92 protein-coding genes, 1 tRNA gene and 1 other RNA gene (2 of these 94 running past the window's edge) are annotated in these 115,343 nt (G+C 40.8%); 59 read left to right on the forward strand and 35 right to left on the reverse strand.

Annotated elements, in window-relative coordinates; all coding sequences use genetic code 11:
• Both PAUR_RS03135 and PAUR_RS03140 read left to right on the forward strand, forming a co-directional pair.
• Positions 1-1,195: the 3' portion of a flavin monoamine oxidase family protein gene (locus PAUR_RS03135; protein ID WP_192506363.1), read on the forward strand. Its footprint begins 713 nt before the window's first position; only the last 1,195 of its 1,908 coding nucleotides appear in the window; its start codon lies off the left edge, out of view; it ends in the stop codon at positions 1,193-1,195.
• 248 nt (positions 1,196-1,443) lie between these two features.
• Entirely contained in the window at positions 1,444-2,004 is a 561-nt protein-coding gene (locus PAUR_RS03140) for a phosphoribosyltransferase (protein WP_192506364.1), read from the forward strand.
• Positions 2,005-2,048: 44 nt separating this feature from the next.
• Here PAUR_RS03140 and PAUR_RS03145 read toward each other — a convergent pair whose 3' ends face one another.
• Positions 2,049-2,705 carry a Crp/Fnr family transcriptional regulator gene (locus PAUR_RS03145; RefSeq protein ID WP_192506365.1) on the reverse strand — a complete coding sequence of 219 codons (657 nt, stop codon included), beginning with the start codon at positions 2,703-2,705 and terminating at the stop codon, positions 2,049-2,051.
• A 247-nt stretch (positions 2,706-2,952) separates the two neighbouring features.
• Here PAUR_RS03145 and PAUR_RS03150 point away from each other — a divergent pair, with 247 nt between their 5' ends.
• A complete protein-coding gene (locus tag PAUR_RS03150; RefSeq protein WP_192506366.1) occupies positions 2,953-3,168 on the forward strand; it encodes a YgjV family protein in 216 nt (71 codons plus the stop codon).
• 290 nt (positions 3,169-3,458) lie between these two features.
• On the opposite strand, the gene PAUR_RS03155 is transcribed toward PAUR_RS03150, so the two are convergent.
• On the reverse strand, positions 3,459-5,105 hold the full coding sequence (locus tag PAUR_RS03155; RefSeq protein ID WP_192506367.1) for an amidohydrolase: 1,647 nt from the start codon (positions 5,103-5,105) through the stop codon (positions 3,459-3,461).
• A 206-nt stretch (positions 5,106-5,311) separates the two neighbouring features.
• Here PAUR_RS03155 and PAUR_RS03160 point away from each other — a divergent pair, with 206 nt between their 5' ends.
• Positions 5,312-5,812, forward strand: a complete 501-nt coding sequence (locus tag PAUR_RS03160; RefSeq protein ID WP_192506368.1) for a DUF1543 domain-containing protein — start codon at positions 5,312-5,314, stop codon at positions 5,810-5,812.
• Between the two features lies 1 nt (position 5,813).
• Here the strand turns inward: PAUR_RS03160 and PAUR_RS03165 are convergent, their stop codons facing one another.
• Positions 5,814-5,993 carry a hypothetical protein gene (locus PAUR_RS03165; protein ID WP_404821667.1) on the reverse strand — a complete coding sequence of 60 codons (180 nt, stop codon included), beginning with the start codon at positions 5,991-5,993 and terminating at the stop codon, positions 5,814-5,816.
• A gap of 367 nt (positions 5,994-6,360) precedes the next feature.
• Here PAUR_RS03165 and proB point away from each other — a divergent pair, with 367 nt between their 5' ends.
• The 7 genes from proB (at position 6,361) to PAUR_RS03200 (ending at position 13,721) form a co-directional block, all read left to right on the forward strand.
• Positions 6,361-7,470: a glutamate 5-kinase gene (gene proB / locus PAUR_RS03170; RefSeq protein ID WP_192506370.1), complete on the forward strand. Its 1,110-nt coding sequence runs from the start codon at positions 6,361-6,363 to the stop codon at positions 7,468-7,470.
• A 63-nt stretch (positions 7,471-7,533) separates the two neighbouring features.
• The gene (locus tag PAUR_RS03175; protein WP_192506371.1) at positions 7,534-8,511 is read left to right on the forward strand and encodes a GGDEF domain-containing protein; all 978 of its coding nucleotides are present in this window, start codon (positions 7,534-7,536) and stop codon (positions 8,509-8,511) included.
• Between the two features lie 42 nt (positions 8,512-8,553).
• A complete protein-coding gene (locus tag PAUR_RS03180) occupies positions 8,554-8,919 on the forward strand; it encodes a glutathione S-transferase N-terminal domain-containing protein (protein WP_192506372.1) in 366 nt (121 codons plus the stop codon).
• 97 nt (positions 8,920-9,016) lie between these two features.
• Positions 9,017-10,501, forward strand: coding sequence for a glutamate--tRNA ligase (gltX, locus tag PAUR_RS03185; RefSeq protein WP_192506373.1), 1,485 nt, complete (start codon positions 9,017-9,019; stop codon positions 10,499-10,501).
• 142 nt (positions 10,502-10,643) lie between these two features.
• Positions 10,644-11,336 (forward strand): DUF3581 family protein, encoded by a 693-nt coding sequence (locus tag PAUR_RS03190; RefSeq protein ID WP_192506374.1) that lies wholly within the window; start codon positions 10,644-10,646, stop codon positions 11,334-11,336.
• An 85-nt stretch (positions 11,337-11,421) separates the two neighbouring features.
• Positions 11,422-12,654, forward strand: a complete 1,233-nt coding sequence (locus PAUR_RS03195) for a DEAD/DEAH box helicase (RefSeq protein WP_192506375.1) — start codon at positions 11,422-11,424, stop codon at positions 12,652-12,654.
• Between the two features lie 101 nt (positions 12,655-12,755).
• Positions 12,756-13,721 carry a sensor domain-containing diguanylate cyclase gene (locus PAUR_RS03200; RefSeq protein ID WP_192506376.1) on the forward strand — a complete coding sequence of 322 codons (966 nt, stop codon included), beginning with the start codon at positions 12,756-12,758 and terminating at the stop codon, positions 13,719-13,721.
• 28 nt (positions 13,722-13,749) lie between these two features.
• Here PAUR_RS03200 and PAUR_RS03205 read toward each other — a convergent pair whose 3' ends face one another.
• Positions 13,750-14,706 (reverse strand): methylenetetrahydrofolate reductase, encoded by a 957-nt coding sequence (locus PAUR_RS03205; RefSeq protein ID WP_192506377.1) that lies wholly within the window; start codon positions 14,704-14,706, stop codon positions 13,750-13,752.
• A gap of 258 nt (positions 14,707-14,964) precedes the next feature.
• Here PAUR_RS03205 and PAUR_RS03210 point away from each other — a divergent pair, with 258 nt between their 5' ends.
• Positions 14,965-17,835: a M16 family metallopeptidase gene (locus tag PAUR_RS03210; RefSeq protein WP_192506378.1), complete on the forward strand. Its 2,871-nt coding sequence runs from the start codon at positions 14,965-14,967 to the stop codon at positions 17,833-17,835.
• A gap of 331 nt (positions 17,836-18,166) precedes the next feature.
• Here the strand turns inward: PAUR_RS03210 and PAUR_RS03215 are convergent, their stop codons facing one another.
• On the reverse strand, positions 18,167-18,547 hold the full coding sequence (locus tag PAUR_RS03215; RefSeq protein WP_192506379.1) for a diacylglycerol kinase: 381 nt from the start codon (positions 18,545-18,547) through the stop codon (positions 18,167-18,169).
• A gap of 229 nt (positions 18,548-18,776) precedes the next feature.
• Between PAUR_RS03215 and cysE the strand changes: the two genes are divergently transcribed.
• Positions 18,777-19,598 carry a serine O-acetyltransferase gene (cysE, locus tag PAUR_RS03220; RefSeq protein ID WP_192506380.1) on the forward strand — a complete coding sequence of 274 codons (822 nt, stop codon included), beginning with the start codon at positions 18,777-18,779 and terminating at the stop codon, positions 19,596-19,598.
• A 337-nt stretch (positions 19,599-19,935) separates the two neighbouring features.
• On the opposite strand, the gene xseA is transcribed toward cysE, so the two are convergent.
• Positions 19,936-21,318, reverse strand: coding sequence for an exodeoxyribonuclease VII large subunit (gene xseA, locus PAUR_RS03225; RefSeq protein ID WP_192506381.1), 1,383 nt, complete (start codon positions 21,316-21,318; stop codon positions 19,936-19,938).
• A gap of 113 nt (positions 21,319-21,431) precedes the next feature.
• On the opposite strand from xseA, the gene guaB reads away from it, so the two are divergent.
• The 5 genes from guaB to rimI all read left to right on the forward strand — a co-directional run bounded on the left by guaB (position 21,432) and on the right by rimI (position 25,920).
• The gene (guaB, locus tag PAUR_RS03230) at positions 21,432-22,901 is read left to right on the forward strand and encodes an IMP dehydrogenase (RefSeq protein WP_192506382.1); all 1,470 of its coding nucleotides are present in this window, start codon (positions 21,432-21,434) and stop codon (positions 22,899-22,901) included.
• Between the two features lie 166 nt (positions 22,902-23,067).
• Positions 23,068-24,642, forward strand: a complete 1,575-nt coding sequence (gene guaA, locus PAUR_RS03235; RefSeq protein ID WP_192506383.1) for a glutamine-hydrolyzing GMP synthase — start codon at positions 23,068-23,070, stop codon at positions 24,640-24,642.
• A gap of 411 nt (positions 24,643-25,053) precedes the next feature.
• Positions 25,054-25,130: transfer RNA gene (locus PAUR_RS03240), tRNA-Trp, on the forward strand.
• Between the two features lie 66 nt (positions 25,131-25,196).
• Positions 25,197-25,466 (forward strand): hypothetical protein, encoded by a 270-nt coding sequence (locus PAUR_RS03245; RefSeq protein WP_192506384.1) that lies wholly within the window; start codon positions 25,197-25,199, stop codon positions 25,464-25,466.
• Between the two features lie 13 nt (positions 25,467-25,479).
• Complete coding sequence (gene rimI, locus PAUR_RS03250) at positions 25,480-25,920, forward strand: ribosomal protein S18-alanine N-acetyltransferase (RefSeq protein ID WP_192506547.1); 441 nt, start codon at positions 25,480-25,482, stop codon at positions 25,918-25,920.
• 57 nt (positions 25,921-25,977) lie between these two features.
• Here rimI and PAUR_RS03255 read toward each other — a convergent pair whose 3' ends face one another.
• Both PAUR_RS03255 and ssrS read right to left on the reverse strand, forming a co-directional pair.
• Positions 25,978-28,653: an ATP-binding protein gene (locus PAUR_RS03255; RefSeq protein WP_192506548.1), complete on the reverse strand. Its 2,676-nt coding sequence runs from the start codon at positions 28,651-28,653 to the stop codon at positions 25,978-25,980.
• Positions 28,654-28,972: 319 nt separating this feature from the next.
• A non-coding RNA gene (gene ssrS, locus PAUR_RS03260) (6S RNA) lies at positions 28,973-29,155 on the reverse strand.
• 196 nt (positions 29,156-29,351) lie between these two features.
• Between ssrS and PAUR_RS03265 the strand changes: the two genes are divergently transcribed.
• The 4 genes from PAUR_RS03265 to PAUR_RS03280 are packed head-to-tail and all read left to right on the forward strand — an operon-like array spanning position 29,352 to position 33,582.
• The gene (locus PAUR_RS03265; protein WP_192506385.1) at positions 29,352-29,915 is read left to right on the forward strand and encodes a UPF0149 family protein; all 564 of its coding nucleotides are present in this window, start codon (positions 29,352-29,354) and stop codon (positions 29,913-29,915) included.
• Complete coding sequence (pepP, locus tag PAUR_RS03270) at positions 29,915-31,225, forward strand: Xaa-Pro aminopeptidase (protein ID WP_192506386.1); 1,311 nt, start codon at positions 29,915-29,917, stop codon at positions 31,223-31,225. The genes PAUR_RS03265 and pepP overlap by 1 nt, the downstream gene beginning before the upstream one ends.
• Positions 31,226-31,234: 9 nt before the next feature.
• Positions 31,235-32,419 (forward strand): 2-octaprenyl-6-methoxyphenyl hydroxylase, encoded by a 1,185-nt coding sequence (gene ubiH / locus PAUR_RS03275; protein ID WP_192506387.1) that lies wholly within the window; start codon positions 31,235-31,237, stop codon positions 32,417-32,419.
• Entirely contained in the window at positions 32,419-33,582 is a 1,164-nt protein-coding gene (locus tag PAUR_RS03280; protein ID WP_192506388.1) for an FAD-dependent monooxygenase, read from the forward strand. Before ubiH ends, PAUR_RS03280 begins: the two co-directional genes overlap by 1 nt.
• A 411-nt stretch (positions 33,583-33,993) precedes the next feature.
• Here the strand turns inward: PAUR_RS03280 and PAUR_RS03285 are convergent, their stop codons facing one another.
• The gene (locus PAUR_RS03285; protein WP_192506389.1) at positions 33,994-34,845 is read right to left on the reverse strand and encodes a LysR family transcriptional regulator; all 852 of its coding nucleotides are present in this window, start codon (positions 34,843-34,845) and stop codon (positions 33,994-33,996) included.
• A gap of 130 nt (positions 34,846-34,975) precedes the next feature.
• Between PAUR_RS03285 and PAUR_RS03290 the strand changes: the two genes are divergently transcribed.
• From PAUR_RS03290 to gcvP, 4 genes are all read left to right on the forward strand, one after another.
• Positions 34,976-35,548, forward strand: a complete 573-nt coding sequence (locus PAUR_RS03290; protein WP_192506390.1) for an aminomethyltransferase family protein — start codon at positions 34,976-34,978, stop codon at positions 35,546-35,548.
• A 128-nt stretch (positions 35,549-35,676) separates the two neighbouring features.
• The gene (gcvT, locus tag PAUR_RS03295) at positions 35,677-36,759 is read left to right on the forward strand and encodes a glycine cleavage system aminomethyltransferase GcvT (RefSeq protein WP_192506391.1); all 1,083 of its coding nucleotides are present in this window, start codon (positions 35,677-35,679) and stop codon (positions 36,757-36,759) included.
• A gap of 53 nt (positions 36,760-36,812) precedes the next feature.
• Positions 36,813-37,202, forward strand: a complete 390-nt coding sequence (gcvH, locus tag PAUR_RS03300; protein ID WP_192506392.1) for a glycine cleavage system protein GcvH — start codon at positions 36,813-36,815, stop codon at positions 37,200-37,202.
• Between the two features lie 184 nt (positions 37,203-37,386).
• Complete coding sequence (gene gcvP / locus PAUR_RS03305; protein ID WP_192506393.1) at positions 37,387-40,278, forward strand: aminomethyl-transferring glycine dehydrogenase; 2,892 nt, start codon at positions 37,387-37,389, stop codon at positions 40,276-40,278.
• 329 nt (positions 40,279-40,607) lie between these two features.
• Here gcvP and PAUR_RS03310 read toward each other — a convergent pair whose 3' ends face one another.
• Both PAUR_RS03310 and PAUR_RS03315 read right to left on the reverse strand, forming a co-directional pair.
• Entirely contained in the window at positions 40,608-42,311 is a 1,704-nt protein-coding gene (locus PAUR_RS03310) for a hypothetical protein (RefSeq protein WP_192506394.1), read from the reverse strand.
• Between the two features lie 54 nt (positions 42,312-42,365).
• Positions 42,366-43,448: a DUF4297 domain-containing protein gene (locus PAUR_RS03315; RefSeq protein WP_192506395.1), complete on the reverse strand. Its 1,083-nt coding sequence runs from the start codon at positions 43,446-43,448 to the stop codon at positions 42,366-42,368.
• 767 nt (positions 43,449-44,215) lie between these two features.
• On the opposite strand from PAUR_RS03315, the gene PAUR_RS03320 reads away from it, so the two are divergent.
• Together PAUR_RS03320 and PAUR_RS03325 are read left to right on the forward strand one after the other, a co-directional pair.
• Positions 44,216-44,656 (forward strand): acyl-CoA thioesterase, encoded by a 441-nt coding sequence (locus PAUR_RS03320; RefSeq protein ID WP_192506396.1) that lies wholly within the window; start codon positions 44,216-44,218, stop codon positions 44,654-44,656.
• A 264-nt stretch (positions 44,657-44,920) separates the two neighbouring features.
• On the forward strand, positions 44,921-46,231 hold the full coding sequence (locus PAUR_RS03325) for an isochorismatase family protein (RefSeq protein ID WP_192506397.1): 1,311 nt from the start codon (positions 44,921-44,923) through the stop codon (positions 46,229-46,231).
• Between the two features lie 302 nt (positions 46,232-46,533).
• On the opposite strand, the gene PAUR_RS03330 is transcribed toward PAUR_RS03325, so the two are convergent.
• From PAUR_RS03330 to PAUR_RS03340, 3 genes are all read right to left on the reverse strand, one after another.
• On the reverse strand, positions 46,534-46,848 hold the full coding sequence (locus PAUR_RS03330) for a hypothetical protein (protein WP_192506398.1): 315 nt from the start codon (positions 46,846-46,848) through the stop codon (positions 46,534-46,536).
• A 165-nt stretch (positions 46,849-47,013) separates the two neighbouring features.
• The gene (locus PAUR_RS03335) at positions 47,014-47,880 is read right to left on the reverse strand and encodes an alpha/beta fold hydrolase (protein ID WP_192506399.1); all 867 of its coding nucleotides are present in this window, start codon (positions 47,878-47,880) and stop codon (positions 47,014-47,016) included.
• Between the two features lie 76 nt (positions 47,881-47,956).
• Positions 47,957-49,126 carry a MerR family transcriptional regulator gene (locus tag PAUR_RS03340; protein WP_192506400.1) on the reverse strand — a complete coding sequence of 390 codons (1,170 nt, stop codon included), beginning with the start codon at positions 49,124-49,126 and terminating at the stop codon, positions 47,957-47,959.
• Positions 49,127-50,041: 915 nt separating this feature from the next.
• Between PAUR_RS03340 and PAUR_RS03345 the strand changes: the two genes are divergently transcribed.
• The 6 genes from PAUR_RS03345 (at position 50,042) to PAUR_RS23890 (ending at position 59,446) form a co-directional block, all read left to right on the forward strand.
• On the forward strand, positions 50,042-52,342 hold the full coding sequence (locus tag PAUR_RS03345; RefSeq protein WP_192506401.1) for a S9 family peptidase: 2,301 nt from the start codon (positions 50,042-50,044) through the stop codon (positions 52,340-52,342).
• A 705-nt stretch (positions 52,343-53,047) separates the two neighbouring features.
• Positions 53,048-54,760 (forward strand): vWA domain-containing protein, encoded by a 1,713-nt coding sequence (locus tag PAUR_RS03350; protein ID WP_192506402.1) that lies wholly within the window; start codon positions 53,048-53,050, stop codon positions 54,758-54,760.
• A 20-nt stretch (positions 54,761-54,780) separates the two neighbouring features.
• Positions 54,781-55,398, forward strand: coding sequence for a sigma-70 family RNA polymerase sigma factor (locus PAUR_RS03355; RefSeq protein WP_192506403.1), 618 nt, complete (start codon positions 54,781-54,783; stop codon positions 55,396-55,398).
• Positions 55,395-56,108, forward strand: coding sequence for a hypothetical protein (locus tag PAUR_RS03360; protein WP_192506404.1), 714 nt, complete (start codon positions 55,395-55,397; stop codon positions 56,106-56,108). Before PAUR_RS03355 ends, PAUR_RS03360 begins: the two co-directional genes overlap by 4 nt.
• Before the next feature lie 709 nt (positions 56,109-56,817).
• Positions 56,818-57,657 (forward strand): hypothetical protein, encoded by an 840-nt coding sequence (locus tag PAUR_RS03365; protein ID WP_192506405.1) that lies wholly within the window; start codon positions 56,818-56,820, stop codon positions 57,655-57,657.
• Between the two features lie 40 nt (positions 57,658-57,697).
• Positions 57,698-59,446, forward strand: coding sequence for a PKD domain-containing protein (locus PAUR_RS23890; protein WP_192506406.1), 1,749 nt, complete (start codon positions 57,698-57,700; stop codon positions 59,444-59,446).
• A 249-nt stretch (positions 59,447-59,695) separates the two neighbouring features.
• Here PAUR_RS23890 and PAUR_RS03375 read toward each other — a convergent pair whose 3' ends face one another.
• Both PAUR_RS03375 and PAUR_RS03380 read right to left on the reverse strand, forming a co-directional pair.
• Positions 59,696-60,766, reverse strand: a complete 1,071-nt coding sequence (locus PAUR_RS03375) for a serine hydrolase domain-containing protein (RefSeq protein WP_192506407.1) — start codon at positions 60,764-60,766, stop codon at positions 59,696-59,698.
• Between the two features lie 284 nt (positions 60,767-61,050).
• Positions 61,051-61,986 (reverse strand): fibrinogen-like YCDxxxxGGGW domain-containing protein, encoded by a 936-nt coding sequence (locus PAUR_RS03380; RefSeq protein WP_192506408.1) that lies wholly within the window; start codon positions 61,984-61,986, stop codon positions 61,051-61,053.
• Between the two features lie 724 nt (positions 61,987-62,710).
• On the opposite strand from PAUR_RS03380, the gene PAUR_RS03385 reads away from it, so the two are divergent.
• From PAUR_RS03385 to PAUR_RS03405, 5 genes are all read left to right on the forward strand, one after another.
• Positions 62,711-63,556 (forward strand): enoyl-CoA hydratase/isomerase family protein, encoded by an 846-nt coding sequence (locus tag PAUR_RS03385; protein WP_192506409.1) that lies wholly within the window; start codon positions 62,711-62,713, stop codon positions 63,554-63,556.
• Entirely contained in the window at positions 63,556-63,837 is a 282-nt protein-coding gene (locus tag PAUR_RS03390) for a nuclear transport factor 2 family protein (protein ID WP_192506410.1), read from the forward strand. The genes PAUR_RS03385 and PAUR_RS03390 overlap by 1 nt, the downstream gene beginning before the upstream one ends.
• Positions 63,838-64,045: 208 nt before the next feature.
• Positions 64,046-64,852, forward strand: a complete 807-nt coding sequence (locus PAUR_RS03395) for an SDR family NAD(P)-dependent oxidoreductase (RefSeq protein ID WP_192506411.1) — start codon at positions 64,046-64,048, stop codon at positions 64,850-64,852.
• A gap of 49 nt (positions 64,853-64,901) precedes the next feature.
• Positions 64,902-65,507, forward strand: coding sequence for an NAD(P)H-dependent oxidoreductase (locus PAUR_RS03400; protein ID WP_192506412.1), 606 nt, complete (start codon positions 64,902-64,904; stop codon positions 65,505-65,507).
• Position 65,508: 1 nt separating this feature from the next.
• A complete protein-coding gene (locus PAUR_RS03405) occupies positions 65,509-67,359 on the forward strand; it encodes a monovalent cation:proton antiporter-2 (CPA2) family protein (protein ID WP_192506413.1) in 1,851 nt (616 codons plus the stop codon).
• A gap of 338 nt (positions 67,360-67,697) precedes the next feature.
• On the opposite strand, the gene PAUR_RS03410 is transcribed toward PAUR_RS03405, so the two are convergent.
• On the reverse strand, positions 67,698-68,591 hold the full coding sequence (locus PAUR_RS03410; protein ID WP_192506414.1) for a LysR family transcriptional regulator: 894 nt from the start codon (positions 68,589-68,591) through the stop codon (positions 67,698-67,700).
• A gap of 112 nt (positions 68,592-68,703) precedes the next feature.
• Between PAUR_RS03410 and PAUR_RS03415 the strand changes: the two genes are divergently transcribed.
• Positions 68,704-69,693, forward strand: a complete 990-nt coding sequence (locus PAUR_RS03415) for a zinc-dependent alcohol dehydrogenase family protein (protein ID WP_192506415.1) — start codon at positions 68,704-68,706, stop codon at positions 69,691-69,693.
• A gap of 181 nt (positions 69,694-69,874) precedes the next feature.
• Here PAUR_RS03415 and PAUR_RS03420 read toward each other — a convergent pair whose 3' ends face one another.
• Both PAUR_RS03420 and PAUR_RS03425 read right to left on the reverse strand, forming a co-directional pair.
• Positions 69,875-71,626 (reverse strand): sensor histidine kinase, encoded by a 1,752-nt coding sequence (locus PAUR_RS03420; RefSeq protein ID WP_192506416.1) that lies wholly within the window; start codon positions 71,624-71,626, stop codon positions 69,875-69,877.
• A 1-nt stretch (position 71,627) separates the two neighbouring features.
• Entirely contained in the window at positions 71,628-72,329 is a 702-nt protein-coding gene (locus tag PAUR_RS03425; RefSeq protein ID WP_192506417.1) for a response regulator transcription factor, read from the reverse strand.
• A 167-nt stretch (positions 72,330-72,496) separates the two neighbouring features.
• On the opposite strand from PAUR_RS03425, the gene PAUR_RS03430 reads away from it, so the two are divergent.
• Together PAUR_RS03430 and PAUR_RS03435 are read left to right on the forward strand one after the other, a co-directional pair.
• The gene (locus tag PAUR_RS03430) at positions 72,497-74,641 is read left to right on the forward strand and encodes a TonB-dependent receptor plug domain-containing protein (protein ID WP_192506418.1); all 2,145 of its coding nucleotides are present in this window, start codon (positions 72,497-72,499) and stop codon (positions 74,639-74,641) included.
• 319 nt (positions 74,642-74,960) lie between these two features.
• The gene (locus PAUR_RS03435) at positions 74,961-76,310 is read left to right on the forward strand and encodes a serine hydrolase domain-containing protein (protein WP_192506419.1); all 1,350 of its coding nucleotides are present in this window, start codon (positions 74,961-74,963) and stop codon (positions 76,308-76,310) included.
• Positions 76,311-76,358: 48 nt separating this feature from the next.
• Here the strand turns inward: PAUR_RS03435 and PAUR_RS03440 are convergent, their stop codons facing one another.
• The 4 genes from PAUR_RS03440 to lodA all read right to left on the reverse strand — a co-directional run bounded on the left by PAUR_RS03440 (position 76,359) and on the right by lodA (position 80,920).
• The gene (locus tag PAUR_RS03440) at positions 76,359-77,156 is read right to left on the reverse strand and encodes a hypothetical protein (RefSeq protein WP_192506420.1); all 798 of its coding nucleotides are present in this window, start codon (positions 77,154-77,156) and stop codon (positions 76,359-76,361) included.
• Positions 77,146-77,373, reverse strand: a complete 228-nt coding sequence (locus PAUR_RS03445) for a hypothetical protein (protein ID WP_192506421.1) — start codon at positions 77,371-77,373, stop codon at positions 77,146-77,148. Before PAUR_RS03445 ends, PAUR_RS03440 begins: the two co-directional genes overlap by 11 nt.
• A gap of 325 nt (positions 77,374-77,698) precedes the next feature.
• Positions 77,699-78,829, reverse strand: a complete 1,131-nt coding sequence (gene lodB, locus PAUR_RS03450) for a lysine-epsilon-oxidase maturase LodB (RefSeq protein ID WP_192506422.1) — start codon at positions 78,827-78,829, stop codon at positions 77,699-77,701.
• A 6-nt stretch (positions 78,830-78,835) separates the two neighbouring features.
• Positions 78,836-80,920: a CTQ-dependent lysine 6-oxidase LodA gene (gene lodA, locus PAUR_RS03455; protein ID WP_192506423.1), complete on the reverse strand. Its 2,085-nt coding sequence runs from the start codon at positions 80,918-80,920 to the stop codon at positions 78,836-78,838.
• Between the two features lie 190 nt (positions 80,921-81,110).
• On the opposite strand from lodA, the gene PAUR_RS03460 reads away from it, so the two are divergent.
• Positions 81,111-81,569 carry a hypothetical protein gene (locus tag PAUR_RS03460; protein WP_192506424.1) on the forward strand — a complete coding sequence of 153 codons (459 nt, stop codon included), beginning with the start codon at positions 81,111-81,113 and terminating at the stop codon, positions 81,567-81,569.
• A gap of 529 nt (positions 81,570-82,098) precedes the next feature.
• A complete protein-coding gene (locus PAUR_RS03465; RefSeq protein ID WP_192506425.1) occupies positions 82,099-83,295 on the forward strand; it encodes a serine hydrolase domain-containing protein in 1,197 nt (398 codons plus the stop codon).
• 260 nt (positions 83,296-83,555) lie between these two features.
• Here the strand turns inward: PAUR_RS03465 and PAUR_RS03470 are convergent, their stop codons facing one another.
• Positions 83,556-84,062: a substrate-binding periplasmic protein gene (locus tag PAUR_RS03470; protein WP_192506426.1), complete on the reverse strand. Its 507-nt coding sequence runs from the start codon at positions 84,060-84,062 to the stop codon at positions 83,556-83,558.
• Between the two features lie 495 nt (positions 84,063-84,557).
• On the opposite strand from PAUR_RS03470, the gene PAUR_RS03475 reads away from it, so the two are divergent.
• From PAUR_RS03475 to PAUR_RS03490, 4 genes are all read left to right on the forward strand, one after another.
• Positions 84,558-86,081, forward strand: coding sequence for an EAL domain-containing protein (locus PAUR_RS03475; RefSeq protein ID WP_192506427.1), 1,524 nt, complete (start codon positions 84,558-84,560; stop codon positions 86,079-86,081).
• A 680-nt stretch (positions 86,082-86,761) separates the two neighbouring features.
• Positions 86,762-87,172 (forward strand): DUF6326 family protein, encoded by a 411-nt coding sequence (locus PAUR_RS03480; RefSeq protein ID WP_225738274.1) that lies wholly within the window; start codon positions 86,762-86,764, stop codon positions 87,170-87,172.
• A 31-nt stretch (positions 87,173-87,203) separates the two neighbouring features.
• The gene (locus PAUR_RS03485) at positions 87,204-87,938 is read left to right on the forward strand and encodes a DUF4386 domain-containing protein (RefSeq protein ID WP_192506428.1); all 735 of its coding nucleotides are present in this window, start codon (positions 87,204-87,206) and stop codon (positions 87,936-87,938) included.
• A gap of 277 nt (positions 87,939-88,215) precedes the next feature.
• A complete protein-coding gene (locus PAUR_RS03490) occupies positions 88,216-89,364 on the forward strand; it encodes a helix-turn-helix domain-containing protein (RefSeq protein WP_225738275.1) in 1,149 nt (382 codons plus the stop codon).
• Positions 89,365-89,445: 81 nt separating this feature from the next.
• Here PAUR_RS03490 and PAUR_RS03495 read toward each other — a convergent pair whose 3' ends face one another.
• The 3 genes from PAUR_RS03495 to PAUR_RS03505 form a co-directional block, all read right to left on the reverse strand.
• Positions 89,446-89,883, reverse strand: coding sequence for a hypothetical protein (locus tag PAUR_RS03495; protein WP_192506429.1), 438 nt, complete (start codon positions 89,881-89,883; stop codon positions 89,446-89,448).
• A gap of 467 nt (positions 89,884-90,350) precedes the next feature.
• Positions 90,351-91,379 carry a methionine synthase gene (locus PAUR_RS03500; protein WP_192506430.1) on the reverse strand — a complete coding sequence of 343 codons (1,029 nt, stop codon included), beginning with the start codon at positions 91,377-91,379 and terminating at the stop codon, positions 90,351-90,353.
• Between the two features lie 93 nt (positions 91,380-91,472).
• On the reverse strand, positions 91,473-92,450 hold the full coding sequence (locus tag PAUR_RS03505) for a DUF1852 domain-containing protein (RefSeq protein WP_192506431.1): 978 nt from the start codon (positions 92,448-92,450) through the stop codon (positions 91,473-91,475).
• Between the two features lie 676 nt (positions 92,451-93,126).
• Here PAUR_RS03505 and PAUR_RS03510 point away from each other — a divergent pair.
• Both PAUR_RS03510 and PAUR_RS03515 read left to right on the forward strand, forming a co-directional pair.
• Positions 93,127-93,939 (forward strand): sulfite exporter TauE/SafE family protein, encoded by an 813-nt coding sequence (locus tag PAUR_RS03510; protein ID WP_192506432.1) that lies wholly within the window; start codon positions 93,127-93,129, stop codon positions 93,937-93,939.
• A gap of 601 nt (positions 93,940-94,540) precedes the next feature.
• The gene (locus PAUR_RS03515; protein WP_225738276.1) at positions 94,541-95,284 is read left to right on the forward strand and encodes a vWA domain-containing protein; all 744 of its coding nucleotides are present in this window, start codon (positions 94,541-94,543) and stop codon (positions 95,282-95,284) included.
• Positions 95,285-95,499: 215 nt separating this feature from the next.
• Here PAUR_RS03515 and PAUR_RS03520 read toward each other — a convergent pair whose 3' ends face one another.
• Together PAUR_RS03520 and PAUR_RS03525 are read right to left on the reverse strand one after the other, a co-directional pair.
• Positions 95,500-97,191 (reverse strand): methyl-accepting chemotaxis protein, encoded by a 1,692-nt coding sequence (locus PAUR_RS03520; protein WP_192506433.1) that lies wholly within the window; start codon positions 97,189-97,191, stop codon positions 95,500-95,502.
• A gap of 12 nt (positions 97,192-97,203) precedes the next feature.
• Positions 97,204-97,626 carry a BLUF domain-containing protein gene (locus PAUR_RS03525; protein ID WP_192506434.1) on the reverse strand — a complete coding sequence of 141 codons (423 nt, stop codon included), beginning with the start codon at positions 97,624-97,626 and terminating at the stop codon, positions 97,204-97,206.
• A 726-nt stretch (positions 97,627-98,352) separates the two neighbouring features.
• Between PAUR_RS03525 and PAUR_RS03530 the strand changes: the two genes are divergently transcribed.
• The 5 genes from PAUR_RS03530 (at position 98,353) to PAUR_RS03550 (ending at position 104,840) form a co-directional block, all read left to right on the forward strand.
• Positions 98,353-100,926: a reprolysin-like metallopeptidase gene (locus PAUR_RS03530; protein WP_192506435.1), complete on the forward strand. Its 2,574-nt coding sequence runs from the start codon at positions 98,353-98,355 to the stop codon at positions 100,924-100,926.
• Positions 100,919-101,272 (forward strand): hypothetical protein, encoded by a 354-nt coding sequence (locus PAUR_RS03535; protein WP_192506436.1) that lies wholly within the window; start codon positions 100,919-100,921, stop codon positions 101,270-101,272. Before PAUR_RS03530 ends, PAUR_RS03535 begins: the two co-directional genes overlap by 8 nt.
• A gap of 98 nt (positions 101,273-101,370) precedes the next feature.
• On the forward strand, positions 101,371-102,057 hold the full coding sequence (locus PAUR_RS03540; RefSeq protein ID WP_318782593.1) for a response regulator: 687 nt from the start codon (positions 101,371-101,373) through the stop codon (positions 102,055-102,057).
• Between the two features lies 1 nt (position 102,058).
• Positions 102,059-103,342, forward strand: a complete 1,284-nt coding sequence (locus PAUR_RS03545; protein WP_192506438.1) for a sensor histidine kinase — start codon at positions 102,059-102,061, stop codon at positions 103,340-103,342.
• Between the two features lie 328 nt (positions 103,343-103,670).
• Complete coding sequence (locus tag PAUR_RS03550; RefSeq protein WP_192506439.1) at positions 103,671-104,840, forward strand: aspartyl protease family protein; 1,170 nt, start codon at positions 103,671-103,673, stop codon at positions 104,838-104,840.
• 84 nt (positions 104,841-104,924) lie between these two features.
• On the opposite strand, the gene PAUR_RS03555 is transcribed toward PAUR_RS03550, so the two are convergent.
• Entirely contained in the window at positions 104,925-105,455 is a 531-nt protein-coding gene (locus PAUR_RS03555; RefSeq protein WP_192506440.1) for a cytochrome b, read from the reverse strand.
• A gap of 99 nt (positions 105,456-105,554) precedes the next feature.
• Here PAUR_RS03555 and PAUR_RS03560 point away from each other — a divergent pair, with 99 nt between their 5' ends.
• A complete protein-coding gene (locus tag PAUR_RS03560) occupies positions 105,555-106,478 on the forward strand; it encodes a LysR family transcriptional regulator (RefSeq protein WP_192506441.1) in 924 nt (307 codons plus the stop codon).
• Positions 106,479-106,713: 235 nt separating this feature from the next.
• On the opposite strand, the gene PAUR_RS03565 is transcribed toward PAUR_RS03560, so the two are convergent.
• The 3 genes from PAUR_RS03565 to PAUR_RS03575 are packed head-to-tail and all read right to left on the reverse strand — an operon-like array spanning position 106,714 to position 108,903.
• A complete protein-coding gene (locus PAUR_RS03565; protein WP_192506442.1) occupies positions 106,714-107,685 on the reverse strand; it encodes a glutathione S-transferase family protein in 972 nt (323 codons plus the stop codon).
• A 41-nt stretch (positions 107,686-107,726) separates the two neighbouring features.
• Entirely contained in the window at positions 107,727-108,422 is a 696-nt protein-coding gene (locus tag PAUR_RS03570) for a pirin family protein (protein WP_192506443.1), read from the reverse strand.
• Positions 108,423-108,459: 37 nt separating this feature from the next.
• Positions 108,460-108,903 (reverse strand): DoxX family protein, encoded by a 444-nt coding sequence (locus PAUR_RS03575; protein ID WP_192506444.1) that lies wholly within the window; start codon positions 108,901-108,903, stop codon positions 108,460-108,462.
• Positions 108,904-109,061: 158 nt separating this feature from the next.
• Between PAUR_RS03575 and PAUR_RS03580 the strand changes: the two genes are divergently transcribed.
• The 3 genes from PAUR_RS03580 to PAUR_RS03590 all read left to right on the forward strand — a co-directional run bounded on the left by PAUR_RS03580 (position 109,062) and on the right by PAUR_RS03590 (position 113,124).
• Positions 109,062-109,955, forward strand: coding sequence for a LysR family transcriptional regulator (locus tag PAUR_RS03580; protein ID WP_192506445.1), 894 nt, complete (start codon positions 109,062-109,064; stop codon positions 109,953-109,955).
• 197 nt (positions 109,956-110,152) lie between these two features.
• On the forward strand, positions 110,153-111,445 hold the full coding sequence (locus PAUR_RS03585; protein ID WP_192506446.1) for a hypothetical protein: 1,293 nt from the start codon (positions 110,153-110,155) through the stop codon (positions 111,443-111,445).
• A 416-nt stretch (positions 111,446-111,861) separates the two neighbouring features.
• Positions 111,862-113,124 carry a peroxidase, FMP-type gene (locus PAUR_RS03590; RefSeq protein WP_192506447.1) on the forward strand — a complete coding sequence of 421 codons (1,263 nt, stop codon included), beginning with the start codon at positions 111,862-111,864 and terminating at the stop codon, positions 113,122-113,124.
• A gap of 162 nt (positions 113,125-113,286) precedes the next feature.
• On the opposite strand, the gene PAUR_RS03595 is transcribed toward PAUR_RS03590, so the two are convergent.
• Positions 113,287-114,828 (reverse strand): lipase family protein, encoded by a 1,542-nt coding sequence (locus PAUR_RS03595; RefSeq protein WP_192506448.1) that lies wholly within the window; start codon positions 114,826-114,828, stop codon positions 113,287-113,289.
• A 318-nt stretch (positions 114,829-115,146) separates the two neighbouring features.
• On the reverse strand, positions 115,147-115,343 hold the 3' portion of the coding sequence (locus PAUR_RS03600) for a hypothetical protein (RefSeq protein WP_192506449.1). The gene runs 1,747 nt beyond the window's last position; the window shows 197 of its 1,944 coding nt (coding positions 1,748-1,944); the start codon falls outside the window, past its right edge; its stop codon occupies positions 115,147-115,149.

A 115,343-nucleotide genomic window follows, 5' to 3' on the forward strand; every position in this document is an offset into this window, starting at 1 on the left:
AGGCAAGTATCAAGTAACGGCAGGAGAGAATGGCATGGAAAATGGGCGTTCTCGAGCCGGTTATACAGTATTGCCGGGCGTCGAGGCCGGTCGAACCGCAGAGCCGTTAAGTTTTGACTCGCTGCTTGAATCAAATTTTTGGGCAGAAACTAAATTTTATCAACCAGCTGACTTTTTATGGCAAAACACGCTATTTCAGCCTGTTGGAGGTATGGATCAAGTGCAACATGCTTTTGCACGAGAAGTGAGCCGTTTAGGGGGCAATATTCAGTTAAATAGTCCTGTAAAATGTATTCAATGGGATGAGAGCCGGCAACAGTTTGATATATCAGTAAGTAAAATGGGCACTGAAGCGGTTGAGCACATTTATGCTGATTATTGTTTTAGCAACATGGCCATGCCATTTTTGAGCAAGATATTGGATGACGACTTACAAAGTTTAGATACTGAGACTGGATTAGATAAAAGCTTCAAACAGGCATTGCATGCGGTTTATCAATCACAATTCAATGTGCCAACCCAAGGGTACGCCGCGAAGTTTTTGGCCTGCACAACCAAAGTAGGGTGGCAAGCTGATAGGTCGCTATGGCAAGGATCGAGTGTTGAAGTTCGTCACGATAATATCAGTAATGAAGATATATTGACGGTACCCGACTCTGAAGTCGGTGTAGTCCCTATTTTTGGCGGGATTTCATGGACAAACGATGAAATAACACAAATTTGGTATCCATCAACGGCCTATCATGATCAAAAAGGGGTATTGACTGGTGCCTACAACTTTTCAAAGGTGGCATTTGATTGGGGTTGTTTGTCGGTTCAAGAGCGCTTGGACAAAGCAAAGGCTGGTGCGACGCTATTCGGAGATGCCTTTGGGCATGGCTTGGAGCACGGTGTAGCCATTGCGTGGCAAAATATGCCATATATCAAAGGGGGCTGGGCACAATGGCATGTGGTGGGTGACCAGGCTGTTACGCATTTCAATGCATTGACGCAAGGGAGTGGAATTAATTCAGCTGCAGGTAAAAGTGCACCAAACTTCTTCGTTATTGGTGATCAGCTGTCATCACTGCCTGGTTGGCAAGAGGGGGCAATTGCGGCTGCATTGAATGCTGTGAGTCGTATGGAACGCCCCGATTTGGCTATTCCTCATCTATCATATTTGCCAGATACACGTTTAATGGTAGAAGGCATCTAACGAATACCTTTTGACTAATCAAGACTTCGGTGTTCAATGAAGTCTTGATATTTCCCCCATTATTTTTCTATATTCTTGATGTAGTTCAACCGATTATCAGAAGCTAAAGCATTTTTTATTTATCTGCGCTAAAATTACCGGTTATAACTTATGCCAGTTTTCTCAGCGAAGTGATCATTTAACTTCAATGTTGTAAAACTAGCTTATCTAAATTGGCGATTAATTCGCATAGTTCCACGGGGTTTGGTATGTCAGATAAGTGCTATATTACCGCACAACAATTGTTAGAAGATTCTTTTCGTGTTGCAGCACAAGTGTATGAAGATGGGTTTCGCCCAGATTTCATCATTGGTATTTGGCGTGGCGGCGCTCCAATTGGTATTGCTGTGCAAGAGTATTATGATTATAAAGGCATTGAAACAGATCATATCGCTGTGCGTACATCGTCATATTATGGAATAGGTAAGCAGTCAAAAGAAATCAAAGTGCACGGCTTACACTATATAATAGAAAATGCGGATGCCGGAGATTCATTGCTGATTGTTGACGATGTATTTGACTCAGGTCGCAGTATATTTGCGTTAAAAGAGAAACTCAGCGAGCTGATGCGCTTAAACTTACCAAGAGATATCCGAGTTGCGTGCCCGTACTATAAGCCGAAAAATACCAAAGTGCCCATGAAGCCAGACTATTACATTCATGAGTCAGATGAATGGCTGGTGTTCCCGCATGAATTATCTGGATTAACCCCAGATGAGATTATTGCGGGCAAATCTGATTTAGCTAAAATTCAGGACCTTTTTAAATAAAGTATGATAAAGGTGTACAAAACATACCGTTTTGTACACTGAGCTTAAATTTGGGAGAAGCTATCAACAAACTCTTCAAGTAAAGTGATATCCACAGGCTTTAAGCCATCACTGGTACGTACTATTAATCCTTTTTCAACCAGTTCAGACACCACGCGTCGATAAGCTCGCTCCGTTGTCGCAAAACGTTCGGCTTCAGCATTGACCGTTGGGTAAGCTCGCAGCATGGTTGGATGGTTGTTTTCGGCACGCAATAAACAATCATTAGCAATGTTATAGCTGAGTGGGAGCAGCAATTTATCTAGGTTGATTTTTTGGTTTTCGGTGAATTTTGCGGCAATAGACTGTGCTGTGTATAAGCTCAACTGGGGTTGATCTAACAATAGCTGGCGCCAATGCTTTAACTCAATCAGGTTGTACTTCACCTCGCTAAGGCAAGTGACTGTATAAATACAAGGGTGTTGATTGAGTGCTTCAATTTCACCAATGAGGGTGTTATTACAATCTAATTGTCCGAGTAGGAGACGACGACCGTTACCCACATCATAGCTGAATGATACAGTACCACTGCGTACTAAGATTAACTTGCTTAGTGGCTCATCTTGATGAATTAATACGTCTTTTTTACTATGTAAAAATCCGTTACCCGCGAACTTTAATAATTGTTCTACAAGATCGGTGGAAAAATGATATTGAAACATCTAGATGGCTCTTCGGACAATTGTCCTATTTATTGGTGATAAATAACGATAGCATGAAGTCCTTGATTTCTCGCTAACTCACACCAGCGGTTTGCTAAAATGCAAATGCCCCCGTTCCCGTGTTAGAGCTTACTTAGTCCTAATTCTATAAGGGGTTTGTGAGTTAGTTTTTTTATTCTAGGCTTAATCACACCAGCAATAATTTTGTACAGCTGACTATGCTAACTCAACTAATGGGAGAGAACAAATGACTTGGGAATATTTAGGCTATATTGCCTCAGTTTTTTTGGTAATTTCACTGATGATGAGCAATGTCGTTAAATTACGGTGGTTTAATTTAACAGGGTGTATATGTTTTGCTATCTATGGAGTCATGATAGAAGCTTGGCCTGTGGCGTTTACTAACGCACTATTAGCGCTTGTAAACAGTTACCATTTAATAAAACTGCACCGTACTGACTAGGGATTGTTGATCTTTGCTGTTCTATTTTTGTTCGCTTTGAGCGTGCTTTTATCGAGGCGCTTAATGTGTGGCTTAGTGATCTAAGCGAATATTAAGCAACAAAGAGAAAAGGGCGCTCAAAAGAACCAGTAGGCAGCGCTTGATTGACTTTTCTACTATGTTATCGGCTGACTCACATGGAGTAACCATGCTACGCAGCCTCTGCCTTATATAAAATCCAATCAAACTGCTGCAAAAATGAACCTGACAGATCAACAGCCCCTAGTACCGTGCAGTTAATAATATAACAATTAACCTTGGTATTTTAACTTTCCTGCGATCCAAGTTTGTTCAACTTGAATATCATCTATTTCATGCTGGTCAATATTCATAAAGTCTTTATCAATTAAAATGAAGTCTGCCCATTTTCCTTGTTCTAAACTCCCGGTTTTATATTCTCTAAATTCACTATAAGCCGCATCAAGTGTAAAAGCGCGCAAGGCCTGTGCTCTGGTTACTGCCTCATTGACTCGCCAGCCACCTTTAGGTTTTTGCGCCCGAGACATTCTTGTTATAGCCGCATATAAGCCATGGAAGGGGTTGGCTAACTCAACGGGGAAGTCTGATCCAAATGCTACTTTACTGCCCTGTTTGATAAATGTTTGCCACGCATAAGCCCCTTGCAGCTGTGCATCGCTTAAACGCAATTGCGCCATATTCATATCTGATGTGGCATGAACAGGTTGCATAGATGGAATAATGGCCAACGATTTAAAGCGTGGTATATCTTGCGGGTGAACAACTTGGGCGTGCTCAATGCGGTTTCTAAGCAGCTTTCCCCCAACTGATTTGAAGGTGTTTTCATACGCATCTAGTACAATACGGTTTGCTCTATCACCAATTGCATGGGTGTGAGCACTGAACCCATGTTTGAAGCTCTGTGTAAGTAAAGCTTCTAATTTTGGTTGAGTTTCGAGCATTAAACCTTGATAGTTTTTACGATCATGGTAATCCTTGATAAGTGCTGCACCTCGACTACCCAAAGCGCCATCCGCATATATTTTAACACTACGAATAGACAAAAAGTCTTGCGTGTCTTTTATAACGCCGTGTTTTAACATGTTTTCTAACTTGTCATCATTTGCGCCAAGCATTGCATAAATACGCAGAGGCAGTTTTTTTTGTTTCGCATAGTTTTGGTATAACAACCATGTATTGTAGTCGATACCGGCGTCATGAGTTGAAGTGATCCCTAAGCTGAGCAAATGTTTACCAGCCACTTCTAAGGCGCGTTTTCTTTGCGTAGGCAAAGTCGTGGGAATGTGCTGATTAACCAAGTTCTCTGCCTTATCGATAAATATCCCAGTTGGTAACCCGTCGGCACCTCTGATTATCTCGCCACCTTTTGGTGCTTGGGTATGAGCTTCTATTTTAGCCAGTTTCATCGCTTGTGAATTGGCCCAAATTGCATGCCCGTCAACTCGGGTTAACACCACAGGTCTGTTTGATATATATTTATCTAACTGCGCAGCGGTAGGAAACTTGCCACTAGGCCATAAAGTTTGATCCCAGCCGCGACCAATAAGCCAACCTTCTGGGTTTTTATTGGCATAGCTTACGAGCTTTTCTCCGACTTCTTTAATCGAGCGACTTCCCCTAATATCTAATCGAAGTAAGTTGTTACCAAGCCCTATAACATGACCATGGGCATCGATTAATCCAGGCAGGAGGGTTTTGCCTTGGCCATCAATTCGGGTCGCTTGAGGGAATTGTTTTAACGTAAGATCATTGCCTGTTTTAACGACTTTCCCATCTTTAAATACCAGTACGCTAAATTGTGCGAGGGCACCCGCATTGGTTGGCGTATAGCCTTGTATGTTGTGAATAAGGGTTGTTTGCGCAAATGCAAAGGATGAAGCGCCAAGTATGCTTATGCTGAGAAATAAACTTTTTATCATTCACTTGCCTATGAGTGATTTATTATTTTATCCACCTTAACGTAATTTTTCTTATGGCTCAATTGATTGCATAGTTATGTCGGTTAAGAAAAATAGGCGGTTTGGATAACTCGATCTAGGGGGAAATTAATATAGAATCGGTTATTCAGTTTATAAGATAGTTAAGAGTAAGGTTAAATGGCATCGCATTTGTTTGGAGAGGCAGTATGAAATTGTTTATGGTTTATTTAGGGGGGCGAGTTACCGGGTGCCATATTGAAATGCATGATGTACGGTTTGTTATCGGTGAAAACATTGAACAATGTTACCCGAAATTGAAAGCGCAATGGGTTGGGGATAAAAATGCGGTGCATATTGATAGCTATACTGAAATTACGCACATCAATGGCTATGAAGTGAATTTGGTAACCGAGCATATCTCGCAGTCTGAAAAGCTGTACTTTGTTAATATGGGTGGGTATCACCCCACGGATCTTGCTGAGCAGCATGATTTTGCTTTGTTTATTGCGAGGAGTGTTCAAGAGGCAAAAAATCAAGCTTATGCACAATTATTAGTGGGAGCAAGTCACCTCCATAAAGATAACTTACATGATGTGGACGATTGTTTTGCAATAGATTTATTAGATGAAAAATATTTCATTAAATTAACACCCAGTGGTAAAAGTAAGCCGCTGACACCAGATTGGTTTGGGTATCATATTTTGTAATTTACGGGTCTTTTTGCTCAGCTTTAATTGCCATTTTGATTGCAATAATAACAATAGCAAATAGGATGAAAGGGAGTGCAGCTAAGCTATATTCAGCGATAGAACTGTCCTGATAGCTTGGTTGCAGAATAAAATGACCGCCAATGCAAAGTAAAATAGCAACGAACAATAATGGGAGCATAATTAGCTCCTTACGTTTTGAGTGTTTCTTCATTAAAAAACCTCCGAGACTTGGGGCGTACTATGACGTACCTTTTTGTTACAAGGCTTGATATGGATCATTTGATAAATCATTTTCACCGACTCGCAAGCATAAAATATTTTAGTATAAAATATAACTAAATAAATCACTGTTCTAGAAACAAATATACCATTTTAGCGAGGTTAGCGCGACTATATTAGTGATTGTATACAATCAGCGTGTAATCGTGCGAAAAATGGTGGTTTTATGCAATTATTAACAACTGCTCAAAAGTAACATGAGCAAAATTTACTTGTACAGTTTTTCCTCTTTGTTATAAATGATGGCTTGTTGAGCAGGAGGAAGCATGAAAAGTGAGATAGTTGTAATTAAATTGGGCACAAGCGTACTGACGGCAGGTGAGAAAACCTTAAATAAGCCGCGTATGGTCGAACTTGTGCGGCAGTGTGTACAACTTAAACGCCAAGGCTATCAAGTGGTCCTTGTATCGAGCGGAGCGGTAGCGGCGGGTCGTGCTCAGTTACCAAAACCTTGTGGCAGCTCATTAAAAGAGAAACAAATGTTAGCTGCCATCGGGCAAGGCCAGCTCATTTACACTTGGCAAACGCTCTTTTCTTTATACAACATACCTGTTGCACAAATGTTACTTACTCGGGCGGACGTAGAGCATAGAGCGCGCTATTTAACGGCTCGAGATACCTTAAATGAATTATTACATCATAATGTCGTGCCAATCATTAATGAAAATGATGCGGTTTCTACGCGGGAAATAACGGTGGGAGATAACGACAATTTGTCGGCGATGGTAGCGATACTGGCCAATGCAAATAAATTAATGTTACTAACTGATCAAGTGGGGCTGTTTACTGCAGACCCGAGGAATGATCCAGATGCAAAGTTAATTGCAGAAGTGCGCAAAGTGGACGATAAGTTGCGCGCTTTGGCTGGAGGCGGGGGGAGCAATCAAGGCACTGGTGGTATGGCGACGAAACTTCAAGCTGCGGATATTGCACAAAGAGCTGGGATTGAAACGGTGATAGCGAAAGGTAGCGAAGTCGATATTATTACTAAAGTAATGAAGAATGATGCACCAAGCACGACTTTTGTGCGTTTCGATGCGCCGGTCGAAGGCAGAAAAAAATGGCTCTTATCTGCACCAAAGTCAAGCGGCGCATTGATTATTGACCTAGGTGCATGCGAGGCTTTAATTGACAGTGGAGCGAGTTTGTTAGCTAAAGGGATCATTTCGACACAAGGTGAGTTTAAGCGAGGTGATTTGGTGATGGTTAAGAATCAGCATGGTCACGTCATTGCAAAAGGACTGTGCAGTTTTTCAGACAGCGAATTGAGTATCATTAAGGGGTGTCACAGCTCAGAAATAGAGGATGAGCTGGGCTGTAAATCATCACATGTAGTGCTTCATAGGGACGATATGGTGCTACTTGAATGTATATAGTCACTGCATAAAATGTGTAGGGTAGACTAAGCTATAATCTCAAGGGTATTTGAGAGGCTTAAAATGACGATAGCGACTCAGTGTGGCCATGAGTTAACCGCTCGCTTATTGGATCAAAAAAGCGAATGTGCACTTGATGCGTGTTTTGACAAAATTCTTGAGCATCTTACTCAAGGTAATCACGCTTACGCATTGCTTTTTTGTAAGCAATTTACACCACAACAAATACCAAATACAGTTTTTACTTATTTAGAAGAAACGCTTACTGAGGCAGATATTGAATCTCAGGTAAAGCGGTTAGAGAAGCTAAAACCCAGTGTAGAAGTACATTATTACCATAGGAAAGGTATTTTTCCGGCTAAATTCGAAAATAATATACTGGGCTTTTTGGTTATTGAACTGATAGAAGATGAATTAATCTCTCCCCTCGAGTCTTTAATAGCGCACTTACTTAATGTATTTGTAAAACAATTGTCTACGCTGCATTATGCGTGTATTGACCCTCTATCTCAGTTATTGAATAGGCAGACTTTTGAAGAAAAGGTTTTAAGTGTTGTCGCTCGTGATAACCATGCTGCAATGCGTCAAGGTTATGCTGAACGTCGCTGGTACTTAGCGATGCTTGATATTGATAACTTTAAAGGCGTGAATGATACATTTGGTCATGTTATTGGCGATGAAGTTATTTTGCTGGTGGCGCAATTATTAAAAAGTAGTTTTAGAGCTGAAGATTATGTATTTCGTTATGGTGGGGAAGAATTCGCTGTCTTGTTTCCGAGCCAATGTCCTACCACTGCATTTAACGGACTAGAGCGGATTCGGATGTTGATTGAAGCAGCTCGTTTCCCACAAGTGGGTTCGATTACGGTCAGTGGCGGTTTTGTTGCTTTGGTTAATATTGGACAAACATCAGAGGCAGTCCACCAAGCTGATCAGGCGTTGTATTATTCTAAACAACATGGTCGTAATAAAATGACTTTTTTTGATGATTTAAACATAGCGCCCTTAGAACCAATCCATAGCGATATTGAATTGTTTTAGCTTGTGATATGATTGCCCTATAATTTAGACATGGGAATAAACATGAAATTTGTACGTTGGTTACTCGGGCGCATAATCTTACTACTTGATTTTATTTTTACACCTAGCAGTAAAAAGCGCCCATCAGAACAGCAATTGGCACTGGATACACAAACGGCACAGTTTAAACTGTATGAGTTTAAAGCGTGCCCGTTTTGCGTAAAAGTGCGTCGAGCGATTAAGCGAGAAGGGCTAAAAATAGAAACTCGTGATGCCAAAGGTAATGCACAATATCGCCAAGAACTAGCAGAGCAAGGCGGCAAAGTAAAAGTGCCTTGTCTACGTATTGAACAAGATAACAAAGTAACTTGGTTATATGAATCAAGTGATATTGTCAGCTATCTACAAAAGCTCGATAACGCTGCATAATTTGCCGTTCAATGAACAATGAGAAAATTTGAGAATATGGGTTGATATGCTAGCATATCAACCCATATTTTATCGTCTGATATTTAAGAGAATCCACATGACTATCCGTACTCGTGTAGCCCCGTCACCGACAGGTGATCCGCATTTAGGCACCGCTTATATTGCACTGTTTAATTACTGTTTTGCTAAACAGCAAGGTGGTGAGTTTGTATTACGTATTGAAGACACAGACCAGGTGCGAAGCACTTCAGAGTCAGAACTCGCAATTATGGATAGCTTACGTTGGTTGGGCCTTGAGTGGGATCATGGTCCTGATGTTGGTGGTGAGTTTGGCCCTTACCGCCAATCAGAACGTAGTGACATATATAAAAAATATGCACACCAGCTAGTTGAAGCGGGGAAAGCTTTCTATTGTTTTGCAACAGCTGAAGAGCTAGACCAAATGCGAGAAGAGCAAATGGCTGAGGGCTTACGTCCAAAATATGATGGACGTGGTTTACTCTTAAGCGAAGAGCAAATTAAAGCAAACCTAGAAGCCGGTATACCTTACGTTATTCGTATGAAGATCCCAACAGAAGGCACGTTTAAGTTTAATGACTACTTGCGCGATGAAATAGAGATCCCGTGGGAAAATGTCGACATGCAAGTGCTATTAAAAGCGGATGGTTTCCCAACTTATTTCTTGGCGAACGTGGTCGATGACCATCATATGCAGATCAGTCATATTTTCCGTGGTGAAGAATGGATTAACTCCGCTCCTAAATTGCTAAAGCTTTATGAAGACTTTGGTTGGGAAGCGCCGGTATTAGGCCACCTACCACTACTACGTAACCCAGATAAATCGAAGCTTTCCAAACGAAAGAACCCAACCTCTATCAATTATTATAAAGAGATGGGCTTTTTACCTGAGGCTGTACTGAACTATCTTGGTCGAATGGGGTGGTCTATGCCTGATGAGCGTGAAAAGTTCACGCTAGCAGAAATGATAGAGCACTTTGATATGAAGCGAGTCTCATTGGGCGGTCCAGTATTTGATGTCGATAAGCTAAGCTGGCTAAATGGTCTTTGGATCCGTGAAAATTTGACTGACGAACAACTTATCCAGCGCTTTGTTGATTGGAAGTTTAATAGTCAAACACTCGCGCGTATTTTGCCTGAAGCAAAAGCACGTATTAATACGCTATCAGACCTGGTTGATTTAGCGGGTCACTTTGTTGGCGGTATTCCTGAGTATGACCCTGCATTATTGACCGCAGGTAAAGCAGAGGAAGAGACTGTACGTCAAGCTCTACAATTTTTTATCTGGGAACTCGAAGGGCTACGTAACTGGGAAAAAAGTGAAATCTTTGCCATTGCTAAATCAGTATCAACTTTCCATGAACTCAAAATTAAAGAGTTTTTAGAACCAATTTTTGTTGCTGTGACGGGGAAAGCGTCGTCTACGTCGGTGTTAGATGCAATGGAAATCTTAGGTTCCGATCTATCCCGCGCACGTTTGCGTGTGGCGCTTGCACATATTGGTGTCTCGAAAAAGCAAGCTAAAAAGCTAGAAAAAGCTTATAGGGATTACCCAAACTCATAATCTAATTCTTTGAATTACATCTATAAAAAGCCACATTTACCGTTTGTGGCTTTTTTTATACTTAAATTTCAACAGATTCGACCTCTTTTTGTAAATATTCTGATAACATAGCGCGGTTTTATAGCTGATAAAGAAAGAATATATGTTAAGTCGTTTTTACCAAGAACAAGGCGAGCACGTGGTGATCACCCGTGAGCAAGGTAGTCAATTTGCAAAACAAATCGCAGATGATTTTAATCCACTTCATGATGTTGATGCTAAAAAGTTTTGCGTACCTGGTGATTTACTCTTTGCGTTAGTATTGCAGCGTTATGGTATCAGCGACAATATGCACTTTTCATTCTTAGGTATGGTTGATGAAACATCTCAATTGAATTTTCCGCAAGGAAATGAAGAATTTGATATCACCTCAAATGACAAAGTCATGATGTCAGTTAAACGTGATGGGGATGCTAATCTTTGTCCGAGTCTTATTGAGAGTTTAACGAAAAAGTATGTCGAGTTTTCTGGAACAGCCTTTCCGCATGTAATTATCCCGCTCATGGCACAGCAAAATGTCATGATCAATCCTGCTCGACCTATGGTGATTTACGAATCAATGGCGATTCATTTGGATGATACAAATTTAGAAGCTGTTGAACTGGAGTCTGATACGCCTGAGTTTAGCTATGAAGGCAAGCGCGGTAAGATTATTTTGCGCTTCAAGCTACTTAATGGTGGAAAGCTAGTAGGCCGAGGTGAAAAGCATATGTTGGTATCTGGGATTAGGCCATACTGTCAAGAGACTGTTGATGACTTAATTGCCTATTACAACAATAGAAAAGCAACATTGTAACTAAGCGAAAGCAATGTTAGATGCGCGCATCTATGGCGCGCATTTGTTATACTTCGGCCACTTTATTTGTCTGTGAGTAGCCTCCATGTCATTTCAATCTCTGCAATTAGCCCCTGAACTTAATCAGGCGTTAAACACGCTTAATTTTTCCACTCCGACGCCGATACAACAACAAAGTATTCCTGAGATTTTAGCTGGACGAGATCTTTTGGCGACGGCTCAGACAGGCACGGGGAAAACGGCCGCTTTTATATTGCCAATTTTACATCAGTTATTGCAAGTACCTGAGCATAGTGGACAAGTTCGTGCTTTGGTACTTGCACCTACCCGAGAGTTAGCACAGCAAGTTGCGAATAATACTCAAGCGTATGCCCAGCATACGGGCATAAAAGTTGCGTGTATTTATGGGGGAGCGAATATCAGCCCTCAAGAAAAAGCGCTAAGGGCAGGAGTTGATATTGTGGTGGCCACACCAGGGCGTCTTCTTGATCACTTATTAAAAGGGACATTGAAATTAGCATGTGTTTCTCACTTAGTATTTGATGAAGCTGATCGCATGCTCGATATGGGGTTTATTGGTGAAATAAAACGTATCATGCGTCATTTATCAGGAGATAGGCAAACTTTACTTTTCTCAGCGACGTTAGATGATCAAGTACAGAAGCTGGCGGCTCAATGGCTGACAAAGCCGCAACGAGTTGGAGTTGACCCTGATAATAGCGCAGCGGAAAAAGTAGAACAGCTGTTTTATGCTGTGGATGATGATCGCAAGCGAGAATTGATGTCGCATTTGATAGGGAAAAATAACTGGCAACAAGTGCTTATTTTTACCAGAACGAAAAATATGGCTGATGAATATGCGAAAGAACTCAATAAAGATGGGCTTGCAACATTGGCAATTCATGGTGATAAATCGCAAGGCGCGCGAGACAAAGCACTCGCGCAGTTTAAATCTGGAAAAACACGTGTGTTGGTTGCAACGGATGTTGCGGCTCGTGGTATTGATATCATTGATTTAAATTATGTTATTAATGCGCAATTACCATTTGTAGCCGAAGATTATATTCATCGTATAGGGCGCACGGGCCGTGCGGGGAAAGCAGGCACCGCTTTGTCTTTAGTGAGTATTGATGAACAATGGCTATTAGAAGAGTTGGAAGTACTGCTTGGTGAGCGTTTAACACCGCAATGGTTGCAAGGCTATGAACCTGATTTAACAAAAGAGCCTAAAGATAATCGAAAGAATTCAGCCAAATCACGAAAGCAAAGAGATAAAAAGCATATTTTAGGAAAGAGCGCGCACCGCCGTCGCCGATAATTATTGAGATAATGTTATTTTTGGTGCGACAGTATATGGGTTTTATTATTATACTTAATTGGTGCTAGAGTAAATCATATAGACAGTTAAGAGGTTGTCGAATGAGCACAGATCCTGAGCTATTACAGCAAACAAAATCTCAAGAAACATTGGCAAAGTGGCAAAAAACCATTGATTTAATGGCCAGAGTTTTTAATGTACCGGCTGGTTTTATTGTACAGGCACAGGAAGCGGGCTTTTCGGTGCTGGTTGCAAATAAAAACAGCGAAAACCCTTATTCTGTTGGTGGGTTAATCCCCCTTGAAACCAATATTTTTTGTAAAAAAGTGGTGGCGGAAAATGCGGCACTGTACGAGCGTAATGCGAGTATTAATCCAGAGTGGGACTCTAACCCTGAAGTGAGCGAGGATGGTTTTGAGTCATACTTAGGGGTTCCTATTCATTGGCCTGACGGTAGCGCCTTCGGTACGCTGTGTGTGATGGACTTTAAAATCACATCATATGATATCAGTATGGTTGAGTTAATTGAGCATCTGCGAGATATGCTCGAAGATGATCTTATATTGATGCACCGCTTTAGTAAAATGCGCACGATTGCGATGCTAGATCCACTGACCAATATTTATAATCGTCGTGCAGTTGTTACTTTGGCTGAACATAAACGTGATATTGCGCTAAAAATGGCGTTGTATTTTTATTGTATTTTCATTGACTTAGATGATTTTAAAGCGGTAAATGATCAATATGGACATATCATAGGCGATAAAGTACTGAGTAGTATTGCACAAGCGATAACAAGCGTCAGTCGAGATGATGATCTTGCTGGTAGGCTAGGTGGCGATGAGTTTTTGATGTTTGTGCAAGGACCAAATGGTGAATGGATTTCTGAATTAATGAAGCGGCTAGAAGAACAGTTTGAATTATTATTGACGCGTAATGCATTGCCCAAAGTAACGTTTAGTTATGGTAGTGCCGTAACCGATGAAAAGTTCATTGATTTAGAACAATTAATTGCCCAAGCTGACAAGTCGATGTATCAAGCAAAAACGGCACGGCGTAAGGTCTAATAACGACTCTATATTTAAATTTTTATGATTATGCAATTTGCTTTTCAGCTAAGTTTAATTCCATGGTCGCTTTGAGTAATCGGTATAAGTTTATAGATGCATCGATTTCTTCTTTACGGTTAGTTAAACTTTCAATATTTAACCCTAGCGGAATATCTAAGTGTGCACAGCTTTGCAAGATTAAATCTAGATTTTCTCGGCAAATACGTATGGATTCACTCAAAGGACTTGCTGAGTCTAACATGCGCCATTTTGTCGCCTCTGGCACAGAGATCCCTAACCACTCCATAAACTCTAGCGTTTTTTGTCCACCACAGGGAGTGAATGTTAAAATAATACGTTGTGGTGTGATCCCTTGCTGCTTGCATGTACGGACATAGCTGGTGATTAAGTCGATTGTGGCTTGAGCATTATATACGGCTTGAGATATGAAAAATTTACACCCTTGAGCCGTTTTCTCGATTAATCGCTGTTGCTCATTTTTTTTATTTGCATGGCGTTCAGCGATGGTTACACCACCTAAGAAGAATGACTCTTGATGCTCTGAAAGTGCTTTATAAGCATCTGGTAAGCTTAACTTGATGTTGCCAGTAGAGGATGGACTGCCAACAAGTACGAGGTTATTGAGATCAAATTTATCTTTGCTGTTGGTTAACCAGTTTTTAAATTCGGATGCATCACGCTGTGCAACACTTTTATATGTGATCACATCAAGATGAGAAAGTGTTTTAATTAATTGACTATATTCACATGGATCTACGGTATTTTTAAATGGGAATGGTCTAGGCGCTTGAGTACGGCTGCTTTCATCTTGAATATCGTAGATGACAACGCCATCATATTCGATTTCGTGTAATCGACCGAGTAATTTACTGGCGATGGTTTCCAATTGCGCTCTATCAGTCCCAATTTTTGGCGGGGTTGTACCTATAAGGTACACACCTTGTTTAGGGTCTTGTATTTTCTCTTGCAGTGATAAAGCCATAATCCTCATTCCAGCCTAGGTCATTTTGATAGTGTAAATATAGCAGCCATTTAGACGTCTAGATAGATTTATTTGTTGAAACTTATTCAATAAACATGAATTATTTTCATGAACTAAGCCATGCTGCTGTAATTTATCGACATATTTTTTTACATTTATCTGTCGAGTTCCGGTAAAAGTCGGGAGAATTTACGGCATAATTGCTCTGTTGAGTTAGCTAATAGCGCTAATTATAAAAATTGAGAGCAAGGAACACATATGAAATTTAAATTATTGGCAACGAGTTTGGCGGTTACATTCGCACTAACTGGGTGTATAAGTAATAACAGTAAACAAAATGTCGTTACAGCAGAGAGTGCAGCGGTAAGTAACAAAGTATTTTCGCAAGAATATGTCATTGAAGAATTAGATAATGGCTTGCGGGTGATGATTGTGAAAACGGATTATCCAGACGTTGTTTCATTGCAGATCCCCGTATCAGTGGGATCTCGTGATGAAGTAGAAGCGGGTAAAACTGGTTTTGCCCATTTCTTTGAGCATATGATGTTTAAAGGATCTGAAAAATATCCGCAAGATGTGTATTCAGATATATTGAAAAATTCGGGTGTAGACAATCGAGCATATACAACCAATGATTATACGAACTATTATCTCAGCTTTTCAAAAGAGCACTTGAATAAAGTACTTGAAATTGAAGCGGATATTTTCCAAAATTTATCTTATACAGAAGAGCAGTTTCGTACTGAAGCATTGACTGTAAAAGGTGAATACTTAAAGAACAATGCAAATCCGGTTCGCAAGTTACTGTCGGCAGTACGTAAAGAAGCCTTTGATACACATACCTATAAACACACGACTATGGGGTTTTTCGAAGACATTGAAGCGATGCCTGATCAAATGGCCTACGGACAGACATTCTTTGAGCGCTTTTATAAACCTGAATATGTGTCAATGATCATTGTGGGCGACGTTGACCCACAAGAAACAATGAATGCAGTGAAGCAACATTGGGGGAACTGGAAAAAAGGTGACTTCAAGGCTGAGGTACCGGTTGAACCAAAGCAAACTGAAGCAAAGTACGTGCATGAGCAGTTCGAAGGTATGCCTGGACACTGGTTATTGGTTTCTTATAAAGGCGCGCCATGGTTACCAGAAAAGAAAGACCGAGCGGCATTGGATTTGATCTCAGAGCTGTATTTTGGTGAGAACTCAGCACTTTATCAAGAGCTTGTGGTTGATAAACAAATCGCCAGTCAAATGTTTCCGTATAACCCTGAAACTAAAGATCCAGGATTATTGCATGTGTTTGTTAAAGTTGAGAAAGAGCAAGACTTAGCCCGAGTGAGAGATGCCGTTAATCGTACGTACGCCGAAGCGCGCACTGAGCTAGTGGACGAAGATAAACTAGCCGCACTAAAATCAAACCGTAAATATAGCTTTATTAATGGCCTAGATTCATCGCAGGCCATTGCTTCAACGCTTGCCAGATATATGCATTTTAAGCGAGACCCTGAAGTGATAAATCAACTTTACTCATCAGCAGATTCGGTCTCCTCGGCAGATATTAGGGCCGTTGCGAATAAGTATTTTGTAGACACTAACCGTACAACGGTGACAATGTCAGATTTAGAGAAAGTATCAGGCTTCGAAGAAGAGAAACCACTTTCAGTGCTTGTTAATCAAGTTAAACAGCCAGTAGAGCAGCACTTCAAGGTGTTGGATAAAACCAATAGCTCTCCGCTTGTTGATGTGAATTTACTGTTTTATACCGGTGCAGCTGCGGATCCTGCCGGTAAAAAAGGTGTTGCAGCACTAACGGCTGCCATGATCGCCAATGGAGGTTCACAAACTAAATCTTACAAAGAAATTCAAGCTGCGTTATATCCAATCGCAGGTAGCTTTGGGTATCAAATTGATAAAGAAATGATTTCATTGCATGGCCGTGTTCATAAAGACAATGCGCAGCAATGGTATGATTTAATTAGCGCACAGTTGTTAGAGCCTGGTTTTCGAGAGGATGATTTTAAACGTCTAAAGAAAGAGCTTATCGATGGGATTAAATCAGGGTTAAAATCATCTAATGATGAAGAGCTTGGTAAAGAAGTGCTTTATCACAAACTGTATCAAGGTCATCCATATGAAAGTTACAACTTCGGTGATTTGTCAGATTTAGAGGCATTAACACTTGCAGATGTGAAAGCGTTCTATCAGAGAGAGTTTACCCAAGCAAAACTCAATGTTGGGGTTACTGGTGAGCTTTCAAATACAGTTAAAGCACAGATGTTACAAGATTTAGCTAAATTACCTAAAGGGGAAGAAGCGCGTTTAATGGTGCCAGATGCGCCAGTATTAAGCGGTCGTCATGCAACAATTGTAGAGAAAAGTGCAAAGTCAACGGCGGTGTCTTTTGGCTTTCCAATAGATACAATTCGTAGCTCTAAAGATTGGACTGCTCTGTGGTTAGTCCGCTCATACTTTGGTGAGCACCGTAGTTCAAACAGTTTCTTGTATAAGCGTATTCGCCAAACCCGTGGCATGAACTATGGGGATTACGCTTATATTGAGTATTTCCCACGCGGCATGTTCCAGACAAAACCTGATGCGAACTTAGGGCGTTCGGAGCAAATATTTCAAATCTGGTTACGTCCATTACGCTCAAATAATGATGCACACTTCGCAACACGCGTTGCACAATTTGAGTTAGATAAACTGATTGCCAATGGTATGAGTGACAAAGATTTTAATGCGACGCGTAACTTTTTGAGTAATTTTGTACCGCAACTTGTTGCGAGCCAAAGTCGCCAATTAGGGTATGCCCTAGACGGGGAGTATTATAATACTGGGAACTTCGTTGAGTATGTGCGCAAGCAATTGGCCACTTTAACGGTAGATGACGTAAATCGGGTGATTAAAGAGACACTACAAACAGAGAATATGCATTACGTATTCATCACTGGGGATGGTAAAGACATGCAACAACGTTTGGCGTCTGAGCAAGTATCTCCTATGAAGTATAATTCAGATAAACCTGATACTTTAATTAATGAAGATAAGCACATTGAGAGTTATCAGTTATCAATTCCAGCAGCAAATATTGATGTGCAAGATGTGAAACGACTCTTTGAGTAAACGACTTTATCATTATTGAAGTAAGTAACAAGGCCGCGAGTATATCGCGGCTTTTCTGATTAATAACTAGGGGCTGTTGATCTTTGCTGTTCTATTTTTGCTCTCTTGGAGCGTGCTTTTATCGCGGCGCTTAATGTGTGGCTTAGTGATCTAAGCGAATATTAAGCAACAAAGAGAAAAGGGCGCTCAAAAGAACCAGTAGGCAGCGCTTGATTGGCTTTTCTACTATGTTATCGGCTGACTCACATGGAATAACCATGCTACGCAGTCTCTGCCTTGTATAAAAGCCAATCAAACTGCTGCAAAAATGAACCTGAAAGATCAACAGCCCCTAGATAAAATAATCAACGGCAGCGCTTCCCCAGATGAGCGCAACAATCAATAAAGTAAGTGTAACTGCGGCAGACCCCATATCTTTTGCCCTGCCCGATAATACGTGGTGGGACTTACTGACTCTGTCAGTGAGGGCTTCGATTGCCGAATTCAGTAATTCAACAATCAACACCAATAGCAACACACTAATGAGTAATGCCCAATGTGTGATACTTTTAGCCACAAAAAATGAGCAGGGGAGTAATATCAGTATTAAATAAAGCTCTTGTCTAAATGCGGCTTCTTCTTGATATGCAGCAATTAACCCCTCTATCGAACAACGAGTGGCATTGATGATTCTCACAACGCCAGTTCCATTGGGTTTACTTGTTTGTGCCATGAGTAGCCCTATGTTAAATATAAACTAACCTAACATGTTGAACTTAATATAAAGGTGCGCATATTTATACCATCCATTTGTGACTTCATCATGACCAAAGCGCTGATATGATTGCTCTACAAAGAGCAGTTTGTTATAACTAATATCGAGAAGGTTTTGAATAGCAGTAACATATCCTATGTTTAGCCGTTAGAATCAGCGAATACTACCTCCATATTTAGGTTTCCTTATGCGTCATGAAATTTGGCAACAACTTCAAAAAGAGGCTAAAGAATTAGTCAATGTAGAGCCTTTGCTCGCCAGCCATGTTTACTCTAGTGTGCTTAATCATGAATGTTTAGGCTCTGCATTAAGTTTTATTGTGGCCAATAAACTTGCAGATGCGGTGGTGTCTGCATTTACCATTAGAGAGTTATTTGACCAAGCCTTTGTTGATTGTGACAAAATGTTGACTCATGTGGCACATGATATAAAAGCTGTTAAAGATCGAGACCCAGCTGCCGATAGTTACTTAACAGTAATTTTGAATCTGAAAGGTTTTCATGCGATACAAGCACATCGACTTGCCCACTGCTTATGGCGACAAAACAGAAAAGAGCTGGCTAGGTTTGTTCAAAGCCGTACCTCCGAAGTATTTGGTGTTGACATCCATCCTGCTTGTAAAGTCGGTCATGGCATTATGTTTGATCATGCGACTGGTATAGTCATAGGAGAAACTGCCATCATAGAAGATAACGTTTCTATTTTGCAGTCAGTCACTTTAGGTGGTACAGGTAATGAACAAGGCGATCGACATCCAAAAATACGTGCCGGTGTATTAATTGGAGCGGGAGCAAAAGTGCTTGGTAACATTGAAGTAGGGGAAGGTGCTCGAATTGGTGCGGGTTCAGTGGTACTAAACCCCGTAGAACCACATACAACGGTTGTGGGGATCCCTGCGAAAGTGGTGGGCAAACCGAGTTGTCCATGTCCAGCAGAAAGCATGAATCAAAATTTCTTAGAAGATCAACCTCAGTCAGTGAACGACTCTTACACGAGTGCGATGCTGTAACTTATTTTACCGCTAAATTATATTAGGGGCTGTTGATCTATCAGGTTCATTTTTTCAGCAGTTTGATTGGCTTTTATACAAGGCAGAGGCTGCCTACAGGTTCTTTTGAGTACTCCTTTCTCTTTGTTGCTTAATATTCGCTTAGATCACTAAGCCACACATTAAGCGCCGCGATAAAAGCATTCTTAAAGAGAACAAAAATAGAACAGTAAAGGTCAACAGCCCTTAGCCCTAGCCACTAGCCACTAGCCACTAGGGCACGGTTTCGAACATACCTTGCCCCTGACAACCTCTTTTCCTACCAAGCAAGATAAAAATAGCGAGCACTTAGATAAAGCTACTTTGAATTCGCTGTGATTTTAGTTATTTGAGAATGTACCATGCCGTCATTAAATTGTGTCGTTATAGCTTGGCCATTTTGGAGCTGAGCAATCGATTTTATGACCGTTTTATTTGTTTTTGTAATGCTATATCCTCGCGCTAGTACACTTAACGGGCTAACACTGTCTAACCTTGCAGCGAGTAAAGCCAATTGGCTTTGTTGTTCAGTTTGCTTGCGTTGTTGTAACCGGTGTAATTGTTGTTGTAATTGACTTAGGCGCTGCTTTGCAATGTTAATGTGCGCTTTAGGGTGTTGATGTTCTAATCTTTGCTCTAGTAAACTCATACGGTTTATGAGGGTGTATTGACGTTGATTAAAAGCACGCTGCAAACGCATTGAAAGCTCATCAATACGCTGATATTGCTGCATTAATTGGTTTTTGGGGTGTTGCAATCTCAGTCGTTGAGACAGTACTTGTACATGCTGTTTTGCATGTGCAATATGGTTGTTTGCAGCTTTACTCAGCTGGTTTTTATAACCTTGAACCTCAGCGAGTAAAACCTCTTGGTCTGGACTGACTAATTCAGCAGCAGCAGAGGGCGTTGCGGCTCGTAAATCTGCCGTGTAATCTGAAATAGTGGTATCTATTTCATGGCCAACCGCACTAATCACCGGCAACGTGCTGGCAAATACAGCACGTGCTAATAGCTCTTCGTTAAAGCACCATAGATCTTCGAGTGAACCACCACCACGACCTATGATTATGACATCGACTTCGTTACGTTGATTAGCAAGTTGAAGTTTTTCTATTAATTGATAATGTGCGTCTTTGCCTTGTACTTGTGAGGGATAAATAACCACTTCTAATTGTGGGGCTCTACGCTGTAGCACGGATAAAATATCTTTAATTGCAGCGCCTGTGGCAGAAGTGATGACTCCTATTTTATTGATTTTTGCAGGCAAAGGCTTTTTATGGACACTACCAAATAGCCCTTCTGCTGCGAGCTTTAACTTGAGTGCATCATACTGTTGTTTCAGCAGGCCTTCACCCGCTGCCTCCATATGTTCGACGATGACTTGGTAATCACCTCTTGGCTCATAAACCGAGATGCGCGCGCGTAATGTCACTTGTGCACCATTGACGGGGCGATAGCTGCATTGGCGATTATTACCGCGCCACATTGCGGCTTTGACCTGCGCTTTTTCATCTTTGAGTGAAAAATACCAATGACCTGACGCAGGGGCAACAAAATTAGAAATTTCTCCAGTAAGCTGAATTTGAGCAAAACCTTGCTCTAAAATAGCTCGGATCTCTTTGTTTAATCTAGAAACGGTATAAACATGTTGGGGTATAGTACTGCGCGATTGATAGCTCAATTTAGTTTCTCCAAGTGCCATTGCGGAGTACTTTATCATATTTTTTGATAATATTTATTTACTCGCATGGGGAACGCTGATAAAATTTGCACGCAATTCCTTATACTCAGTTCCACGTGAGAGAAACCGCAAACATGCTAAGAATTGCCAAAGAAGCCCTAACCTTCGATGATGTGCTATTAGTTCCAGCACACTCTACTGTTTTACCTCATACCGCAAATCTATCGACGCGTTTAACGCGTGGTATTGAATTGAACTTACCGCTTGTATCTGCTTCTATGGATACCGTTACCGAAGCGCGTTTAGCGATTGCGTTAGCGCAAGAAGGTGGTATTGGTTTTATTCATAAGAATATGACAATTGAAGAGCAAGCTCGTAACGTACGTAAAGTAAAAACGTACGAAGCGGGGATTGTTTCTTTTCCAGTAACGGTGACCTCAGATTTAACCATTGAAGACGCATTGGTACTTGCTGAAGAAAAAGGCTTTTCAGGTTTTCCTGTAACTGGCGCCGACAATCAGCTTGAAGGGATTGTAACGAGCCGTGATATGCGTTTCGAAACAAAACTTGAACAGCCTGTCTCGACTGTAATGACGAAAAAAGACAAGTTAGTGACAGTTAAAGAGGGCGCATCTCGTGAAGAAATTCTTGGTTTAATGCATGAGCACCGTATCGAAAAGATTTTGGTTGTTGATGATGCATTTAAGCTTAAAGGTATGATCACGGTTAAAGATTATCAAAAGGCACAAGAAAAGCCGAATGCATGTAAAGATGAGCGAGGTCGTCTTCGTGTTGGCGCAGCCGTTGGCGTTGGTGCAGGTACTGATGAGCGCATTGCAGCATTGGTTGATGCGGGTGTCGATGTATTGCTTATCGATACTTCACATGGTCACTCTCAAGGTGTGCTAGACCGAGTTAAAGAAACGCGTACCGCATTTCCAGATTTACAAATCGTCGCAGGTAACGTTGCAACAGCTGAAGGTGCGATTGCCCTTGCGGATGCGGGTGTTGACGCGGTTAAAGTGGGTATTGGCCCAGGATCAATTTGCACAACGCGTATTGTAACAGGTTGTGGTGTTCCACAAATCACGGCTATCTCAGATGCAGTTGAAGGCCTTAAAGGTCGCGATATTCCAGTGATTGCTGATGGTGGTATTCGTTTCTCAGGTGATGTTGTTAAAGCATTGGTTGCAGGTGCGTCATGCGTCATGGTGGGCTCAATGCTCGCAGGTACTGAAGAGTCGCCTGGTGAAGTTGAATTGTATCAAGGTCGTTACTACAAATCATACCGTGGTATGGGTTCATTAGGTGCTATGAATCAAAAAGAAGGGTCGTCAGACCGTTACTTCCAAAACTCTAAACAAGCTGAAAAGTTAGTGCCAGAAGGCATTGAAGGTCGTGTTGCTTACAAGGGACCTATTGCGACAATCATTCACCAGCAAGTGGGTGGTATTCGCAGTGCTATGGGTCTAACCGGATGTGCTGATATTTTTGAGCTAAATACTAAACCACAGTTTGTGCGTGTTACATCTGCTGGTATGGGTGAGTCGCACGTTCATGACGTGCAAATCACCAAAGAAGCGCCTAACTATAGAATGGGCTAACACACTGAAATTCAGCGTGTGTAAATGGGCTAGCGCATGCTAGCCCTTCTTAATTTTAAGTAAAGTTCGTTTTTGTGCTTTACTAAATTGATACCAATATAGCGAAGTTAACTCAGAGTAGTTTATTTCGGTTGGTGTGAGTCGTTTCCTAACTACGAGATTATCAATGAGCAAAGACATCCATGATTCCCGCATTTTGATTTTAGACTTCGGTTCACAGTACACGCAGCTAATTGCGCGTCGTATTCGTGAGATCGGTGTTTATTGTGAGCTATGGGCTTGGGACGTGACCGAAGAGCAGATCCGTGAATTTAATCCGCAAGGTATTATTTTATCGGGTGGCCCAGAGTCGACTACTGAAGATGATAGCCCAAGAGCACCTGAGTACGTATTTAACGCTGGCGTGCCAGTATTAGGCGTATGTTACGGCATGCAAACAATGGCGATGCAGTTGGGTGGCTTAGTTGAAAGCTCTGACAAAAAAGAGTTTGGTTATGCCCGTGTTGAGAAAGTGGGCGATTGTAAGTTATTTGATCAAATTCAAGATCACATTGAAGACGGCACTGACTTTTTAGATGTGTGGATGAGCCACGGCGATAAAGTTATCTCAATTCCTGACACATTTACGACGACAGCACGCACAGATACGTGCCCTCATGCTGCGATGTCGTGGGAAGAAAAGCGCTTCTATGGCGTGCAGTTCCACCCTGAAGTGACACACACGCAGCAAGGTTTGCGCTTATTAGAACGTTTCGCAATCGACATTTGTGGTTGTGAGAAATTATGGACGCCAGCACAAATTATTGATGACGCGATTGCGCGTATTAAAGAAAAAGTAGGGGATGACGAAGTTATCCTTGGCTTATCTGGTGGGGTTGATTCATCCGTAGTTGCGATGCTCATTAACCGTGCAATTGGTGATAAACTGACTTGTGTATTTGTTGATAACGGTTTGCTTCGTTTAAACGAAGGTCAGCAGGTCATGGATATGTTTGGTGACAAATTTGGTTTGAACATCATCAAAGTAGATGCTGAAGCCCAATTTTTGAAAGACCTTGAAGGCTTATCAGACCCTGAAGAAAAGCGTAAAGCGATTGGCCATACTTTTATTGATATTTTTGACGAAGAGTCGAAGAAACTAGTTAATGCTAAATGGCTTGCACAAGGGACTATCTACCCTGACGTGATTGAGTCTGCCGCGTCTGCTACAGGTAAAGCACATGTGATCAAATCACATCACAATGTTGGCGGCCTGCCAGATGATATGGAAATGGGGCTGGTTGAACCATTACGTGAATTGTTCAAAGATGAAGTGCGTAAGATTGGTTTAGAGCTCGGCTTACCTTACGATATGCTTTATCGTCACCCATTCCCAGGACCTGGTCTTGGTGTACGTGTACTTGGTGAAATTAAGAAAGAGTATTGTGATTTATTGCGTCGTGCAGATGCTATCTTTATTGAAGAATTACATAAAGCCGACCTTTACCATAAGGTGTCTCAAGCATTTACAGTATTCCTACCAGTGAAGTCTGTGGGTGTGATGGGTGATGCACGTAAGTATGATTGGGTTGTATCATTACGCTGTGTTGAAACCATTGATTTCATGACCGCGCGTTGGTCACACTTACCTTATGACTTCTTAGGGTTAGTTTCTAACCGTATTATCAATGAGATTGATGGAATCTCGCGTGTTGTTTACGATATTTCAGGTAAACCACCGGCAACTATCGAGTGGGAATAACCACATATTAGGGGCTGTTGATCTTTCAGGTTCATTTTGGCAGCAGCTTGATTGGATTTTATACAAGGTAGAGGCTGCGTAGCATGGTTATTCCATGTGAGTCAGCCGATAACATAGTAGAAAAGCCAATCAAGCGCTGCCTACCGATTCTTTTGAGCCTCCCTTTCTCTTTGTTGCTTAATATTCGCTTAGATTACTAGGCCACATATTAAGCGCCGCGATAAAAGCACGCTCAAAGAGAACAAAAATAGAACAGCAATGATCAACAGCCCCTAGTGACTTAGTTTACTAATATTAAAGGCGAATATGTTAAATATTCGCCTTTTTGTTTATTTAAGAAGCAGTTGAAGCGTAATTTATGAAATAACGCTTTACCTTTTATAAAACATCTCTATAATTCGTCGTCATTGCAGGGGCGTAGTTCCAATTGGTAGAACAGCGGTCTCCAAAACCGATGGTTGCGGGTTCGAGTCCTGCCGCCCCTGCCACTTCCTTTTTTACTTCATATTTTATACCCTAAAGTCACATTCAGTTTTATATATTCGCAGGTTTTTATGCACCCATTGCATGCTGAAGTTCTAGAAATTACACCTTTGAGATTAAAACAAGCGGATCATACTGGTACCGGTTCGAATACGCAGACCGTATTGACGCTCAATCCTCAACTGTTGAGTGATATACAATTGGCCGACTCCTTAATTGATTTGAGCGTCATTTACCAAGGTGCTGATGTTGGCATAACCGAAAAGCACCTTTTGCTTCCCAGTGCACAGCTGAACTCGCAGCAAAAGCGTCAATTATGGAAACTACTAAGTGAATACTGAAATTAAGCACGATATGTTGGCAACGCTAACACTCAATGAGTTGATGACCATAGAGCGTGCTTGTCACGGGTTCCCTTGGTCTGAAAATACCATGCAAACTTGTTTGGCGGGCCGTTATTTTAACGGTGCACTGTATTGTGATGAAAAATTGGTTGGCTTTTACATTGGCGAGCGTGCAGGGCCCGATAATACCTTAATGGATATTTGTATTACACCGGCATATCAAGGTCGAGGGTTAGCAAAAGCGTTGCTTCATGACTTTGTGGCACGCAGTGAAACAATGTCAGCCGAGAATGTATTTTTAGAAGTACGCGCATCGAATGTTGCTGCAATTGGTTTATATACTCAAGCAGGGTTTACCGAAGTGGGGATACGTAAGGATTATTACCCGAGCACACAAGGTAAAGAAGACGCAATACTCATGGCACTCGCCCTCAGCTTTATGATGGGATAATTAAAGTCTGTACGTGCATCCTAATAGCACACAGAATAGGCATATTATCGATTAGGTTCAGTTGGCGACTTTAAGTGATTGTTGATTTTTCAGTGTGTATTTAATGGCTTCAGTTAAGTTGAGTAACGCATATTGCCATTGCGCTTGATTGTTTGTCCGTAAGCTTTGCTCTAAGTCATCAGCAGCACTGTGAATATTCATAAAACCAAAGCAACCAGCGCTACCCTTTAAACTGTGCGAAAGGGCTCTGAGAGACTCCCATTCTTGATTGTCATAATAAGACTCAAGTTGGGTTAAGTACTCAGGCAGCTTTGCAATGTAGTTTTGACTGATCTGCATGAACTTTTCACTTTGTAATAAAGAATCCCATTGAGACTGGCTGGCATCTTCAAGTTGAAGGTGTTCGAGAAGTACTGCACCTAACTCTGTTTTATCAATAGGCTTACCGAGCGTTTCATTACAACCTGCCGCGAGGTAAGTATCAACGTCTTGTTTCATTACATTAGCAGTGAGCGCGATAATAGGCCCATCGTAGGCGGCATGTCTGAGCATTTCAGTGGCTTCAAGCCCGCCCATAACCGGCATTTGCATGTCCATTAAAATCAGGTTGTAATCATTGACGAGCGCTTTCTCTACCGCTTCAGCCCCATTATTGGCAATATCGGGCGTGATCCCCCAAGCTTGTAAGAGGAGCGTCACTAATACTTGGTTATCTGGATTATCTTCAGCAAGTAAAATATGGGCATCTATGTGAGTATTAGATAGCTCTTGAGAAATGTCTTGCTCAGGTATCGACTTAGATAGCTCATAGGTCAGTTCATAGTCGCTACATTGATAATTACCTGCAATATGGATTGTAAATCGACTCCCAACACCTTGCTCACTGTGCACCTCAACGTCGCCACCCAATAGTTGAGCTAAATTTTTGGAAATACATAGCCCCAAGCCAGTACCACCAAAGCGTCGAGTGGTTGTGCTATCGGCTTGCTCAAAAGGCTTAAATACACGATTGATTTCAGCTTGAGACATACCAATGCCGGTGTCTTCGACAACAAATTGAAATTGCTGCAGAGTTTCATTAAAGGACACTGTGATCTTTATGCCGCCAAACTCAGTAAACTTCACGGCATTGGTTGCGATGTTTAAGAGGATTTGCTTGAGTCTGGTAATATCACTGTGCATTACTTTAGGTAACGGGAATTGGTAATCAATAGAGAATGACAATAACTTCTCTTGCGCCATAGGTGCCATAATGGAATCAATATCTTCGAGTAAAGGTTGTAATTCCAGCGCATTTTGTTCAACAGCGAGTTTTTCAGCCTCAATTTTGGATAAGTCTAGGATATTGTTTATGAGTTCTAATAGATGTTTTGAGTTTCGTAACACAGTATCTAAGTGATGACGAGTACCTTGCGCATCTGGGTTGTGTAAAAGTTGCTCAGTAAAGCCCATGATGGCCGTCAAAGGCGTTCGGATCTCATGACTCATATTGGCTAAAAATCGGCTCTTAAGTTCATTGGCCTGTTTGGCTTGTGTAATCGCACCACCAAGCTGTTTGTTCATTTCTTCTAATGCGCGAGTACGGTTGTCGACTTTCTCTTCTAGGTGATGCTTATATTCTTCCAACTCACCTTGGAAGTCTCTGATTTGTTTCACCATGTGATTAAAGTCGTGGAACAAGGTGCCAACCTCATCATTACCTTGTGTTGGTAGGTAAACTGACAAATCGCCATCGCCCACACGATGACTTGCTTCACCTAATAATTCAATGGGGTTGAGGAGTAAATTACGCACCACGATAAAAATGAGAATGGGTAATATAATGACTGACAGAATAACAATCAGTGCTGTAATTAAGCTAATGGCTTTACCTGAATGGTAGAGTAAAGATTTCGGTATCGTGGATAAATAGTAATACCCTCCGCTGAGTTGCACGGCATAGAGCATACGTTCAACATTATCGATACTTTCTAAGTTTATAGCGTTGAGTGTGCCTTTATCGGCAACTTCATGTATTTGTTCAATTTCATCAGGTGACAAGTAGTTGCTGAATAGTTGTTTGTCTGAGCTGAAAAGAATTTCACCGCCATCAGTCACGAGTAAGTTTAAGGTATTGTCATAAGCCGATTCAAAAATACTTGAATTGATAATAGATGGGTCAACGCGAACAATAATATAACCTTGCTGATTCGGTTGTTTTAATTGTAAATTTACACCATATATGCGCTGCACAAAGTAGAGGTGTGTAGTGCCTTTGGCTGTTGCCACCATAAATTGTTGTTGTCTGAGATTGTTATTAATGACTTGACTGAAAAAAGGGTAGCTTACTGGCGCTTGGCTCAAGTTATTTGCGTGATACGCTTTACTATTTCCTTTTGGCCCCACCAAATTAATACTTAAAATGTCTGGGTAGGCTTCACTGTAGCTGGCAAATACGTCCACTAATGCGCTGAGTTTAGAGGTATTGGAAACCGTATCTACATTGGTTTGGTTAAGAAAATCCATCAAAACCGGAGAGTTAGACAAAAGCTTTGTTGTAGATTGGTATATTTCAATGTAATTGAACATTTTTTGTTGTTGTTGTTCAACAAAGCGACTCACGGTAAGTTTGGCTTGTTTTTGTGTTGAGCTCGTCACATTTGTGAGTGTAAATCCACCAAGAAACAGCAAAGGCAAGATCACCAAGGGGGTGATGTACCATAACAACTTAATACTTAACTTACTTGTTTTCATTGCTTTACAAATATATCCGTATGGTTGAGCTGCATGAGTAGCCATTCTTAATGCACGTTAGCCTAATCGTAAGCCAATGCTGCACTTTTCACAAGAAAACGCGTTAGTGTGAGGCTAATTGAGTAACTATTTTATCTAGTTGCTATATTTTATGCTTATTTTCTACGTGGTTTGAGATATAAATTCAAGCTGTTACGCGGTATTTGACGTCGCGTTAAGTGCGATGTATTGAAAGTCGATTGCATTGGCAAATGCATACGTTATTTATCGCGTTATGCGGTTTAAAATAAGCTAAGAAGGTAAGAAGGTATTGAAAGTGGTGTGCCCCAGCGACGCGGATGCTGATGTCAGCCCTCGAACCCTAAGGTTCAAGGCGGAACGCAACAGCTTACCGTAGGCTTCTCGGTACATGCCGAGCTTGCACAAAAGTAAGCAAACTACGTCCCTAAATAAAGTTTATCGGCTCAGGGACTTAATCGGCTGTCCAACGAGCTAGGGAACTTATTCAGTATATAAAACATCTGCCTCAGTAGAAACCTAAAATGCAAAATACTTCGCTGTTTGCTGCTAATTTATGCTGTATTGCTAGTTTACTAAACGACGAGTTTGATTTTTAACCTAGCACATACAATTGCTTGGAGTTGCTATACTTCGAGTGGTAGCATTAACAAACTAAATTGTGAGTGTAAGAAATACTGATGAGCGAATTAAAAGATTATACCCAAGCCCAATTGGTGCTAGAAAAAAACGACATTTATGTAGCCCCTGCTGAAGTACATGGTGCCATCAGTGGTTTATTAGCTTGCGGTCTAAATATTGAAGCAAAAGAATATTTGGGCTTACTCAGTGATGTGTTTAATGAAGGTCAAAACTTCAGTGAAGAACTGAAGCAGTTTTTTGCTGAAATGTATAAGCATGTTATTGAGCACTTTAATGAAAGTGAATTTCAGTTCGACCTATTTTTACCAAGCGAAGACGAATCGCTGCTCGACCAAGCAAATGCGCTGGTAGGTTGGGTATCAGGCTTCTTACTTGGGTTTGGTTTAAAGCAAAAAGATTATGGTAAGTTGTCGGCTGATGTAAAAGAAGTGATCAGTGACTTTACTGAGATCACCAAACTAGATACACATTTCGATGACAGTGAAGAAGACCAACAAGCGCTGCACGAAATCATTGAATACATTCGGGTTTCGGCACTACTGTGTTTTGCTGAAATGGGTAAAGAGCCAGATGCTGGCACAACTTCAAAGACGCTACACTGATGATCACAACACATGAATTTTTAGAGCGCCGCACTCGCGTGCTTGCAGAGTTAGATGCCGGTTCAGTTGCGGTTATTGCCGCCGCAGTAGAGCTAACGCGCAGCAGAGACACCGAATATGCATTTAGGCAAGACAGTGATTTTTTCTATTTAACGGGTTTCAATGAACCAGATGCGGTTCTCGTGCTGAGTAAAGATAGCAATGGCAAAGGTAAAAGCAGCTTATTTTGCCGGAATAAGGACAAAATAGCCGAAATTTGGCACGGCCGAAGAATGGGGTTTGAGCGGGCAAAACAAGATTTATTGCTTGATGATACTTTTCCTTTGAGCGAGTTAGATGACACACTTTTAGACTTGATTAACGGTAATCGTATTCTGTATTACGGCCAAGGTACCTACCCAGCATTTGATGATAAAATCTGGTCCATTATGAATACATTAAGGGGCGCCCCTAAAAAAGGCTATCGAGCACCTGAAATTATCAAAGATATTCGACCTATTTTGCATGAAATGCGATTGTTTAAATCAAACGCAGAAATAGCAGTGATGCGCAAAGCTGCACAAATTAGTTGTGATGCACACAAACGCGCAATGCGTTTTGCCTCTGCGGATGCAACAGAGTATCAGCTTGAAGCTGAAATACATCATCATTATGCAATGAATGGTGCACGCCACCCAGCGTATGGCACGATTGTTGGTTCGGGGAATAACGCCAATATTTTACATTACACTGAGAATTGCGACCAGTTACACAGTGGTGACCTTGTTTTAATCGATTCAGGGTGTGAACTTGAAGGGTATGCCGCTGACATTACACGCACCTTTCCTGTTTCAGGGCAGTTTAGTGAACCACAAAAAGCACTGTATGCGCTGGTATTGGCTTCTCAAGAGGCGGCATTTCAACAGGTAAAACCGGGCGGTACTTTAGTTAAAGCAAATCATGCTGCGATGAAAGTAATGACGCAAGGTTTGATCGACCTCGGTATTTTAGCGGGCGATTTAGATACACTCTTAGACAAACAAGCTTGCAAAGCTTTTTATATGCATGGCTTAGGCCATTGGTTAGGTCTAGATGTGCATGATGTTGGTGAATATAAATTAGATGAAGCTGACAGACCATTTGAGCCAGGCATGGTGTTGACGATTGAGCCTGGTTTGTATTTTGATGAAGATGCGCAAGTTCCCTCGCAGTTTCAAGGTATTGGTATACGAATTGAAGATGATTTGCTTATCACTCATGATGGTTTTGAAAACTTAACTGCGGGTGTCCCAAAAACCATTGCAGAGATAGAAGCGCTAATGCAACAGTAGGAGAATCGGTTGCAACAGTTTGATGTATTAATTGTAGGGGGCGGTATGGCTGGTGCAACCGCTGCCTTGGCAATCAAAAAACAATGCCCCACATATCACATTGGTGTTATTGAAGCCTTTGAACCTCAAGGGCAAGCACATCCTAGCTTTGACGATCGCAGTATTGCATTGGCAGAGCAATCTGTATCGTATTTAAAGCAGTTTGGGTTATTTAATCCACAGTGGTCATTTGCACAAGCCATACATCAAGTCCATGTGTCTGATCGGGGCCACTTTGGAAAAACTGATATAGATCATCAACATTATAACTGTGATGCGCTAGGGTATGTGGTGGAAGTCAACCCGTATGGTAATGAATTACATCGACAGCTGCAAAGTGCAGATATTGGTATGTTTTGTCCAGCCAATGTGGCCCAGTTGGAGCAGAGAATAGACCATGTGAGTGTGACGCTCACAACGGGTGATTTATTGAGTAGCAAGTTGCTGGTACTAGCTGATGGCGCTAAGTCGCCAACACGGGATAAGTTGCAGTTAGGGTTTACGAGTAAGGCGTATGAACAAGGCGCATTAATTGCGAATGTTGAAGTGGCTGGTGGGCATGATGGTCAGGCATTTGAGCGTTTTACTGAACATGGCCCGATGGCGTTGTTACCTATGAGTAAAGATCGCTACTCATTAGTGTGGTGTATGCACCGTGATCAGCTGCACGAATATCAAACTATGACAGGTACGCAGTTTATAGAGGCACTACAAAGTGCATTCGGTTTTCGTGCTGGTATTTTTACCCAAGTAGGCGTAAGAGCTCAGTACCCACTTGTGCTGGGCAAGGTTGACCGTGTCGTTCATCACCGCGCTGTGGTGATAGGGAATGCTGCACATGCAATTCATCCAATTGCAGGGCAGGGGTTTAACCTTGGTGTACGTGATATTCAATCGCTCGTATTGTTAATAGAAAAGTACCCTAGAGAGGCGTTGGGTGAGTTTGCATTTACGCATGAATTTGAGCAAAGCCGGCTCGCGGATATTGATCATGTGATGACATTAACTGATGGGCTCGTTAGATTATTTTCAAATAGGTCGCGATTGGTTGCGCTGGGCCGCAACTGTGGTTTGCTGGCGATGGCATTGTCTACACGCTTAAAAAGCCCGTTGGCGAAGCAATTAATGGGTCATGTGAGAAAAGGAAACAAGTAATGCAACAAGCGCAAGTTTGTATTGTTGGTGGTGGTGCCGTAGGGTTAACTCTGGCATTGGGGTTAGCGAAAAAAAATATTAGTGTCATAGTGATAGATAGTGGTTGTGAGCCACAGCCTTTGGCTGATAGTTTTGCAAATCGAGTGAGCGCAATAAGCCTTGCGAGTCAAACTTTATTTGAGTCTCTGGATGTATGGCAAAGTATTAGTGCAATGCGCGCGATACCATACACGCATATGGATGTTCGGGATCAAGACAGCTTTGGAAAAATTACATTTAATAGTGCGGAATTAGATTTACCTGAGCTTGGTCATATTATTGAAAATGACGCAATCCGTTTTGGGCTATTTGTGGCTTTACAGCAACAACCTAGTGCCACCTTATGTTTTGAGACCCGTTATCAAGCAATTCACCAAACCGATAGTGATGTATTGATCACGTTGGAATCGGGGATGCCGGTGATGGCCAAATTACTGGTCGCTGCAGATGGAGCAAACTCGGCGATACGAACCCAGTTTAAAATGCCTCTGACGTTTTGGGATTATGACCACAATGCGATTGTGGCAACGGTTAAAACGCAACAACCGCATAATGCCACGGCACGGCAAATATTTTTAGATACTGGACCGTTGGCATTTTTACCCTTAAATGATGCACATCATCATTCTATTGTATGGTCGACCTCACCTGAAGAGGCTAAGCGCTTAATGGCGTTACCTGCTACTGAATTTAATAAAGCACTAAATGTCGCAATAGATAGCCAATGTGGCTTGTGCGAAGTGGCAGACGATAGAGCCGTTTTTCCACTAAAAATGCGCTATGCTCAGCAATGGCTTAGTGGCAAAGTCGTATTGATGGGGGATGCAGCACATACTATTCACCCGTTGGCTGGGTTAGGGATGAACTTAGGGCTTAAAGATGCGGCTTCATTAATTACGTGTTTAACTCAAGATGGGGAATTTGCGTCCATGCGCACACTTCGTGAGTATGAGCGAAGTCGTAAGCTCGATGCGCAAAAACACATTGCCATGATGCAAGGCTTAAAAGAGTTATTTGAAGGCGGGCATCCGGTTAAAAAATTATTACGTGGAGTGGGCCTAAGCCTAGTGGATAATTTGGGACCGATAAAAACATTGTTTGCGAAGGAAGCCGTGGGCAAATAGGGCGAGCGAGAACATTCTTAGTTGCATATGGATTCTGACCTACGTCAGAAAGACGATATAGAATCAGAAAGACGATATAGTGAAACAGTACGTCGCCCTGAGTTTTAACTTTATCGTCGTTGCGAAGTTCAATATTACCGCGGTTTTTAATTTTTTACTTTATCGTTGGCCTGAATTGGTTTCAGGGTCTATTCGCTGTTGTGCGGTAATAAGTTGAGCGTGGATTCTGACCTACGTCAGAAAGACGATATAGAATCAGAAAGACGATATAGTGAAATAGTATCGTCGGCCTGAGTTTTAACTTTATCGTCGTTGCGAAGTTCGATATTACCGCGGTTCTTAATTTGAGCTTTATCGTCGTCCTGAACTTGATTCAGGATCCATTGACTCAGAACTAATAATTGAACACAGTTAACTTAATCGTAGCGCAATAAATTCGGCTAACTTATCAACAGCGTGAACTGACTCAGCCGAGTTTTTCACTAAACAAATATCAATATCTCCCAACTCAGGTAAATGTTTGGTACTGGTTTGATAGCTCAGCTCGCTGGGGACGGTACTTTTCGCGAGTACTGTTACCCCTAACCCCTCTTTTAAAGCCGCAATGAGCCCTGTCAGATCGGCATTGCTGTAAATGATACGATGTTTCAGCCCCGCTTGCTGCAGCGCTTCAATAGCTCGACGGCGATAAATACAGCCTTCTGGTGCAGTCACCAAGGTGACCACTTGGTTTGTATCTTTGATTAAAGATAAATCGCCGACCCATACTAATTGATCTTGCATGAAAACGGGGAATTGTTCAGACCCCGTTTGTTCATTTAGAGCCAATACCAGGTCGAACTGATCTTGACGAGAGACTGAGAGTAAATGTTTACTCAATCGTGACTTTACCTCTAGCGATACATCGGGATACAAAGCAACAAAATCGCCAATAATAGAAGGCAGTATGCGTGCAGCAAATTCGCTGGGAATACCTAAGCGTACTTTGCCTGTTACGCTCTCAGAAGTGAACTGCTGTAAAATAGCATCGTTGTGCTGCAGCATTTGCTTGGCAAGGGGGAGTAATAATTCACCATATTGGTTGAGTACCTGACGTTGTCCTTGTTTTTTAAACAGCTTACAATTGAGCATATCTTCAAGGCGCTTAATTTGCAGTGAAACCGCCGGTTGAGATAACCCAAGGCGTTCACCCGCTTTCGCAAAGCCACCCACTTCCACTACCGTTACAAGTGTGCGCAGACCATCAATCGATAAGTTCTTCATATTAATAAATACAATTTAATCTAGCTGTTTATATAAGTATTATTTATCAATTGATAAAAAATTACAATTTGTTGTTGCTTATCTGCACCCATATACTCGCAGTTAATGAAAATTTATTTAGGGTGTAGCAATGACTTTTGCTCCTACTATGTTTGCTAAACATCGACAAGGTACTGCGCCGGTAGACAACAGCATGGTTGCTACACATAACCTAGTAGTATTGGACTTTAGTGGTTTTGAAACCACGCCATTTTTAAGCCAAGTGCTAGGGCTGAATTTAAACAAATTGATTGCCCCAGGACTGGGCGTCAAAGGTCAATTAGTCAGTGGTGAATATTTTGCCATTTATTATTTTAGCGAAACCGCGTATCGGTTTGTGGTCAATGCAGATGCGATTGCATCATTTAAAGCCTTAATTGAGCAACATGACCACGAATATGATATTGAGCTGGTGGTACGTGATGATTTAAATATCAATACGTTAAGCGGTCAGAATGCTTTTGACACATTAGTGAATAGCTTTGCACTCACTCCCGGCCTGCGCTTATCAGATAAACAAGTATGTTATGGCAGGCAAAGTGGTGAAGTATTTGTCACTTCATTGCTTGAAAGTGGGGAGCAGCAGTATCAATTGATTGCTTTACAGTCCACACTTGATAAGTGGCAAAGCGTGTTGGGTGAGCAAGGTTTCCACCTAAATTAACACATTAAATGACAAGGGCTCAGAGCGTATTCTGCGGCCCTTGTTGCTATTGAATTAACCCCACCTCAATATGAGGCAATACCTGTTGTTCATACACAACAGGTACACTAATAAAGTGAAGGAATGATATGACTTCTAAAACAGTACTACATGCTAAGCACATTGAAGCTGGCGCAAAAATGGTAGATTTCCACGGGTGGGATATGCCAATCAACTATGGTTCTCAAATTGAAGAGCATAATGCAGTACGTACCGATGCAGGTATGTTTGACGTATCTCACATGACCATTGTTGACGTAAAAGGTGACGACGCAAAAGCATTTTTGCGTAAACTTGTTGCCAATGATGTGGCCAAGTTAACTGTTCCGGGTAAAGCACTTTATACCGGTATGCTTAACGAGCAAGGTGGTGTTATTGATGACCTTATTATTTATTTCTTCACAGAAACAGATTATCGTTTGGTTGTAAACTCAGCAACACGTGAAAAAGACTTGGCACACATTGCGACGGTATCAGCAGGGTATGCTGTTGAAGTGACTGAGCGTCCAGAGTACGCAATGATAGCAGTACAAGGTCCGAACGCGAAAGCAAAAACGGCTGAGGTTTTAAATGCTGAGCAAAATGCCGCAGTAGAAGGTATGAAGCCATTCTTTGGTGTGCAAGCAGGTGATTTATTCATCGCTACTACAGGTTATACCGGTGAAGCAGGATATGAAATTGTGGTACACAATGACGGCGCGGCTGACCTTTGGCAAAAATTATTAGATGCAGGTGTTGCTCCTGCTGGCTTAGGTGCACGTGATACGCTACGTTTAGAAGCGGGCATGAACTTGTACGGTTTAGACATGGATGACACTGTGTCACCATTGGCTGCAAACATGGCATGGACGATTGCTTGGGAACCTGCTGAGCGTGATTTTATTGGCCGTAAAGTAGTTGAACAGCAACGTGCAGATAAGAGCACTGATAAGCTAGTTGGTTTAGTGTTAGAGAGTAAAGGTGTATTACGTGGTGGCTCTAAAGTTATCGTAGAAGGTGGCGAAGGGGTTATCACTTCTGGTACATTCTCTCCGACATTAGGTTTTAGTGTTGCTTTAGCACGTGTACCTCGCTCTACTGGTGAGACAGCACAGGTTGAAATGCGCAAAAAGTTAGTTGACGTTAAAGTAGTGAAGCCAAGCTTCGTACGTAACGGCAAGTCAATTATTTAATATTATAATAGGGCGGTGCGCCGCCTAAAAAAACCGAACCAAAGGAACAAAAAATGAGCAATATTCCTAGCGAGTTAAAGTACGCGTCTTCACACGAGTGGGTTCGCGCTGAAGGTGATGGTACTTATACTGTAGGTATCACTGAGCACGCTCAAGAGCTTTTAGGCGACATGGTATTCGTAGAATTACCAGAAGTTGGTGATGAAGTTGATGCGGGTGAAGATTGTGCAGTCGCTGAGTCGGTAAAAGCGGCATCAGACATCTACGCACCAATCACAGGTGAAGTCGTTGCTATTAACGAAGACCTTGAAGATTCACCTGAAACAGTAAACAACGATGCGTTTGGCGACGGTTGGTTATTCCGCGTAAAAGCATCTGATGAAGCTGAACTTGGTAACCTGTTAGACGCTGAAGGTTACGCAAACTCAATTGACGAAGACTAATCTTCGCGTGAGTTTTTAAAAGCCCCTAACTGGGGCTTTTATTGTTTTCAAACACACACTTTAATAAGGCCAATACCCATTGAAGTGGAGTGTTTTAAGTTGCTTAGCGTAAACCAAATATAAACCCCGTTGGTTTATTGCAGTAAATATTATTTATATTTTTGGATCATAGGAATCTGGACTAATGTCAAACGCCAAATCTCTTGAACAGTTAGAGCAAAAGCAAGATTTTATTCGCCGCCATATTGGGCCTAGCCCAGCGCAAGTTAGCGATATGCTAGCTGCTCTAGAAGTATCGAGTGTTGAAGAGCTGATCGGTCAAACCGTCCCTGCGGCTATCCGTTTAGAGCAAGGTTTAACAGTTGGCGATAGCCGTACTGAAGTTGAAACGCTGAGCTACTTAAAATCGGTTGCAAGCCAAAATAAAGTATTCAAGTCGTACATTGGTCAGGGTTACCACCCAACACATGTACCAAACGTGATTTTACGTAATGTACTTGAAAACCCAGGTTGGTACACGGCATATACTCCTTATCAGCCAGAGATTGCCCAAGGTCGTTTAGAATCATTACTTAACTTCCAGACTCTTACCATTGATATTACTGGCTTAGACTTAGCGTCAGCCTCATTACTTGATGAATCAACAGCTGCAGCAGAGGCGATGGCACTGGCTAAACGCGTATCTAAAGCGAAAAAAGCCAATGCATTCTTTATTGCTGAAGATGTTCACACGCAAACCATCGACGTGGTAACAACTCGTGCTGAACAGTTTGGCTTTGACATTATCGTTGGCCCAGCGACAGACGCGGTAAACCATGAAATTTTTGGTGCTCTATTCCAATACCCAAGCACAACGGGTGAAGTGGTAGACATACAAGCACTTATCGCACAAGTACAAGACAAAAAAGCGATTGCCTGTGTTGCCGCAGACATCATGAGCTTAATGCTACTAAAAGCACCAGGTAAACTAGGTGCTGACGTGGTACTGGGTTCAGCACAGCGTTTTGGTGTACCAATGGGCTACGGTGGTCCACATGCTGCATTTTTCGCAACACGCGATAAGTACAAGCGTTCACTACCAGGCCGTATTATTGGTGTATCAAAAGACCGTTTAGGTAACGATGCACTACGTATGGCAATGCAAACACGTGAGCAGCATATTCGTCGTGAAAAAGCCAATTCAAACATTTGTACAGCGCAGGTATTGCTTGCCAACATGGCTGCATTTTATGCGGTGTACCATGGTCCGCAAGGGCTAAAAACCATTGCGCAGCGTACTAACCGTTTTGCCAGTATTTTAGCAACCGGCCTTAAAGCAAAAGGCGTTGCACTGAAGCATGACACATGGTTTGACACGCTGACGGTTGTAAGCGCAGATAAAGACGCCGTAGTAGCACGTGCAATTGCAGCAGAGGTAAACTTTGCAACTAACCATGCCGGTGAATACTCGGTATCAGTGAACGAAACAACCACTCGTGCTGATGTAGCACAGTTGTTTGATATTATTCTCGGTGCAGGCCATGGCCTTGATGTAGACGCACTTGATACTCAGGTTGCAGCTGATGGCATCACAGGTATTCCTGCAAGCCTAGTACGCGACGACGAAATATTAACGCACCCTAACTTCAACTCGTACCACAGCGAGACTGAAATGCTGCGTTATATTAAGCGTCTTGAAAATAAAGATTTAGCGCTTAACCACTCTATGATCTCATTAGGTTCATGTACCATGAAACTGAATGCGACAGCGGAGATGATCCCAGTAACGTGGCCTGAATTTGCAGAAATGCACCCATTCTGCCCGCTTGATCAAGCACAAGGTTACCAAGTGATGATTAACGAGCTTAACGAGTGGCTGGTAAACATCACCGGATACGACGCAGTATCACTACAGCCAAACTCTGGTGCACAAGGCGAATATGCGGGTCTTATCGCAATTCGTAAATACCATGAGTCACGTGGCGAAGGGCACCGTAACATCTGCTTAATTCCAAGTTCAGCACATGGTACTAACCCAGCATCAGCACAAATGGCCAGTATGAAAGTGGTGGTTGTCGCGTGTGACTCGCTTGGTAACATTGATATGGACGACCTACGTGCGAAAGCCGCTGACGTAGCTGAAAACCTATCATGTATCATGGTAACTTACCCATCTACACACGGTGTTTACGAGCAAAGCATCAAAGAAGTATGCAACATCGTGCATGAGCACGGCGGCCAAGTATACATGGATGGCGCGAACATGAACGCACAGGTGGGTATTACCAGCCCAGGTTCAATTGGGTCTGACGTATCGCACCTTAACTTGCACAAAACATTCTGTATTCCACACGGTGGCGGTGGTCCAGGTGTTGGCCCAATTGGGGTTAAATCACACCTTGCAGAGTTTATGCCTAACCACAGCGTGATTAATGTACCAGGCACGACTGAAGGCAATGGCGCAGTATCAGCAGCACCTTACGGTTCAGCAGCCATTCTGCCTATATCATGGGCATACATCACGATGATGGGCTCAGAAGGCTTAAAGCAAGCAACTGAAATGGCGATTGTGAATGCCAACTACTTAACTGAAAAGCTAAGTGAGCATTACCCAATTTTGTACCGTGGTCAAAACAACCGTGTTGCACACGAATGTATTGTTGATTTACGCCCAATCAAAGATACGTCAGGTATCACAGAAATGGATATCGCTAAGCGTTTACAAGATTATGGTTTCCACTCACCAACTATGTCGTTCCCAGTAGCGGGCACATTGATGATTGAGCCTACTGAGTCTGAATCTAAAGTAGAAATCGACCGCTTCATTGAAGCCATGATCTCTATCAAGGGTGAAGTAGACAGAATCACCTCTGGTGAATGGTCTATCGAAAACAACCCATTGGTATTTGCACCACACACTCAAGCTGACGTATTAGGCAATGAGTGGAACCGAGCGTATGACCGTTTCTACGCGGCATTCCCAGTACCAAGTGTGGCAAAAGACAAATTCTGGCCAACAGTTACACGTATTGATGACGTGTTAGGTGACCGTAACTTAATTTGTTCATGTCCACCAATTGAGACCTATGCAGAGTAATTGAGGTAGGTTGGGCTTTATGCCTAATCTCAACCTAGATTTCAAAAGCCGCTTTGAGTGATCAAAGCGGCTTTTTTGTGGCTTGTTAAATAGAAGCCGGTGTTTTAATTATGTCTTCCTGACGTAGGTCAGGATCCATAAAGCTCTTGTATCAGCACTTTTTGTTTCTGAACACAATCACCGATAAATTACTCTTTTATGGCTTGCAGGATATGTCTATAGGACAGTGTATCTGCGTAGTTGGTTGTGTTGTTAGGGCTGCACAATACAAGACCTGACCTCATGAATTTACTTTTGATTTTTTCAGATTAAGAGACGTTATTTGTAAACTACTCAAAAAAACTCCCTATCTCTTGTTTAACCAGTTTAAATTCCTCTTTTTTTAGTAAAGAACGCTCATTTTCCAGATAAAATGTTTTACCTGTGGAAGTCATAGGCTTTAAAGCTGGATCATCCATACCACACAAAAATACTTGGGCATCTTCAGGAATATTCTCAATTAGTGATTGAACAATAACTTCGTATCGCATACCTGCTTGCTCCTGTTGTTTAGGAGTATCTACAACTAGAGGAGCTAAAGCCGTTTCACTGAATAAATATGATAATTTGTAGATTGATAAATAATAAGCTAATAAAGCTCGAGTTCCCTCAGCCGCACCGCCACTTACAGCAACTTTCTTGTGTGTCATTGGTGACTTTATTTTAGAGGTCTGAACTCCATGAGCCCCAAGCCTTGTAACTAAAGAAGGGAAAATCTCTTGAAATTTATCGAAAGACTCCTTTTTACGCTCTTTCATGGCTTTAGTTCTGTCTTTCCCAAGCCATTTCTTCTTATTTGTCAAGCCTGAAAGCTTAACTATGTTTTCTTGTCTTGAAGATTCAACTCGATAACGCACCGAATGTGCTGCAACTGAATCTAAAATATTGGAAAGGTTAAACTTTGTTTCTTTTTCTTCTCGGTAATATTTTTTATTCAATTTATCAATTCGATTTTTAACGCCATCCAGCTCTACTAGCTTCTCAGACAACTCAGAGTCGAAGTCCTCTATTTCATGCTGAATTCTTAGACAAACTTGCTTAGATTGTTCTTGATCTTGAAGCAAAGAAAAGCGATCAACCAAAGTATTATCGTAAGTCGTTCCACATGTAGGGCACTCAAGCTCAACTTCCGAGGCATGTTCTAATGCATATTCATAGTCTAATTCCGATTCTTCTAATGAAGTTTCAGCGATTCTAAGTTGGATTTCTTGATGTTTTCTATTTGCCTTTAAGCCTGCAATTTCTTCAAATAAAACCTCTTGAAATGAGTGTAGATCAGCCAAATCTTTTTCTAACTCGACTTTGATTTCATCTAGCTCGGACTTATCTACAGTGGTAGTGATTTTGGGAATAAACTCATCTACAACACTGATTGCAGTATCAATCCTTGCAACTTCATTATTAACGTTTGTTTTTTCTCTCTCCACCTCATACATTTCATCAGTAAACTGAAAGTACTCTTTAGTAAAAGCGCCACAATGATATGGTATGATATCAGTAGTCCAGCGAGCGTATTGTTTTAAATCATTAAAGCTATCCCAAGCTTCAATCCAGCTTCTTTTTTGGTCTATGTAAAATGGTAAAAAATAGAATGCGGCAGGCGGAGTAGTGGCGATGTTAGAGTCTCTTGCTGGTAAAAGTGCGTTAAACCCAACAATTGATGCGAAGTGTTCAGCATAATCCCCCGTCAAGCTATTATATACGGCAAGCTGCTTATTTTTTTCACCGAGCATAATTCTAGATGAATCCCGAGCGCAAATGTAAACTTTATCATTGACTGCAAATTCGATAACGGTCTTACTCTCAGTGCCTTTCCAATTATCATCAAAATAAGGGTTACAACCTAATGACCAGAATAAATTCTTTACTAAAGTAGATTTACCAACACTGTTATCACTCCCTATTATCACGTTTATTCGGTCGAATGTTAGATGAATCCCTTTTTGTTCCTGTTCCGACAGAATCATTAGCTTTCTGAATATTAAGCTTTTCATAGGTAGACTTCCTCAAATTCCTTATCAATAATTTATAGTTTTCCGCACTCATATTTACTCACTTAATAATTCGTAAAGTACAGCTGCAATCAATTCGTTCTCATCATTAAATTCTTGCTTAAGTGACTCGGGCAAACCACTTCGAATCGCCATTTCCAACTCAGATATATCTTCAAATACACCTTGATGTGATAATTCAAATTCGCCTATAAACTTAGAAAGCTTTATGAGCTGAGAATTTCGTGTGCCTAAGCGTCTATTATAATATCTCTGAAATGCATGCTTAATGTTGCGAACTCTTAGGGATTTGAAACCATATTCTTTAAGCACATCGTTTAATGAAGATGTTAAATCATTATCCATTGTGCGTTTTATATTGCGTTCAATGATATCTTGTACTTGAGTGCTGGTTATTGCTTTTCGTCTTAAAGCCCGTTCCCACTCAACGTAATCAAAAGTATCTTCACCTTTTTGGTCTAAATCCTCAATTAAGCATCTGTATATAGATACAGTGTCATTGTTGCTGTCAGGAGATAAATTTTCAAGTAAAGTTAAAACTCTCCCTTTCACCGCATTTCGAAAATCAGTTGAAGGTAGGTCAGGCAAAATAAACGCCAAGGTTTCAGGCAAACTTATATCAGGCAATTCTTTAGTTAACTTCTCTTTGATTAGGCTAATCTCAGTATCATCAAGGTGCCCAACTTTAATAACATCTAAGTTTAGATTTTTATCCTTTAGCTTTAAATCGAAACCACCTGTAGATACTAAATTGATATTCTTGATTCTATCAGCAAAAGATTTACCGCATGAATCTAGAAGTAATTTAGCTAAGACAGAATTTTTCCCTGATTTATAGAATAAGCTGCTTGCAGTATGCTTTGTCGCTGTTTCCTTTACTTGATTAAACTCAAACTCTGCCGTTTTAGAGTTTAAAGAATCAGTTATTACTACATCATCATGACACTCAACGAATAAAGCATATTCACTATTATTCTCGTGTGCCTCCAGAACTCGACATAGCGCCCAATGGTATTGATAATTGTATTTCCTATGAGTGTCACTACCACTTTTTTCTCTTTGGGCATCTTGCGCTAGAGGATTATCAACTTCATTTCCCTCTATATCATTGGGATTCATCCAAATTACCACCTATAAAATTAAGTTATACAATCTACTGGATATAATATTATTTATTGTTCAACTGTATAAAGCATCAATGTAAATAATTACCCCTCCCCATTTTCTCTATCATATAATCGATATATCTTTAATAATATAATTGCCTAACAGCATGATTTTCTATAGGTGACAGAGTAATGCAATTTCGCTTGCGTTGTAATCGTTGCTTTCGAATGGAGGTTGAGCAATTATTTATGAAAAAGAGCAATGCATATAAAGTTTGATTGACTATGATTCTATTTCAAAATACTTACCTAATTTGAATGATTTTCTGAACTTTTGATTTTGCTGCTCTGTAAGGTATAGCCTCATAAATTCGTTCGCAGTCTTCTAGGTTTAATAAAGTTTGCATTCCTTACCTCTTTTAATAGTTGATTCTTGGATCTAACAATTATTTATGTGTATTGAGCAGCCTTGAGTTATCAAGGTAATAACTTTAAGTCTACTTTACAGTAACATTGTAGGGGAAATAAACTCTTAATTGATTAAAAATCGAATTAGGAAAATTAACGAAAAAAATTAATGGGTGTTGTGGTCAACCAATCAATGGGGTCCAATCAATGGGGTCCAATCAATGGGGTCCAATCAATGGGGTCCAATCAATGGGGATAGCTCAGACTCTGACCCCTTTGATGCTTTTTTCATTTAGGGATCGCATTGTGCTTGTTGCTGGTACGATGAGTTGCTACTCTCAAAATAAATAACCATAATTTTGAGGCAACGTCATGCACGAGTTTTTCGAAAAGTTTGCAATTAATACAAAAGTGAATGTGGTGTGGGGAGAAATGGATGCATTGGGGCATGTGAATAACGTGTCGTATTTTCGCTATTTTGAAACCGCGCGAATTGATTTTTTAAGCCAAACGGGCTTACTGTCTATATTATCAGAGCCTAGCCATAGCCCTGTTCTGCGTGATACTTACGCGCAATACAAACGGCCAGTGACTTTTCCTGATACGCTGCATATTGGTTCATATATTACCGATATAAAAGAAGACCGCTTCACGATGCGCTACGAGGCGTTTAGTGAATCACAGCAAGCAATATGCACAACGGGGTATGCGAGTGTGGTGATGTTTAATATGAACTCAGGGCAAAAAGCCGCCATTCCAAGCAATATGCTAACCATACTGAAGCAATACACGTTAGACAACAATCGCAACTGACGGGTTAAAAGTTCAGTTGGATGGATACTGTATAAGTGTTGTGTCTCGGAGTGTGAACATCAAACGACTCATAGGGCGATTGCACGAAGCAAGACCTGGCCCTGATTATTCTCTTTTAATTTCACTCGCGCATAGTCAATTACAGACAAAAAACGCTTGAACTATCCTCGCTTGACTTTGTTAACCAAACGTTTAACTATCGTTAATTGTTTGAAATTTGGTCATGTATTTACTTTGCAATAAGGATAATTAAACAGGTGATTTATGAAAAAGTCTCTATTAGTGTTGTCATTGGCGTTTGGACTGTCTGCGTGTAACATTGATGACAGGTTACAATTTGCGTCAGAAACGAAAAAGAGTGAACAGATTCATTTGAGTGCCGAAAATACGGGGTTGCTCATTATTGATGCTCAGCAAGGATATGTCATGGATAGTGACGACTTTTGGGTTAAGGTCTTCTATCCGCAATATGAAATACCAGCACAAAATGTCGACCCTCAATTGCATTCTAGCATTGATCGTATTGCACAATTGGCGCAAAAAGCCAATGAATTAAATATGCCAACAACCATTACTTATGAAGCGTTCGAAACCGATTTGGGTTTAGATTATACGCCTTACATAACGCGTATTGAGCAAGCACTTGATGAAAATACCCAAAGCTACTTTAAGCAAACATTTAATTCAACATTAGAAGCTGACATACATGCAGCAATGAAAGCGTGGTCTGATGCTGGGGTTTCTCGAGTGATTGTCGCGGGGGCCGAAACCGATGTATGTGTTATGCAAACCATTTTAGGGCTCAAGAAAATGGGCTTTGATGTATATTTGGCGAGTGACGCGACGTTTTCTACTGAAATTTATGAGCGACCCACTTTCAAACGTTTACAGCAAGCAGGCGTTAAGTTGGCAAAGGCCAGTGAAATTATTGAATCGATGGCAGCCAAAGACAAATTGATTTTTAGCCCGCGCTATGCCGTTGGCACGCGAGATGAGCTTTATCAAGGCGACCGCCATAAAATGGCGATGATCAATTTTAATATGGATGACACAAGCTTGGCTAAGGCTGAACATGATAATAAACCAGCAACAGCGCCTAGGTTTACATTTTTAGGGTTAGAACAAGAGTTTTTATTTAGCTATATGCCGAGTTTTCATGTGAATAAAAAAGGGAAGGCTTACACATCGAAATATCGAAAAAATGCCAATGTTGTGAGCTATAAAACAATTGACCCTGTGATTGCAGATATAAAAGCCGCTGGCAAGACGCAAGCGGTTATCTCAGGCGTGGTTTCGCAGTTAGGTTTGTATGATGCGGTCTATAAGTTAATAGAAGCAGATATTACGCCAGTCATTCTAGAAGACGCATTACTAGGATCTGATGTAGACCCAATTCACTATTTAGATTATATCTATCAATTGGGGGCGGTGCCAAGCGCGCAAAAGTCGCATGGTTATGAGATGTATGTCGAAATACAGTTAGGGGATTTTACTGAAGAGGAAATAGCGGCTTACTATCAAATGATAGCGCTAAATGAAGTCGTGATCCCAGAGGTATACCCGCGTTTACGTTAGGTTTTTAACGTTTAATTCAGGGTTAGCGAATCTTATCCTAAAATAAAATTGCACCGCAAATTAAAAAGTCAGAATCAAAGGGATCAGCGTCGTTGATCCCTTCTTAAATCATGATGCTGTTGATCTCAGTAAGTTGAAGTACTAGCTAGCATACGTGCTTTATAAGTACCTCGCGACGATGGAAGAAAGTCAACAGGTTGTATGGTTATCAGCAACATTGGCCCCATTGGCTGGTACGAAACTACGCGGATTGAGTTTTTAAAACAAACGGGCTTACTGTCTGTTTTATAAGCTCATGCTGTTTAATGTACTGTGATAGGGTGATCATTCACCACTAAAGATTGACCGTTTTCCTTGGCGCGAATAAAACTAGAGATTAAAACGTCATTTGATAAGGTGTTTATATCGTCGACCTTTTCAACCATGCAAAACGTAATGGACTCCCACCCTAAATCTTTAATAAAAGTTTTAAGCTGTTTGATGTTACCTTGATAATTTTCATCGGTTGTTAATAGGCCGATAGAATGTTTATTACCGAGTGTGTACTTGTCGTTTTTTGTGGTCGAACATTGCGCGTATCCGCTTAACACATACACTGTATTTTCGGTGTTATTCATGGTGGTTTGCATACTTAAGTGAATTTTAAATCACTATGCATTTTTCAAACCAAATTAATAAACATCTTTATGTGATATGCCTAGGTATTGAAAGTAGAGCATAAAAAATGATTGGCTATTCACATCAGGCGCGAATACTCACAAAGGTGTCAATTTCTTGAGTCGCTACGTTACGGATTTGATAGCCTTTAATAGGAGCTTATTAAATTCATTAGGTTTTTCTAACATAGGAAAATGACCCGTTTCCTCTATGAAATAAAGCGTGTAATTTTTGATATGCTTTTTATTTTCTGCTGAGGAAGTCGGCCATAACTTAGCGTTTAGGAGTACAACAGGTACGTTGATATCTTTATACACACGATACGATTCACCACTGATGTATTGACCTAAATAATTGCGAAACTGATTAATGGCTATCTCTTTAGGTGCAGAAGCCATATCTTCGCTCACCCAATAAAGCATATCTTCTTCTACATTTTTCGGAAATGCGTCTTTTACAAATGCTTTCATTGCATTTTGAAAGTTATCTTCAAATGGGTTAGCCATTAGGTTTAGCTCTTCGTGCGTGAGTTTTAATGCGACATTTTGTGAAGTATCAACACCAATAATACCAACCACTTTGTTCGGCATTAACTTTGCCGCTTCAGCGATTACGCTCCCACCCATAGAGTGTCCAATTAATATTGCCGAGTTTATGCCTTCTTTCTCAATAACAGCTTTAATATCATTAGCAAAAGAAACCATGGTGTAATCTTCTCGGTTGTATGATGAGTTACCATGACCCGCTAAATCTATAGCGATAACTTGATATTTTTCTGAAAGGTATAAAATTTGATTCCGCCACAGCCTGCTATCTAAACTCCAACCGTGAATAAATATAAGTGATGTTTTACCACGACCATTAACACTATATGCAATTTGCTCTTTGTCATTTGATATAGCGATTCCAAACCTCGCCATCGGGTTTTGCTCGCTAGCATTTACGCTATTAATTGACATAGCGATTAGTATTATCAGAATTAAATGTTTCATATTTTTCTTTACTTTTTTCTTGTGGTCCAAAAATAGCTTAATTTAAAATCATTAAGTTAGATTTGGCCTAACGTAGCTATACCTTTGCTAAAATGAACATGTGATATCCAAACTCATCAGCAAATTCCGTACAAATGCTGACTTCATTTTTCATATTCTTAAATGCTGTAGAGTTAACCATTTCAGGCTCAAGTTCATTTAAGCGTTCGCGTAAAGGGTTATAATAATTTAACCATGCACTTTTGCTTTGAGAGAAATTAGCTATAACTTGATAACCAGTCTTTTCGATTTGTTTAATTCTTGTTTGAACAGTTTGTATATCAGGGTATTCATGACGCCAAAATTCAATAGCCTGTTCACTTGGTGAACTTGTTTTCCATACCAAATCACTCATCATTAAATAGCCTTGCTTTTTAAGGATAGGCTTCCATAACATGAGTGCTTTCTCTATACCTATGATATAAGCACTACCTTCAGACCAAATAAGATCATAACTCTCATTGGAGTAAGGTAGTGCAGCCATATTTGTACAACATACTTCTAACCGAGCTGCTAACCCTTTTTCCTCAAACCTTTTAGCTAGTTGATCGAGCGCGAGTTGTTCATTATCTATCGCGGTAATTTGTGCTTGGCTACACTTTGCCAATACATTAGTTGCTAACCCTTTACCACAGCCAATTTCTAAGATGCTACTGGGCGCGGTTGGAATTAATGATAGCGCATGTTTAGTGTCATCTTCACTGCCTGGCCCCCAACGTTCTAATGTTTGAAAAACTTTCATAAAATCTTGCATATAAATATCGTGATCATTCATGTCTTTTGATAACCATTTCAATTGCAAAGCTTCTTTGTCACTAAAACCTTGCGTTTTTAACCAATCTAGATGGGCATCTGGAGCGAGCTTATCTAAGCTCTCATGCCATGATTTTAGAGCACCTTCTCCGGCAATAGCAGCAAGTAAAATTTTTGATTGTTGCTTTTGCTTTATCTCCTCATCCAGTTCTTTTAAGCGCTGCTTAACAAGCGCTTTGTCAATTTTCGATTCAAGACACACTTTGCACTCTTTCAGGGTCAAGCCGCCTAATTGAAGCTGTTGAATCAAATGGATGCGTTGTAGATCCCGTTCGCTGTATACTCGATAACCATTTTCAAGTCTCAGTCCAGTGATAAGCTGTAACTTTTCATAGTAAAGTAGTGCCGTTCTTGATAAGCCGACTTTCTCTGCAAGTTCAGAAATTTTATACACAATGATGAACCTTTTTCCTATTGATGGCTAAGAACTCTAAACTATAAAGTAGTAGATAGGTCAACAATAAGATCTCGAATATTTATGGCAAATGTTGGGTGAGGTATTTATATCGTTGCTATTTATGTTTGAGTTTTCTATCCAAACTAATTGTAGAATTTAAAGCGAATGGTTGAAAGGTAATGCCGGCTTTTGGCTAGTTTAATATTTTTTATGGGACAGAGATCAGAAACGATCTTCAATAACACAGCACCATTGCCGTCCTCCTGACGAAGGTCAGGATCCATAAACAACTCGTGTCATGACTTTCTGGCTCTCAACAGTTACCTGCGTCTTCCTGACGAAGGTCAGGATCCATAAACAATTCGTGTTATGACTTTCTGGCTCTCAACAGTTACCTGCAAATTAATCCCGCATAATTTTATGCGTAAGAGGAAGGTTGGTCGGTAACACAATCCCGCCATGCGAGCTCGTCAATTGCTTATGTTAAGGCGTGATCGAAAGGGGGGAAGTCGTTTAAATTGGTGTTGTAGCAAGGGTTGCACAATACAAGACCTGACCCTGTGTCCTCATGATCTCCAAAAGTTACCTGCGTCTTCCTGACGAAAGTCAGGATCCATAAACAACTCGTGTTATGACTTTCTGGCTCTCAACAGTTACCTGCAAATTAATTAAGCATAATTTTATGCTTAAGAGGAAGGTTGGTCGGTAACACAATCCCGCCATGCGAGCTCGTCAATTGCTTATGTTAAGGCGTGATCGAAAGGGGGAAGTCGTTTAATTGGTGTTGTAGTAAGGGTTGCACAATACAAGACTTTACCTTGTGCTCTCCAATCAAGGAAATAACAAATAAATTGTATACTTTATGCAATTCATTATAGTGGGCAGAATAAAGAATATGAAGTGGAGATAAAAATGTTTAAAAAAGTGGGGTTATTGATAACTTGTCTATCGTTAACTGCTTGTTCAATAACGACAAAGAATCAAGCTGTAATGGTAACTCAGGCAGATTATAAAAGGGCTGAAAAATTTTTACCTAAAAATGTAGCAACTAAAGTGCGTAATTTAGCTGTTGAACCACAGTGGATCAATCAAGCAAGTGATTTTTGGTACAGCGAAGAAGATAAATCAGGAAATAAAAATTACGTTAAAGTACAGCCAGCTTCTGCTGTGGTTTCCCCCTTATTTGATCATGAAAAACTCAAAGCCAGTATTAACCATGATCCAAACCAACCTTTTTCAATAGAGATAAAAGCGTTAGATTTAAGCAATGGCCGTTTAAAGCTAATCAATCAGAACCACGAATATCAATGCGACTTAAAAACGAGTCAGTGTAATAAACTCGCTGCACAAGTAAGCCCTACGCAACCTGAATACAGTTCACCAAACGGTTTATATTCTTTAAGGGTAAAACAATGGAACTTGTATTTAACTGAACATGAAACAAATAGAGTAACCCAGTTAACTTTTGATGGCAGCGAAGGTTACCCTTATGCTGTGCACAATATGAACCCAAAAAAGTACATCAATAAAGATGCTAGCAATGTAAAGCAGCAACTTAGTGTATTTTGGGCGCCAGACAGCCGCACTGTTATCACACATAGATTAGATCGCAGACAAGTTGGCAAGCTACATTTAGTGCAATCTAGCCATGACCAAGGATTAAGACCCAAACTCTATAGCTATTATTATCCATTGGCGGGTGATAAACATGTCCCATTAGGTGATATTTACTCAATTGATATTGCGACTAAAAAAGCCACTTTAGTTGATACGCCTAAACTACAGCAAACCTATTATGGTGGACCGATTTGGGGATGGTGGGAAGATAACAATCGCTTTTATTTCATGGATCAAGCGAGAGCGAAAAAACGTATTAGTCTACATGAATATAACCCTGACAATCAGCAAGTAAGATTAATCGTTGAAGAAAAATCCGCACAATTTATAGACCCTTGGGCACAACATGTACAGATATTACCAAATTCAAACGATGTGATCTGGAGTAGTCAACGCTCAGGTAAACAACAGTATTACTTGTATGACCTTAGCAATGGTCGACTAAAAAATAAAATCACGCAATGTGATTGTTATGTTCGTATTAATAGAGGCGTCGATGAAAAATCACGCACTTTATATTTTGAAGCCTCAGGTGAATTTAAAGATAGAGATCCGTATTTACGACATTTATACAAAGTGCAGTTAGATGGGTCTGAGCAAACGTTATTAACACCCGAGCCTCTAGAGCACAGTACGCGACTTTCTCCTGACTTTAATTATTTTGTTGATATTGCCTCTGACCATAAAACGGTCCCTATCAATACGGTACGTAGTACCTTAGATGGCAAAGCCGTCGCTTCCATAGGCTCGCCTGATATCAGTGAATTGCTCGCTTCAGGCTGGCGTGCTCCCCAAGCCTTTAAAATACTCGCGGATGATCAACAAACTCAACTCTATGGCTTAATGTATAAACCAAGTAATTTTGATGCCAATAAACGTTACCCTATCATTGATGCAACGTATACTGGCCCTCATGGTTTCTTTACGCCTAAATCGTTTTGGACCTATTATCAGCATGCACAATCTTTAGCTGAATTAGGTTTTATTGTCATAAAAATGGATGGCAGAGGTACCAGTAAGCGAGATCGTAATTTTCACTTAGCTGCTTATCAAAATCTAGCCGCTGGCGTAGATGACCATGTTTACGCAATCAAAGCACTCGCTAAGCAACATGCATATTTAGATGTAAATAGAGTCGGGATCTTTGGTTTTTCTGCCGGTGGGTATGATACCGCTCAGGCCATGTTTAGACACGCTGAGTTTTTTAAAGTGGGGGTTGCCGCTTCAGGCAATCATGACTTTAGAGTGGATAAAACAGGCTGGAATGAAACATGGTTAGGTTACCCTGTTGCTGAACACTGGGATCAACAAACAAACCTAAACCCACAAAGTGTTGCCAAATTAAAAGGTAAGTTACTCCTTGCACATGGCGAATTAGATGAAAATGTTAACCCTGCTGCAACGATGCAATTAGTGAATCAGTTGATCAAAGCAAACAAAGACTTTGATTTGATGATTTATCCAAATCAAGATCATTTTTTAAACAACAGTGATTATTTTATTAGAAAGCGCTGGGATTATTTTGTAGAGCACTTACTTGGCACACAACCAGTAAAGGAATATCAATTTTCAAATAGTGAAAAACACAATGAATAATCTTATTAAAAAATTAATTTAACACACGCACAAGATAAGCGGCACTGAGTCAGCGCCGCTTATATTTAATTTATTTTTAGGTCCGCCATGCTTAACCAGCAAACTTACCTTTGACAAAAAGACGGCCGATTACTTTAGTGGGTTGATCTTCCTTGGATGAATATACACGTCTTTTTTTGTGCTTCACTTGCATTTTATAGTAGAGGGGAATGTCTTTACGCAGCAGCGCTTTTAAAATTGATCGGCCAGTAATGCCAATAAAAGTAGGGGCCACAGACATGAAACGTAGGCGTTTTAGACAAGGGTTTACGTATAACCAAATAACTGTGAAAAGTTGATTATTATTACTTGTGTTATTAACAACATTGACTCACAGGTTCCTCATAGTGTTAGGAATGATGGTGAAACTTGAGAGGTCACAAAGACACTATCAAGCGAACTCTTTAAAAACTAACAACATCCTTTTATTACAATTTATTGGCCAATGAATTGCCTACGATAAAGCGGGGAAACTGTATATGCAAAGCCGTTTAATACCATTAAGTGGCTTCGGAATATAGAGTCAGAGCTTGAATTCATCTGAGCATAAGTTGTATGGGGTTTGTGTAGAACTCAGTCCCTATTGACAAAAAACGGTTTAAATTTCACCCCCAAATGCATAGTCGCTCGTTTATAGCTGTAAACCTTCTAAAAAAGAGATTGATTATGAACACAAACAAAACCTTCATAGCTTTAACCATTAGCATGCTGCTCATGGTGGGGTGTTCTCATAAAAAAATTAAGCATGAACAAGAAATAGATAAAGCAAGTCAACAGGCACAACAAGAGCGAGCCTCTGATCTTGAAGCCGTTAAAAAAGTTATGGTGGCAGAAAACGCGCTTGGTGGCGTGCAAGAAAGTAGCACTGAAGTTGAATACATGAAGCTTAGCCGGCCGGTGCATAAAAAGGCACTACACTCGATGAGAGGAAGGGTCGCACCGCAACCACCAGCAATAGATCATCGACCTTACTTTGAGAATCGTGAAACCTATCTACCCACCGATAGTAATGGGGTATTTCAGGTAGTCACTACGCCACTTTCGACTTTTTCTGTTGATGTTGATTCGGGCAGTTACGCCAATATTCGTAGTTATTTGAGCATGGGTAAATTACCACCTAAAGATGCGGTGCGTGAAGAGGCATTTATAAATTACTTTGATTATAACTACAGTGTGCCGGAAGACGTATCACAGCCTTTTGCAACCTACACAGAAATTGCGCCAGCACCTTGGCGTGATGGTCGTCATATTGTGCGCATTGGCCTACAAGGTTATGACTTACCTATGAGTGAGAGAAAGCCGTCAAATTTAGTCTTTTTGGTGGATGTATCGGGCTCAATGCATGAAGAAAATAAATTGCCATTGCTGGTACAAAGCTTAACCATGATGGTACAGCAGTTATCCGCGCGCGATACGGTAAGTTTGGTAACCTACGCGGGTAACGTACAAGTGGTGTTAAGTCCAACTAAAGGCAAAGAACAGCAAACAATTGTAAATGCATTAAAAGCGCTTAAAGCAGGCGGGGGAACTTATGGCGAAAGTGGTATTAAAATGGCGTATCAAGAGGCGAAAAAGGCATTTATCAAAGGTGGCGTGAATAGAGTGATTTTAGCCACCGATGGTGACTTTAATGTTGGTATTACCAGTATTGACGCATTAAAGGAGCTAATAGCTGAACAGCGCAAGCAGGGCATTTCATTGACTACCCTTGGGTTTGGTCGCGGCAATTATAATGATGCGATGATGGAGCAATTGGCCAATATTGGAAATGGTAATCATGCTTACATTGATACCCTACACGAAGCACAAAAAGTCTTATTAAGACAGATGAGTGGCACCTTACAAAGTATTGCTAACGACGTAAAAATTCAGCTTGAATTTAATCCGGCACAAGTGAAAGAATATCGCCTGATTGGCTATCAAAATCGCTTACTTAAAGATGAAGATTTTAATAATGATAAGGTCGATGCGGGCGAAATCGGTGCAGGCCATACGGTCACTGCACTGTATGAAGTTACCTTAGTGGGTAACAAAGGACAGGTTGACGACTTACGTTATCAACAGCTGCAAATGGCAAATAGCAACGACGAATTATTACAGCTAAAAATACGCTACAAGCTACCGGGTGATGATAAAAGTCAGCTAATAAGCTTAGTTGTGGATAAAAATCAGGTGTTACCAGAGTTTAATAGCGCAAGTTCAGATTTTAAATTTGCAACATCGGTTGCGGCATTTGCACAAAAGTTGAAACATAGTCAATATTTAGGAAGTATGGGTTATCACGACATCGCGCGTATCGCACGAGCGAACAGAGGCCATGACCCATTTAACTATCGCGGAGAGTTTGTTAACTTGGTTGAACTTGCCAGTGCACTTTAATTCAGTTTAACCTTTAATTTATGACACAAATAGCTCAACAACACGCAAACATGGATGAAACGTTAATGCTCGAATATGGCAAAGGTAATGATACTGCCTTTGCTGAGCTTTATGCGCGCCATAAAGGGCCGATGTATCGTTATATATGTCGTCAATTGGGCTCTAAGCAGCATAATAAAGCGCAAGAGTTGTTTCAAGAGGTATGGGTGAGGGTGATAGACAACCGTAATAACTACACGGTTGAAGCCAAGTTCACTACATGGCTGTATCGCATTGCACACAACTTATTGATTGATGAACACAGAAAAAACCAGGTCAGAGGTGAGCATTTAACCCTCGTGAGTGATGAACAAGATGAGGGAATACTTGCCTTTCACCAAGGTAAACAAGAAGGTTCAGTGCATAATGACTTTTTACAACAGGCTATCAAACACTGTGTTGAATTGTTGATGCCTCAGCAGCGAGAAGCCTTTTTACTGCGCCATGAAGCAGGGTTTGATCCCAGTCAAGTGTGCGAAATTGTTGGGGCAAAGCCAGAAACCGTAAAAACTCGACTGCGCTATGCTATGTCACAGTTGCGAGACTGTTTGCAGCGTAAAGTGGGAGCCACAGAAGTAGGAGGCGAGCGAGAAATATGAGCAAGCAATTTAACGATGACGACATCATCAAGCTGTATCAACATAATACTGATGATTTGCCTCCTAGACAATTAGATGAAGTCATTCTGGCACGTGCTGCACAGGAAGTTAAAGTAGATGAAAAGCCAGTCAACACAAAAACCAACCGCTGGTGGCCGTATTCAGGCATAGCAGCAGCGATGGTCGCTGTGGTCGTGTTGGCACCTTGGCAGTATGACCAAGCCCCGGTTTTCGTGTCTATTGAATCGGCTGATATCAATGGAATAACCCAAGCGCATACCGCGGTAAATGAAGCTGAATTAACAATCAATAAAGCAAGGCGTAAGGTGTTCAGTGACGAGCAGGTTATTGCACATGAGACAACGCAAAGCATAGCAGCAAGTGGGCCTCAATTAGAAATGACTGATCAGCCACAAGTTGAAAGTATTGTGGTAACTGGCATGACGGTTGAACGCGCAGTGCCAGAGCATAGAGTGCATACCATAAAACCCGCTTCATCGGCACTTTACGGTATAGCGTTAAGTGAGCCATTACCAGAGTTTGCCAAAATCATCATAAAGCTGGGAAATAATGATCAACAAGGTGCAGAAGAGGAACTCATCAAATTATTGGAAGAAAAACCAGAATACCACGAGGGAATACCTGAACCTCTCGAAGCTGTGTATCAGGCATTATTGAAAAACGGCAAATTGCAGCGGCCATTGCAGTAGTAAGGCAGTCATGAAGCTGCGTCATTTGCTTTGATAGAAAATTAAAGGAAGGTAGCTAGTCAATAAAAAAGTGAATTAACCCATAAATATTCACTTAAATTAGTGGGTTATAATTAAGCGCTAAAGTGCTGATGAAGAGGCGACGGGGTCGCCGCAATTAAATCTACAGTACTTTTGATGACCTCATACTGTGCTTCTTTGAGCGCACCATCCATATGGCCAAAGTTGCAAGGTGGCCGCCATCATCAATAAAACGGCAATATTCATAGCATTGGCGAGAAAAATAGCTTTGGTTACGCTATTTTTTCGTGATCTCATTTCATTACTTACAATCCAATGATGATATTTAGTTCAATGTCAAGGCGCTTTTATGCAGTAATAGCGGGCTATTACAAATGAAAGCAACGCCGAGAGTGAGAAAAATAGCTTTATTGGGCAAATTCGTTTATTCAGAGCTGAGGTTATTTTACATAGCGTGTATTCAAAAAACAGCCAATACAAAATTTAACTTACTTGTAACCAATACGTATAAAAAATGCAACTTAAAGATTGGAAAAGTACATATTGTATACAATATTTAATGTTGCTTGGTGCTATTCAGCCTACAAGCAAACTGGAAATTCTATCTGCATTTAATTTTAAGTATTAAAACTACTGAAAAATTCTAGACAGTATTGCCGAAACTCATCATCACATAAGGAAGATAATAATGAACATAGTCAATCTAACCCGATGTAGTATTCTAATAATACCGTTGCTGATAACCACGACTTCAGCGCTTGCTGGCACGTTTGTGAGTAACAATGGACATAATAAAGTAATTGAAACTTTAGTGGCAGATTCTGAGCTTATTTTTAGAGGAACATCCACTGAAATAACTGAAGGTCTGTCTGTAGAAGGCATCCCCTATACTTTTGTCACCTATGATATTGAAGAAGTGATTAGCGGGCAATATTTTGAAAGTACCATCACTTTAAAGTTTGTTGGTGGTACCTTTGCAAATGGTAATACTTTATCTGCCTCAAACTCCCCTCAAATTAAACTCGGTGAACAGTCTATATTATTAGTGCAGCAAAGCACTGATACAGGCTGTGATTTTGTGCAGTGTGAACTAGGGCGTTTTTTACTTGAACAAGGGAACGTTATAGCGGCTAATGGTCAAGCGGTGATTGTAGATGAGCATGGCAGTGTTGATTATATGTCAGCTAATGGGCTAAAAAATCGAGATAATAGGCAAGCTAACACTACGTCGAATATTGGTAATTTCATTACAAAACTGAGAAATATAGATAAGCAGGTGCTATCTCAAAGAGGGGATTCATTTAAACGTAATACTGTAAAAAACGTTGATAAAAACATCACTTTTAAAGCATATATAGGCTTAACACAAGCAAGTAAAGCACCTGTGGAGCTAGTTGCTCCAAGTGAAGCATTAGTAAAGAAAAACATATCTCATGGTAGTCGGCATGACAAATGGGAAGAAGCGCAAGTGAAACGAAATAAGGGTAATCCAGTACTGACTGTTAGCTCACCTTACACTCAACAATAACCATGCGTTTATAGCCATTAAACAACTATGAGAAATACACATGAAAGGTAATAAATTTAAAACCAGACTCACGACTGCATTTGTCCTTACTCTAGTAAGTAGCAGTGCCTCGGCACATAAGTTTTTAATAGATCCCGCTTGTAACGTGAATAAAAAGTGGCGGAATCAAAGTAGTATGACTTTTAACGCTAATCCAACGGGATTTGCAGGCGCTTTTGCAAAATGGAAAACGTCATTTCAACAAGCAATGAATCGAGTGAATGATACGCCTGCCAACTTTACTATTTATGTACGAACTGACGACGATAACAGTGTTGGAACCAATAATGGTGAAAGTGAAATTTGGTGGAGTACAGGGACTTCCGCTGTGGCATATACCATAACAAACAGCTGTGGTAACACGGTTGAAACTGACATTGTTTTTCACAACAATATTCCTAACGGTGGTTACAATGACAAGATGGATGAAAAAACATCTTATCGCGGCTATGGTCTAGAACGTCGATTATTCGAAACCACCGCGATACATGAAATAGGTCATACACTCGGGCTTGCTCATGAAAATCGCTACTATAATATTATGGGAACAGATTACACCCATGTGCATACGAGCGGAGAAAATTCGTTACGATCCTATGTAGGTGAAGACGCCGCGAATGGCTTAATCACGCTGTATGGTAGCTCGACTCGACAAGATGTTTCGGTATCGGCTTGGCGGCGAACTGGGTCATCAGGGGAGTACAGTTCACATGGCCGTAATCGATTACTCGACAGCACTGGCACTGAATTAAGTTCAACTAAAGTGGAGTCTAGCTGCACCAGAGATTACTGTGAAATGCGCCATAACGTTGAACTTGGCCAGCAAGTTCAAATGGAGCTGACTTTAGAAAACAGCGGTAGCCATTCTCAAAATGTTCAGCTTGGCTATTATATTTCTACTAATGCAACCATTACCAATACCGATACGTTAATTACAACCGACACAGTGTCTGTTTCGCGCAGGGTGCCAGACGAGGTTAAAAAGAGCATTGTCATTCCAAACAATTTACAACCCAATACCAATTACTACCTTGGGGTGATCATTGACAATGCTAATCAAGTCTCAGAGTGGGATGAACAAAATAACACCAGTTATATTCATATTCGCACTGGTTCGGGGTCATCTAATTCAGCACCTATCGCAGAAGCTAACGGCCCTTATAGCGCAGTAGCTAATGCAGCAATTAACTTCAGTAGTGCAAATTCTTATGACTCAGATGGCAATATCGCTTCTTACAGTTGGGATTTTGGTGACGGTAGTGCAGCTAGCTCAAGTGCCAATCCAAGCTATCGCTACACAACAGCTGGTACCTATACCGCAACATTAACTGTGACTGATAACCAAGGTGCAATTGCGTCAGATGCAGCAACCGTTACAATAACTGGAAGCCCGACAGGGGGGAGAATTGACAATGCATGCGCAACGGCGGGGCCAACAACCGGGTCCAGTTTAACCAGCGGTAATACGATTTGTTTACCTAATGGCAGTCGTGATGCGGATATTCAATACTATTTCATCTATGTGCCGGCTGGTATTTCAACATTAACAATTGAAACCGATCATGGCACAGGTGATGGTGATGTTTATTATAAAGCCTCAACTTGGGCGACAATAAGTAACTACGATCAACGTGGCTTTAGCGATAATAATACCGAGCTGGTGAGTGTGAATAATCCTGCTCAAGGGTATAGGTTTATTAGTGTTGTCGGGCAACGCACAGGTATGGCAATGAAGGTAACTTTGGAATAGCTATTACTTAACCTCAGCTCTGGATAAGCGAATTTGCCCAATAAAGCTATTTTTCTCACTCTCGGCGTTGCTTTCATTTGTAATAGCCCGCTATTACTGCATAAAAGCGCCTTGATATTGAACAAAATATCATCATTGGATTGTACGTAAGTTTGTTTACAAAACATTTTCTATTCCAAAACCCTTATCCAAACCTGAGGTTACTTAAGAACCAAAGGGGTCAAGCTCTGACCCTTTTGCTTGTGTTGTTTACTTGTTAGTGATTATTTTATTGAGTTGGTTACTAAATTTTGCTGCGGGGAAGTTTTGTACATTGGATAACACCACAATGAGTTTTTTACTTTCTGGGTAGCGGGCGATGTAGGTACTAAACCCGTCTATTCCGCCAGAGTGTACGTATCGTAATTCGCCATTAGATTGGGTAATAAACCAACCAAGACCAGCGCTGCCAAGCTCTGGAGTGAACATGGCTTTTTGGCTTGCGTTGTTCAGTAGGGTGTTGTTGTAGAATGATTGATCCCACTTGTGTAAATCGTTAGCACTTGAAACCAATGCGCCTGCGGCGAAGGGTACGGTCATGCTCAATTTTGTTATATTTGCACCACTTGGGAGGTAGCCTTGAGCAATATTATTCTGTCCTAACTCATCTTTACCATAGCCACTCTGTGCCATTTCCAAGGGATGGAATATCTCTGTGTTTATAAAGTCTTGATAGGTCATACCACTGACCTTTTCAATTAAGTGCCCCAATACAATATAACCTGAATTTGAGTATTTATATTGGGAGCCAGGGTTAAATTCAAGTGCTCTGCCTTTAAATAAGGCGATTAGTTGCTCAGGAGTATGCGGTGTGTTTTTAATATCTTTAAACGTACTTAGCGCAGTAAAATTAGCTAGCCCTGCGCTGTGTTGCAGTAGATGCTTAATACGTATTTTATCCCCGTTGGGGAAATCAGGTAGGTACACATTAAGAGTATCTTGAATACTAAGTAACCCATGCTCCTGTAATATCATAATGCCCGTAGCAGTGAACTGCTTAGAGATTGAAGCCAGCCTGAAAACGGTATCTGCATCAATCAGTTTTGTATCGTTTCGGTTAACTTTATTAAAGCCTTTACTGAATAATACCTGTTCATTTTCAACAATCAGTATCGCGCCACTAAAGTTTTGCTCTATTGCATACTGCTCAACTGTTTGGTCCATCTTGGCGGGTTTAATTTCAATGGCTTTTTCGTTGCTGCCACCACATGCACTCAGTAGTGCAATTAACAGTGTAGGTATTACCAAGTTTGTTCTGATTCGAAATAGGCATGTGGTCATACGAAACGTCCTTAATATGTCGTTTTAATACTCTTATCATATAGCGAATTTACGGTTGGTTTCTGTACGAAAGTGTTTATCAAAGCGCTACATTTTTAAACAAAGTAAACGCATTAAATTGAGCGTCAGTGCATAAGCTGATTTTGCTTTACGAGCGGTACTTGTTGGCAATAAGCAATAATGAGATATTTGTAGATTAATTAACAGTGGGAATAAAAAGGTTGGCAAATAATGACAACCTTTATTGACTAAAACCACGGTTTTTGTTTTAGCCCGTTGCGTTTTTATCGGATGTAAATTTGTATATTCAATGGAGAGTAATACATTTTGCCACTGCTTAGCGTGCCATAGTTACCATTGCGATTCGAAGGCTTAAAGTCTAAATTGTAAATTGACACGGTTGTGAAGTAAATCCCGTTACTTGGGTTACTCAAATAGGTATAGTCAGAGCCTTTGTAGGTGCACCCTGGTTCAGCATGAAATACAGGCGTATTTACAAGGTCATCAACTAAAACCTGACAATTAGCAGTATCTAACTGTGTAAAGTCAAACACAACATAATTGTCATTATTGCCATCGGTGACCATGATCTGTGTTGCGTTTGTTTTGAGCGCTTGCCACGTTGCTGCATCAATATAATGGTTTTTTTGAACATTAGGATCCGTTAGTTCTTGAGTACGGGCATGCGACTCGCGGCCATTTTTCTCTCGGGTGTTTACTAGCGTCCAGCCACCTTGATCTATATCCATGTTGCAATACACATTGGCTGTCGTTGGATTACCATCAACGGTCAGTTCAATAGCATGAATACCAGATTGAGAAGATGGGTCTTTAATTTTTACGTCGTCACATGATTGACCATGCAACCCAGTATTCGATTGCAGTGCAAGTTCAAAGTCGCCAGACTCAAGAGCGTTACTGTACCAAGTCCCTTTATAAAGCCCATCAATCACGCGTTTTCCGAGGTAATGTTTTTTGGTATTCCCATTTGTTGATGTGAACTCGATCACATTATCATTATGTTGATATTGTCCTTTTGACACTTCACTGTCAGATTTGAGTATGAAGTCACCTTGCATACGCAATAGTTCAGAACTTGATAGTGTGTATGATGGGTCTAGTTGCCCATTTAGTGACGTATCTTCTTTGAGGTCAATATATTGAGGGGTTGCATAGCTAAAAGTGCTTGTCATAGCTAATATAAGATAATATTTGTTCATACCGTTCCTTTGTAATTGAATTGCTGATTAAAGTTATATTAAACAATATATTAGCTTATATTGTTGGTGATGTTCTAGTCCTGATTTTGGCCCTCCTGATGTAGATCAGAGTTTGTTTATAAAAACAGCTCCATTATTAATTTGTTTCTAACTTAGGTCTGAAGCTTTGCACAATCACAGCGGTACCATGTCACCTTGCTGACCTAGTTCAGGATCTTGGTTCAGTGACGCGTGTATTTGTGCTTTTTGATGATCAACAGCCACCTGCTCAGTAGCCCTTTATTGGTTGGCAGCTGTGTCTTGTTCGGGTTAGCGATTGGGTCTTATCTAACCTCAGCTCTGGATAAGCGAATTTGCCCAATAAAGCTATTTTTGTCACTCTCGTCGTTGCTTTTATTTGTAATAGCCCGCTATTACTGCATAAAAGCGCCTTGATATTGAGCAAAATATCATCATTGGATTGTACGTAAGTTTGTTTTCAAAACACTTTCTATTCCAAAACCCTTATCCAAACCTGAGGTTATCTAGATTTTATTATTTAATAAATATTAAAACTGATTATTTAATTACTGGCATTATCAAGTAAATGTAAGTGCTCTAGTATGGCTTATAGCAAATTGAGAGTGAGCTTATCACTGCAAATTGCACACTTCCCCCTACGTGAGCTTGAGTAAACATAACGATACTAAGCTCTTAGAACAATAGATTGGTTGGAGAGTATATTATGAAGTATTCAGGTTTTCAGACATTTAAAACACAACAACGAGACGGCGTTCTTACGGTGACTTTCGATTTTGGTACTGTCAATGTACAAGGTCAGGAAATGCTTGCAGACTTAAATAGTTTGGCAATGCGATTAGAGCGTGACCGCAATACCAAAGTCGTGGTTTTTCAATCAGCTAACCCTGAAGTGTGGGTTTGTCATTATGATACTGAATTATTAAAGGATATGTCGACTGAGGCCGTATCTCGCGACGAAGTGGCGCTTTTAGATTTACAGTCTGTATGTGAGCGGATCAGTAAAGTACCTCAAGCAACCATTGCTAAGCTTGAAGGTTTTGCTCGCGGTGGTGGTCATGAATTAGCGCTTGCATTAGATATGCGTTTTGCCGCACGTGGCAAGTTTAAATTTATGCAGATGGAAGTGGGCATGGGTATTTTGCCATGTGGAGGTGGTGCATCACGCATGGCACGTCAAACTGGCTTGGGTCGCGCATTAGAGATTATTTTAAGTGCCCGTGATTTTGATGCTGATGAGGCAGAAGCTTATGGCACCATCAATAAAGCACTTGAGCCAGATCAAATTGGTGAATATGTTGATACGCTTGCGAAACGTATCGCTAAATTTCCAGCTGAATCTATCAATGCTTGTAAACAAGCGGTGTATGAGTCTATTGATAAACCCATTGATGAAGCGCTAAAAGCAGAAGCATACTGGCTTTACCAAGCCACTAGTAAAACCCCTGCGGTTAAGCGTTTTAGCATAGCTGATGAACAAGGATTGGAGCATGACATGGAAAACCAGCGTAACTGGAACGAGTTAGTGATGAATGTTCAGGACATAAAATAATGCATAGACAGACTCACCAGCAGCTGGTTAGTGACTTTTTTATGCGATTTGTTAACTCAGACATTGAAGGCTTACTGGCACTGCTTGATGACCAAGTTGTTTGGAAAATGATGGGACAGCAAGGTGGTTTACCTGTCTCTGGAGAAATGGATAAAGCGGGAATTACTGGACTGATGCAAAGTGTTCGAGCACAAGTTGGAGGCCGTTTAAATATGACCCCACGGCGTGGACGATTGCAGGTGGGCGCGTTGCGGTCGAAGTTGAATCTTCAGCTAAGCTAAAAAATGGTCGCGATTACAATAACCTTTATCACTATTTATTCACGATTTCTGACGGAAAAATTGACGCTATCAAAGAATATGGCGATACCGATCAGGTGAGGAGAGTATTCTTAGATTAGTTGGTAGAGGTTAATTAAAATATAGGGGCGATGAGCCCCTATATTTATTAATTACAGATTGATAAGTAATGCACTTGAGGAATTCGATAATGAAAAAAACAATTCTAATAACAGGCTCTACCGACGGGATTGGTTTAGCAACAGCTAAATCACTTGTGAAGTTGGGACATAGGGTACTGCTGCATGGTCGCAGTTGTTCAAAGCTTACAGATGCAACAAAGCTACTGAGTGAATTTACTAAAGCAGAGGATATTTTTACGTATCAAGCTGATTTATCGAGTATACGTGATGTGCAAGCGTTTATTGTTAAAATAAAACAAGAACATCAAAGGCTCGATACGGTGATTAATAATGCGGGGGTGTTTATTGTCCCTGAAAAAGTGTCTCCCGATGGGCTTGACGTTCGTTTTATGGTGAATACCATTGCACCTTACATCCTGACACACGCTCTTTTGGCACTGCTTGATAACACTGGGCGTGTCATTAATGTATCCTCAGCGGCGCAGTCCTCTCTTTCTGCTGAGGAGTTATGCACACCAAGTTCATTATCAGATAGTGCTGTTTACGCGAAAAGTAAACTGGCTTTGACTATGTGGACGCGTCAGTTAGCTATGTCGCTTGGAGAAAATGGCCCGGTTATTGTCGCAATTAATCCGAAGTCTTTTTTAGGCAGTAAAATGGTTGAACAAGCGTATGGTGTGACGGGCGGAAACTTGCAAATAGGCGCCGATATATTGGTGAAAGCGGCGTTATCGGAAGAGTTCTCTGATGCGTCTGGACTTTATTACGATAATGACATGGGCCAGTTTACATCGCCTCATCAAGATGCGCTTAACTCAACTAAAATAACTAAAATTACACAAACAATTGAGCGTATTATCCATTCATTGGGTTAAAAATAACCGCAACTTGCAAATAGGTGTACGTTGAGAGGAAAGAAGAGCCATGAAGAAAATTCTGATAAATTTTGCTCATCCTGCAAAGTCGCGGTCAAATATTAATATCGCATTGCGCAATGCAGTTGAAAACATTGAGCATGTAACGGTGAATGACCTGTATGCCAACTATCCAGATTTCATGATCGATATAAAACGAGAGCAAGCCTTATGTGAAGCGCATGACATTATTATTTTTCAGCACCCTTTTTATTGGTATTCAACACCCGCAATTATGAAAGAGTGGTTAGACTTGGTGCTGGAGCATGGATGGGCATATGGCACTGAAGGAAAAGCATTGGCAGGTAAAGTGTTTTTTCAGGCGATCACCACCGGTGGCGATGCGAGTAACTATCAAAAAGACGGTTACAACGAATTCACTTTAAAAGAGCTTACAGCACCCTATAGAGCAACCGCCAAATTATGCCGTTTAACTTGGCTACCACCTTTTGTGGTGACTGGTGTGCATCAGGGCTTAGAACCAGAAGAAATACAAAGTTATTCAGCAGAGTATAAGCGCACACTCATTGCTTTACGAGATTCGTTACTCGATTTAGAGGTGCTAACACAGCAAGAGACTTTGAATAACAACCATTTAGTCAGTAGGAGCGAATAGTATGGAAGCGTTTTTACTGCAGTTGTTTATCTTTTTGGCGGCCGCGGCTATATCAGTGCCGATTGCAAAGAAGCTCGGACTTGGCTCTGTGCTGGGCTATCTGATGGCGGGTATTGTCATTGGGCCTTTTGGTGCTGCGTTAATTCATGATGTTGAAGCAATCATGCACTTCACTGAGTTTGGTGTGGTAATGATGTTATTTTTGGTTGGGCTTGAACTCAAACCCTCGCTGTTATGGCAGCTTAGAACACCGATTTTAGGTTTTGGTGGGGCACAGGTGCTGATCAGCAGCGTGTTCATTTGGGGTGTCGCTGTTGTTTTTCTACCTTGGCAACAAGCACTCGCCATAGGCCTTATTTTATCATTGTCTTCAACAGCGATTGTACTGCAAACCTTGCAAGAGAAAGGCAAAATGAAAACTGAGGCTGGTCAGTCAGTATTTGCGGTGTTGTTATTTCAAGACTTGGCCGTAATCCCCATGCTAGCCATTCTACCTTTGCTTGCCACGCTCACGATATCTGGTGGTGCTCACCATGATTCGGTGCTATTTGATATCAGTACACTACCTAATTACATACAAATATTGGTGACTATTTCGGCTATTGTATTCGTGCTTATGACGGGTAAGTTTGCCTGTCGGCCAATTTTTAGAACCATTGCCAACACGGGTGTAAGAGAAATCTTCGTCGCTGCGGCGTTAGGATTGGTTATAGGGACGTCGCTTCTGATGATGACGGTCGGATTATCACCCGCACTAGGTGCATTCTTGGCTGGGGTGGTACTTGCGGACAGTGAGTTTCGCCATGAATTAGAAAGCGACATCGAGCCATTTAAGGGCTTATTATTGGGTATATTCTTCATTTCAATTGGTGCGAGCCTTAACTTTACACTGATCAGTGACAGTTTTTTATTAATACTGGGTTTAACTTGTGGGCTAATTGCCATAAAAGGATTGGTATTATTGCTCGTGAGTGTTGTATTTAAAATTAGTAAGCAAGAGCGACCGCTGTTTGCTATTGCATTGGCACAAGGAGGCGAATTTGCCTTTGTGTTGTTTCAACTGACTAAAACAAGTGGTGTGCTATCTATTGAGGTTATTGAGCCTTTGATTTCAGCAGTGGCTATTTCTATGTTTTTGGCGCCTGTTATGTTTGTTATTCATGAAAAAATGTCTCACAAACCAAATAAGAAGCCAGTAGAAGCATCGAAAGACGTTATTGAAAAAGGGGATCATAAAGTTATCTTAGCTGGATTTGGTCGCTTAGGCACTGATATAGGAAGGTTTTTAATATCAGCGGGTATAAAGCCTGTCATCCTCGACCATGATGCTAATAATGTCAGTCTACTGAGAAAGTTAGGTTTTGAGGTATATTATGGTGATGCCACAAGGCTTGATTTGTTGGAGTCGGCAGGGGCTGCAACGGCAGAATTACTGGTGATTACATTAGGTGATACTGAGTCCGCAAAACAACTTGTTGCGCTGGCAAAAAAACATTATCCGCAGTTAAAAATAGTCGTTAACGCCCATGATCGAGAAGCCGCATTTGAATTTATGGACTTAGAAATTGAACATATCTATCGCGAGACATTAGGCACGGCTTTAAATATGGGACAAGCAGCCATGAAACAGCTTGGTGTTGATCCATATGAAGTACATCGCCTTAAGCAAATTTTTTATAAGAAAGACGTTGAAATGATGCCGGAACTATACAAACTGCGGTGCGAAGAAGAAAAGTACATAGTGTTATATCAAAAGCATCATGAACGTTTAGAGGAATTGATGAAGTTAGATCATAACGAAAACTTAATGGCGCTAGATAAAGCGTGGACAGCAAAAAATCCAGAGCTCTAGAGGTGACGACAATAATGGCATAGAGCACACTATCTTTATGTCATTATTAATATTTTCTATAAAGTATTTTCATCAAAAATGGCATTATCCGCGACAAACCCGTGTGCTAATCTGAGTATGCAGTAATGATTATACATGTTACGTAAATTCACGTTAACTTGAGTGCTTTGTATTCAATCTTATGTCATTAAGGCGTTACTATGTTAGGAGAGAACCATTCATTGATAAATGAATTTCCGGCACATAAAGACACAATTAAGCGGCTGGATCTTGACAGTAAAACCTGATAGGTCGTGATGAAAAGCAGGCTTCTTTACAGAGGTCTGCTTTTTAGGCTTTCATGCTTCCCAGTAAGGTATGTCACCATAATATGCTTTAAAGTAATCAATAAATGCTCGGACTTTAGGGGCCAACAAGCGTGAACTTGGGTACACAGCCCAAATAGCGGTGTCAGACTCTACTGGGTACTCTTTTAATACTTGCACAAGTTCCCCTGTTTTAAGTGCTTTATAAGCGCACCAAATAGAGCATAAAGTTAAGCCTGCGCCGTTCATACAAGCATCTCTGGTTGATTCACCATTATCAATGCGTATTGCGCCTTTGGGTTTGATTTTTTTGAGTCCGTCAGGTGTATTAAAAAGCCAACTGTCAATGCCTATCAGGTTAATACATTGATGATTTAGTAGGTCTTGAGGTGTCTTGGGTTCACCATATTCTTTAATATAATCCGGCGATGCACACACAATACGATGATCGCGAGTGAGCTTTCGTGCGACTAAGGTCGAGTCATTCAATGCCGCATTTCTGATGGCAATATCAAAACCGCCTTCAACCATATCAACGATGCTATCACTTTGGCGTAAATCAATTTTTAACTCTGGATATTGTTTTACAAAGTCTTTTAATGTGGGGACTATATGCATTCGTGCAAAGGATGATGGCGCCGCAACTCTGATGGTACCCTGCGGGATGAAACTGCCTGCACCAACAGACGCTTTCGCACTATCAACAGCATTCAATACTGCTTCAGCATGAGGCAAAAACTCACGCCCTTCTTCAGTTAAAGACACTTTACGGGTGGTTCTATGTATCAGCTTTACACCTAATGCTTCTTCAAGCTTATTGATATGCATACTTGCAACAGGTGCAGATAACCCCATCTCGTTGCCCGCCATACTGATGTTGTGAGTCACCGCAATTCTCACAAAAAGCCTTAAGTGTTCATTATTCACTGTCGATACCCCATTATTAATAAAAAGTAAAAACTGATTAATATTGTGAGTGTATTATCAAGAAGATGTTTTGTAAATATACTTTACCCAATCCAATACAGAGGAAAAAATAATGAAAGCAATGACAATTAACGCGTTTGGCGGTACTGAAGTATTTACAGCGTCTGAATTAATAAAGCCAGAAGCGACAGCTGGGCACGTGGTAATAAAAGTGGCCGCAACGAGTGTGAATACGGTTGATACAATGATCCGCCAAATGGGGGAGGATTTAGCCCCCTTATCACCTGCATTACCTGGGGTATTAGGGATGGACTTTGCTGGTGTCGTGGAATCTGTCGGGGTAGGCGTAACAGGTTTCTCTGTTGGTGATGAAGTATATGGTTGTGCTGGTGGCTTAGCAGACTTACAAGGAGCGTTAGCGGAGTATATGCTTGCTGATACAAAATTAATTGCTCACAAGCCTAAAACAATTTCAATGCGTGAAGCGGCCGCTATACCGTTAGTCGGCATTACCGCGTTTGAAGGACTTATACGTGCTGGCGTTAGCCAAAATCATAAAATACTGGTGCATGGTGGAGCTGGCGGCGTAGGCCATATAGCGTTACAATTGGCGCGCTATTTTGGTGGTGAAGTTTATGCTACTTGCAGTGGCAATGCTCAGTCTGAACTCATTAAAAAGTTGGGGGGGACGGCCATTAATTATAAAACCGAATCAGTGACTGATTATGTTGCTACGTATACTGATGGTGCAGGCTTTGATGTGGTGTATGATTCTATTGGTGGCGCGAACCTGCTTAATTCATTTGAAGCCGCTGCATTAAATGGGCAAGTTGCTACGACTGTGTCTATGGCCGAAATAGACCTGACGACAGCGCATTTTAAAGGGTTATCTTTACATGTTGTCTTTATGCTGATCCCAATGCTTTATAATCACAAACGTGAACGCCACGGTGAGATTTTGGCTAAAATTGCAGAGATTGTAGATGCCGGTAAATTAACGCCTATTGTTGATGAACAATATTTTAGTTTAGAAGATGTCGGTAAGGCACATACTCGACTTGCAAGTGGCCAAGCCATGGGGAAAGTGGTGGTGTCTGTTTAGGTCTTAAATCACTTTGCTTGCAGAGAGGGTTGAAGTTAACCCCTCTCGGATGATCCCCTTCGATGCTTTAGCCTCAGTCGTTGCGCTAATTGCGGTTTATAGTAGCAATGCCTTTTGCTCCATGCAGAGCTGAGTCCATAACTCATTTAGGTCGTATCACAATGAACTTTTAACTCATCAGCTATTGGAACTTGCATTTAAAGCGTACTTTCATCGATAGGCCCGGCAACATGCGCTCTACTTCAATGGTGCCTTGTTGTGCTAATACAAGCTCGTTGACCAGCGCAAGCCCTATCCCTGTACCTTGGGTTGAGCGTGTTAATTCACTGCCTCCGCGATAAAATAATTCAAAGATTTTACTTTCTTGTTCCGCATTAATACCGTTACCATAATCACGAATTTCCATCACGATATAGTCTTTATCTTTGGCATCTGCTGTAAAGTTGAAATCGACTTTTTTGCGTTGTTCATCTTCGATAGTGTCACTATCAAAAAACTTTACTGCGTTATCAGTGATGTTGATCACAACCTGTGAAAATGCATCTAAGTCAATGAGTAAAAGTACATCTTCTGGTTTTTCGAAGTCACTTGAAATGTTTAGCTGAAAATGGCTGTTTAGCAATAACGACGATACTTTTGACTGGATGATATCCGTTAAAATACTGAGCTTGGTATAGTGTGCATTGACACTGTGTTGTGGTTGGTTGAGTTTTGAAAGCTGCAGTATGTTGTCAATTAAACGAGATAAGCGTTCACTCTCACTGTGGATGAATTCGTAATACTCAGACTTGTACTCTTCTGAGGGCACCATCCCTGATTTTAGCATTTCAGAATACATACGAATTGATGTTAATGGTGTCTTGAGTTCATGGCTTACCGAAGACACAAAGTTGAGACGTTGCTCTGCGAGTTTAAGCTGTTTGATACCCAAACGATAAAAGCCAAAACTGCCCAGTATAATACCACATAGTAACAACGCCATTAATCCAAGGCTATATATCGCCGCAGGAGGGAGCGTGAGTTTTGCCGTTGAATATGTGAGCTGATAACTTTTAAAAGGCCACCGTAGTTCGTGGCTATTGATGGTCAATTGATTTAATGGTGCGTGTAGCAATTTGGTTTGGGTGATGACGGCTTGACCATGGGATTTGCTGTCATAAATGAAATAAGTTCTATCCGAACTCGTTTGTTTAGGCTGTACGGTGACTGTGATCGTACTTTTAAATTGCACGGTTTTGAGTATACGTTCAATTTGGTTGTTTAAATAGGCATTTACGTCGATGACGTAGCCTTGTAATTTTTTGACACCATTCACGAGTACAATACGATAAAAAACAAGGTATTCTGGTACATCGGATAATAAAAGAAACTTCTCATTGTTAGCCGATAAGTTGTTTTTAATGAGGGTTTTTAACTCGGTTGACTTGGATGTTACTTGATAGAGTTTTAAAGCGAGGCTTTTTCGTTTTTTCGATTCAAGCCCATCATGCTCTTCTATTTTTAACCCTTTGGGACCATTGACGGTGCTAGGCCAAACTGGGCTATTGAATTGCCCATTTTTATCTAGTTGAAAGTAACCTATGAGGCCTACATAGCGCGCATTATATTCGGGGTTTGAAAGCGGGGATCTAATTCGACTCACTTGTTTGTTATCAGGATTGTAAATATGCTGATAATAATCAAAGGTGCGTGTGTTTAAGGCATTATCAAATACGACGCGTTTAAATAATTTGAGATTTAGTTGTGACGTTATCTTTGCTGTTTTACTTTGATATTCGGTTAAAAGATCTTTCTCAAATTGATGATACCCTTGGTAAAGTACGACGCTGATAGGGGCTAATAATAGGAGCAAAAAAAGACCAGTAAGGTAGCGAAGCCGACCTACGCGTTGCGGATAACTTAATAAACGGGTATTTGAGAGGAGGTGTTTCATATTATGACTGACAGCTAAATAGCTGATACCCTTCGCCTCTTAGCGTCACTAAGTGTTCAGGTACTTTAGGGTCGCTTTCAATTTTTTTACGTATTTTAGCGATATGTATATCCACTGTGCGCGTATCGATATGTTCAGTTGATTTATATCCCCACACTTCTCTTAATAATTCATCGCGTGATACAGGGGATTTTTGCTGGTTTAAGTAAATCAAAATACTGACTTCTCGGCGGGTATAGCGCATCTCTTGCTCATATGAGCACCCTGTTAGTTTTTGTGTACAAATACGCACATGTTTACCAATGGCGAGAGTATAGTCATTACCAGATAATCCAGAGCGCCTTATTAATGCTGTGACTCTTAATACTAACTCGGATGTAGAAAATGGTTTAGCTAAATAATCATCAGCGCCTAACGTCAGGCCGTTAATGATATCTTCTTCAGCATTTTTTGCAGTTAACATTAAAATAGGTTGTACCTGAGAGTGTTGCCTGATTGCATTGCATATTTCAAAACCATTCATCGATGGCAGCATCACATCTAAAATAATGCAACTGTACTTCTGTGCTAAAGCGCGCGTGAGCCCTTTTTTACCATCCATTTCACTTTTAACGTCAAACCCATGAAATACAAAAAGATCGGTAAGACCACGCAGTATACTTGGCTCGTCTTCGATAATAAGCAGAGAGGGTTTTATATTCATATTATTTTTCAATTCTTTGGCTTACTTATGGAGACTATATCATTATTTTTAATAGCTAAAATGCAAAGTTTTGTAAAAGTTTTATAGCGTTGTTTTTACTTTTTGTGCCTACTTGACGCGCGGTTTACTGGCTAAGATGCCCTGAACTTAATGACAGGGCACTAACAATGATAAACAGTGATATTCAACCTCCTCTATTATTTAGGCGCTCGGCTCTACGCCAAGCAATTTTAAGCTGTGTTTTAATTGGCGGTTCTTGTACTTTGATGGGTTTTTCCAACGTCAGCGCTGCAAATGAATCTGCAGCCAATATCGACAGATATGAGGCTCGTACTTTTATGGCGTTAGACCCGCAAACTTTATACGATATTTTAGAAAATACGCCGGGTGCAAATAGTCTTTTAAACGCACTGAACGACACGTCAGAAAATCGCGGTTTTGGTTCTGCGGGTGAGCAAATTTTAATAAATAGTAAGCGAATGTCGGGAAAAGAGAATAGCCTTGCTAAAGAGTTGGATAGTATTCAAGCACAGGACGTTGATTATATTGAGCTGATCCGTGGTACTCGGTCTGATTTAGATGTACAAAGTAACGGGTTAGTGATTAATGTGGTTCTTAAAAAAGACATAGAACCCTCTATTCTATGGACATTGGGGACGGTCAAAACGGCTGATATTAAACCCTATTCGAGGGGGTCATTGACGTATAGCGCAAGTATCGACAATTTTAAATATAGAGTGGGTATGAGCCATTCAGTGAATCCCACAGAAATAAGTTCAAGTGAGTATTTTACCTCTATTAATCAAGTTCATACACAGACAAATACTCGGGTGCGAGACAACATCTACACAACAAGTCAATTATCAGCCAAATTAGAATATGTATACTCTGATAAAACCTCAATGCAGCTCAATGGTATTTACGAAGAAATTAAAGTCGACGCAACCATCAGCAATGACGGTGAATACTTAGTGAAGAACACACAAGAGTATAAGGCCTTAGTTTATGATTGGGCTAGAGATAAGTGGGAAATTAGTGGAGATATCAGCCATGAGTATAATGATGATCATCAATTAAAATTACTGTTCATCAGTAATCGAGCGGACTCAGACGATAAAATTTGGCACAGTGTATCCAAAGGCGGCAATATATTGCTTCCTGACTACACATTGCCGCGCATATATACCTCAAAGGAAAATGTCTTACGCACCAATTGGCGCTATAAATTGAATCCACGTCATACTTTTGATTCGGGTTTTGAAGTCGCGATAAATGAACTTAATGAAGACTTACAGTTTATTCGTCAATCAGGCGCTACTTATCGTTCTACGGAATTGAATGATATTAAAGAAACCCGTTACGAAGCCTTTAGCAATTATAATTTTGCAATGTCTGCTGCGATTAACCTGCAATCATCATTGATATATGAGCGCTCAACCATAGACGTTGCGACTGACTTATTGTTAGTGAGCGACACATTACACAACGCACAAAGTGATACATCTCGCACGTTTAATTACCTTAAGCCACGTTTGAACTTAAGGTATGATTTAAATGAGATTTATCAAATGCGTTTTAATTACCAACGTACGGTGAGTCAGCTTGAACTGAAAGACTTTGTGCCCTGGTTTGACAGCTATGAATCTCGATTAGAAGAAGCGAACCCAGATTTAAAACCCGAAGTACGTGATGAGCTTTCATTCGCTTTTGAAAAGCAGTGGCAAAACACCAATGGCAGTCTTACTGTCACGCCTTATTATCATAAAATCAGTGATTTAATTAATGAGGTGTTATTAGCGAAGCGATCGGGTGACGGAAATATTGACAGCGCTAAAGAGTATGGCATTAAATTAGAAACAAATTTTGGGTTAGAAGCGCTTGGACTAAATAATACCTTGGTCAGTGCCAATTATACATGGCGAGAGAGTGACGTGGTGCACCCTTTTACGGGAGAGCGAGGGCCGATTGAAAGAGTGAGTAAAAATGAATGGCGTGTAAAGCTCAACCAAAATGACATTTTACCTGGGTTATCGTTAAGTTTAACACTCGAAGATAAGAGTCGTTATGAATTTTATTACTATGATTACCAAGGTAATGTTGACACTAAAATCACAGCAAATGCCTTTATTGATTACCAAATGACGAAGAACCTAAAACTGCGTTTAAAAGGCGATAATTTACTGAATGATAGGTACACAGTACATAAAGCACGTCATACAGCATTGTTTACTGAAAGTGATTTTTTAAGACAAGAGCGGCGTGACAATGAACGTGCGCCTAGGTTTTCATTAATATTAACAGGCCAATTTTAAGCTGTGTTTTTACCAAACGAGTGGCATGGAGCCGAGTATAAAGCGTGTGGAATAAAGTGCGTGTTAATACTATCAATGGAGTTTATGGATTAAAGGTGTGCGATAAACAGATACGCACCTTTTTTATAGTTTCATACCTGAGCAAACCAAAACGTGATGACCTTAGGCGCTAAAAGGAGGTAGCCAATAAGTTGGCTGTCAACAACATTGACCCTTTCGATATTCTGACCCTTTCGATATTAAGCGCTTTTAGCTGCCCTAATTTATTGTCGAACGTTTCGTCTTGTTTAATAAAGCAACAAACTAAAACAGGACCATTATGAAAAATAAAACAGGTTTATTAACCGGGGGGTTATGTGTAGCGCTACTCAGTGGCTGCAATTCGGACCCACAAGTATTACTAGGATACAGTGCAAACCAATTATGCTCGCGACATTTTATCTCGGATGAGCCCGTCGATTTTATAAAAAGTCGAGTGATCCCAGAAGCATTGGCAATCTTACCAGATGATACTCAAATACACGTCGATTCTGGTAATCATGAGGTTACTCTTTCAGCCGCGATAGGTAATGAAATAATAACGCGAACATCCGTTTATAGAGAAGGTTTTGGGTGTACTTTGTTATTTGATTTAACAAAAGAGCAATTACGGGCACAAACCGCTCATGTGAATACGCCAGAAGCTTCACCGAGTGCGCCGATTGATAAGGCGGTTAATTCAAACCTTACGCTAGATAAGTTTTTTAAGACGAATCAATATGATTACGCGTGGAGTGATAACACATTTGCCGTTGCCGTAATGCACAAAGGAAAGCTGGTCGCAGAGCAATATGACGACCATCATCATGGCGACACCCGAGTACTGAGTTGGTCAATGGCCAAAACGCTCACCGCATTAATGACCGGCGTTTTGATAGACCAAGGTAAGTTAGCGCTCAACCAAACGGTGTCTTTTGGCCAGCATGGCATGACCATTAAGAACCTGCTTAATATGAGTTCAGGCGTCAAATGGACCGAAACGCCAGACATTCATGGTTATGAAGACTTGGCACCGATGTGGTATTACCATGGTAACTCAGTTGAATATGTATCGGCATTAGGGAAAGAGTATACGCCAGGCAGTCGGTTTGAATATGCGACGGGAACCACGCAACTGCTTAGTTCAGCAATAAAAACAGCCTCAGGAGGAAGCTTTCAAACGGTGAATGATCTATACCAATCATACCTATTTAAACCTTTAGGGATCAATAATGCCGTCGTAGAGTTTGATGAAGCAGGTAACTTTCGAGGTGGCGCTCGTATGTTTTTGACCATTCATGATTGGCTAAAAATTGGTGAGTTATTTATCAATAAAGGTCGTTGGGGTGATCAACAGGTTGTGTCTGAATCTTGGCTTTCAGAGGTTATGATGTCGCCTAGTGTATCAAAACATTACGGTGCACAGCTTTGGCTTAATGATTTGCAGTTTTGGCTACCTAAATTACCAAAAGATACCGTATCTCTTCGAGGTCATCGTGGTCAGTATGTGATTATTATTCCTTCTAAACAGCTTGTGGTCGCACGTTTTGGCGCATACGGTTCGGTAGTAAATCAAAATATTGGACTTGCCAATAAACGCGTTTTTAGTGCTGTTGTGGATGTTTTAAAGCAACTAGAACAGTCGAACTAAATTGTATATAAAAGGGTTAGGATCAGAGAACCCTAACCTTTTTCTGGCTCAACATTGCTCAGATGCATGAGCCGTATTGATTAGAAGCGAACCAAGATGACTGAGAAACAGATTAAAACGACGTATATGTTTATTTATGTGCTCTGCGCGTAATTTTTTGGTTAGGGCACCTGTATATTTCTCTCTAAATACAATTTTGTTTATTTTGCATATAGTTTGCTTAATTTCCGCTTGGCTATAATTTGAAAGACCAATTACTGAAATTTTTGATGTATCTATGTTTGAAGAATCACTTAACCTTAAGGGGACTTCAGAACCAACGATCATCATTGTTTCATCTTCATAGCTCTCTCCAAGCATGGCTTTCATCGTTATAGCTGCCGGAATGTTGTAATTGTGCATGAGTGTGGTGGATGTCGTGTTTTCGCCATTGGTTTCAGTAACGGGTAAAATAAAAGGAACGAGCGTGCTGCCTGTTTCATTGGCAATGCTCTTAACGTCTGTATATGATTTTATATTCGCCCAATATGCTTTGAAAAGAGCTTGGTGTTTAGCATTGTCTGGGTCAATATGGGTAAGGAGTAAGTATAAGTAATAGGGTGCTGTAATGTTATTTAATTGACGCGGTGACGCGGGGAGTCGAAACACTAATGCATTGTAAAGCAAAATGGGTGAGCTTTCATTTGATGTTGCCGTTATTTCAGTTACTAAATTAATTTCGTTATCGAGCGCCATGACCTCTTTGGGTACACTCTCTGCTGACTGACTAGTTTCTATGTTTGAGCATCCATACAGCATATACATAGTGCCCATTATTAGAAAAATATAGGTTACCTTATTCATCATGATTCCCGTTTGGTTTTTGATTGTTTTTTCTAATTAATTTAAAGATCATATTGAATATGACATGAATGAGTGCAACTAAGAGAAATATCCCAAACACACGAGAAAAAAAGTCAGCCAAAGCGCCTGGCATGAAGATAAGGTATAAGCTGGTAAAAAATATCGTAGATAACACTAGTTTTGGTGGTAAATATACCAATATTTTTTTTAAAATCTCCATGTAGGAAGCTACTCCTTGTGTATCACATCGAATAGTGTGGCTAGCAACTCTTACTCTCTAATACGATTTGGCCTGCCTCTGAGTTTTGAATCAGAATGTTTAATCGCCAGCATGTTATTCAGTTGCAGTTGAGTTTTAACTCACGTAGCGAATCTCGTAACCACAATTCGCTTAAATGCATACAGTTCACTTTTAATCATAGACCACTTTAAGGTACCGTGAATTGATTTTATCTTTATATGCATCGGACTTGTTTAGCTACAATGAGGAATGTATGTAAGCGGCTAACGACAGCCGCTTTTTTGTAGTGAGCTGTGGATGCAGTTTACGCCACTTGATGCACGTGCTGCTGGCGTTTCGCCCAAAATGGGGCGTCACTCCAGCGTTGCTCTTTGTGATAAAAATGCTGCTTAAAACCTAAATATTCCTCAAATTGTCGGGCTAAATCTTGCTGATATATATGACTATTCTCATTAAAATTAGCAGGGCTTGTTGCGTTGCCTATGATGGTTGCTACTTGGCATCCAGAGGTCATGGCAAAACCCAGACCCATAGAGGAAATAGGGTCAAATGCGCATGCAGCATCTCCTACAGGTAAATAGTTTTTTATGTGACTAAATTGATTAAAGTGAGTACCGGCGGGTCTGATCCAAAGATTATCATCAATAAAATGTGCCCTCTCGACTCTTTTTGACATATATTTGCTGTGTTTGAGGTGCTGTTGCCACTGTGATTGACGATTTAACTTCATTTTTGAGATTGATTCAAAGTCGCTAAAGTAGGTAACGACAACCATCTGATCGGACAATGCGGCACTATACCACCAACCATACTCGTCACTTTCAATTAATTGAATTTGTTCAAATGATGTCGAGTCAGATTTATAAAAAGCCCCAACGCCAGTGAGTCTGTCGTGTTGTGTAACAGACGCACCTAATGATTTACTTAATGATGAATTTCGTCCTGAAGCATCCACCAGGTAATTGCACGTTATTGCAAACTTCCCATGTTCTGGATGATTCACTTCAACCACATAACGACCATCTTGTAATTGAGTGACCGCTTTGTGTTTAGTTCGAGGAAATACAGTGCCACCACGATTCAACACGGTTTCAAGGAGGGTTAAGTCAAATACCTCTCGGTTAACCTGAAAAGTTGCTCTGTCAGGGGCAAAGATAGCGTGCCGATTAGCGGATTTATCGCTGCCCCAAAAAGCACTGTTACCTTGAGTTGGCGTAAAACAGCCGGTGCCAAAATGAGACTTTGGCAGGCGTAAATAGTCTAATATTGGAAAAATGCTCTCTGAGACGCTCTCTCCCACTCGCAGCCGTTGTAAATCCGAGCTTTCGACTAATGTAACTGATAATTTGGTGTGATTAAGCAAGTTTAATGCGGTGCTGGCCCCTGCGGGACCAGCGCCAACAACCAGCACATCACATTCGTGTGCATGTATCATTTTATATTACCGTCTTGTACGAGTACCACTGCGCGGTACTGCTCTACCAGCCGGTTTGGCTGTGATGGGAGCAGACATTTTTTCTTCCATACTTTTAAGCAAGGCTTTTGCTTTTGAGCAGCCTGAAGAAAGGTGGCTTTTAACATCATCAGGGATGTAAAAAACAGGGATATCAGTGCCATTATCTTGTGGGTTACCAGTAATGTCTGAAACTGGCACGTCCTTATAAGCAAACAATTGGTGATTGCGTTCACTTTCAGTAAAAAATGGAAAGTTAGGTTCGCTCGTATTTTGATTACGAATAAACCCAAGCGCAGGCCAATGCTCTACCATTTGTACAAAACTGTTAATGCCACGGGCATAGTTTACTTGTTGGCCAGCAGGCAAGTGGGTGGCTGACTGATCGTCCACTTGATTGGTCAATACGTCCCACGGACTTTGAGGTGGCCACCAGTAACTGTAATAAGTCGGCGCAAGAGGGACCATACTTGGCTCTTCTGCTGTACCTTCATTCACTTTATTGACTGTTGGATCAGTGAAATTCACATTTTGAATGGTACAGTTGAAAAAGTCAGCCTGCCATGGGCAAGCCATGCGTTTGGTTAAATCACCAGGTTGGCACCCGCCACCTTCACACTCATCACGCTCTGGGTCTAAACCATTAGGGAAACCACTCCCTATACTTTGATCTTTAATGACATACGGCGCGGCGTAAATCACGGGGTTCTGCATGCTCCAAGTTACTTCGATACCTGGGCACATTGGCAAGCCGACACAATTACCAACACTGCCTTGGTCAGCATGAAATACACCAAAACTATCTTGTGCTGACGTGGTTGGCAGTGGTTTTTCATTTGAGAAACTCCCACTGGCCCATTGGCTTAATAAGAAATATTGAGTCTGAGTTAAGGTGAGAAACTTATCGACAATATTATCTTCGGCATTACTGACTGAATTGCTGCCAGAATTTACCGGCATTAACGGCAGGTGACCTTCAATCCCATGTTCAAACAGCTGTTGATTGGTTTGCTCAATTGGCGGTGTTTGTTGCACAGTTGCAGGGTTGACCGGTTTTCTAAAATAGTTGAAATAGGCAGACCTGTTGGCTTGATTTTCTTCGGTGTTGTCTTTGAAATCAAAAATATTAGAGACGAATGCCGACATAGATTGTACGTTTGATACCCATTGATAGCGACTAATTCGCTGTATTATTGGCTCAATATCACGATAGTAATTAGCTTGATATGACGGTTGAAATTCGCCATTGCTATACATTTCAGCACATAGATTTTGTTCACGGATAGCCACGTCGAACATGGTGTCGCTTAAGTTGGAAATATTAACGATTTCTGGGGCAAAATCAGGAGAGCCGACTATAACCCATGCTGATAACTTTAACTCTTGGCCATCGTTAAAAGTGATGGTGCAATAAACTGTGCCATCAGCAATATCATCATGCCAAGAGTCAGCTCCACCGTACGACTCAAGGGGTTCATTACCACCGGCATTACCGTAGCCACCGATGACAACTAAACGTCCTTCGTTGTCGGTGATTATATTACCCAAAGACTTAATTTCAGTCCCCTGACAAGGTTTTGGGGGAAAGCTGACTGGGTAATTGTTAGAGGCGCTCGCTTCATCAAAAATGGCTTTGGCATTGGCCCCTGTGATTGTTCTTGGTCCAGGGTCAATAATTAAACTGCGACGGTTGGTTTCACTGGCGTTGCGCCATGGTGTACGTCGATTACTGTAGCTGTTCTCTTCACCAAATAACAGATTACCTTGCAACTCATTAAATTCGTACCAAGCCGCCTTTTTATTCGCAATGTGCACAGTCCATGTGACCGCTTTGACGTTATCACTTGCTAAAGTGAGCTCGTTATTGTCTTCATCAATAATTTTAAATGGCTGGCCTTGTCTGCGGATCCGTCCTTCCTGATCCTTAAATTGATTTACTGGGCTATCGATTTTGTTGCCCCATTCATCGGCTTCAAAGGGCAAGCCACCAATTTGATCGGGTGCTAAATAGAATTGACCTTCGCTATTGCCTAATCTGGCGACGCCAACGGAAGGGTGAAGAGAATAGTTCATATTTATATCCTTTAGATATATTAACTACGGCATATAAAAAGCACCGGTTAAAAATGTTCACCAGGGCTTACTCATCATGCTGAAAAGCTTCAGCTGAGGAAATGAATGTAGCAGTAAAGTTGAAATATGGATATTTCATGGCATTACATGACACCACTTTATTAGTTGCAGAAAAAGACTAGTGGGTAAAATGGCTCAAGAACAGCTCCCTTTAGCATTTGAACTTTGGCGGGCGGGTAGTCCGCGGTTCAGGCATTATTTTATCAATCAATGGGGTGAACGCTTCTTAGCACAAGGAAAACTGGAGTTAGCTCAATTCACTTGGCAGCAACTTAGCAAGCTTTACCCTTATTCACCTTTTGCTTGGCATAAACTGAGTAAACTTGCCGTAAAGATGAATAACGCTGAAGTACAAAAAGTGGCGTTACAACAATTAGCTGATGCCATCAATCACTTTACGATTGACGACCATGCTTTGATTATGGCATTTATGATGCAGCATGATGCGATCTACCCCCAACTATCACTATGTGCACTTGAGCGTATAACCCACCAAATGCCAAATCATAAACAAGCTTGGCAAAAATTACATATCAATTATAAGCAGTTGGGGGAAAAGAGCTGGCCAAAAAAGCAAAGCTGGTGTTAAGCACACTCTAATTGATATGTGAAAGGGAACCATAAAACGGAATATGGGTGTTAGTTGAGGTTTTTTTTGATAATAAGGGGTTGGCATCACCATTTTGAAGTGATGAAACTTTTGCAATATCAAAAGTTTTTTGAATCACTAAGGATAGAGTGTAAAGAAATAAAAATAAGGACGTTATATAACACTTTTTATCATTCTGACCGTGTTAGATAAATAGAATTCTCTTTGAGGTAACGAGGTTTTTATGTATTGAATTCCTCAGGCTTTTGATTTCAATTGTTTTTATTTTTTTCATTGAGACATCAGTAAAAAGTCACTACAACCTCAAGTATTTTTCAACTGGCTGTTAGATTATGTTTTTTGATTTCATCATTAAATATTTATTTTTAGATTGAACTGGAATAGAGATGGAATTAACCGTTTCTTGTGAGGTATTACTTAGTGGACCATAGGCAACAGCAGGGGCAAGTGGCAAACGTACTGAATAAGTTCAATTAACAACGTATCAGTAAATAAAAAGGGAAATAGAATGGCCAGTAAACTAACAATTAAAATCTTGGTTATGACGACATTACTCAGCGTTGCGAGTAATGGTATTTTTATATCTACCGCCAACGCAGAAAGTCGCATTGCACCAGAGGTAACCAATGCGGAAAAATCACTGTCATTTTGGGATTTGCCTTATCTTAAGCAGGCCTATATTTCTGCGGCACCAAAAGATAGAAAAGAGGGGATTTCTGTTGGGCAATTGGGGGACAGAGTGGCTAAAAAAAATATTATTAAGTTAGCCGAAGAAATAGCGCAAGGTAAATACGGTCTTTATGACGGCTTGTTAATTAGTCACAAAGGTAAGCTGGTGTTTGAATCTTACTACCGACGAGGTCGTGTAAATTTGGCTGCAGGGCAGGCATCGGCAGCAAAAACTTATACCAGCTTGGCACTAGGTCGTGCAATTCAATTAGGCTATTTAAGCATGGCTGACTTAGACAAGCCGCTTGTCAGTTTTTTGAAAGACGTAGACACGACTAAGCTCGTTGCAGGGGCAGAAAAAATCACCCTGCATAAAGCGCTCACCATGCGTGGTGGTATTCGTGTGAGTGACGAGCAAGTGAAGGCATTGGAGGAGACGCCCGCCAAATTAAAAGGTCAAGGGCAAGTTCAAGCGTTACTTGAACACAGTACGCCTATTAATTCTGAGTCTCAGCGTTATTCATATGGTAATTTTAATCCGACCTTGGTGATGCAAGTACTGGATGCTGTGGTGCCAGGTACTGCGCAGAGTTTCATTAAAAAGGAGTTGTTGGATAAACTGGGGATCACCAACTATCGTTGGCAAAATGCAATCAGTGGCTTGCCCGAAGCGGGTTGGCGTGTGAGTTTAACGTCGCGCGATATGCTGAAATGGGGCGCTTTGCTTGCCAATAAAGGTAAGTGGCAGGGCGAGCAGCTTATTTCAATGGCCTACTTAAACAAGGGTACCCGTGGTATTGTACAACCTGCTGAAGCGTGGATCCCAAAAGCTTATCAGTATGGGTATTATATTTATCAAATGGATATACCTGTTAAAGGCAAAAGCTATAATGCCAATTTTGCTTGGGGTGGTGGGGGGCAATACATCATCACCATTGCAGAGCTTGATTTAATTGTGGTGATTAAAGGTCACGACCAGGAAGATAAGATCATGCCACATGCTTTAAAAACCATAGTTCCCGTGTTTGCTCATTAAACGTGTCAGAGTAAAAATCAATGAAAGAGGTCAACATGGTTGGCCTTATCTATTTAACCTCAGCTCTGGATAAGCGAATTTGCCCAATAAAGCTATTTTTCTCATTCTCGGCGTTGCTTTCATTTGTAATAGCCCGCTATTACTGCATAAAAGCGCCTTGATATTGAACAAAATATCATCATTGGATTGTACATAAGTTTATTTTCAAAACATTTTCTATTCCAAAACCCTTATCCAAATCTGAGGTTATTTATTGATATCTAATTGGTTTTGTATTTTTTCAAAAGCGGCTTTAAAGCGCGAACTAACAGAGGAGAAGTGCTTTTACTCATGGCGATATAAAGCTGGAATTCATTTGGATTAAACGTAAACACTTTCTTTAATAATTCGTACTGAAGGTCAGAGCTTTCTACGTGAGTTTTGATCATTGCATCAGTGGCGATAATTAAATCTATTCTTTTAGAAAACAACATTTCTATGTTTTGTTTGTTGGTCGTTGTTAAATACAAATCTAAATTTTGGTCAATGTTATTGTGTTTTAAATAATGGTGGGTACTGTCTTCTCTCGTTACAGCGATTGAGTATTGGTTGGCATCGTCAATGGTGTTAATTTTGACATGTGAATGCTCTTTCAGTGTCCATATATGTCCTTTAAGGGTGCTTATCGAACCTATCCAATGGAAAAGTTTCTCACGATCTTTTGTTCTTGCAATGGAGAATATAAGCACGTTCGGTTGCTCTAATGCGACCTTGTAAGCCCTTGCCAAGGGTATACTTCAATGGGCGCATTAAAGTTGACTTCAGCCATTATTTTTTCACTAGTCGTACTGCCACACCTTTAACAGGCTTGTTTTCCTCACTGATTTGAAAAGGCGGGAAGTGCTCTGTCACGACTCTGATTGATTGAGCGTTGGTCGTAACGTTTAAGCTGAAGAGTGTAATAGAAAGCACAAATAATTTGTTTCTCATTGTCACGGTTAAATGACCTTAATTGGATCAAGGGTACTATTTATTGTAGTTAAATCTATAGAGGTGGGATTTGTATGATTGATGCGGTTTCTTACATCATTGAACTTTAGCGTTTAAGGACGATCTTATCGGCAACGGTTTTCATTTTTTAAGTGCCGCTATAGTAAAAATGAAAGGTGTCGCCTTGTTTTTATTGCAACTGCCGCCTTTAAATGTTGACCTCCTTCATATTCTAGACAACCATATGATGTAACCTCCTAAAAGCGCATCATAATGTAACAGCAGGTAGTTTTATGAAATTTCAACGTCCTTGGGCGTCAGCTTTATTATTGTTAACGTGTATTGCTATTACCTTAACTTTTCATCACCACATTGCGAGTTTTTACGTTAAGCATGCGATTGATTCTGAGTTGGAGTTCTTGCTAGAAAAGCTCGAAACGCATGTGGGAGAAGCGATTGACATGAATGAGCAGTTTATGCGAGATCTCACTTTTGATTGTTCAGCATCTGATATTATGAAAATGCAGCGGGCGGCATTTACAAGTCCGCATGTGCGCTTATTTGAGATTCATACACAAAGTGGTAAACAATGTTCAAGTCATGGTAGGGCGGTTGAACAAAGCGAAGAAGACTCATGGCATACTCTGAAAGATAACGTGTTTATTGGCTCTGAGTTAAATAATATTACCCATACCCATGACCTTGCTGTGATTAATACAGCTCCTAATTACAAACTCATTGCCGATATAGAGCCTATTCATATCCCTCGGGCATTTTGTGATGAGTGTGCTGTATTAAAAGTTCAATTGAATAACCTCGATATTTTGGTGAGTGATATTGATAGTCAAACAAACGACTTGGCTTTGTCTTCTTTTATTTATTCAGATAAATATCCATTTTCTTTGTCACTGTCGGTGTCGAAAAACTATTTATCACCTGTAGAGCATTGGAGTGGTGCGATTAGTTTAGGCATTGGTGCAACTTTAGGGTTATTACTGGTTTTTGCTATGCAATGGTTGTTAAGTCAGAATCAAACTATGGAAGCTTTGATAAAGCAGGGACTGCAAGCGCATGAGTTCAAGCCATATTACCAGCCTATTTTACACTCTAAGTCGGGAAAAATAGTGGGCTGCGAGGTGTTAGTACGCTGGGTAAAAGAAGATGGCACGGTTATTCCGCCTTATCAGTTTATTCCATTTGCAGAAGATTCTGGTCTTATTATTCCAATTACCGAGCAGTTACTTTATCGAGTTGTACGTGATATTAAAAAGTTGAACTGGGCTGACACAGATAAGTTTATGAGTGTGAATATAGTACCTGAACATCTTTATAGTAATGATTTATATGATTATATTTTATCTTTAAAAACAGATGATAGCTGGAGTTTTAACAATTTATCGTTGGAGATCACGGAGCGCAGAAAAATTGAAGACTTACAGCAAGCTAAAGTGACTTTATCTAAATTCTACGAGATGGGTATTGAGCTTAAACTTGATGACGCGGGGACGGGTTATGGTGGATTCTCGTACGTACAAGAATTGGGTATTTCCACGATTAAAATCGACAAAATGTTTGTTGATGTGATTGGCACCGATGATATGAAAAGCTCGGTACTCTCGTCAATTATTGCGTTTGCTGAGGCATCATCTAAAAAAACCATTGCCGAAGGGGTTGAAACCAATGAGCAAGTGGAATATTTGGCCAAGCACGGCGTGTATAAAATACAGGGCTATGTTTATGCCAAACCCATGCCGTTTAATGAACTGGTGGAGTGGAAGAAGGTAGCTAAAAACCTCATTACGATGAAACATAGTTAACCTCAGGTTTGGATAAGGGTTTTGGAATAGAAAATGTCTTGAAAACAAACTTATGTACAATCCAATGATGATATTTTGTTCAATATCAAGGCGCTTTTATGCAGTAATAGTAGGCTATTACAAATGCAAGCAACGCCGAGAGTGAGGAAAGTCGCTTTATCGGGCAAATTCGCTTATCCAGAGCTGAGGTTAGTTAGTATTAAGTGGCTCGTTTTTAGCGATTCGTTCTACAGCTGAGCCAGGTTACGAAGTAACTTGGCTGAATACCTCGATATCATACATTTCCGAGTGGCCTAGATTTTCTACTTATCGCGTCACGTAATTTTTATAAGTTATTGAAAATTTGACTTTGTTTTTGTGGTGATTACCTAGAAATGCACCTTTCCCCTCCTTTGTTGAGCCCTTTTATAAGACGGTTACATTGATTACGTCACACAGTTATGTTTATCACTGGCAAGCACTGCGATTTTCCTCTGAAATGGCCTCTGTTTTATGATCACAGCGCCAGTTATTACTCTAAAAGTGACAAAAATGCTGCTGAGAAATAGCCGAAAAGCATAAATCGGCAAATATTTTAAACAAAATTGCAAAAAATCGTTCGAATAGGCCCATTGGAACGACAGTCGGACGCAATTGAGACATTGTTCATATCGAATCTTAATACTTGAACGGAAAATGATATGAAAATCTTTGAATGGCATGGCACACGCAACCAGTTACTTTCTTTATTGTGGGTTTTTTTAACTGTGAATTACATTTATTGCGATGTGTTTACATTACATCTGGCCCAATATCTAGAAGCATTTTTGTCGGGGGAAGTCGGTGATATGAAAATCACTGAAGAATTTTTACTCGCTTTTGCTGTTGTGTTGCAAATACCCATGATCATGATTGTTTTGTCGAGCACCTTAACTTTCAGGCTGAGCAAATATTGTAATATCGTTGCCGGGCTTATTACCACCTCAGTTCAAACCTATACCGTGACAATGGGCGGCACACTTCATTATATGTTCTTTAGCTTTTTCGAGATTTGTACGGGGTTACTCATTATTTATTTGGCAGTCACTTGGCAACAAGAGTCCGCAGAGTAGGTCGTTATAGCCGTATTTATGGAACATAAAAATGAAGAGAGAAAAAAATCAAAATATGCAACGTTTTTACGCAAGGCTTGCAGGGTTGTCTTATATTATTTTTACTGTGGCTGGATTAGTCAAAAACTTTTTGTTAGATACAGGGTTATCAGATATCAATGCGCTTGACGCAAATCGTATCTTTGCAAATGAAATGCATTTTCGCTTCGAAATTTTGGCAGAAATGGTGATGTTTCTGGGTGTAATGATGGCATCAGTGTCATTTTATTTTGTGTTGAAGAGTGTCAATAAACAGCTTGCGCAAACCGCTTTATGCTTGAGGTTAATTGAAACTGTTTTTGGTGGTGTTGCGGTTATTTTTAGTATGGCGATGCTGGCATTGTCGAGTAAAACGTATCTTTTAGAGATGTTTGATTTGGAGCAAGTGCATACGTTAGTACGTGTTGTTGCAAGCTTTAGAGCTCCAGCCTATGAATATAGTTGGATATTCATGGGAATAGCAGGCGTTATTACATTTTATTTGTTTTTTAAAACACGTTATATACCAAGAGCGTGGTCAGTATGGGGCATGTTTACATACACAAGCTTGATATTGTACCCGATAGCAAAGTTATTGGCCCCAATTCCCCACGAAGTAATGTATTTACTGATGCCAGGTGCGCTTTTTGAATTAGGCGTTGGTATTTGGTTGCTCACAGTGGGGATTAAATTGCCAAAAAGTGATGCTGATGCGTTAGACGTGAGTCAATTAGCAAGCAAAGAGTAATTCTCATTCGGTGCGACATGAATATAAATTGATTCATTGATTTGAGTTGCATGGTTTCAGTAACACGGTTTTAGTCACATGGGTGATCCTATTAGCTTTGATTTAAAGGTTAACCCACAAATGACGATATCATAAGATGTGGTTATCAGGAGCTACCCAATAGCTTAAGACACTTTGATGAAGTGAATGCTATTGGGAACACACTGCCGGTGGACCATTATGCTATTTGACTTTACAATTACGTTTGTAAAGTCAAAAGCGCATACCTGGTAACAAAATGGTCAACCTTTTACCCACAATTTTATACTCCGCCATGATGGGCATGGCAATATTTGCTTTGGTAGAAGTTTTTAATAAACCAAAGCAAAGACACACCTTTTTTTTGAAAGGGTTGTTGTTATTGCTATTGATACATTTAGCGGGGGAGCTATTTATCTATTCTGGGGCTTATGTTTACGCACCTGCATTGGCGGGTGCTCAATTTCCGTTTCGGGCGTTGCTGGGACCGGCATTATATTTTTATGCCCATGCGATGATGTCACCCGCTAAACCCCTGGGTAAGCGGCTTTATTTTTTGGCATCAGTTGGACCCGTTTTAGTTGTATTGCTCATGCTGCCCTTTATTTTTACGATAAGCCCTGCTGAAAAATTGGCGCTGGCAACACCGTCGACGCGGGATCCTGAGCTTTGGAAAATAGCGGTGTTTACCTGTTTGTCTACGACATTTGTTTTTATCGCATTTACGGCTTTATTTTTAGCAATGGCGTATAAGCTCCACAATAGGCATTGCCAGCAGTTGATGGAACGCTTTTCTGACATTGAGCAACGAGCAGTGGGGTGGTTTAAAGTTGTACTGCTTATTTGGGGCGTTGTTTGGTTTATGTATGCTGTTGAGTTTGCTTTGGGCGCGCTGGGGTGGCGTTGGTTTGGCTCAGGTATTGTGCTGCCTATTTTTGAAGTGATTGCACTGGCTATTTTTGTGCAAAAAGCCTTGGGCCAAAGGGGGCTGCATAGCGCAGAGCAAGGTTTACCACGTACGAGTCAAGGTAGAGCTGCGTTACTCAGCGATGAAAAAATGCAACGGATTGCGTCAAAACTTGAGCAGTCGATGAAAGAAGATAAGTTGTTTTTGCACAATGACTTATCTTTAAATAAGCTCTCAGAGTCGATTGCTGAAACCGAAAACCATATATCAGAAACCCTGTCTCAGCTTTTACAGACTAACTTTTTTCAATTCGTGAATGGTTTTCGCGTTGAAGAAGCAAAAGCTGAATTGAAAGATAAGGGGAAACTCGTGACTAATATTGCCTTAGATGTGGGCTTTAACTCTAAATCGACATTTAATACCGCATTTAAAAAGGTGGCCGGATGTAGCCCATCGGCCTATCGCAATTTACTCAATGACAATAAGCCAGACATGCTTTAAACATGCCTTGTTATCGTTATTTAAAAAGGTGTGTCTGGGTGTATAAGGTAAGCAGCTTTGATAGGACTTAAGCTATATGATTCATGGTTTAGTTTTATCTTTTTGTATAAGCGTATTTGCACCATACCAAGCGGCAATAGAGTAACAGATGACGAATGGCAGGGGTTCTACGCTCAGCCACAAGAACAAGTCTGACCATGAAGCAAAGGCCAGCGTTTGACCAAACTCATGCTCATATTTGGTAACGCCAACCAATAAAAATGTGATAACAGCCACTTGCAAAGTGTGCATGACTTTAAAGCGATGAGCACTTAGCCTATTAACAAACGGTGCTTGCTTGTTTAGAGTGATCCAGCGCAGGGCATAGATTAAAACGAAAAACCACACCGTTATTTTTAAGATATTGGTATCAAGTGAATAGAGAAGATCGATATTATCGGACTCCAGATAGTCAAAAAACGTAAAAATAATGAACTGTACAAAAGACGTTAACGCACTGAATAAAATGATTTTAAGCACGATGTTCCTTTTTATTTTTGAAATAATGTAATATCCGTCCCTTTTCTTGTCAATCGCTGGTTTCTAGCTTGTGCTTTATGAGGTGCTGAATATTAAATTGTTGTTTTTCGGTGATTGGAGAAAGTTTTAAGGTATGCAACCGGTATTGCTATTGAAATGATTGTGTTGAAGAATTTCGCTTATTATAGGCTCAAGTATCTAGGAAGATAAAGGCATCAATGTGCTAAAAAGCCTTATTAGAGCAGTGCGTATATCATTGTTGAATCTCGATCTACTGGTGATGCTATTGATATTGACGGGCGGAAAATGAAGTTGGGATGAGCTTTCAGATTAGCGTGTACAGAATAACGACGGCTATATAGCCTTGATAAGGCTCAACGCATGTTTTTCATGTTGAGCCTGTTGAAGAAATACACATAAAACAGGGTTTAGCTGTATTAGTTAAATTGTATTGCTAAGTTGTATCGTTAAGCCGATAATTCTTTTCTGATGATCTCGGCACCAGCACTTAACGCGTTCAGCTTTCCTCTCGCGACGGTATGCGACAGAGGGGCCATACCACAGTTTGTACATGGGTAGAGTTTATCGGCATCGACAAACTGCAGGGCTTTTCTGAGTGTATCAGCGACTTCCTCTGGAGTTTCAATGGTATTACTGGCCACATCAATCGCACCGACCATCACTTTCTTGCCGCGAATGAGTTCAAGCAAGTCCATAGGCACATGGGAATTGTGACACTCCAATGAAATAATATCGATATTTGATTTTTGTAGTTTTGGAAACGCTTCTTCATATTGACGCCATTCAGACCCAAGTGTTTTTTTCCAGTCTGTATTGGCTTTTATGCCATAGCCGTAACAAATGTGCACAGCTGTTTCGCATTTTAGCCCTTCGATGGCTCGCTCTAGTGTGGCAATGCCCCACTCATTGACTTCATCAAAGAATACGTTAAATGCGGGTTCATCAAATTGGATGATATCGACACCAGCTGCTTCCAACTCTTTGGCTTCTTGGTTGAGTATTTTTGCAAATTCCCATGCCAGCTTTTCGCGACTTTTATAATGGGCATCATACAGGGTGTCTATCATGGTCATCGGGCCAGGCAATGCCCACTTGATTGGTTGCTTGGTTTGCTGCCGTAAAAATTTGGCATCTTCAACAAAAACGGATTTTTGGCGACTAACAGGGCCAACAACGGTTGGCACACTCGCATCGTAGCGATCGCGTATTTTAACGGTTTCACGTTTTTCGAAATCTACGCCGTTGAGGTGCTCAATAAAGGTTGTCACAAAGTGCTGACGGGTTTGCTCGCCATCACTGACAATATCTATCCCAGCGTGTTGTTGATCTTGTAATGACAATCGCAAAGCATCTTGTTTGCCAACAATGAGCTCGTTGTCTTGCAATTTCCAAGGAGACCATAATGTTTCAGGTTCTGCAAGCCACAAAGGTTTAGGTAAACTGCCCGCAGTTGAAGTCGGTAATAATGTTTTCATAATTGATGATGTCGCATATATTGGATTAATGACTGAGCGTAAACTATTTCGCAGTATCGCCACGCCATGAAGGCGTGGGTTTATTGTCTGTACTTACAGCGCGTAACTCTGAGACCACTTATCAAGCACATTTTGATGTGGCTTTATAAAGTGCTCTTCAGCAAATTTACCTTGTTCACTGGCTAATCTACTGCGCTCTTCTCGGTCATAAACAATCTGTGTTAATGAATGATCTAAGTTTTTCAAATTTGGCTTATACGATGTACCCGCAGCCGCATTTGCATTGTAAATTTCTGGTCTGTAGATTTTCTGGAACGTTTCCATTGTGCTAATGGTGCTGATCAGCTCAAGGCTTGTGTAGTCATTTAGCAAATCACCAAAGAAGAAGAATGCCAAAGGTGCAACACTGTTTGGTGGCATGAAGTAACGCACCTGTAAGCCCATTTTCTTGAAATACTGTTCCGTCAAAGACGATTCATTAGGTAGATATTCAACGCCGAGTACTGGATGCTGGTTTTCAGTGCGATGATAAGTTTTATTATCTGAAACACTGAGGCATATCACGGGCAGTTTTTTGAAATTTTCTTTATACACTTGTGAATTTACAAAGTACTGAAAAAGTTTGCCGTGTAGCTCGCCGAAGTTGTCAGGGATGCTGAATTTAGGCTGATCTTTATTGTACTGTTGGAGCAACACGCTAAAGTCGTAATCTCGAACATAAGAAGAGAAGTTATTGCCAACAATACCTTCAATACGCTTATTTGTTTTATGGTCGATGATGTGGGTTTTTAAGATTTCAATCGATGGGAACGTTTGGCCACTGCCTTCGATATCCATGTTTACCGACACGATTTCTAGTTCAACTGAGTAACGGTCTCCTTTGGTGTTATCCCAGTTGGCCAATGCATTAAAACTATTATCAATCATTTTTAACGCGTTACGTAAATTGGCTTGACGATGACTGCCTCTCGCTAAGTTAGCAAAGTTGGTGGTGATACGCGTATTGTCAGATGGGTGATAATTTTCGTCGAGACTTATGCTCTTAATCGTAAATGTAAATTCTTTGTTCATGATAATCTGGTATCCAATTTTTGAGATAAAACCTGAATTAGTTGATTGCTCTTGTTGTGCTTTCCAATCTACCTATCTGATTTAATCAGCGAGTAATTTAAACCGTGTGGTCTATTTAGCGTATGTGCCTTATTGAGCATCAACGGTTGTCTTGCTTTGCGTTAAGAGCATGGCATTATTTATACGTGCTTAGATGCATGAAGAAAAATGGTTTAATTTCAGATACAACATGAGTCATATTCAAGGTGCAACTAAATCGAAAAAGGTCAGCCAGAATACGCATGAAACTGAGTATTAAAACACTAAAATCCCACCTAAAAGTCTGGGTGTCTAGATGGTTAGGTGTCCTTGTTGTGTTTTTTTCATATAAAACATTAATAAAATTCAAGAGTTATCATAATCAAATGTTAAATCGGGCCTTAGATATATTGATATACTCAAAATGGATGTGGTGAGCTGAGGATAAAACTTAAGCGCCATAGTTGGCTTACATGGTGTTGGTTGAGGTGTTTATGTCTTGAATCATTTTCATGATGATAATTTGATAGTTTACGAAAAGGTTTATGATTGGCCGCATGTTTCGTGAATTGTGATACCAGCCTCATACTGAGTTTGCCGCTAAAGAGCACAGTCATGTTGCGTGATTGCCCTTGAACTATAATTAGAGATGAATGGAATGAGTGAATTAATATTGTTGATTGTGTATTGTGCCATACTCGGGAGCGGAGTTGGCTTTCTTGCTGGGTTGCTAGGTATTGGTGGGGGGCTGGTTATTGTACCAATACTGAGCAGTATTTTGCTCTACTTAGCGGTTTTACCACCTGAGCAAGTGGTTATCGTTGCAATCGCGACGTCATTGGCATCGATATTATTCACCTCGACTTCTTCCGCAATAGCACATCATAAAAATGGGAATGTCCCTTGGGATTTAGCGCCTTGGATCATGACAGGTGTTGCCCTAGGCGCGCTGATCAGCGGTTTTATGGCTGCGCTGCTACCAGAGCAAGCTGTTCGCATCATTTTTGCTGTCAGTGTGGTACTCATTGCGGTAAAAATGTTTGTAAGCAGCACTAAAAAAGACACAGCTAAAACGCGGAAAATACCACATAAAGGGGTGTTAACCATTTTTACCACGATTACCGGTGGGCTATCTGCCATGATCGGCATTGGTGGTGGCGCATTGTTAGTCCCTTTATTGACCTTCTTTTCTCTGGATATGAAAAAGGCCATTGGCTGTGCGTCTGCGTGCGGGATTGTTATCGCATTGTTTGGTTCGATAGGTTATATCAGTTCTGGTAGCACACACTTCTCATTGGAAGATGGCTTTGCAGGATTTGTTTATTTACCAGCTTTATTGGGGATCGTGTGTACGTCTTGGTTTACCGCGCCTCTAGGCGCAAAAGCAACGAATCATTTACCTGTGCCGACAATAAAGAAGATCTTCGCAGGGTTATTGGTTGTTATGGCGGCAAATATGATATTGAGTTAATAGCCGAATTAAAGTCAAAGAGGCTGGGAAGCGCCTCTTTGATAGGTGAGCTTGTTGTCTGTGTTTCACCATAATTAGGGAGGATTAAGCTGCAAGAAGAACAGCATTTCCCAATAAGATGTAGCTTAACTTAAGCAGATAACTTTTTATCAACGTGATATTAAAAAACCAATAAATGTCGAGCAACATGAGTTATAAACTCACACCTACTTTTGCTACTAAAAATAAGTTTACCCCCATGATTGGCATCATCATAATGCCTAACATAACTTGACGATTACTTAAATCTTTGGGCTGCAGCGTTACCGTGTTTATTAATGATGCACGCTAGCTAAGGAATTGCTTCAATGCACCATGAATGGGAGCGGTAAAAGTGTCTTTGACGGAAAGTATACATGAGTGTAGCGCTATATTTAATTAAACCCCTGTGTAAATTATTTGTTTTTTAAATGTAACTTAAATGTATTTGTTTTTTCTGTATTGAGCACTACGCTGAAAGGGCAACGTTCAGTATAGGGATATTTTTTATCACTCAACTGTGGTTGCTTAGCCTTGGTTTACTTATGTAAACCATTACATATATGGATATGGAGTTTTTATAATGAAATTTATTACAAGTTTATTGCTAGGCGCATTGGCCGTCCCTGCGTTTTCTGCTATCAGTGCACCCGAATCGTACGGTGTCTTATTTTTAGATAGAAGTGGGTCTATGATGACACAAAGACCTGACGGCCAATCACGATGTGCTTTCTCAAAACAGCAAGCGATTAATAAAGTGACACAATTCTTTTTGGATAGTTCAATTAACGGTCAAAAATTGAATGTAAAAACGTTTAGTAACGGCGGGCAAATTCAGTCCATTTCAAGTGGCTTTGTTGATTTTACGTCTGCTTTTATGGCGCTCCAGCAGCTGGATAGTGAAGGCTGTACAGGGTTGACCGCACTTGCAGAAGCGATGTGTGATGGCGCAGATGAGCTTCGCAATAATTTTTCGGTTGAAGCGAGTCAAGGTGCTCTTTTACGCGTGTATGGGTCTACCGACGGGGATGAAAATGCGAGCCCTGTGGCAAACTGTGGCGGGTCAAATTGGCAAGCACAAGTTACTTCAAAGTACTTTCTAGAGTTACCACAAGTACAGTTTAATGCAACGATTTACACAGGCACGGTGCAAAACATTGTTAATGTAAACTCAGCAGTTGCTATTGATGCGTCAGCGAATGTGAGTTCACAAAAATTAAATGCGCAAAATATTCCGACATTTGAGTTTTTGAAGCAACTAGCCACTAAAACAGGTGGGAAAGTTGAGCTGGTGAGCGACACTGATGGTGGCTCAGGGCAGTGGTAAATAGAGCTGTATTATATTGATTCACCCTAAGTGAAATAACGCCAGCTTTGTAAAAAAAGGTGGCGTTTATCATTGTATGTGTGTTGCGAATGCGGCATGCATTTTTTGGCTCACAATAGGCACTAATGCTTAATTACATAGGCGTGTTTTTATTGACACAGTCCTATGTAAAGCAAGCCGTTTTTTCTCACGTAATTTACTACGTATTGTTTAGCTTAAACTTGAAACATATTCAGGTTTTTATGTAAATCAATGACACTTTTAGCGATACTTTCACTGGCATCCGCGGTATTTTTAGTTTCATTATTAGTTACTTCAGCTACTTCTCTGATACTCTCTAAGCTCTGATGAATTTCTTGAGCAACTTCATGCTGTTGTTCAGCAACTGATGCAATCTGTTGGTTTAAATCTGCAATTTCACTTACGGACTCAGCAGCCAAAGAGAACCGTTGGGCAGACTCGGTACTTCTGGTGAGGCACTCTTGTGCACTGTCTGTTCCTTTATTCATACTGTTAATGGCATTTTGGGCTTCCGCTTTTAAACGCTCTATCAATTGTTGTATACCAACGGTGGATTCTTGCGTTCTTTTTGCTAGAGATCTTACTTCGTCGGCTACAACTGCAAACCCTCGCCCAGTTTCACCTGCTCGAGCAGCTTCAATTGCGGCATTCAATGCCAGTAAGTTTGTTTGCTCTGCAATGCCTTGAATTGAGTCGAGTACCACTCCTATATTGTTGGTTTCTGCAACTAAGTTTTCAATAACAGATGAGGCTTCGGCGACTTCATCAGCCATATTAGTGATCACATCTTGAGTGGCAATGGCTTCTTTATGACCATCAAGTACGCGTTGTTTTACCGTGTCAGTTACGGTTGATGCATTACTAGCGTTTTGTGCGACTTCTTTGGTGGTGATGTTCATTTGGTTAATAGATGCCGCGACATTTTCAATATCTTCTCTTTGTTTTTCAACGTTATTAAGCGTGCGTTGCATTGCGACAAGCGCGCTCTCACTTGAACGTCCTAGACTTTCAGCGCCTAAATTGACTTGGCTGATCATACTGCTAAGTACTGATAAAAAGTGATTAAATGCGCCTGCTATGGCACCAGTTTCATCTTTGGATGAATCATCCATTTTTATGGTCAGATCACCGTCCCCACTTGCTATTTGCGTTAGCCTGCTTGTCATAGTTTGGATAGGCTTACGGATCGCATTGGCAATAACAAATGGTAAAATTAATCCAATACCGCTAGCAAAAACAAAAATAACTAGCATCCACTTAATGGCCTCTTGTTCATCATGCTCGGCTTTTAATGCACTCTTTAAAGTAAAGTTTTGCACCTTGTCTAATAGCTCAATTAATTTTTTATCAAGCTGGTCTTCCAATTCTTCAACATCATGAGATTGCTTTAACATAGCCGTTATTTGACCATTGCTGCCCAGATCCATTACGTCATCGACTTTAACAATGAGCGTGCTGTAAATCGCGTCTACCTTTTTTAACTCGTCAAACAGCGCTTTAAACTCTGTTTTGGCTGCATCGGAATGGAGCAGGGGAATGGCGGTTTCAATAAAATTTTCTACTTCAATGATTTCTTTTTCCGTTTTTCTTATCAAGCTTTTCGCATCATTTATCGCTTGATCAAACGTAGCACGATCTTCCATGCCTTGTTCATACCTAATGGCTTTTATCATCGCCCGCTCAAAGAGAATGGCTTGCTCTAGTTGGTGTTCGGTCACATTGGTGATCAGTTTCGTTAATGGGATATCTTCCTCTGCAATATCCATCAATGACTTGCCAATTTTGTCCATTTGAGCTATGGAATAGATGCCCAAAATGATCATTAGAAAAAGCTGGGTAAAACCGAGGAAATAGATTTTTTTGCCTATATCAATGTTATTTAGCATGGCTATTTCATCCTACTCTTGGTTGTCTCTAAAGTATCGCAGCATTTTTATTGCGAAGTTTTGTTCATTCGATAGATGTTCGTATGTATGTTTTGCTTGCATGAATTGGCTAAACCCTTCTAATTCTCGAGCACTTTCGTTGGACAATAATTTAAACCCCATTTTCCATTGCCCAAAGCTTCTTTGGGCAATGGGCTGATAGCCAATCCGGTTAATATTAGTATGGCGGTTGTCATTCTTGATATGATCGAATAGCTTCTTCACGTCGTTTTCGGTACCTTCAAGTACTTGGATAAAGCTGCCAAAGCCATCATAAAGTAACAAGCCAGTGATCTTATTGCGCGTATTATTTCGTCGAGAAACGGCCAGTAACTCTGCAAGCTGCTGCTCGTTAAAACGCTTCTGTGCTCGGCTTATATAAATTAATTCAACCATGTAAACCTCTTATTTTAACTATGATTAGCCGTTACTGAATGTGCATTAAAAGTCACCAAGTTGCTTAGGGGTAATAAAGCAGACTAAGTACTTTTCAGATAAATGAAATTTGTCATATGTATCTATGTGTATAAAGTTTTATGTTACAGTAATGCGTGTCTATTATTTTTATGTCCCCTAGACAAGCTTGGATGCAGAAATATTAAAGGTATAAAATATACACGCAAAAAGCCTCTACTATTATGACTGTGTGTTGTTTTAGTACTTTTACTGATGACGGTTCATTTTTCTATTCTTACTTGTTTATGAATAAATACGTTACCACCTCAATAAAAACATTTAAAATCAGTGGTTTGGTTTTTTCTGGGTTGTGCTAATTATAAAGATTTGATTAGTAAATTAGTTTAGTCATAAAACGAGATTACTGCCAAATTTAGTGTATTCATCAAGTAGCGTGTGAAGTGGGTAAACGATTAAAGAGTTAATGGATAAGAGCTTGGTTTTGTTAAGCGTGTTGGTCGTAGGGAAAGGCGGTAAAGGTGATATAAATTACTTGTGAGTAGGTCATTGTACACTGCGATTGCAAACGGTTTTTAACAGCGAGATGTCTGATAGTGGTTTGTATCCACCTTGATACAAACCAACCACAAATGGATACCCTATACAGAGTGCGAACCAGATAGAGTGTTTTATGAGCAAAAACACTCTCACAACAGGACACTCGCAATGAAAATCGCAATAAAAAAATCTCTCGTCGCCATTGTTGCTGCACAATTTATTGGCCTCACTGTTCATGCCGACCCGTTATGGCAACCGATTAATAAAGCAAAAAATACACCTACCAGTGAGGCACAAAGTACGCATCAGTTAAGTACGTCAGCTTTGCTAAGTCGATTGGCTGTTGAGGGGCCAAGCGAAGTAGCTGTACCGTTGCCGTCTGGTAAGCTGGTTACTTTCAAACTAACCCCTTCAGTTGTCATGGCGCCTGAACTTTCTCAAAAATACCCGCAAATACAAACATTTCATGGTGTACAAATTGATAACCCTGCTAATACAGGGCGTTTCGACATGAGCCCGAATGGGTTTTATGGGGTGTTTAATTTTCAGAATGAACGGGTATATATTGATCCGGTAAAAGGCACAGATGCAAGGCTTTATAGAAGTTACCGTGCAGCGGCGGCGCAAAGTGATGCAGCGCATATGACACGTGCGGTGCCACGCAAGAAACCGGGGCAATATCAAGCGAAAAATACGCTTCTTAATACGGCTGAGTTGCCAAACACCAGCATCGTATATCGCATTGCTTTTGCCACAACGGGAGAATATGCTGCATTTCATGGTGGGACCAAAGAGAAAACACTCGCGGCTATCGTCACCATGGTGAATCGCCTTAATGATGTTTATCATCGTGACTTAGCGATGACATTTGAACTGATTGCAGACAATGATAAATTGATTTATCTCGATGCCAGTAATGACCCCTTTAAAAATACAGATGAAGACATTGATAAATTGACAGAAGTTATCAATACAGCGGTTGGCGTGGATAGCTATGACATTGGTCATTTAGTGAGTACTGGTGGCGGGGGGCTCGCTGGTTTTGAAGTCGTTTGCACTGATTTAAAAGCTGAGGGGCTAACAGGGAGTGAGACGCCGACCAATGATGCGTTTCATATTGATTATGTGGCCCATGAAGTCGGGCATCAATTGGGGGCTGATCATACATTTAATGGCTCGTTAGGTGCCTGTGGCGGAGGAAATAGAGCCGACAATAGTGCCTATGAACCGGGCAGTGCGTCAACCATTATGGGCTATGCGGGAATTTGTGACGAACAAGATTTACAGGCAAATTCAGACCCCTTTTTCCATATTCATTCATTGGATCAAATGAATGCATTTAGTCGAATGAAAGAGGGGAAATCATGTGGTAAACACACTGAGCTGACTAACAACAAACCAGTAGTCAATGCTGGTCGTGATTATACGATTCCTGCCCGTACACCGTTTACATTAAATGGCAGTGCCACAGATGCGAATACAGATACATTGTCTTACTCATGGCAACAATTTAATTTGGGCGCAACATCATCAAGTAAAGTACAAGACAGTGAAGATGATGGTAAACGACCACTCTTTAGAGCGTTTAGCCCGATAACGTCAGCGAGTCGCACGTTGCCAAAAATGGTGGATATTTTGTCTGGCAATCTCAGCTACGGAGAAGCATATGCTACATCAACCCGTGATTTAGACTTTCGCCTAATTGTACGAGATGGTAAAGGTGGAGTAAGTGACGATGCCGTCAAAATTTCCGTCGTCGGTGGTGACAAGGGATTTAGCGTACTTTCACCTGATGGCAGTTCGAAATGGCAATCAAATACGCAACTTGTACAGTGGCATACGGCTAATTCAGACAAAGCGCCGGTCTCATGTGCACATGTTGATATTTTACTCTCTTTAGATTCTGGGTTGTCTTTTCCTATAACGCTCGCAAATCAAGTAGAGAATAATGGCCAATATGAAGTAAGCCTACAAGGTCAGCAAAGTGCTAAAGCGCGTGTGTTAATAAAGTGTAGTGACAATATCTTTTTTGCTGTCAACCAAGGGGATTTTACCATTAACTCAGGGCCGGTATCCCCAGTCAAACCACACATAACAGGACACAGTCCGCTACAGTTCAATGAAGATAGCAACTTAACACTCAAGGTCTCAGATATACAGTTCGCGACAGCGCAAACAATTGATAAATTGACATTATCACCAGGCGAAAACTATACCGTCAACAACCATAGTATCACGCCAAAGCAAGATTTTAATGGTGAGCTTAATATTGCTGTGACCGCGACACGTGGTCAATTAACGAGTGATGTATATATGCTTAAGGCGACAGTACTGGCCGTGAATGATGCGCCAATCGCGCAAGATGATGTGCGTACTTTGGAGCATGACCAGCAAGACTCTGCAATTGATGTACTTAGCAATGACACAGATGTTGATAATGATAGCCTTAAATTGACGTTAATCGATTATAAAGGCAAGGCGACGGTGAGTATTAAAAGTAACAAGTTAAGCTATACACCAGAAAAAGGCTTTTCGGGCACTGAACACATTATTTATACGGTGAGTGATGAACAAGGTGGGACTGCCACATCGACTCTAGCAGTGACAGTCAGCCCGGCTAAAAAGGCGGAAACGGGTAAGAATGAAGGGAAAAAGTCGTCGTCAGGCAGTGTGTCTTTGTGGTTGATATTTATCATGCTGTTAAGTTTCTCAACGCGTTACTATAAGGTGAAACATGATTAGAGTCATAGGTGCCCTACATATAATCATGTTGACAGGCTGTGCTATGCAGCCTGATACAGCATTACATAACACGACAGCAGCTGAACGTGTTTTGGCAGATGCCATTGAGCAGGCCAAAGCACGTGATGACACACGCTTACTTGCGATGCGCACCCGACGGCTGGTTATTCCGGGGTATGAGCATTTGGATGGTCATAAAATTAAGGCTCAGTGTGGCGTTAAATATCACAGAGAGAGTAAGGATACGTTAAAAGGTAATGATGATAGAAAGCAGCAACTTGCACAATATCAATTTGCCCGAGCATACAATTTGGCACTCTATCCTTATTGTTATTTAAGTCAGTAACCTACGGTGGGTAAGAGACATTTACCCACTGTTTTTATTTTTATCCAGTGGTAAGCTTTATGCTCAGCAGTCAATTAAAAGAACCGGGGTATTTGTACGTGCACAGAATTTTAATCATTGATGACGATACTGAATTAACGAATTTAATTAGTCAGTTTTTAACACAAAATGGCTACCATGTTGATGTTATTAATGATGGTAACCGAGCTGCTGAACGCGTTGAATTACTCTTACCTGATTTGATCATCTTAGACCTTATGCTGCCAGGGACTGATGGACTGAGTATTTGTAAAATGATTCGTCCACGTTTCACCGGCCCAATTATTATGCTGACCGCGCTTGTGGATGACATTGATGAAGTAACCGGGTTAGAAGTTGGCGCAGATGACTATTTATGTAAGCCACTAAAACCACGCGTTCTACTGGCTCATATTAGGGCACAATTACGACGTCAGTCTAACCTGAATGATGTTACTCAAGAATTAAAATTACTGTGTGACAATAAGCTTAAAATAGATACACGAAGTCGTCGCGTTACTTTTGATGAGCAGAATGTGGTTTTATCTAGTGCTGAATTTGACCTACTTATCGTATTAGCCGACTGTGCTGGTAGTATTATTTCTCGAGATGCGTTGCATCAAAAAATATTTAAACTAGCGTACGATGCCATGGATCGCTCTATAGATTTACGGGTATCGCGGTTGCGCAAGAAATTAGGTGATGATCCAAAACAACCAACTATTATTAAAACAATCAGAAATAAAGGCTATCTCCTTGCTCTTTAATATGAAGCACATACTGATTGGTATGTTAAGTGTGATCTTACTCAATATCCTCGTTGCAAGTTTGACTCAGACGCATTTGGTATACGCATTAGATAACATCATATTTGATCAATATGGTGCGTATCTCATAGAGGGGAATCGGCAAGTTCAGGGGATCATGACTTCCACATCAGATATTAATCTTGCAATATTAAAACTCAACAACCTATTCGAGATAGAGGCTTATACAGCGACTCTGTCAGAGTTTAATCAAGATGTTTATTTGATGGCGCAATTGAGTGAAACGGCTGTAAATTCCAGTTTTATTGATGTTGAAACGGCAAGTATTTATTATCGAATAGCGGGCGAAGAACTTTTAGTATTAGGCCCCATTGTATTTGAAAATACGTTAACACGACTGGCAGACTGGTTACTGTGGTTAATCGCCGCGGGGTTGAATTTATTGATTGCACTGCTGACTGTATGGAGAATTAATAACAAGTATGTTCAGATATCGACTCAAATCCAACGCTTACCGATCACCTTCAACGCAAAAAATGATGTGACGAGTGAGATTGATGAAATTGAGCAGCACTTATATTTAATACAGGCACAAACCCTAGAGCGGATCAATTTACAGCGAGATTTATTGCATGGAGTGGCGCATGAGTTTCGCAGTCCTATGGCAAGGATGCAGTTTGCACTCGATATGTTAGAGGATGCTCAACCAAGTGAAAAAGCCGAGCTGACGGCAACCATTCATAAGTCTTTACAGGGCTTAGATGACTTAGTGAAAGAGTTACTATATTACGCGAAGCTTAAAGATGGCAGTGCTTTATTGCACTTTACGCCCACTAACCTTTCAGAACTGATTGACGATGCCATTGCGGTTGTTTCAGGGTTTTATCCCCATGTGACGTTTGTAAATAGTGGTAAAAATATCACTCTTGATGCCGACAGCAATCTACTAAAACGATTATTGGTGAATATACTTCGTAATGCGGGTCGTTTCGCTCATGCCCAGTGTAACGTTACAATTTTGCGTTTACATTATGAGGTTAAAATTTATATCGAAGACGATGGAATTGGCATTCCACCGGGGAAAAGTGAGCGAATATTTGAGCCATTCACCAGACTCGATCCCAGTCGTTCTCGTGATTCAGGAGGGTGTGGGTTAGGGCTTGCTATTGCCCATTCTATTGCTCAATTGCATCGAGGCCATATCTTAGTTGAAGAGGCTCAGGGCAGTGAAAACGCATTGAGCGGTGCTTGTTTTAGTTTGACGCTGCCACTCACACAATCATAAAGTGCGTTATTAAATCGATTATTTGTGTAGAAGGAACTACACAGCACATTGGCCGCTATATTCTATTTGTTCATCTGAAAGCCCCCTTCAAAAGCGCATCTAAGACAAGCTGATACTTTTAGGCGGGTTATGCATTGCGTTTACCATAATGCGGTTGTTACAAATATTAAGTTTGCTTACATTTGTATTTTGCTTTGTGGTTTGTATTTCAATTAAGCTGAACTTTTCGTGTTGAAATTTAACTTAGCTAAAGGCAAGCGCAATGAAACGGAATTTTTATATATGCATTATTGTTATTATGTTGATACCGCTTATAGGGTGCGACGTAATGAATACGGTTAGTATGAAATGGGCCAATAATGGCATTACACCTACATGGTTAGGTAATCAAAGCAAAGCGGCGCTTAAGGTACGTTACATCGGCAATAAACCTCATGTTTATGCCAAAGTGAATGGCAAAGAGTTACTTTTTTTACTCGATACAGGTGCAAGCTTTACTATTTTGGATAGCACTGAAAAGGTTAAGTCACTGAACTTAACAATGGGTGATAAATTAGCTGTTGGTGGTTGGGGCGATGATGGGGCGACTTCAGCCCATAAAAGCCATATTGATCACATTGATTTCGGGTCGTTTAGCTTTCAAGATGTGAATATTGCGTATGTGCCTATTATAAAAAGTAAGTACTATCTACGTGCAGATGAAGCGGTGGTAGATGGGGTCATTGGCCATGATTTAATGCAACATTTCGCATGGACATTTGACCGAGAAACCGAAACCATCTTAGCGTCAGCAACACCTTATGTCGCACCAGTAAAAGCGCAAGCACTGCCGTTTAACCGGTTTCTAAGCAAAATCAGTGTTAATGCTCAGGCTGATTTTGGTGATGAGCTTAAGGTCACGGAACCTTTTATTATTGATACAGGGTCTAGGCATTACGTTAAATTAAGTGCGCTATATGTTGAAAATAATAAGATAGAAGTCGGGCCCACGGTAACCGCGTCAGATTTTGGCTTATCGGGCCAGATGATACATACACGTTTTGCTATGCCTGAGCTGCAATTAGGCAAGATTAAAATCCCGAGCGTTAAAACCAACTTAGTACCTAATGTAGATGAAGATGATTTGTGGGTGATTGGCAGTGCAATTTTTAAGAACTTTGTAACGACCATTGATTATCATACTGATACACTTTATTTGGAACAGAAGCGTCCAATTGCAGTGAGATATAACTTAATTGGTTTGGAATTACGAAAGATCCGCAGTGGCGAGTTTGTTGTACGTTATGTGATGCCAGATTTACCAACAGCGAATTTAGCTATTAACGTTGGAGATTTAATTACAAAGCTCAATGGAGTACAGGCAAAAGATATTACGCAAGAACACTGGTTAGACATTGCAGGGACCGCCGCAAAGCATACGGTTTGCTGGGTTAACGAAAAAGCCAATGAGACATGCCACATAATTCAAGCCAATGCGATATTTGGCTATTCATCTTAAGGCGAGCCTCTTTATTCTATCCGCGTATGATTGCAATTCATCATGCGCGGATAGATGCTGAGTACTCAGAGTGCTTAGCGCTCTTTACTTGTTCGCAAACCAAGGCCTCATTTTGTAAAGCGTGTTGTCCTTTAGAATAAACTTATGTCTCAGCGCGCCAGCAATATGCAAAATTACCAATGCGATTAGTGCTTTAACACAAGAAGCATGGACGAAACGCGCGGTATTAAATAAGTCTGTGTCATGACTGCCATTAAGCGCAATGCTGCCAAAAAGTTGTACTGGCAACTGATGGAAGTTGGCCGTGATGTAACCTGTAAGCGGTACTAACACCATGAGTGCGTATAAAGCATAATGGGTGAGCTGCGCGATGGTTACGAGTGTTGGCGGCTGCGCATGCTTTGGCTGCTGATGCTTTAAAATGAAACGTTTGCAAAGGCGTATCATTATTAACAAGGTGATGAAAGTACCTATGCTAGAGTGGCCTATCAGCATGACACTGCGGTCAGCGTCACTCATTTGTGGGTTAAAGCCGACTAATGCAAAGCACATGAGGATAATAAGCACGGCGGATAACCAATGCAGCAATTTATAAGACCAACTATAAGATGTCATTGTTCATCTCCAATTTAAAATAAACGGTTTAAGATTGATAGTTTAATTGATATTGTTATATAGATAATCAGGGTGAAAATTAAAAGACTGTTTTTATATATGAACAATGATTTAAACCAAATTCGTATTTTTTGCCAAGTGGCACAATTGCAAAGTTTTACTCAAGCCGCGGAATCGTTGGGTATTGAAAAGTCCACAGTCAGTAACAAAGTGAGTCAATTAGAGGCCCGCTTAGGGGTTAAGTTGTTGCAAAGAACCACGCGTTCGGTGAAATTAACCGATGAAGGAGCGCAGTATTTACAGTTTTGCCAACAGGCAATGCGCCAACTTGAGCTGGGTGAAGCACTCATTAGTGATATGCAGCAGCAAGCTGTGGGTCATTTACGCGTTGCGGTGCCTCAGAATTTTGCCGATGTTATGGCTGCGATGGTGGTTGTGCCTTTTTTATCTGAACACCCGAAAGTCACACTTGAAATGCAACAAGGCGCCCAGAATGTTGATCTTATTAAAGAGGGCTTTGATCTTGCTATTAGAGCCAGTTTTAGTGAAGTGGATGATTCGAGTTTAATTTATAGGAAAATTTATCAGTCTCAACGTATTTTTGTCGCGTCAGCTGAGCATGTGGCTAAATTTGGCAATGCAGCCAATATAAAGCAGTTGCGTGAGCAACCTTATATTGCAAGTTATGCTGGTGAGCGCAGTGATACATCATTTAATCAAGTGTATGTTGATGGCCGCTGGCATACATTGCAGGCACGTTTCACGGTCAACTCAATCGCAGCCATTGTTCAGTCGATGCAAGCTAATTTGGGTTTCGCTATTATGCCAATCACTATGGTGCGAAATAAGTTAGCATCGGGTGAGTTAGTACAAATTGCCCCTCAAGTAGAGTTGACGGACTCTGTCATTTATTTGGTCTACCCCAGTCGAAAAGGGCAACCTGCAAAGCTCAAAGCGTTTATTGATACTCTAGTGTGTTGGGGTGAGAAAATGATGCGGAAAAATCACCGGCGAGCAGATTAATTAACCTCAGATTTGGGTAAAGGTTTTGGAATAGAAAATGTTTTATTAACAAACTTACGTACAATTCAATGATGTTAATTTATAGGGCGCTGAATATAGGCGCCTGCAGCGCCTTAATTACTTTGTAGATATGGGACTGTAGATGCCACTTATAGCATGTTAGGCCATGGTTTAATCACTGTGGTTATGTGTCATAATATTCGTTTATATAAAAATACCGGTGATCGGATACCTTTTAAACCCGATTATGCTCAGTGGTATAATCAATATCAGGCCCTAGCGGGACTATTTGTGTTGGGTTTATCATGGTGTGACTGAAATAATAATGACGTTTTATATGATGAAAATCGACAGTGTCAGCAACCCCTGGATATTGATATAACGCACGAATGTAGTTTGCAATGTGTGGATATTGCTCCAGTTGACGTAGGTTACATTTAAAGTGACCAAAATATACGGCATCAAATCTAATCAGTGTTGTAAATAAGCGCCAGTCAGCCTCGGTGATAGTATCACCTGTTAAGTAGCGCTGCTGAGATAATTGTGTTTCAACCTTATCTAATGCTGAAAACAAATTATGGTAGGCAACTTGGTAAGCATCTTGGGTGGTGGCAAAGCCCGTTTTATAGACACCATTGTTTATGCTGTGATAAACCAAGTTATTCATTTCATCAATGGCTGCTCTTTTTGATTCAGGGTAGAAATCAAGTGTATTGTTAGTTATATCGTTAAATGCGGTATTAAACATGCGTATGATTTCAGATGACTCATTACTAACAATACAGCTTTGTTTTTTATCCCATAATACAGGCACTGTGACTCGGCCACTGTAATGTGCTGCATGGTGTGTATAAACTTGATGCATGTAATCAAAATTAAATAACTCATCACCACTGCTGTTTTTTGAGGTGTCAAAGGTCCAGCCATTTTCTAACATATCTGGACTAACGACTGACACAGAAATATGTGCTGTTAAGCCTTTTAAGGCCCTAAAAATGAGTGTGCGATGCGCCCACGGACACGCCAGAGAAACATATAAGTGATACCTACCAGATTCAGCTTTAAAGCCATTTCTACCCGATGGCCCAGCTTCACCATCATGGGTAACCCAATTACGTAACTGTGCTTCTTCACGCTCAAACTTTCCTTTACTTGTATTTGTGTCATACCAGCGGTTATGCCAAATGCCATCAACTAATAAACCCATAATATTGTCCTCTTTCCTGTTCTGATTTGATCAACTTTTTATTACAGCAACTCAAAGATTAATGCGGTTGTATCGCGATTACTTTGGTTATGGAATGTCAGTGTGTTTTCATCCGTGATTTTTGCGCCATCGCCTTCATAGAGCATGGTATGATTTATTCGTACCGTGCCTGCGATGATATGCACATAAATATTGTTGCCCATTGTTTTTTGAAAATCGAAGCTGTCAGTTGGTTTAACAATCAACTGATGTAGCTTTGCCGTTTGCTTAATTTGTAGGGTGTGGTTTTCTCCAGATGGGCTTGCAATGGTGCTTAAGCCATATGCACGACCAAAGTTTTTTTGTTGATAGCGTGGTGTATCCCCTGTTACATTTGGCGCTATCCAAATTTGTAAAAAACGTAATGGCTGGGTTTTTGAAGCGTTGTACTCGCTGTGGTATATCCCTTTTCCCGCCGACATTAATTGAAACTCTCCCGCTGATAACGTTTGAATATTGCCAGCACTGTCTTTGTGCTCTATAGCGCCTTCGAGTATATAGCTGATGATCTCCATATCGCGGTGGCCGTGGGAGTCAAACCCTGCGCCTGGGTGAACGATATCATCATTGATCACCCGCAGTGCTGAGAAACCCATATGGTTTGGATCGTAATAGTTTCCAAATGAAAAGGTATGTTTGCTATTGAGCCAGCCAAAGTTTGCGTTTCCTCTATCTTGTGATTTTCTGACACTTAACATGTTATCTCGCCTCTCAATACGTAATAAATATAGGCACTTAAGCGAATCGATTCGCCAAATGATTGTCTAAAGCGAGTTTACCGCTACCAGAAATAACCAAAGAAGCACTGGCAGCGAGTAACGCGAGCGCAAACTCATAACCGTTATTGCTCATAAATAGACCATGGGTCAAGTGCACAGCAAAGATGGCAACGAGCATTGTGATAGCGAGTACAGATGCCGCAGGACGAGTTAATAAACCAAGTAAGATGAATAACCCGCCGACGAATTCACTACAGCCAGCCAAAAGTGCCATTAGTAAGCCCGGCGCAAGACCTATTGATGCCATAAACCCTGCGGTTCCATCTAGCCCGTAGCCACCAAACCATCCGAATAGCTTTTGTCCGCCATGCGCCATAAAAATAACGCCCACAGGCAATCGAAGTGCGAATGACGCATAACTTGAGTGAGATGCAGTTAACGTTCTGAGTAATGTTTTCATTCTATTATCCTCAATTTTTTTAAATAAAGAGTGCAGCATGATTTATTCACCAAGTTGCTGTTTAAAGCCAGTATAGATATGGTAGTGTCAGTTAAAAATCGAAATGTTTTGAATTGTTAGTTCAAAAAAATTGAATGTTGATTTGTAAGAAGGTGATTATGTATCCGGCTATTACTATTGAGGCACTTAAAGCGCTTGACGCGATTGATAAAAAAGGGAGCTTTGCGGCGGCAGCCCAGTCTCTTTATAAAGTGCCTTCGGCGCTAACTTACACGATTAAAAAACTGGAAGAAGATATCGGCACTGCATTATTTGATCGTTCAAAGCAAAGAGCGGTACTCACTCCTGCAGGAAAGTTGGTATTGGCACATGGTCGAGATATATTGCAAGCGACAAATGAGATGGTAGATGCAGTTGCTCAGTTAGCATCAGGGTGGGAGCGACAATTACGGATTGCACGTGATACGGTGATCCCTCCAGATATTTTGTTTGAGTTATTGGCTGAATTCACTCAGCTACCACAAAGCGTTGATGTAACTTTGAGTGAAGAAGCCTTAGGGGGCGGTTGGGATGCTTTGCACAGTAAGCGGGCTGATATTGTCATTGGTGCATCAGGAGAGCTGCCAAAAGGGTTGTTTAATACGCATAAAATATCACAGGTGCATTTTGTGTTTGCCGTTGCATCACATCACCCACTAGCCAGTGTCAGCGAGGTGATTGATATTGAACATTTAAGGCAATATCCCTCGATTGTGGTTGCAGATAGTTCGCAAGTACTCCCGGCAAGAGACAGTGGTTGGTTTAACAGTAAACAAGTGATTCGAGTGAACAGCATGAGTGCAAAGTTAATGGCTCAATTACAGGGAATTGGTGTGGGGTTTTTACCACGGCATTTAGCTGACCCTTATTTAAAAGAGGGCACTTTGGTACAAAAAAAGTGTGCGATCCCTCGGCCAAATCAAGACTTATATATTGCTTGGAATAAAGGGCAAGAAGGTAACGCTTTAACGTGGTTTATACAGCGGCTTTGCCAGAGTGATTGGGCGTGCTAAGTCATTGCATTTGAAAATTAAAGACGCTTTTATTGTTTAGGTAATGTCATCGAAAAATTGAATCACAAAGAGTACACTGAGTATTAAAATAGCGCCCTATTGAGCGTGTAAATAAGTGCACTTGTAATGCGCTGTAATCGCACATTTCCTAAGCTGTGTAATTCTTTTACTTAATATTAATGTAAAGGAAGAGCGACATGAAAGCATATATTGACAGTAATTACCTCAGTATCTATCACGCACTGAGGACAAGATTATATCAAGCAAATGGTGTCTTTTTGTTGGTAGCGATGATGTTAGTAACCGTATTTTCATCGCTTGCGCAAGCTGCGAATTATCCAATGTCAACCCCAGCAAATGATGATGGGCAAGGTAACCTTATCTACTTAGATAGACATGCGTTAGATTGTGCAAACAATGTAATAAGTTCATTACGCTTGTTTAGACCATCAACGACGCAAATAGCGTATGCATATACGTGTACTGAAACAGGTGACATAGCTGGAGCTAGCACATATACGCCTGCAAATAGTGATGGTGCGGGCAATATCATTTATTTGGATCGACATACAGTCAATTGTGAAAACAAAGGGCTGCAATATTTACATTTAGAAAGACCAACGGGTAATACGGTTCAATATCACTATAAATGTGGTAGTAAAAGTTTAACGGATGTACAAGATTATTTTACGCCTGCAAATGCAGATGGCGGGGGCAATACGATTTACTTAGACAGGCATAATGTGAGCTGCCCAAACAATAAAGTACTGAGTTATTTAAAGTTAGAAAGACCCACAAGTAATACCATTCGATATCACTATAAATGCGGCACGTTTGATAACGGCGTAATTAACGGGTTTGTTGATGTCTTCGCGCCAGCTAACTGGAACATATCGGGTGTGGCTACAACCAATATGACGGCGGCAGCATTAACGGCATCAGTGAACTTTGGTGGTGGCGGTGTGACGGCGGCTATTACAATACCTGAGAAAGGACATATTAATTTTGATTGGGATATGACGCTCCATTCTGCAGGCCAATATGGCGATGTTATTAGGTACGTAATAAATGGTACTGCGTATGACTTATCTACAGCGGGAAGTGCCTCTGGTTCTGTTGCCAGTGTTGCTGTAGAAACAGGGGATGTATTTGAGTTTTTAACTTGGGGGACGACTCAGTCTTCAAGCTATAACGCAACGTTTGATAACTTTAGTTTTGTTCCCGAGAATCACATGTTAGCCCCGCAATGTGCTTTTTCAGGAGACAACCAAGGTCGCAATGATGTCGGTTTTTCAGGGCAAACATTCGTTTATCATAATACCAGTTATGGCTCAAATCGGTTTATGTGGGATGGTGTAAACAAAGGGGACGTACCAATTGGGACGAACTCTGTAACGGATACTCAGGGGAATGTATTTACATTCGGGGCTGAAGTATCACATCCATATGCTGATCTTTGGTATTATGAAATTTGCGTAAATATGCCTTGAGTTGCTTTGTTTATCGCAATAAATATTAGAGAAGTTTTAAAGGTATAAATAAAAGGGAAGGGTGAGCGACATTCTATGCTGTTCACCTTTCATTATTACCTGATCTTTATATAAGGTATGGCGTCACTGTAAGCATATGGTGCTATAACTGGCTGATTAGCAAGTGCACTAGCCTATCGCATATTCAATACTGTTCTCATACGATACATCACCTCTCTATTTCGTTAGTGAATGCATGTTAGTTTGCATGGATGTAATGCGTTGTAATTGGTTTGAGGTGCTTTTTGGCCTATCTTTTTCTAGTACTTATACCGTCACCAGCTTTATATGCCACGCACTTAGGGGGTTGTTTTAATGTGCAAGGACATTGGCTGGGTCATATAACCCCTCAATACTGTAAAGTTAGGGAGAGTAAAATGTCTAAGGAACCACAAGTATCTTCTGTTAAACCATATAAAGAGTGGCAAGAAAATCAACCGTCTGGGCCTCAGTTCGGAATATTATCAAAGCTGCATGGCACATGGGTGAATTGGAAAGATGGGCCAAGTGGCCTACACACAACCTGCATGCCTTCACCAGGGACTTCTTCAGAAACGATTTTCGGTGTTTTCCACTTTAAATCTCAACAGTACCGAGAACAACTCAAGTTCACACGGGTTAACGCGCCGGTTCGTAACCGCGGGGGATCTAACGAGCAGTTTAATGGTGCGCTAAAATATGAAACCGCGATCATCGATAATGACAATGCTTTGCAGCACTTTGAAAATGGCATGTATTTATGGCTAGGTGATAACACCATGCCTTGGCAAGAAGATAGCCCTTATCAAAACCCTCCGACTATGTTTAAGCATAGGTCGAGCGCTGAATCGGTGAAAACCGATGCCGCCGAGCCCGTAATGGGAGCTGGGGAGTTAGGGCCACAGTTCGTACCGCCACACTCAATTTCTCGCTCTGGGGTGATCCCCCATGGCACGACAATTCATTTAACCGGTCAGGTAGCGCAAAGCAGTGATGAGGGCATAGCACCAGACATTGGTGCGCTGTGGGAACAGCAGTATTTATCCATATCGCCAACGATGGGAATGGATCCAGCGCGAGATTTAATCGCAGGGTCGCGTGAAAAACCTAAGTGGACCGCTCTCCCACGAGAAGATCAAGAGGGCGGAGGGGTTAATAGTGCTCGCGCTTATTTTCAGCGTATTTTTAATTATGATCAATTTGGTGCCAAATACCCCTATACCGTGCAACCTAACCTGCTGTTAACTGATGCTAATACAAATTTGAAATTTAAAAGATTCGACTTGATTGAGCTAGATTCGCAACATGACACCGGAGTACAAGGGGCAACGGTGAATAATGTGATGATAGAACGCTATTGCCGAGTTGCTAGAATGCGGCACCGTATGTGGCTAGAAGAAATCGAAGTTAAGGGCAAAGATGGCAAGATAAAGGTGATTGATCAACTGCAATACGAGCAAATAGTGGATTTTGAGTTTATGTTTGGGTCAAGTGGTGGCACGACATTATGGCCGCATATTCAAGTCAATACGTTACGTAGAGTGGAAGATATTCCGCTTGATGAGCAGCTCCCTGCTATTAAACTTCCTGAAGAAGAAGATAAAGCCACTGATGGGGCACCAGAACCTGTAGTACGTCACATGAAACACACACTCGACTAATGCGCATTTGAGCCCAGAGTATGGATGGGGTCGCCGTTGCAATATGCTGAGCTGGTTGTTTGGTGATTGATGTTGAACATGAATATCAATCACCATTTACCAGGCTTCGTTGTACATTTTGTCAGATGATTATTCTCTTGCGTACAGTTATGTGTCGTGTGGTTAATTGCGTTTACGCGCAATGGCGGTCAACTTTTTCCGGTATAGTTGCATAGAATGAAACTTAATGGGCATGCCGACATTCACCAAGGCATGCCTGAAAAACCAAGTCATGCGGTCATGAAGTGATGGGTTTGGAATTAATTCAGCTTGGTGACCATCACTTTTAGCTGGTATGTCAGTGAGGTAGCGCAAGTCACCTGTGTGGCGATATAGTGACAGCACATCGAGCTTTTCTTCTATGGTGCGTAAGGTTATTTGCGGCCCAGAGTTATTGCGTCCCTCTTTCCATTCAAGCAATAATCGCATGGCTTTCGGTAATAATGAAAATAGGCTTAAAACGTAATTTGATGGCAGTCTAGGCACAATATCAGAGCAGTTAACCACCCGATAAATCGGCGTTTTGAGCCCGTTAAAGTAATTGTAGTCAGCCGCTTTTGGTGCGCCATAGGTATAACATGCGCCATTACTATCTGGTGCGAGCTCTCTGGTTGCTATGCAGGCCAAAGCACCACCAAGTGAGTGGCCGGTAAAAAATACCGGGGTTACATCATTGGCGAGCGGATCATAGGGCTTGCCTTGTGATTTTTCGAGTATGTTTAGTATTTGTGCTTTGACGCTTATAAATGAGCAGAAAAAGCCGCTGTGAACGCTGAAGTTGTTGCCAACACTTTGATGGGCGTTACTAACTTGTTGTTGTTCTTGCGATAAGGGCGTTGCGTAAATATTGGTAAGCCAATCTTCGAGACGGGTTTCTGAGCCTCTAAATACCACAATAATATAGGATTTTTCGTTATCGATGTTACCCGCTGCAGGTGTGTATTTACACACAAACCCTTGTGCACTCAGTTGGTGTGATAGCCCGAGTGGCTGACTCGCAAAATCCATCGTGTGTTCATCACCAACGCTATGAAAAGTACCGTCAAATGTGCCTTCTAAGGTAAACCCTGCTTTTTTCAACGATGATTTTAGTAATGTTTCGCCCACAATAAGCGCGTGCTCCTTTTGAGTCACTAAACTTTCAAGTGGGGCTTTTACATTGTGAGCGTGTGGGTTGACACTAAAGTGGCTATCGAACACCGCGTTTATTTGTGCTGTTAAGCCTTGGACTTCGTTATCAATGACACTAAAGCGGATGTAAGCCAATTGTGAGAGCTCAGCCATAATATAAGAGACGCGGTCGCTATAGCCAATACGTCGCCAAGGTAGCTTAAGTAGGTTTGGGTACATGAAATAATCATGGGTAACTGTATTGGTTGTGATCCGCCCAAGATAGACAGAAAGTAATCCATAGCCCGCAGCGAGCAAGGTTAGTGTACTTTGCCAAAAGTGGTGAGCGAATAGGCTGTTTGCTAAAGAGAATACGTGTGCAAGATAACCTTCAAGCGTATGTATAATGGCGTCAAAACTCAGGCCTTCTAGTGCGCCACCTGTCATCGCGATGGCAACCAGCAAAGAAGACATCAGGGCGTAGAAAACCCCTAAAAACCATAATGAGATGCCGATGCTTCTAAATACTCCGGCCTTACTCGCTCCGTGTTTCATAGTTACCTTTTCAGCATACGGTTACATCAAAAGTGTGTTTTTTAACCATAAACCGAAAGGTACAGGTTTTCAAGAGTGCCTAAGAACACAACAGATGTTGATCGTATGAGGAGAGAGTCATTACACAGGGTGGCATGTGTGTCATGGGGTTAAGTGCATATTTGGGAATTCATGAACGCAACGTATGTGAATGTGCAATTAGGCGTTATAGCTCTTGTGTGATGAAAAGCATTAACACAGCGTATTTTAGTATAAAAGTGGCTACCTAAATCTTAAAGGAAGCCACATAGTTACGAACAAATTTAATGTGAGCTAAGATTAATCTCGTTTTTTAAACCTTCTCGTTGTTTCGAACGCGTGTAATTGGCCATAGTACATAGCCATATAACCGTATTTAAAGGTATAAATATCCCCTTCTATTTTGAGTAGTTTGATATTTCTGACTCTAGGGACACCGTACTTTTCTGTAGCAAATGCATGACATTCATCAAAATCACGGGATTCAATCTCTTGAC

Origin of the sequence: Pseudoalteromonas aurantia 208 (assembly GCF_014858725.1) — a bacterium.
Lineage (GTDB): Bacteria > Pseudomonadota > Gammaproteobacteria > Enterobacterales > Alteromonadaceae > Pseudoalteromonas > Pseudoalteromonas aurantia.

Bases quoted from the DNA above. Each gene is read 5' to 3' on its own strand.
- PAUR_RS03190 (WP_192506374.1), top strand. From the start codon at position 10,644: ATGTTAAGTCGTTTTTACCAAGAACAAGGCGAGCACGTGGTGATCACC.
- PAUR_RS03475 (WP_192506427.1), top strand. From the start codon at position 84,558: ATGAAATTTCAACGTCCTTGGGCGTCAGCTTTATTATTGTTAACGTGT.
- PAUR_RS03355 (WP_192506403.1), top strand. From the start codon at position 54,781: ATGACACAAATAGCTCAACAACACGCAAACATGGATGAAACGTTAATG.
- PAUR_RS03255 (WP_192506548.1), bottom strand. From the start codon at position 28,653: ATGAAAACAAGTAAGTTAAGTATTAAGTTGTTATGGTACATCACCCCC.
- lodA (WP_192506423.1), bottom strand. From the start codon at position 80,920: ATGAACTATTCTCTTCACCCTTCCGTTGGCGTCGCCAGATTAGGCAAT.
- PAUR_RS03205 (WP_192506377.1), bottom strand. From the start codon at position 14,706: ATGGCTTTATCACTGCAAGAGAAAATACAAGACCCTAAACAAGGTGTG.
- PAUR_RS03200 (WP_192506376.1), top strand. From the start codon at position 12,756: ATGAGCACAGATCCTGAGCTATTACAGCAAACAAAATCTCAAGAAACA.
- PAUR_RS03580 (WP_192506445.1), top strand. From the start codon at position 109,062: ATGTATCCGGCTATTACTATTGAGGCACTTAAAGCGCTTGACGCGATT.
- PAUR_RS03525 (WP_192506434.1), bottom strand. From the start codon at position 97,626: ATGGTTGAATTAATTTATATAAGCCGAGCACAGAAGCGTTTTAACGAG.
- PAUR_RS03165 (WP_404821667.1), bottom strand. From the start codon at position 5,993: ATGCTCCCATTATTGTTCGTTGCTATTTTACTTTGCATTGGCGGTCAT.
- cysE (WP_192506380.1), top strand. From the start codon at position 18,777: ATGCGTCATGAAATTTGGCAACAACTTCAAAAAGAGGCTAAAGAATTA.
- PAUR_RS03545 (WP_192506438.1), top strand. From the start codon at position 102,059: ATGAAGCACATACTGATTGGTATGTTAAGTGTGATCTTACTCAATATC.
- PAUR_RS03350 (WP_192506402.1), top strand. From the start codon at position 53,048: ATGAACACAAACAAAACCTTCATAGCTTTAACCATTAGCATGCTGCTC.
- PAUR_RS03500 (WP_192506430.1), bottom strand. From the start codon at position 91,379: ATGAAAACATTATTACCGACTTCAACTGCGGGCAGTTTACCTAAACCT.
- gcvP (WP_192506393.1), top strand. From the start codon at position 37,387: ATGTCAAACGCCAAATCTCTTGAACAGTTAGAGCAAAAGCAAGATTTT.
- PAUR_RS23890 (WP_192506406.1), top strand. From the start codon at position 57,698: ATGAAAGGTAATAAATTTAAAACCAGACTCACGACTGCATTTGTCCTT.
- PAUR_RS03145 (WP_192506365.1), bottom strand. From the start codon at position 2,705: ATGTTTCAATATCATTTTTCCACCGATCTTGTAGAACAATTATTAAAG.
- PAUR_RS03415 (WP_192506415.1), top strand. From the start codon at position 68,704: ATGAAAGCAATGACAATTAACGCGTTTGGCGGTACTGAAGTATTTACA.
- PAUR_RS03420 (WP_192506416.1), bottom strand. From the start codon at position 71,626: ATGAAACACCTCCTCTCAAATACCCGTTTATTAAGTTATCCGCAACGC.
- gcvT (WP_192506391.1), top strand. From the start codon at position 35,677: ATGACTTCTAAAACAGTACTACATGCTAAGCACATTGAAGCTGGCGCA.
- PAUR_RS03195 (WP_192506375.1), top strand. From the start codon at position 11,422: ATGTCATTTCAATCTCTGCAATTAGCCCCTGAACTTAATCAGGCGTTA.
- PAUR_RS03155 (WP_192506367.1), bottom strand. From the start codon at position 5,105: ATGATAAAAAGTTTATTTCTCAGCATAAGCATACTTGGCGCTTCATCC.
- PAUR_RS03570 (WP_192506443.1), bottom strand. From the start codon at position 108,422: ATGTTAAGTGTCAGAAAATCACAAGATAGAGGAAACGCAAACTTTGGC.
- proB (WP_192506370.1), top strand. From the start codon at position 6,361: ATGAAAAGTGAGATAGTTGTAATTAAATTGGGCACAAGCGTACTGACG.
- PAUR_RS03150 (WP_192506366.1), top strand. From the start codon at position 2,953: ATGACTTGGGAATATTTAGGCTATATTGCCTCAGTTTTTTTGGTAATT.
- PAUR_RS03520 (WP_192506433.1), bottom strand. From the start codon at position 97,191: ATGCTAAATAACATTGATATAGGCAAAAAAATCTATTTCCTCGGTTTT.
- PAUR_RS03345 (WP_192506401.1), top strand. From the start codon at position 50,042: ATGTTTAAAAAAGTGGGGTTATTGATAACTTGTCTATCGTTAACTGCT.
- PAUR_RS03515 (WP_225738276.1), top strand. From the start codon at position 94,541: ATGAAATTTATTACAAGTTTATTGCTAGGCGCATTGGCCGTCCCTGCG.
- PAUR_RS03595 (WP_192506448.1), bottom strand. From the start codon at position 114,828: ATGAAACACGGAGCGAGTAAGGCCGGAGTATTTAGAAGCATCGGCATC.
- PAUR_RS03575 (WP_192506444.1), bottom strand. From the start codon at position 108,903: ATGAAAACATTACTCAGAACGTTAACTGCATCTCACTCAAGTTATGCG.
- PAUR_RS03530 (WP_192506435.1), top strand. From the start codon at position 98,353: ATGAAAATCGCAATAAAAAAATCTCTCGTCGCCATTGTTGCTGCACAA.
- PAUR_RS03560 (WP_192506441.1), top strand. From the start codon at position 105,555: ATGAACAATGATTTAAACCAAATTCGTATTTTTTGCCAAGTGGCACAA.
- PAUR_RS03465 (WP_192506425.1), top strand. From the start codon at position 82,099: ATGGCCAGTAAACTAACAATTAAAATCTTGGTTATGACGACATTACTC.
- PAUR_RS03445 (WP_192506421.1), bottom strand. From the start codon at position 77,373: ATGGAGATTTTAAAAAAAATATTGGTATATTTACCACCAAAACTAGTG.
- xseA (WP_192506381.1), bottom strand. From the start codon at position 21,318: ATGGCACTTGGAGAAACTAAATTGAGCTATCAATCGCGCAGTACTATA.
- PAUR_RS03480 (WP_225738274.1), top strand. From the start codon at position 86,762: ATGAAAATCTTTGAATGGCATGGCACACGCAACCAGTTACTTTCTTTA.
- PAUR_RS03310 (WP_192506394.1), bottom strand. From the start codon at position 42,311: ATGAAAAGCTTAATATTCAGAAAGCTAATGATTCTGTCGGAACAGGAA.
- guaA (WP_192506383.1), top strand. From the start codon at position 23,068: ATGAGCAAAGACATCCATGATTCCCGCATTTTGATTTTAGACTTCGGT.
- PAUR_RS03585 (WP_192506446.1), top strand. From the start codon at position 110,153: ATGAAAGCATATATTGACAGTAATTACCTCAGTATCTATCACGCACTG.
- rimI (WP_192506547.1), top strand. From the start codon at position 25,480: ATGTTGGCAACGCTAACACTCAATGAGTTGATGACCATAGAGCGTGCT.
- PAUR_RS03430 (WP_192506418.1), top strand. From the start codon at position 72,497: ATGATAAACAGTGATATTCAACCTCCTCTATTATTTAGGCGCTCGGCT.
- PAUR_RS03215 (WP_192506379.1), bottom strand. From the start codon at position 18,547: ATGGCACAAACAAGTAAACCCAATGGAACTGGCGTTGTGAGAATCATC.
- PAUR_RS03490 (WP_225738275.1), top strand. From the start codon at position 88,216: ATGGTCAACCTTTTACCCACAATTTTATACTCCGCCATGATGGGCATG.
- PAUR_RS03290 (WP_192506390.1), top strand. From the start codon at position 34,976: ATGACTTTTGCTCCTACTATGTTTGCTAAACATCGACAAGGTACTGCG.
- PAUR_RS03330 (WP_192506398.1), bottom strand. From the start codon at position 46,848: ATGAATAACACCGAAAATACAGTGTATGTGTTAAGCGGATACGCGCAA.
- PAUR_RS03245 (WP_192506384.1), top strand. From the start codon at position 25,197: ATGCACCCATTGCATGCTGAAGTTCTAGAAATTACACCTTTGAGATTA.
- PAUR_RS03395 (WP_192506411.1), top strand. From the start codon at position 64,046: ATGAAAAAAACAATTCTAATAACAGGCTCTACCGACGGGATTGGTTTA.
- PAUR_RS03325 (WP_192506397.1), top strand. From the start codon at position 44,921: ATGAAAAAGTCTCTATTAGTGTTGTCATTGGCGTTTGGACTGTCTGCG.
- pepP (WP_192506386.1), top strand. From the start codon at position 29,915: ATGATCACAACACATGAATTTTTAGAGCGCCGCACTCGCGTGCTTGCA.
- guaB (WP_192506382.1), top strand. From the start codon at position 21,432: ATGCTAAGAATTGCCAAAGAAGCCCTAACCTTCGATGATGTGCTATTA.
- PAUR_RS03425 (WP_192506417.1), bottom strand. From the start codon at position 72,329: ATGAATATAAAACCCTCTCTGCTTATTATCGAAGACGAGCCAAGTATA.
- PAUR_RS03360 (WP_192506404.1), top strand. From the start codon at position 55,395: ATGAGCAAGCAATTTAACGATGACGACATCATCAAGCTGTATCAACAT.
- gltX (WP_192506373.1), top strand. From the start codon at position 9,017: ATGACTATCCGTACTCGTGTAGCCCCGTCACCGACAGGTGATCCGCAT.
- PAUR_RS03140 (WP_192506364.1), top strand. From the start codon at position 1,444: ATGTCAGATAAGTGCTATATTACCGCACAACAATTGTTAGAAGATTCT.
- PAUR_RS03550 (WP_192506439.1), top strand. From the start codon at position 103,671: ATGAATACGGTTAGTATGAAATGGGCCAATAATGGCATTACACCTACA.
- PAUR_RS03510 (WP_192506432.1), top strand. From the start codon at position 93,127: ATGAGTGAATTAATATTGTTGATTGTGTATTGTGCCATACTCGGGAGC.
- PAUR_RS03555 (WP_192506440.1), bottom strand. From the start codon at position 105,455: ATGACATCTTATAGTTGGTCTTATAAATTGCTGCATTGGTTATCCGCC.
- PAUR_RS03535 (WP_192506436.1), top strand. From the start codon at position 100,919: ATGATTAGAGTCATAGGTGCCCTACATATAATCATGTTGACAGGCTGT.
- PAUR_RS03380 (WP_192506408.1), bottom strand. From the start codon at position 61,986: ATGAACAAATATTATCTTATATTAGCTATGACAAGCACTTTTAGCTAT.
- PAUR_RS03435 (WP_192506419.1), top strand. From the start codon at position 74,961: ATGAAAAATAAAACAGGTTTATTAACCGGGGGGTTATGTGTAGCGCTA.
- PAUR_RS03160 (WP_192506368.1), top strand. From the start codon at position 5,312: ATGAAATTGTTTATGGTTTATTTAGGGGGGCGAGTTACCGGGTGCCAT.
- PAUR_RS03365 (WP_192506405.1), top strand. From the start codon at position 56,818: ATGAACATAGTCAATCTAACCCGATGTAGTATTCTAATAATACCGTTG.
- gcvH (WP_192506392.1), top strand. From the start codon at position 36,813: ATGAGCAATATTCCTAGCGAGTTAAAGTACGCGTCTTCACACGAGTGG.
- PAUR_RS03375 (WP_192506407.1), bottom strand. From the start codon at position 60,766: ATGACCACATGCCTATTTCGAATCAGAACAAACTTGGTAATACCTACA.
- PAUR_RS03175 (WP_192506371.1), top strand. From the start codon at position 7,534: ATGACGATAGCGACTCAGTGTGGCCATGAGTTAACCGCTCGCTTATTG.
- PAUR_RS03440 (WP_192506420.1), bottom strand. From the start codon at position 77,156: ATGATGAATAAGGTAACCTATATTTTTCTAATAATGGGCACTATGTAT.
- PAUR_RS03335 (WP_192506399.1), bottom strand. From the start codon at position 47,880: ATGAAACATTTAATTCTGATAATACTAATCGCTATGTCAATTAATAGC.
- PAUR_RS03285 (WP_192506389.1), bottom strand. From the start codon at position 34,845: ATGAAGAACTTATCGATTGATGGTCTGCGCACACTTGTAACGGTAGTG.
- PAUR_RS03180 (WP_192506372.1), top strand. From the start codon at position 8,554: ATGAAATTTGTACGTTGGTTACTCGGGCGCATAATCTTACTACTTGAT.
- PAUR_RS03320 (WP_192506396.1), top strand. From the start codon at position 44,216: ATGCACGAGTTTTTCGAAAAGTTTGCAATTAATACAAAAGTGAATGTG.
- PAUR_RS03565 (WP_192506442.1), bottom strand. From the start codon at position 107,685: ATGGGTTTATTAGTTGATGGCATTTGGCATAACCGCTGGTATGACACA.
- PAUR_RS03265 (WP_192506385.1), top strand. From the start codon at position 29,352: ATGAGCGAATTAAAAGATTATACCCAAGCCCAATTGGTGCTAGAAAAA.
- PAUR_RS03400 (WP_192506412.1), top strand. From the start codon at position 64,902: ATGAAGAAAATTCTGATAAATTTTGCTCATCCTGCAAAGTCGCGGTCA.
- PAUR_RS03210 (WP_192506378.1), top strand. From the start codon at position 14,965: ATGAAATTTAAATTATTGGCAACGAGTTTGGCGGTTACATTCGCACTA.
- PAUR_RS03405 (WP_192506413.1), top strand. From the start codon at position 65,509: ATGGAAGCGTTTTTACTGCAGTTGTTTATCTTTTTGGCGGCCGCGGCT.
- PAUR_RS03390 (WP_192506410.1), top strand. From the start codon at position 63,556: ATGCATAGACAGACTCACCAGCAGCTGGTTAGTGACTTTTTTATGCGA.
- PAUR_RS03460 (WP_192506424.1), top strand. From the start codon at position 81,111: ATGGCTCAAGAACAGCTCCCTTTAGCATTTGAACTTTGGCGGGCGGGT.
- PAUR_RS03485 (WP_192506428.1), top strand. From the start codon at position 87,204: ATGAAGAGAGAAAAAAATCAAAATATGCAACGTTTTTACGCAAGGCTT.
- PAUR_RS03505 (WP_192506431.1), bottom strand. From the start codon at position 92,450: ATGAACAAAGAATTTACATTTACGATTAAGAGCATAAGTCTCGACGAA.
- PAUR_RS03385 (WP_192506409.1), top strand. From the start codon at position 62,711: ATGAAGTATTCAGGTTTTCAGACATTTAAAACACAACAACGAGACGGC.
- PAUR_RS03280 (WP_192506388.1), top strand. From the start codon at position 32,419: ATGCAACAAGCGCAAGTTTGTATTGTTGGTGGTGGTGCCGTAGGGTTA.
- PAUR_RS03315 (WP_192506395.1), bottom strand. From the start codon at position 43,448: ATGAATCCCAATGATATAGAGGGAAATGAAGTTGATAATCCTCTAGCG.
- PAUR_RS03590 (WP_192506447.1), top strand. From the start codon at position 111,862: ATGTCTAAGGAACCACAAGTATCTTCTGTTAAACCATATAAAGAGTGG.
- lodB (WP_192506422.1), bottom strand. From the start codon at position 78,829: ATGATACATGCACACGAATGTGATGTGCTGGTTGTTGGCGCTGGTCCC.